The organism is Bradyrhizobium tropiciagri (genome assembly GCF_018130505.1).
GTDB classification, from domain to species: Bacteria; Pseudomonadota; Alphaproteobacteria; order Rhizobiales; family Xanthobacteraceae; genus Bradyrhizobium; species Bradyrhizobium tropiciagri_B.
Window position 1 is genome coordinate 57,672 of the sequence record NZ_JAFCKH010000005.1, and the last position, 114,009, is coordinate 171,680.

At 65.6% G+C, this 114,009-nt stretch carries 104 protein-coding genes, 1 tRNA gene and 1 pseudogene (1 of these 106 cut by a window edge); 59 read left to right on the forward strand and 47 right to left on the reverse strand.

Annotation, left to right across the window (positions count from 1 at the left end; translation table 11 throughout):
* On the reverse strand, positions 1-928 hold the 5' portion of the coding sequence (locus JQ633_RS13910; RefSeq protein WP_211985612.1) for an adenylate/guanylate cyclase domain-containing protein. Its footprint begins 86 nt before the window's first position; only the first 928 of its 1,014 coding nucleotides appear in the window; it begins with the start codon at positions 926-928; its stop codon lies off the left edge, out of view.
* A 36-nt stretch (positions 929-964) separates the two neighbouring features.
* Positions 965-1,807 (reverse strand): SDR family NAD(P)-dependent oxidoreductase, encoded by an 843-nt coding sequence (locus JQ633_RS13915; RefSeq protein ID WP_211985613.1) that lies wholly within the window; start codon positions 1,805-1,807, stop codon positions 965-967.
* Between the two features lie 176 nt (positions 1,808-1,983).
* Between JQ633_RS13915 and JQ633_RS13920 the strand changes: the two genes are divergently transcribed.
* The 3 genes from JQ633_RS13920 to JQ633_RS13930 all read left to right on the forward strand — a co-directional run bounded on the left by JQ633_RS13920 (position 1,984) and on the right by JQ633_RS13930 (position 5,460).
* Positions 1,984-2,946: a sensor histidine kinase gene (locus tag JQ633_RS13920; protein WP_211985614.1), complete on the forward strand. Its 963-nt coding sequence runs from the start codon at positions 1,984-1,986 to the stop codon at positions 2,944-2,946.
* A gap of 232 nt (positions 2,947-3,178) precedes the next feature.
* Positions 3,179-4,954, forward strand: coding sequence for a putative bifunctional diguanylate cyclase/phosphodiesterase (locus JQ633_RS13925; RefSeq protein ID WP_211985615.1), 1,776 nt, complete (start codon positions 3,179-3,181; stop codon positions 4,952-4,954).
* A 101-nt stretch (positions 4,955-5,055) separates the two neighbouring features.
* A complete protein-coding gene (locus JQ633_RS13930) occupies positions 5,056-5,460 on the forward strand; it encodes a YccF domain-containing protein (RefSeq protein ID WP_211985616.1) in 405 nt (134 codons plus the stop codon).
* A 69-nt stretch (positions 5,461-5,529) separates the two neighbouring features.
* Here the strand turns inward: JQ633_RS13930 and JQ633_RS13935 are convergent, their stop codons facing one another.
* Both JQ633_RS13935 and JQ633_RS13940 read right to left on the reverse strand, forming a co-directional pair.
* Complete coding sequence (locus JQ633_RS13935) at positions 5,530-5,787, reverse strand: GCG_CRPN prefix-to-repeats domain-containing protein (protein WP_349631562.1); 258 nt, start codon at positions 5,785-5,787, stop codon at positions 5,530-5,532.
* A 105-nt stretch (positions 5,788-5,892) separates the two neighbouring features.
* Entirely contained in the window at positions 5,893-6,972 is a 1,080-nt protein-coding gene (locus tag JQ633_RS13940) for an LLM class flavin-dependent oxidoreductase (protein ID WP_211985617.1), read from the reverse strand.
* A gap of 128 nt (positions 6,973-7,100) precedes the next feature.
* Between JQ633_RS13940 and JQ633_RS13945 the strand changes: the two genes are divergently transcribed.
* Positions 7,101-7,177: transfer RNA gene (locus JQ633_RS13945), tRNA-Arg, on the forward strand.
* A 57-nt stretch (positions 7,178-7,234) separates the two neighbouring features.
* Here JQ633_RS13945 and JQ633_RS13950 read toward each other — a convergent pair.
* Positions 7,235-7,516 carry a hypothetical protein gene (locus JQ633_RS13950; protein WP_211985618.1) on the reverse strand — a complete coding sequence of 94 codons (282 nt, stop codon included), beginning with the start codon at positions 7,514-7,516 and terminating at the stop codon, positions 7,235-7,237.
* Between the two features lie 160 nt (positions 7,517-7,676).
* Entirely contained in the window at positions 7,677-8,159 is a 483-nt protein-coding gene (gene greA / locus JQ633_RS13955; RefSeq protein WP_211985619.1) for a transcription elongation factor GreA, read from the reverse strand.
* Positions 8,160-8,475: 316 nt separating this feature from the next.
* Here greA and JQ633_RS13960 point away from each other — a divergent pair, with 316 nt between their 5' ends.
* Positions 8,476-8,913: a MarR family winged helix-turn-helix transcriptional regulator gene (locus tag JQ633_RS13960; RefSeq protein ID WP_349631565.1), complete on the forward strand. Its 438-nt coding sequence runs from the start codon at positions 8,476-8,478 to the stop codon at positions 8,911-8,913.
* 18 nt (positions 8,914-8,931) lie between these two features.
* Here JQ633_RS13960 and JQ633_RS13965 read toward each other — a convergent pair whose 3' ends face one another.
* From JQ633_RS13965 to JQ633_RS13975, 3 genes are all read right to left on the reverse strand, one after another.
* The gene (locus JQ633_RS13965; RefSeq protein ID WP_211985621.1) at positions 8,932-12,078 is read right to left on the reverse strand and encodes an efflux RND transporter permease subunit; all 3,147 of its coding nucleotides are present in this window, start codon (positions 12,076-12,078) and stop codon (positions 8,932-8,934) included.
* Positions 12,075-13,235 (reverse strand): efflux RND transporter periplasmic adaptor subunit, encoded by a 1,161-nt coding sequence (locus JQ633_RS13970; protein WP_249159314.1) that lies wholly within the window; start codon positions 13,233-13,235, stop codon positions 12,075-12,077. The genes JQ633_RS13965 and JQ633_RS13970 overlap by 4 nt, the downstream gene beginning before the upstream one ends.
* A gap of 281 nt (positions 13,236-13,516) precedes the next feature.
* On the reverse strand, positions 13,517-14,653 hold the full coding sequence (locus JQ633_RS13975) for a hypothetical protein (protein ID WP_211985623.1): 1,137 nt from the start codon (positions 14,651-14,653) through the stop codon (positions 13,517-13,519).
* A 364-nt stretch (positions 14,654-15,017) separates the two neighbouring features.
* On the opposite strand from JQ633_RS13975, the gene JQ633_RS13980 reads away from it, so the two are divergent.
* Entirely contained in the window at positions 15,018-16,142 is a 1,125-nt protein-coding gene (locus tag JQ633_RS13980; RefSeq protein ID WP_211985624.1) for a helix-turn-helix transcriptional regulator, read from the forward strand.
* Between the two features lie 22 nt (positions 16,143-16,164).
* On the opposite strand, the gene JQ633_RS13985 is transcribed toward JQ633_RS13980, so the two are convergent.
* Positions 16,165-17,427: a serine hydrolase domain-containing protein gene (locus JQ633_RS13985; RefSeq protein ID WP_249159316.1), complete on the reverse strand. Its 1,263-nt coding sequence runs from the start codon at positions 17,425-17,427 to the stop codon at positions 16,165-16,167.
* A 177-nt stretch (positions 17,428-17,604) separates the two neighbouring features.
* Between JQ633_RS13985 and JQ633_RS13990 the strand changes: the two genes are divergently transcribed.
* From JQ633_RS13990 to JQ633_RS14000, 3 genes are read left to right on the forward strand one after another with little or no spacing between them, the layout of a single operon-like run.
* The gene (locus JQ633_RS13990) at positions 17,605-17,907 is read left to right on the forward strand and encodes a hypothetical protein (protein ID WP_211985625.1); all 303 of its coding nucleotides are present in this window, start codon (positions 17,605-17,607) and stop codon (positions 17,905-17,907) included.
* A gap of 14 nt (positions 17,908-17,921) precedes the next feature.
* Positions 17,922-18,563: a glutathione S-transferase family protein gene (locus JQ633_RS13995; protein ID WP_211985626.1), complete on the forward strand. Its 642-nt coding sequence runs from the start codon at positions 17,922-17,924 to the stop codon at positions 18,561-18,563.
* 7 nt (positions 18,564-18,570) lie between these two features.
* Complete coding sequence (locus tag JQ633_RS14000; RefSeq protein WP_211985627.1) at positions 18,571-19,083, forward strand: DUF1697 domain-containing protein; 513 nt, start codon at positions 18,571-18,573, stop codon at positions 19,081-19,083.
* A 157-nt stretch (positions 19,084-19,240) separates the two neighbouring features.
* Here the strand turns inward: JQ633_RS14000 and JQ633_RS14005 are convergent, their stop codons facing one another.
* From JQ633_RS14005 to JQ633_RS14060, 12 genes and pseudogenes are all read right to left on the reverse strand, one after another.
* A complete protein-coding gene (locus JQ633_RS14005; RefSeq protein ID WP_211985628.1) occupies positions 19,241-20,494 on the reverse strand; it encodes a threonine ammonia-lyase in 1,254 nt (417 codons plus the stop codon).
* A gap of 67 nt (positions 20,495-20,561) precedes the next feature.
* Complete coding sequence (locus tag JQ633_RS14010; protein ID WP_211985629.1) at positions 20,562-20,711, reverse strand: hypothetical protein; 150 nt, start codon at positions 20,709-20,711, stop codon at positions 20,562-20,564.
* A 120-nt stretch (positions 20,712-20,831) separates the two neighbouring features.
* On the reverse strand, positions 20,832-20,987 hold the full coding sequence (locus JQ633_RS14015) for a response regulator (protein WP_211985630.1): 156 nt from the start codon (positions 20,985-20,987) through the stop codon (positions 20,832-20,834).
* A 113-nt stretch (positions 20,988-21,100) separates the two neighbouring features.
* On the reverse strand, positions 21,101-22,627 hold the full coding sequence (gene bchE / locus JQ633_RS14020) for a magnesium-protoporphyrin IX monomethyl ester anaerobic oxidative cyclase (protein ID WP_211985631.1): 1,527 nt from the start codon (positions 22,625-22,627) through the stop codon (positions 21,101-21,103).
* Between the two features lie 110 nt (positions 22,628-22,737).
* Complete coding sequence (locus tag JQ633_RS14025) at positions 22,738-23,478, reverse strand: di-trans,poly-cis-decaprenylcistransferase (protein WP_211985632.1); 741 nt, start codon at positions 23,476-23,478, stop codon at positions 22,738-22,740.
* Between the two features lie 33 nt (positions 23,479-23,511).
* A complete protein-coding gene (locus tag JQ633_RS14030; protein ID WP_211985633.1) occupies positions 23,512-23,895 on the reverse strand; it encodes a transcriptional regulator in 384 nt (127 codons plus the stop codon).
* The gene (locus JQ633_RS14035; RefSeq protein ID WP_211985634.1) at positions 23,879-24,496 is read right to left on the reverse strand and encodes a hypothetical protein; all 618 of its coding nucleotides are present in this window, start codon (positions 24,494-24,496) and stop codon (positions 23,879-23,881) included. The genes JQ633_RS14030 and JQ633_RS14035 overlap by 17 nt, the downstream gene beginning before the upstream one ends.
* A 140-nt stretch (positions 24,497-24,636) precedes the next feature.
* A complete protein-coding gene (locus JQ633_RS14040) occupies positions 24,637-24,990 on the reverse strand; it encodes a DUF1428 domain-containing protein (RefSeq protein WP_211985635.1) in 354 nt (117 codons plus the stop codon).
* A gap of 178 nt (positions 24,991-25,168) precedes the next feature.
* Entirely contained in the window at positions 25,169-25,906 is a 738-nt protein-coding gene (locus JQ633_RS14045) for a DUF899 domain-containing protein (RefSeq protein ID WP_211985636.1), read from the reverse strand.
* A gap of 22 nt (positions 25,907-25,928) precedes the next feature.
* Positions 25,929-26,291, reverse strand: a pseudogene (locus JQ633_RS14050) (SRPBCC family protein); the annotation flags it as partial.
* Positions 26,276-26,737: an ArsR/SmtB family transcription factor gene (locus tag JQ633_RS14055; RefSeq protein ID WP_211985637.1), complete on the reverse strand. Its 462-nt coding sequence runs from the start codon at positions 26,735-26,737 to the stop codon at positions 26,276-26,278. The pseudogene JQ633_RS14050 and the gene JQ633_RS14055, both read right to left, overlap by 16 nt.
* 129 nt (positions 26,738-26,866) lie before the next feature.
* Entirely contained in the window at positions 26,867-27,838 is a 972-nt protein-coding gene (locus JQ633_RS14060) for a Bug family tripartite tricarboxylate transporter substrate binding protein (RefSeq protein ID WP_211985638.1), read from the reverse strand.
* A gap of 141 nt (positions 27,839-27,979) precedes the next feature.
* Between JQ633_RS14060 and JQ633_RS14065 the strand changes: the two genes are divergently transcribed.
* Entirely contained in the window at positions 27,980-28,390 is a 411-nt protein-coding gene (locus JQ633_RS14065; protein WP_211985639.1) for a VOC family protein, read from the forward strand.
* Between the two features lie 175 nt (positions 28,391-28,565).
* Entirely contained in the window at positions 28,566-30,158 is a 1,593-nt protein-coding gene (locus JQ633_RS14070; protein WP_211985640.1) for an AMP-binding protein, read from the forward strand.
* A gap of 110 nt (positions 30,159-30,268) precedes the next feature.
* Here the strand turns inward: JQ633_RS14070 and JQ633_RS14075 are convergent, their stop codons facing one another.
* The 4 genes from JQ633_RS14075 to JQ633_RS14090 form a co-directional block, all read right to left on the reverse strand.
* Positions 30,269-31,558 carry a cytochrome P450 gene (locus JQ633_RS14075; protein ID WP_211985641.1) on the reverse strand — a complete coding sequence of 430 codons (1,290 nt, stop codon included), beginning with the start codon at positions 31,556-31,558 and terminating at the stop codon, positions 30,269-30,271.
* Between the two features lie 183 nt (positions 31,559-31,741).
* A complete protein-coding gene (locus tag JQ633_RS14080; protein ID WP_211985642.1) occupies positions 31,742-32,836 on the reverse strand; it encodes an HD-GYP domain-containing protein in 1,095 nt (364 codons plus the stop codon).
* Positions 32,837-33,043: 207 nt separating this feature from the next.
* Positions 33,044-35,326 carry a xanthine dehydrogenase family protein molybdopterin-binding subunit gene (locus tag JQ633_RS14085; RefSeq protein WP_211985643.1) on the reverse strand — a complete coding sequence of 761 codons (2,283 nt, stop codon included), beginning with the start codon at positions 35,324-35,326 and terminating at the stop codon, positions 33,044-33,046.
* On the reverse strand, positions 35,323-35,814 hold the full coding sequence (locus tag JQ633_RS14090) for a (2Fe-2S)-binding protein (protein ID WP_211985644.1): 492 nt from the start codon (positions 35,812-35,814) through the stop codon (positions 35,323-35,325). The genes JQ633_RS14085 and JQ633_RS14090 overlap by 4 nt, the downstream gene beginning before the upstream one ends.
* Positions 35,815-36,094: 280 nt before the next feature.
* Between JQ633_RS14090 and JQ633_RS14095 the strand changes: the two genes are divergently transcribed.
* From JQ633_RS14095 to JQ633_RS14105, 3 genes are read left to right on the forward strand one after another with little or no spacing between them, the layout of a single operon-like run.
* Positions 36,095-36,865: an alpha/beta fold hydrolase gene (locus tag JQ633_RS14095; protein ID WP_211985645.1), complete on the forward strand. Its 771-nt coding sequence runs from the start codon at positions 36,095-36,097 to the stop codon at positions 36,863-36,865.
* The gene (locus JQ633_RS14100) at positions 36,865-37,200 is read left to right on the forward strand and encodes a hypothetical protein (RefSeq protein WP_211986058.1); all 336 of its coding nucleotides are present in this window, start codon (positions 36,865-36,867) and stop codon (positions 37,198-37,200) included. The genes JQ633_RS14095 and JQ633_RS14100 overlap by 1 nt, the downstream gene beginning before the upstream one ends.
* Before the next feature lie 54 nt (positions 37,201-37,254).
* A complete protein-coding gene (locus JQ633_RS14105) occupies positions 37,255-37,929 on the forward strand; it encodes a dienelactone hydrolase family protein (RefSeq protein ID WP_211985646.1) in 675 nt (224 codons plus the stop codon).
* 76 nt (positions 37,930-38,005) lie between these two features.
* On the opposite strand, the gene JQ633_RS14110 is transcribed toward JQ633_RS14105, so the two are convergent.
* From JQ633_RS14110 to JQ633_RS14120, 3 genes are all read right to left on the reverse strand, one after another.
* Positions 38,006-38,764: a polysaccharide biosynthesis/export family protein gene (locus tag JQ633_RS14110; RefSeq protein WP_433995652.1), complete on the reverse strand. Its 759-nt coding sequence runs from the start codon at positions 38,762-38,764 to the stop codon at positions 38,006-38,008.
* 206 nt (positions 38,765-38,970) lie between these two features.
* On the reverse strand, positions 38,971-39,627 hold the full coding sequence (gene msrA / locus JQ633_RS14115; protein ID WP_211985648.1) for a peptide-methionine (S)-S-oxide reductase MsrA: 657 nt from the start codon (positions 39,625-39,627) through the stop codon (positions 38,971-38,973).
* A 117-nt stretch (positions 39,628-39,744) separates the two neighbouring features.
* A complete protein-coding gene (locus JQ633_RS14120) occupies positions 39,745-40,062 on the reverse strand; it encodes a hypothetical protein (RefSeq protein ID WP_211985649.1) in 318 nt (105 codons plus the stop codon).
* A gap of 358 nt (positions 40,063-40,420) precedes the next feature.
* Between JQ633_RS14120 and rpsT the strand changes: the two genes are divergently transcribed.
* From rpsT to JQ633_RS14165, 9 genes are all read left to right on the forward strand, one after another.
* Complete coding sequence (gene rpsT, locus JQ633_RS14125) at positions 40,421-40,687, forward strand: 30S ribosomal protein S20 (RefSeq protein WP_211985650.1); 267 nt, start codon at positions 40,421-40,423, stop codon at positions 40,685-40,687.
* Between the two features lie 1,232 nt (positions 40,688-41,919).
* On the forward strand, positions 41,920-43,350 hold the full coding sequence (gene dnaA, locus JQ633_RS14130; RefSeq protein WP_211985651.1) for a chromosomal replication initiator protein DnaA: 1,431 nt from the start codon (positions 41,920-41,922) through the stop codon (positions 43,348-43,350).
* 292 nt (positions 43,351-43,642) lie between these two features.
* Entirely contained in the window at positions 43,643-44,761 is a 1,119-nt protein-coding gene (gene dnaN / locus JQ633_RS14135) for a DNA polymerase III subunit beta (protein ID WP_211985652.1), read from the forward strand.
* 75 nt (positions 44,762-44,836) lie between these two features.
* Entirely contained in the window at positions 44,837-45,973 is a 1,137-nt protein-coding gene (recF, locus tag JQ633_RS14140) for a DNA replication/repair protein RecF (RefSeq protein ID WP_211985653.1), read from the forward strand.
* Positions 45,974-46,202: 229 nt separating this feature from the next.
* Positions 46,203-48,638 (forward strand): DNA topoisomerase (ATP-hydrolyzing) subunit B, encoded by a 2,436-nt coding sequence (gene gyrB / locus JQ633_RS14145; protein WP_211985654.1) that lies wholly within the window; start codon positions 46,203-46,205, stop codon positions 48,636-48,638.
* A gap of 31 nt (positions 48,639-48,669) precedes the next feature.
* Complete coding sequence (murA, locus tag JQ633_RS14150) at positions 48,670-49,962, forward strand: UDP-N-acetylglucosamine 1-carboxyvinyltransferase (RefSeq protein WP_211985655.1); 1,293 nt, start codon at positions 48,670-48,672, stop codon at positions 49,960-49,962.
* A 149-nt stretch (positions 49,963-50,111) separates the two neighbouring features.
* A complete protein-coding gene (locus tag JQ633_RS14155; RefSeq protein ID WP_211985656.1) occupies positions 50,112-51,506 on the forward strand; it encodes an MATE family efflux transporter in 1,395 nt (464 codons plus the stop codon).
* On the forward strand, positions 51,503-51,973 hold the full coding sequence (locus tag JQ633_RS14160; RefSeq protein ID WP_211985657.1) for a DUF2867 domain-containing protein: 471 nt from the start codon (positions 51,503-51,505) through the stop codon (positions 51,971-51,973). The genes JQ633_RS14155 and JQ633_RS14160 overlap by 4 nt, the downstream gene beginning before the upstream one ends.
* Before the next feature lie 3 nt (positions 51,974-51,976).
* Positions 51,977-52,633 (forward strand): 2-hydroxychromene-2-carboxylate isomerase, encoded by a 657-nt coding sequence (locus JQ633_RS14165; RefSeq protein WP_211985658.1) that lies wholly within the window; start codon positions 51,977-51,979, stop codon positions 52,631-52,633.
* A gap of 7 nt (positions 52,634-52,640) precedes the next feature.
* Here the strand turns inward: JQ633_RS14165 and JQ633_RS14170 are convergent, their stop codons facing one another.
* Positions 52,641-53,780: an FUSC family protein gene (locus JQ633_RS14170; protein WP_211985659.1), complete on the reverse strand. Its 1,140-nt coding sequence runs from the start codon at positions 53,778-53,780 to the stop codon at positions 52,641-52,643.
* Between the two features lie 132 nt (positions 53,781-53,912).
* Here JQ633_RS14170 and JQ633_RS14175 point away from each other — a divergent pair, with 132 nt between their 5' ends.
* Complete coding sequence (locus tag JQ633_RS14175) at positions 53,913-55,283, forward strand: MmgE/PrpD family protein (RefSeq protein ID WP_211985660.1); 1,371 nt, start codon at positions 53,913-53,915, stop codon at positions 55,281-55,283.
* 208 nt (positions 55,284-55,491) lie between these two features.
* Here the strand turns inward: JQ633_RS14175 and JQ633_RS14180 are convergent, their stop codons facing one another.
* The 4 genes from JQ633_RS14180 to JQ633_RS14195 all read right to left on the reverse strand — a co-directional run bounded on the left by JQ633_RS14180 (position 55,492) and on the right by JQ633_RS14195 (position 59,367).
* A complete protein-coding gene (locus JQ633_RS14180) occupies positions 55,492-55,782 on the reverse strand; it encodes a DUF1330 domain-containing protein (protein ID WP_211985661.1) in 291 nt (96 codons plus the stop codon).
* A 127-nt stretch (positions 55,783-55,909) separates the two neighbouring features.
* Complete coding sequence (locus JQ633_RS14185) at positions 55,910-57,337, reverse strand: serine hydrolase domain-containing protein (RefSeq protein ID WP_211985662.1); 1,428 nt, start codon at positions 57,335-57,337, stop codon at positions 55,910-55,912.
* A gap of 339 nt (positions 57,338-57,676) precedes the next feature.
* The gene (locus JQ633_RS14190) at positions 57,677-58,738 is read right to left on the reverse strand and encodes a helix-turn-helix domain-containing protein (RefSeq protein WP_211985663.1); all 1,062 of its coding nucleotides are present in this window, start codon (positions 58,736-58,738) and stop codon (positions 57,677-57,679) included.
* A gap of 53 nt (positions 58,739-58,791) precedes the next feature.
* A complete protein-coding gene (locus JQ633_RS14195; RefSeq protein WP_211985664.1) occupies positions 58,792-59,367 on the reverse strand; it encodes a GNAT family N-acetyltransferase in 576 nt (191 codons plus the stop codon).
* Positions 59,368-59,530: 163 nt separating this feature from the next.
* Here JQ633_RS14195 and JQ633_RS14200 point away from each other — a divergent pair, with 163 nt between their 5' ends.
* The 4 genes from JQ633_RS14200 to JQ633_RS14215 all read left to right on the forward strand — a co-directional run bounded on the left by JQ633_RS14200 (position 59,531) and on the right by JQ633_RS14215 (position 64,816).
* Positions 59,531-60,448, forward strand: a complete 918-nt coding sequence (locus tag JQ633_RS14200; protein ID WP_211985665.1) for a pirin family protein — start codon at positions 59,531-59,533, stop codon at positions 60,446-60,448.
* An 85-nt stretch (positions 60,449-60,533) separates the two neighbouring features.
* Positions 60,534-61,448: a phosphoribosylaminoimidazolesuccinocarboxamide synthase gene (locus JQ633_RS14205; protein ID WP_211985666.1), complete on the forward strand. Its 915-nt coding sequence runs from the start codon at positions 60,534-60,536 to the stop codon at positions 61,446-61,448.
* Positions 61,449-61,731: 283 nt separating this feature from the next.
* Positions 61,732-62,538: a crotonase/enoyl-CoA hydratase family protein gene (locus JQ633_RS14210; protein WP_211985667.1), complete on the forward strand. Its 807-nt coding sequence runs from the start codon at positions 61,732-61,734 to the stop codon at positions 62,536-62,538.
* A gap of 79 nt (positions 62,539-62,617) precedes the next feature.
* Positions 62,618-64,816: an SLC26A/SulP transporter family protein gene (locus JQ633_RS14215; protein ID WP_211985668.1), complete on the forward strand. Its 2,199-nt coding sequence runs from the start codon at positions 62,618-62,620 to the stop codon at positions 64,814-64,816.
* A 345-nt stretch (positions 64,817-65,161) separates the two neighbouring features.
* Here JQ633_RS14215 and JQ633_RS14220 read toward each other — a convergent pair whose 3' ends face one another.
* Positions 65,162-66,532 carry an NAD(P)/FAD-dependent oxidoreductase gene (locus JQ633_RS14220; RefSeq protein WP_211985669.1) on the reverse strand — a complete coding sequence of 457 codons (1,371 nt, stop codon included), beginning with the start codon at positions 66,530-66,532 and terminating at the stop codon, positions 65,162-65,164.
* 54 nt (positions 66,533-66,586) lie between these two features.
* Positions 66,587-67,288, reverse strand: a complete 702-nt coding sequence (locus tag JQ633_RS14225; RefSeq protein WP_211985670.1) for a GntR family transcriptional regulator — start codon at positions 67,286-67,288, stop codon at positions 66,587-66,589.
* 130 nt (positions 67,289-67,418) lie between these two features.
* Between JQ633_RS14225 and JQ633_RS14230 the strand changes: the two genes are divergently transcribed.
* Positions 67,419-68,318 carry an amino acid ABC transporter substrate-binding protein gene (locus JQ633_RS14230; RefSeq protein ID WP_211985671.1) on the forward strand — a complete coding sequence of 300 codons (900 nt, stop codon included), beginning with the start codon at positions 67,419-67,421 and terminating at the stop codon, positions 68,316-68,318.
* A 212-nt stretch (positions 68,319-68,530) separates the two neighbouring features.
* Here JQ633_RS14230 and JQ633_RS14235 read toward each other — a convergent pair whose 3' ends face one another.
* The 3 genes from JQ633_RS14235 to JQ633_RS14245 form a co-directional block, all read right to left on the reverse strand.
* A complete protein-coding gene (locus tag JQ633_RS14235) occupies positions 68,531-69,844 on the reverse strand; it encodes a serine hydrolase domain-containing protein (RefSeq protein WP_211985672.1) in 1,314 nt (437 codons plus the stop codon).
* Between the two features lie 168 nt (positions 69,845-70,012).
* Positions 70,013-71,509, reverse strand: a complete 1,497-nt coding sequence (locus JQ633_RS14240; protein WP_211985673.1) for an NAD-dependent succinate-semialdehyde dehydrogenase — start codon at positions 71,507-71,509, stop codon at positions 70,013-70,015.
* A gap of 230 nt (positions 71,510-71,739) precedes the next feature.
* The gene (locus JQ633_RS14245; protein WP_211985674.1) at positions 71,740-72,063 is read right to left on the reverse strand and encodes a hypothetical protein; all 324 of its coding nucleotides are present in this window, start codon (positions 72,061-72,063) and stop codon (positions 71,740-71,742) included.
* 343 nt (positions 72,064-72,406) lie between these two features.
* Here JQ633_RS14245 and JQ633_RS14250 point away from each other — a divergent pair, with 343 nt between their 5' ends.
* Positions 72,407-73,591 carry a serine hydrolase domain-containing protein gene (locus JQ633_RS14250; protein ID WP_211985675.1) on the forward strand — a complete coding sequence of 395 codons (1,185 nt, stop codon included), beginning with the start codon at positions 72,407-72,409 and terminating at the stop codon, positions 73,589-73,591.
* A 242-nt stretch (positions 73,592-73,833) separates the two neighbouring features.
* A complete protein-coding gene (locus JQ633_RS14255; protein ID WP_211985676.1) occupies positions 73,834-75,528 on the forward strand; it encodes an AMP-binding protein in 1,695 nt (564 codons plus the stop codon).
* Between the two features lie 152 nt (positions 75,529-75,680).
* Here JQ633_RS14255 and JQ633_RS14260 read toward each other — a convergent pair whose 3' ends face one another.
* On the reverse strand, positions 75,681-76,682 hold the full coding sequence (locus tag JQ633_RS14260) for an adenosine kinase (protein WP_211985677.1): 1,002 nt from the start codon (positions 76,680-76,682) through the stop codon (positions 75,681-75,683).
* A gap of 339 nt (positions 76,683-77,021) precedes the next feature.
* On the opposite strand from JQ633_RS14260, the gene murJ reads away from it, so the two are divergent.
* From murJ to JQ633_RS14340, 16 genes are all read left to right on the forward strand, one after another.
* Positions 77,022-78,557, forward strand: a complete 1,536-nt coding sequence (gene murJ / locus JQ633_RS14265) for a murein biosynthesis integral membrane protein MurJ (protein WP_211985678.1) — start codon at positions 77,022-77,024, stop codon at positions 78,555-78,557.
* Positions 78,558-78,623: 66 nt separating this feature from the next.
* Positions 78,624-79,676 carry a tryptophan--tRNA ligase gene (gene trpS / locus JQ633_RS14270; RefSeq protein ID WP_211985679.1) on the forward strand — a complete coding sequence of 351 codons (1,053 nt, stop codon included), beginning with the start codon at positions 78,624-78,626 and terminating at the stop codon, positions 79,674-79,676.
* Positions 79,677-79,764: 88 nt separating this feature from the next.
* The gene (locus tag JQ633_RS14275; RefSeq protein WP_211985680.1) at positions 79,765-80,259 is read left to right on the forward strand and encodes a universal stress protein; all 495 of its coding nucleotides are present in this window, start codon (positions 79,765-79,767) and stop codon (positions 80,257-80,259) included.
* A gap of 146 nt (positions 80,260-80,405) precedes the next feature.
* On the forward strand, positions 80,406-80,972 hold the full coding sequence (locus tag JQ633_RS14280) for a NifU family protein (protein ID WP_211985681.1): 567 nt from the start codon (positions 80,406-80,408) through the stop codon (positions 80,970-80,972).
* A 168-nt stretch (positions 80,973-81,140) separates the two neighbouring features.
* Entirely contained in the window at positions 81,141-81,839 is a 699-nt protein-coding gene (gene tsaB, locus JQ633_RS14285; RefSeq protein WP_211985682.1) for a tRNA (adenosine(37)-N6)-threonylcarbamoyltransferase complex dimerization subunit type 1 TsaB, read from the forward strand.
* Positions 81,836-82,321, forward strand: coding sequence for a ribosomal protein S18-alanine N-acetyltransferase (gene rimI / locus JQ633_RS14290; RefSeq protein ID WP_211985683.1), 486 nt, complete (start codon positions 81,836-81,838; stop codon positions 82,319-82,321). Before tsaB ends, rimI begins: the two co-directional genes overlap by 4 nt.
* Positions 82,322-82,367: 46 nt before the next feature.
* A complete protein-coding gene (locus JQ633_RS14295) occupies positions 82,368-82,820 on the forward strand; it encodes a Fur family transcriptional regulator (protein WP_211985684.1) in 453 nt (150 codons plus the stop codon).
* A 63-nt stretch (positions 82,821-82,883) separates the two neighbouring features.
* Positions 82,884-83,564 (forward strand): HAD family hydrolase, encoded by a 681-nt coding sequence (locus tag JQ633_RS14300; RefSeq protein WP_211985685.1) that lies wholly within the window; start codon positions 82,884-82,886, stop codon positions 83,562-83,564.
* A gap of 212 nt (positions 83,565-83,776) precedes the next feature.
* Positions 83,777-85,177: a tRNA (N6-isopentenyl adenosine(37)-C2)-methylthiotransferase MiaB gene (gene miaB / locus JQ633_RS14305; RefSeq protein WP_211985686.1), complete on the forward strand. Its 1,401-nt coding sequence runs from the start codon at positions 83,777-83,779 to the stop codon at positions 85,175-85,177.
* A 59-nt stretch (positions 85,178-85,236) separates the two neighbouring features.
* Complete coding sequence (locus JQ633_RS14310) at positions 85,237-86,232, forward strand: PhoH family protein (protein ID WP_211985687.1); 996 nt, start codon at positions 85,237-85,239, stop codon at positions 86,230-86,232.
* Between the two features lie 65 nt (positions 86,233-86,297).
* Positions 86,298-86,795 (forward strand): rRNA maturation RNase YbeY, encoded by a 498-nt coding sequence (gene ybeY, locus JQ633_RS14315; protein ID WP_211985688.1) that lies wholly within the window; start codon positions 86,298-86,300, stop codon positions 86,793-86,795.
* Position 86,796: 1 nt separating this feature from the next.
* Positions 86,797-87,954 (forward strand): hemolysin family protein, encoded by a 1,158-nt coding sequence (locus JQ633_RS14320; protein WP_211985689.1) that lies wholly within the window; start codon positions 86,797-86,799, stop codon positions 87,952-87,954.
* Complete coding sequence (gene lnt / locus JQ633_RS14325; protein ID WP_349631563.1) at positions 87,951-89,564, forward strand: apolipoprotein N-acyltransferase; 1,614 nt, start codon at positions 87,951-87,953, stop codon at positions 89,562-89,564. The genes JQ633_RS14320 and lnt overlap by 4 nt, the downstream gene beginning before the upstream one ends.
* A gap of 262 nt (positions 89,565-89,826) precedes the next feature.
* Complete coding sequence (locus tag JQ633_RS14330) at positions 89,827-90,243, forward strand: helix-turn-helix domain-containing protein (RefSeq protein WP_211985690.1); 417 nt, start codon at positions 89,827-89,829, stop codon at positions 90,241-90,243.
* Positions 90,244-90,350: 107 nt separating this feature from the next.
* Positions 90,351-91,475: a M20 family metallopeptidase gene (locus JQ633_RS14335; RefSeq protein WP_211985691.1), complete on the forward strand. Its 1,125-nt coding sequence runs from the start codon at positions 90,351-90,353 to the stop codon at positions 91,473-91,475.
* Complete coding sequence (locus JQ633_RS14340) at positions 91,472-92,215, forward strand: tRNA (guanine(46)-N(7))-methyltransferase TrmB (RefSeq protein WP_211985692.1); 744 nt, start codon at positions 91,472-91,474, stop codon at positions 92,213-92,215. Before JQ633_RS14335 ends, JQ633_RS14340 begins: the two co-directional genes overlap by 4 nt.
* A gap of 55 nt (positions 92,216-92,270) precedes the next feature.
* On the opposite strand, the gene JQ633_RS14345 is transcribed toward JQ633_RS14340, so the two are convergent.
* A complete protein-coding gene (locus JQ633_RS14345; RefSeq protein WP_211985693.1) occupies positions 92,271-93,341 on the reverse strand; it encodes a DUF2336 domain-containing protein in 1,071 nt (356 codons plus the stop codon).
* A 329-nt stretch (positions 93,342-93,670) separates the two neighbouring features.
* Here JQ633_RS14345 and rimP point away from each other — a divergent pair, with 329 nt between their 5' ends.
* The 9 genes from rimP to JQ633_RS14390 all read left to right on the forward strand — a co-directional run bounded on the left by rimP (position 93,671) and on the right by JQ633_RS14390 (position 104,903).
* Positions 93,671-94,435, forward strand: a complete 765-nt coding sequence (rimP, locus tag JQ633_RS14350) for a ribosome maturation factor RimP (RefSeq protein ID WP_211985694.1) — start codon at positions 93,671-93,673, stop codon at positions 94,433-94,435.
* A gap of 3 nt (positions 94,436-94,438) precedes the next feature.
* Complete coding sequence (nusA, locus tag JQ633_RS14355; RefSeq protein WP_211985695.1) at positions 94,439-96,049, forward strand: transcription termination factor NusA; 1,611 nt, start codon at positions 94,439-94,441, stop codon at positions 96,047-96,049.
* 15 nt (positions 96,050-96,064) lie between these two features.
* The gene (locus JQ633_RS14360; protein ID WP_211985696.1) at positions 96,065-96,751 is read left to right on the forward strand and encodes an RNA-binding protein; all 687 of its coding nucleotides are present in this window, start codon (positions 96,065-96,067) and stop codon (positions 96,749-96,751) included.
* Positions 96,752-96,858: 107 nt separating this feature from the next.
* Complete coding sequence (infB, locus tag JQ633_RS14365) at positions 96,859-99,573, forward strand: translation initiation factor IF-2 (protein ID WP_211985697.1); 2,715 nt, start codon at positions 96,859-96,861, stop codon at positions 99,571-99,573.
* Between the two features lie 170 nt (positions 99,574-99,743).
* Positions 99,744-100,154 (forward strand): 30S ribosome-binding factor RbfA, encoded by a 411-nt coding sequence (rbfA, locus tag JQ633_RS14370; RefSeq protein WP_211986060.1) that lies wholly within the window; start codon positions 99,744-99,746, stop codon positions 100,152-100,154.
* Positions 100,154-101,254, forward strand: coding sequence for a tRNA pseudouridine(55) synthase TruB (gene truB, locus JQ633_RS14375; protein WP_211985698.1), 1,101 nt, complete (start codon positions 100,154-100,156; stop codon positions 101,252-101,254). Before rbfA ends, truB begins: the two co-directional genes overlap by 1 nt.
* Positions 101,255-101,256: 2 nt before the next feature.
* The gene (gene rpsO, locus JQ633_RS14380) at positions 101,257-101,526 is read left to right on the forward strand and encodes a 30S ribosomal protein S15 (RefSeq protein WP_211985699.1); all 270 of its coding nucleotides are present in this window, start codon (positions 101,257-101,259) and stop codon (positions 101,524-101,526) included.
* Positions 101,527-101,816: 290 nt separating this feature from the next.
* Positions 101,817-103,973 carry a polyribonucleotide nucleotidyltransferase gene (gene pnp / locus JQ633_RS14385; protein WP_211985700.1) on the forward strand — a complete coding sequence of 719 codons (2,157 nt, stop codon included), beginning with the start codon at positions 101,817-101,819 and terminating at the stop codon, positions 103,971-103,973.
* A 192-nt stretch (positions 103,974-104,165) separates the two neighbouring features.
* A complete protein-coding gene (locus JQ633_RS14390; protein ID WP_211985701.1) occupies positions 104,166-104,903 on the forward strand; it encodes a superoxide dismutase in 738 nt (245 codons plus the stop codon).
* A gap of 98 nt (positions 104,904-105,001) precedes the next feature.
* On the opposite strand, the gene fabV is transcribed toward JQ633_RS14390, so the two are convergent.
* The 3 genes from fabV to fabA all read right to left on the reverse strand — a co-directional run bounded on the left by fabV (position 105,002) and on the right by fabA (position 108,044).
* The gene (gene fabV, locus JQ633_RS14395) at positions 105,002-106,171 is read right to left on the reverse strand and encodes an enoyl-ACP reductase FabV (protein ID WP_211985702.1); all 1,170 of its coding nucleotides are present in this window, start codon (positions 106,169-106,171) and stop codon (positions 105,002-105,004) included.
* An 84-nt stretch (positions 106,172-106,255) separates the two neighbouring features.
* Complete coding sequence (fabB, locus tag JQ633_RS14400; RefSeq protein ID WP_211985703.1) at positions 106,256-107,479, reverse strand: beta-ketoacyl-ACP synthase I; 1,224 nt, start codon at positions 107,477-107,479, stop codon at positions 106,256-106,258.
* A gap of 43 nt (positions 107,480-107,522) precedes the next feature.
* On the reverse strand, positions 107,523-108,044 hold the full coding sequence (gene fabA, locus JQ633_RS14405; RefSeq protein ID WP_211985704.1) for a bifunctional 3-hydroxydecanoyl-ACP dehydratase/trans-2-decenoyl-ACP isomerase: 522 nt from the start codon (positions 108,042-108,044) through the stop codon (positions 107,523-107,525).
* Between the two features lie 326 nt (positions 108,045-108,370).
* Here fabA and irrA point away from each other — a divergent pair, with 326 nt between their 5' ends.
* Positions 108,371-108,859: an iron response transcriptional regulator IrrA gene (gene irrA, locus JQ633_RS14410; RefSeq protein WP_283812779.1), complete on the forward strand. Its 489-nt coding sequence runs from the start codon at positions 108,371-108,373 to the stop codon at positions 108,857-108,859.
* 70 nt (positions 108,860-108,929) lie between these two features.
* Here the strand turns inward: irrA and JQ633_RS14415 are convergent, their stop codons facing one another.
* Positions 108,930-109,457 (reverse strand): SH3 domain-containing protein, encoded by a 528-nt coding sequence (locus JQ633_RS14415; protein WP_211986062.1) that lies wholly within the window; start codon positions 109,455-109,457, stop codon positions 108,930-108,932.
* Between the two features lie 344 nt (positions 109,458-109,801).
* Here JQ633_RS14415 and JQ633_RS14420 point away from each other — a divergent pair, with 344 nt between their 5' ends.
* Complete coding sequence (locus tag JQ633_RS14420) at positions 109,802-110,803, forward strand: 2-hydroxyacid dehydrogenase (RefSeq protein WP_211985705.1); 1,002 nt, start codon at positions 109,802-109,804, stop codon at positions 110,801-110,803.
* A 345-nt stretch (positions 110,804-111,148) separates the two neighbouring features.
* Here JQ633_RS14420 and JQ633_RS14425 read toward each other — a convergent pair whose 3' ends face one another.
* The gene (locus JQ633_RS14425; RefSeq protein ID WP_211985706.1) at positions 111,149-112,060 is read right to left on the reverse strand and encodes a LysR family transcriptional regulator; all 912 of its coding nucleotides are present in this window, start codon (positions 112,058-112,060) and stop codon (positions 111,149-111,151) included.
* Between the two features lie 123 nt (positions 112,061-112,183).
* Between JQ633_RS14425 and JQ633_RS14430 the strand changes: the two genes are divergently transcribed.
* Positions 112,184-113,191 (forward strand): aldo/keto reductase, encoded by a 1,008-nt coding sequence (locus JQ633_RS14430; RefSeq protein WP_211985707.1) that lies wholly within the window; start codon positions 112,184-112,186, stop codon positions 113,189-113,191.
* Positions 113,192-113,193: 2 nt separating this feature from the next.
* On the opposite strand, the gene JQ633_RS14435 is transcribed toward JQ633_RS14430, so the two are convergent.
* Positions 113,194-113,994 (reverse strand): HesA/MoeB/ThiF family protein, encoded by an 801-nt coding sequence (locus tag JQ633_RS14435; protein ID WP_211986063.1) that lies wholly within the window; start codon positions 113,992-113,994, stop codon positions 113,194-113,196.
* Positions 113,995-114,009 lie beyond the last annotated feature (15 nt).

Sequence of the window (114,009 nt, forward strand, 5' to 3'; positions counted from 1 at the left end):
GCGGCGCCGCCTCAAAGCGTGCCATCGCCGCGCGCGAGGCGATGAAGCCGCCGTCGACCTTGCGGCTCAGCTCCTCAAGGCGCGCCGCGGTGTTCATGACATCACCGTTGAAGACGATGGCCGGCTTGACGTCGCCGATCTCGCCGACGATGACGGGCCCGAAATGCAGGCTGCCGCGGATCCGCGGCACCGCGCCGAACTCGCGCTCGAACTGCGGCGCAGCCTTCAACAGAGCGGCGCGCATCGCAACGAAGCACCGCAGCGGCCGGCAATCGACCGCGCCCCTGCCCTGCGGCCAGGTCACGATGATCTCGTCGCCGATATAGTTCAGCACCTCACCGCGATAGTCGACGACCGACTCGGTGAGCAGGCGGAAGGTGCGGTCGAGGAAGCAGTGGATGCCGACGCCACCCAGCCGCTCGGCGAGGCCGGTCGATCCGGCGATGTCGACGAACAGCACGAAGCGGTTCTCCTCGACCGGAGTATGATAGCGGCCGGTGACGAAATTCATGAAGACACGCGGCCCGATCAGGTTCGCGGTGCTGAAGCCGAGATTGAGCAGCACCGAAATCACGGCGGAATAGACGATGCCGAGCCAGAAGGCCTGCAACGATGTCTCGCGCGGCAACCCGACGGCGAGCTCGCCGGGCTGCAACAGCTGGACGGCAATGATGATGGCGGCATAGATCGTGCTGCGGACCGCCAGATTGGCGGTGAAGGACAGACGCGTGAGCCAATTCCACAACTGGAGGACGAAGAGCTCGATGCCTCCGATCGCAATACAGGTGACCAGGGCATAGCAGGCGCCGACCAGAAGCTGCGTCGAGGCGTGGCGGCCCAGGGAGAGATTAACCAGCACGCTCGCGAGGACGGCGGCGACGATGATGGCGCCGAGATAGCGCAGCTTGCGCTCGAGCTGCGGGTTCATGGCTCTCGTACCTCCGCATTGGCGAAGCTGCGCCTGTTACGCAGAACCCTGATCGAATGCCTTGCGCAGGGCGACATAGCCGGCCTGCTGCTGGGTCCAGTTGCGGCCGCCGGTGATGGCGCCGTCGACCACGAGGTCGTGGCCGTTGATGAAGCTCGACTCGTCGCTCGCCAGGAACACCGCGGCATGCGCGATGTCGTCAGGCAGGCCGGCCCGCGGAATCGGCTGCGCCGCCTTGTACACTTCGCGCATCACGGAGGCCGTCTGCTCGGCGGTCTCGGTCGGCAGGCCGAGCGCCTTGCCGATGATGCCGGTGGCGATCGCGCCGGGCGAGATCGAGTTGACGCGGATGCCGGACTCGCCGAGCTCCATCGCCACGCATCGGGTGAGATGAATCACCGCCGCCTTGGCCGCGCCGTAGACCATCGAGGACGAGAAGCCGGCGAGGCGGCCGGCGATGCTGCCGTTGTTGATGATGCTGCCGGAGCCTTGTTTGCGCATGTAAGGCGCGGCGTGCTTCATGCCGAGCATCACGCTGCGCACCAGCGTCGCCATCGCCGCATCGAACCGCTCGACCTCGAGCCCCTCGATGCCGCCGGTCTGCGCCGGGCCGCCGGCATTGTTGAACAGGCAGTCGATCCGGCCGAACTTCTCGACCGCAAGCCCGATCAGCGCCTGCATCTGGTCCTCGACCGTGACGTCGGTCTGGCGAAACAGGCAGGCGGGGCCGAGCTGCCGCGCCAGCGCTTCGCCTTCCGCAGCGCGGCGGCCGGCGATCACGATCCGCGCGCCCTCCGAGACAAAGATTTCCGCCGTGCGCAGCCCGATGCCGCTGGTCGCTCCGGTAATGACCGCGACCTTGCCGTCCAGCCGTCCCATGCCGATCCCCTCCCCGATTTTGACGGCGCGATATTCCCTGCCCGTCTCCGCCTGCGCAAGCTCACATGCTGCGGATGCGCAAACGGGTCCACCTGTGGCCGGAAGGACACAACTGCGGTTTTTCGGTCGCAGCGGCCTTATTTTGGGGCGTGTAATCACGTGAAGTGAAACGACAGATGGCGAAATGGATCGACGAGTTCAGGCAGTGTTGGCAGGGCAATGCCCAGCCGTCGCTGCTGTTTGCGACCGGCTTCGCCGTGATCTGTCTTGTTTTGGCCACGGCCGCGCGCTTCGGGCTCGCCCAGATCCGGCCGGATGTGTTTTTCACGCCGTATTTTCCGGCGGTGTTCTTTGCCACCGCCTTCGGCGGTTTTCGGACCGGGGTGGCCACCGCACTGGCGAGCGGCCTGCTCGGCGTGATCATCAATTTCTCAACCGCGACGGTCGATCCGGCGCGCTTTGCGCTGCTGATGATCTTCTGGGTGGTGTGCGGCATCGCGATCTGGGGCGTCGAGCACTATCGCTCCCTGGTTGCGCAGCAGCGCGAGATCTCGCGACGGCTGACCGACGAGGAGCAGTACCGCAAGCTGCTGATCGACGAGTTGCAACACCGCCTGAAGAACAAGTCCTCGACCATTCATGCCGTGCTGCATCAGGCATTGCAGGACCGGCCCGATGTCTGGCAGCGCATCGACCACCGCATCCGCGCGCTCTCGGCGACCGACGATCTGATTGCGCGGGTCGACGGCTATGGCTGCGATATCAGGGATTTGCTCCGCTCGGAGCTCGGACCCTACGGCCATGTGCGCTTCAACCTCAATGGCGACCAGCTGTTCCTGCCGGCCAAGCTCGCGGTGTCGCTGGCGCTGATCTTCCACGAGCTCGCCACCAATGCCGGAAAGTACGGCGCGTTCTCCTCGCCGCGCGGGCTGCTGCAGGTGTCCTGGACGGTCGACGACGGCCGTCTCACCGTGATCTGGGACGAGAACGAGGGACCGGCACTGGAGACCGTCGGCGAAGCGGGTTTCGGCACCAAGCTGCTGAAATCGGTGCTGCGGCCGTTCGACGGCAAGACCGAGATCAGTTACCTGAAGACCGGTGTTCACTGCACGATGCAGTGCAAGATTCCGAGCGCCTAGATATCCACAGGCGTGCACAGCCGCTTTTCGACGCCGCGCGACGTTTCGTTCTGAAGCAGGATCGCAACCGCGCGAACCGCAATCGCTTTCGCAAGCAGCGCCGCTGCGCATTGATACTCTGTTAATGACGATTGCCGCACCGGTTGCGAAAGCTGCCGCGGCCTCACCGTGTCACGGTATTTCACAGCTCCGCTTAACCAAAACTACAACGGACTTTGCGAAGCTTTCGCGCATGCATGATTTCACTGAACACGATTTGCAATCCGACGTTTTGCCGACCGGTCACGATGGCAATTTCAGCAATGAATTGCGCATCCTGCGTGACCTCCTCCATCTGCTGCCCGCCGGCGTCACCGTGCAGGATGAACGCGGCGAATTCATCTTGATGAACGAAGCGGCGACGGCGCAATTGCAACTTGCCGCCAATGCCGGTACGCCAACGTCGCCGACCGACGACCGGCATGCCGCCTGTCTCGAAATGCTGCGCAACGGCCGCCCGGTGGCGCTCGAGGAGGTGCTGGTCAGCGGCGCATCCCGGCACGTGTTCCTGACTTCGCACCGCCCGGTGCAGATCGGCGGACGCAGCCTGCTGATCTCGACCTCGACCGACATCAGCGAGCAGAAGGCCTTCGAAGACCAGCTGTTCCGTTCCGCCTATTACGACGAGCTGACCGGTCTGCCGACACGGCGCGTGATCGAGCACCGGGTCAACAGCCTGATCCGCGACGACCGCAACGGTCATTTCGCGCTCGCTTTCCTCGACGTCGACAATTTCAAGCACATCAACGACTATTACGGCCACGCGATCGGCGACGCGCTGCTGGTTCAATTGTCGAAGCGGCTCGGCCACGCCTTGCGCGACACCGACATGCTGTCGCGCATCTCCGGCGACGAATTCCTGCTGCTGCTGAGTCCCATCAATAGCGACCGCGAAGTCTCCGAGTTCATCCACACCATGCAGGAGCGGCTGAAAGCGCCGTTCTTCATCGAAGAGGCCGAGATCTTCGCCTCGACGTCGATCGGCGTCAGCCTGTATCCCGGGCACGGCAACAACTACGAGGAGCTGCGACAGAACGCCGACATCGCGATGTACCGCGTCAAGAACAACGGCAAGGGCTCGACCGCGTTCTTCGACTTCAGCATGGAGCGCGAGGCGCTGGCGCGGATGAAGATCGAGCAGTCGCTGCGTCTGGCGATCCTGGAGAAGCGCTTCTGCTGCGCGTTCCAGGCCAAGGTCGATATCCGCACCCAGGAGGTGACGGGCATCGAGGCATTGGTGCGGCTGCGCGACGACGAGGGCGTGATCCAGGCGCCCGGCACCTTCATCAACCTCGCCGTCGAGCTCGGGCTGATCGACGAGCTGACGTTCCTGGTGCTGGCTGAGATCGTCAAGTCCATCGACCTGATCAACGACACATTCGGACCGAACGCGACGATCAGCATCAATGTCGCCGCCAAGCAGGCCGCCAACATCGACTTCATGCGCCCGTTCGCGCGGGCGCTGGAGGAGACCGGCTTTCCGAAACGCTTCATGATCGAGGTGACCGAGGATGCGTTCATCACCCGATCGCAGTTCCAGGACGAGATCCTGCCGATCCTGCGCGGTATCGGCGTCGGCATCGCGATCGACGATTTCGGCATCGGCTATTCGTCGCTGTCGGCGCTTGCCGACATCACCGCCGACGAAATCAAGATCGACCGCTCCTTCATCACGGACATTCACAAGCGGCCGCGTAGCCAGGGCATCCTGCGCGCCATCGAATCGCTGAGCGAGGCGCTCGGCATGACCGTGATCGCCGAGGGCATCGAGTCCTTCGAGGAGCTCACCTATCTGCAGGCGGCGACCAAGATCCGCTACGCCCAGGGCTATTACTTCGCCAAGCCGATCTTCCTCGAGGACCTCCGGCCAGCGGCCTCGCTGGTCAGCGAGACGCGCGCCAGCCTCGCGGCCCGCCCGACCCAGGAAAGCCGCCAGAGCTATTCGCGCGCCAGCGGCTTCCGCCGGTAGCGCGCGGACACGGCCTCTCGCGGGGCTCAACCGCACCTATCGCCGTACGGGCCGCGCGCCTATATAGAGTGCGATCCTCGGCGGCGGAAAAGGTGTCGGCCATGCAGCCCGTGTCTATACTGCTGAACATCCTCTGGATTCTGATCGGTGGCGCCTGGATGGCGTTCGGCTGGCTGATCGCCGCCGTGATCATGGCGATCACTATCATCGGCCTACCGTGGGCGCGCGCCGCCTTCAACATCGCCGCCTACACACTGCTGCCGTTCGGCTCGCGCGCGGTGCGCCGCGACGAATTGACCGGTCAGGCCGATATCGGCACCGGGCCGCTCGGCCTGATCGGCAACCTCATCTGGTTCATCCTCGCCGGCTGGTGGCTCGCGCTCGGCCATCTGATCACTGCGATCCTGCTCGCGGTGACGATCATCGGCCTGCCCTTCGCATGGGCACACCTCAAGCTCGCCGGCATCGCGCTGTGGCCGATCGGCAAGGCGATCGTGCCGGCGTAACGCGCCGCCGCTCTTAATTTGAGCATGGATCTATTCGGAAAACCGCTTCACACTTTTCCGGATCACGCTCTACAGCCAGTCCTTCGTGGTCTGCGAGCAGGCCTTGAGGTCGCGCCGCCAGACGAAGCCAGTGCCGCCGCAAGGCGGTCGGGGGCGCGAGGTGGCGGGGCATTCGTTCCGCACGCGCGCGCCAGTCCCCCAGCCGTCGATCACGCAGGCGCCCGCGACGGTGGCGTGGCAGCCCACGCCGCAGCCGTCTGCGGCATAGGCCGGGCTAAAGCCAAGCAGTCCAGCTGCAGTCAGAAACGCGAGCAAGGATATTCTCACGATGTCCTCCATCGGGCTGTCGTCTCGCTTCCGTACGTCCGCATCATGGACGGGATCGGTGAAGCTCGCCACCGAAAACCGGATCACATCCTTGCGCGCTCGGGATCACGCCGCCAGCCGCCCTCGGTTGTTCGCGGCGAGGATCGGACGGATCAAGCGGCCGAACCGCTCCGCCTCCTCGTCATGCAGATAGCCGGAGAGGCAGAAGGAATGGCAGCCGGCGTCGATGAATTGCTGCAGCGTGTCGGCGCATTGCTCGGGATTGCCGACCACAGCGATGCCGGCACCGGGCCGCACCTTGGTGATGCCGGTCCAAAGATGCGGCATCAGGAGATCGCCATAGTCACGGGCGAGCTGCTGGACGCGTTGGTTGGCCTCCGAGCGGGTGTAGAGCGTCTTCATCTCCTGCTTCTGCCGCTCGGTGGCGTGGCGCACCAGCTGGTCGGCGGCCTCCCAGGCATCCGTCTCGTTCTCGCGGCAGATCACCTGCAGCCGCATGCCGAAACCGATCGCATCCTCGCGATCATGGAGGCGCGCCATCTGCCTGATCTCCGCGATGTTCTGCGCGATGCGCTCGGGCAGGTCGCCCCAGAACAGATGCACGTCGGAATGCTTCGCCGACAATTCCCACGCCTGCCGCGAGCCGCCGCCGAGATAGAATTTTGGAAACGGCTGCTGCAGCGGCCGTGGCCGGATATGTGCGCCCGAGATGGTGTGAAACTTGCCCTCGAAATGCACCGGACCGCGGGTGGTCCAAAGCGCCTTGAGGATCGAGACCTCCTCCTCCATCAGCGCGTAACGCTCTTCCTTGGGCTGGCGCACGCCCTCGGCCTCGACCTCGCTCTCGTTCTGGCCCGCGATCAGGTTGATGCAGATCCGACCGCCCGACATCTGGTCGAAGGTCGAGATCATCTTGGCGAGCAGTACCGGATTGATGTAGCCCGGCCGCGCTGCGATCAGCGGCTTGATCCGCTGCGAGCGCGCCGCCATGAACGCGCCGGTGATCCAGGCCTCCCAGCAGACTGAGCCGACCGGGATCAGCAGATATTCGAAGCCGGCATCCTCGGCCGCCTTGACCACGCGCTCGCAGAGTTCCGGCGAGCCCGCGACCTGCGCCTCCATCAGCCCATAGGCCGTGGTGTCGCCATGCGTGGGCAGATACCAGCCGAATTCCAGCGGACGCATGGGCAAACTCCCTCGAAGACGGCCTTTTTCCACGGCCTGTCATATTGGCGCGGGCAGTTTACAGCGTGCAGGCGGCCGGACAACGCCGTTGCCGAGGGGGGACCAATCAGCTAAATGATGCCCTGCACGCACCCGTAGCTCAGCTGGATAGAGCGTTGCCCTCCGAAGGCAAAGGTCACACGTTCGAATCGTGTCGGGTGCGCCATTCCCAGCCGTCTTGCGCCGGGCAAATACGCACCGGCGCGATCAAGAGAAAGCTGAATCAGGCCGCCAGCGCGTGCTGGAGCGCGACCGCCTGTTCGCGGTTCTGGAAGGCGATCGCGGTGTGGGTGTAGTCGTCCGAGGTCTGCGAGCGGGCGATCTGATCGAGGACATCATGCCCCTTGATCACGTGCAGGTCGGTACCGCTGTTCGACGGGAAGATTCCGACGACGACGTCGTATGCCGTGACGATCGCCCTGAGCGCGCTGGCCTTGTCGTCAGACGCTTCAATGAAGATGCGGACGTCGGCTGCGAGGTCCCGCAGTTCGTCAAAATCGATCACTTGGCTAACTCCAACGCAACTCACTGGCTGGAGTCTAGCGTCAACGTGCTTACTGAAAGATAAAGGAACCCGCCGGCGGCATCCGGGAATGCGCGGCGTGGATCACGTGCGCGTCACCGTGAAGCACGTTGCAGCATGCTGGCGAAAGCCGGCGAGGCCGTCAGGCGATCGCGACGATCTCGAGCTCCTGATTGCCCGTGCCGACGACGTCGCCCGACGCCTTGCCCATCAGCGACCGCGCGACCGGAGACACGAACGAGATCGAGCCTGCCTTCGGATCGGCCTCATCCTCCCCGACAATGCGATAGGTCTGCACGCGGCCGTCGGCACGGCTGAACGTCACCGTACTGCCGAACGCCACCGTCTCGGTCGAGGCAGGGGGCGGGACGAGTTGGGCGGTGCGGAGCCGCTCCGTGAAGTAGCGCGTGTCGCGCAACGGCACGGCCGACTGGCGGCGCCGCTCGTTGACGTCGTCGAGCTGCTGCGCGATCTCGTAGGCTTGGCGCGCCTCCCGGAGCTGGGCCTTTAGGGCGCGCAATCCCGCTTCGGTGACCAGATTGGCATGCGGCGAGATCGGGCGGTCCGGCAACAGCGTTTCGGCCGCGGTCTCGGCGCTTTCCTCCTTGGTAAAGGCAACACTCAATCACCAAACTCCCTGGACAAGCTGCGGTCAGCCCGGAACGAACCTCCATTATCGCAAATATTTGCGCCGAAGTCGCGGCTCACCCGTGGCTATAACGCGCCGGCTCCGGCCGAGTTCTCCGGCCCGCCGCGCCCGGCCGGCGGGACGAGCCCTCCTGGCAGGGAATCGGCGACGGCCGACTGTTGTGGTCGACAACAATCATTGAGCCGTCTCGTCCAACGCAATAGGATGAAGGCCGAACAGGAGACGCGACGTGGCAGCTCGTGCCCCGCAAGCCAAGCGCAAGACAGGCGCCGAAGGGCCAAGGACGAAGAAGATCGAGCCGGCGGATGTCGACGTCGGTCTTGATGGCCTGGCCGGACATGTCGGATACGCGGTGCGGCGGTTCCAGCTCTGGATCTTCCAGGACTTCATCAAGACGCTGGCGGCGGTCGACATCACGCCGACGCAGTATTCGGTGCTGACCGTGATCGCGGCCAATCCGGGCCCGACCCAGATGGCGGTGGCGAAGCGCCTCGGCATCGAGCGCGCGCGCCTCGTGCATCTGCTTGATGCCCTCGAGCAGCGCAATCTCGTCACCCGTGCGGCTTCGAAGACCGACCGAAGGAGCCATGCCCTCCACCTGACCGGGGCAGGCGAAGCATCGTTGCGCCAGTTCAAGCTGCTCGCCGCCGAGCATGAACGGCACGTCATCGACAAGATCGGCAAGGACAACCGCGAACGCCTGCTCGAGATCCTGGCGCCGTTCCGCTAGCGGCCGTCCCGCGATGCGCTATCCCGCATGGTCGTGGGCCTCCTGCGCCTTGCCGCCGAAACGGCGTTTCACGGCCTCGCGCATGCGCTGGAAGGTGACGTAGAGCATCGGCACCAGGAAGATGCCGATCGAGCTTGCCGCGAGCATGCCGCCGAACACCGCAGTGCCGACGGCGCGGCGGCTGATCTCGGCAGCACCGGTTGCGACCACCAGCGGCACCAGGCCGAGGATGAAGGCGATCGAGGTCATCATCACCGCGCGGAAGCGCATCTGCGATCCCGTGATCGCGGCGTCGGTGATCGATCTGCCGGCCTCGCGCTGCTCCTTGGCGAACTCGACGATCAGGATGCCGTTCTTGGCGGCGAGTGCGATCAGCACCACGAGGCCGATCTGGCCGTAGAGATCGAGGTTCAGTCCCGCGACCTTGATGGCGAGATAGGAGCCGAACACGCCGACCGCGACCGACAGCAGCACCGGGATCGGGATCGTCCAGCTCTCATACAGCCCGACCAGGAACAGATAGGCGAACAGCACGGCGAGCCCGAGGATGATGCCGGTCTGGCCGGAGGCCGCCTGCTCCTGATACGCGGTGCCGGTCCATTCATACGAATAGCCCGACGGCAGCGTCGCCCTGGAGATCCCGGCCATCGCCGCGATCGCGGTGCCCGACGACACGCCCACCGCCGGCCCGCCGTTCACCGTGACCGAGCGATAGTTGTTGTAGCGCGTGATCACCTGCGGGCCGGTGACGATCCGCAACGATGCGATCGAGCGGATCGGCACCATCTGGCCGCCGGAGTTGCGCACATAGATCTGCCAGATGTCCGGGATGTCGCGGCGGTCGGCCGCGTCGCCCTGCACGTTGACCTGCCAGGTGCGACCAAACAGGTTGAAATTGTTGACGTAGATGCCGCCGAGCGTCGCCTGCAGCGCGGTGAAGACATCGGCCATGTTGAGGCCGAGCGCCTGCGCCTTGGCGCGATCGATGTCGAGATAGATCGACGGATTGGTCGCAGTGAAGGTCGAGAACACCCGCGTCAGCCGCGGGTCGCGGTTGGCCGCGCCGATCAGCCCGCCCATCACGCTGCTGAGCGCGGCCGGATCCTGGCCTTCCAGCGCCTCGAGCTGATATTCGAAGCCGCCGGAGGTCGATAGCCCGATGATCGGCGGCAGGTTGAACGGCAGCACCGAGGCCTGCCGGATCTGCGACCCGGCAGCAAAGGTCTGCCCGATCGCGGCCTGCACCGAGGCGGCCGCAGCGGTGCGATCGGCGAACGGCTTCATGCGCGCCACCATGAAGGCCGAGTTCGGCTCGCTGGCGCCGTCGAGCAGCGAGAAGCCGATGATCGACAGCACGTGGTCGATCGCCGGGTTCTTCTTCAAGAGCGCCTCGACCTGCTTGGTCACCTCGCTGGTGCGCGCCACCGACGCGCCGTCGGGCAGTTGCACGGCGATGAAGAACGCGCCCTGGTCCTCCTCGGGCAAGAAGCCGGTCGGGGTGACCCGCGACACGCCAAAGATCGCGCCGGCGAACACAAGAACGGCGACCATCGACAGCATCGCGACGCGGAGCAGCCGCCGCACCATTCCGGCGTAGCGGTCGCGCACCCAGTCGATGCCGTCGAGCACGCGCCCCATGATGCCGCGGCGCGGCCCGCCATGGCGCAGGAACACGGCGCACAGCGCCGGCGACAGCGTCAGCGCGTTCAGCGCCGAGATCACCATCGCCGCGCTGATCGTCACCGCGAACTGCCGGAACAGCGTGCCGGAAATACCGGGAATGAAGGCGATCGGCACGAACACCGAGAGCAGCACCAGCGAGATCGCGATGATCGGCGCGGTGATCTGCGCCATCGCCTTCTTGGTGGCCTCGGCCGGTGACAGCTCCGGCTCTTCCTCCATCACGCGCTCGACGTTCTCCACCACCACGATGGCGTCGTCGACCACGATGCCGATCGCGAGCACCATCGCCAGTAGCGACACCGTATTGGCGGAATAGCCCAGCGCCAGCAGCACCGCGAAGGTGCCGATCAGGCTGACCGGCACCGCGACCGCCGGAATCACCGTGGCGCGCAGATTGCCGAGGAACAGGAACACCACGATCACGACCAGCACGAAGGCTTCGCCGAGCGTCTTGATCACTTCCTTGATCGTGTCGGAGACGAAAGTCGTGGAGTCGTACTGCACGAGGTAGGTCAGGCCCGGCGGAAACCGCTCCGAGAGGCGCGCGAGCGTCGCCTGCACGGCGTTGGCCGTCGTCACGGCATTGGCGCCGGGGGCGAGGTAGATGCCCATCGGCACACCGGGATTGCCGTCGATCCGCGATTCCGAGTCCATGTTCTGGGCACCGATCTCGACGCGGGCGACGTCCTTGATCTTCAGCACCGAGCCGTCCGAATTGGCGCGCAGCACGATGTTGCCGAACTGTTCCGAGGTGGTCAGGCGCCCCTGCGTCTGCACGTTGAACTGGAACTGTTGGTCGTTGCTGATCGGGCGGGCGCCGATTCGGCCGACCGGCGCCTGCACGCTTTGCGCGCGGATCGCGGCGATCACGTCCGACGGTGCCAGATTGAGGCTGGTGAGCCGCTGGGTGTCGAACCAGATCCGCATCGAGTAGTTCAGCTTGGCAAACAGCGAGGCCTGTCCGACGCCGGGCGTGCGCGATATCGCGTCGAGCACATTGATGATAGCGTAGTTGGTGATGAACAGCGGGTCCTGCTCGCCGCTCTTGCTGTACAGCACGATGAACTGCAGCACGGCCGAGGACTTCTTCTGCACCGTCAGGCCCTGCGCCTGCACCTCGGTCGGCAATTGCGCGAGCGCGCTCTGCACGCGGTTGTTGACGTTGACGGTGTTGATGTCGGGGTTGGTGCCGAGCGCGAACGAGACGGTCAGCGTGTAGCTGCCGTCATTGCCGCTGGTCGACTTCATGTAGAGCATCTTGTCGACGCCTACGACCTGCGCCTCCAGCGGCTGCGCGACGCTGGATTCCACCACCTCGGCGGACGCGCCGGGAAACACCGCCGACACCGTGACCTGCGGCGGCACGATGTCCGGGAACTGGGCCACCGGGATCTGCAGCAGTGCCAGCGCGCCCGCGATCGTGATCACGAACGCGATGACGATCGCAAGCCGCGGACGATCGACGAAAACCGCTGATATCATGGGTTGCCGCCCGCGGCGCCCGGCCGGCTGGTGCCATCAGCCGACGCCTTCATGCTCGACTGGATCAGCGCGCTGGCCGGCCCCGGCGCGACCACCTGGCCCGGCTTCACCTTCTGCAGTCCCTCGACGATCACCTTGTCGCCGAGCGAAAGACCCTTGGTCACTGCCGCGATCGTCGAGGTCGATTGCCCGAGCGTGATCCGCCGCTGCTCGGCCTTGTTCTCCGCGCCGACGACGTAGACATACTCGCCCTGCTGGTCCGACAGCACCGCCGAGCGCGGGATCGCCAGCACCTCGACCGGCTCCACGCCCTCCAGAAGGACGGTGACGAATTCATTGTCGGTGAGCTCGCGAACCGGGCCGCCGGTCTCGGCTGAATTGTAGAGCGACGGGTTGGGAATGGTTCCGCGCAGCGTGATGGTGTCGGTGTTCTGCGCGATGGTGTTGTCGACGAAGTTGAGCGTGCCGACCTTGTCGTAGAGCCGGCCGTCGGGCAGACGGACCCGGATCACCACCGCCTTGAAGCCGCCGCGCGTCGCGTAGCGCTCGCGCAGATCAAGCGATTCGCGCACCGGCACCGGGAAGGTGACATACATCGGGTCCTGGCTGACGATGGTGGTCAGGGTTCCGGAACTCGGCGTCACCACGTTGCCCTCGGTGACGGCGGTGCGCCCGATCCGGCCGTCGATCGGCGAATGGATCTGGGTGTAGTCGAGATTGATCTGCGACAGGTCGACCTGTGCCTGCGCGGCCTGCACCTGCGCCTCGAGGCTCTGCTGGTTGGCGACCGCGGCATCATAAGTCGATTGCTGGCCGGCGGGTCCGCCGAGCAGCGTCTTGGCGCGGTTGGTGGTCAGCACCGCGTTGGCCAGCGTGGCCTGCAATTGCGCGACCTGCGCCTTCTTCGATTCGAGGTCGGCGAGGAACGGGCCGCGTTCCAATTGATACAGCAGGTCGCCGGCCTTGACCTCGGCGCCTTCGACAAAGTTCCGCTTTTCCAGGAAGGCCGTGACGCGGGCGACCACGTTGACGCGGTTGGTGGCCACGATGCGTCCCAGAAACTCGTTGGTCTGGGTGACCGGCCGCTTGACGGTCTCGATGATCCCGACGGCCGGAGGCCCCGCCGGCGGCGTCTGGGCATCGGCCGCCGACATCATGGCGAACGCCAATCCCGCCGGTACGAGAAGACCAGATATCCGACCGCGCATGCTATCCGTACCGTTCGTGTTTGCCCAACCCATGGAGGACGTGACGCCGAGTTGCCTCGGGCGCGCGCCGAACAGGCTGAGCAAAGCTGCACTGCAGCGGATCATAACGTGGGAAATCCGGCGCCGACAATCCTCGCCACGCAACCGTTGATCCGCATGATCGTGAAAGCGGCGAGCCTTGGAGCGGCCTTGGAAATGTCTCAATCCGGTCGACGCCGGTGCGCGCAGCCTCACAAGGCGATCGCGTTCTTCAGACGCGACGTGGCCTCATAGGCGGGCGATGCCAGCCGCTCTTGCAGCCATGGCCGCGCGGCTCTGCCACTGACCTCGTGCACGCCGTCGAACACGGTCATGCCGATCAGATCCGGATGGCCCGACAATGCGTAGACCGATTGCATCTCCGCGAATTTGCGCTCGCGGCCGCAGTCGACCGCGTTCGCCGCGTCGCGTCTGCCGATCTCGACATGCAATGGACACGGGCAGATCAGGCTCGCCAATTCCCGTCCGACATATTTGGCGCGGCTGTTGCTGAAGTGGATGTAGGACGCGAGCTCGATGCCGAGATTCTTCGTCAGGATCGGCGATGTCAGGTATGCGGTCTCATCGCGCATATAGCCGGAGACGACGGTCGGCCGCATCCGTCCGGTTGCGGCCTCCAGATGCAGCGCGAGGAACGCACCCCAGGAGGCGCCGTACACACCGGCATTGAGCCCGGACACGCCGGTCAGCATCCGGCAAACCAATTCGCCGGCATCGATCGCCGCGCACGACACATTGTGGGCGGAGACACCGTGCGAGGCCAGCATCGCGGCGATGTTGTTCTGGCTTTCCTGATTTCCGATCTGGACGATGTAGGGGCACCAGACGACATAGCCGTCCTGGCAGAGCTGCCTGCCGATCGCATTCATGTAGTCCGGATCGCTGTCGGCGAAGCAGCGCTCCGGTGTCGCCGCCATGCCGTGCGCGAGCAGCATCAATCCCCTGACGCCGCGATCGGGAATGCCGAGGCATCCGCGCACGGGCACGCCGCATTCCAGATCGAACTCGACCTTCACGACCGAGAACCCATCGGCGGTGCCGCGCCAGAGCACGCGCATTTCGCTGCCCGTCGGCCGATAGAGACGATGTTGACGGAACAGCGATCGCATCTCGCGGCGGATCACCGCCCCCGTCGCCTCCCCGCGCAGCTTTCCGGCTGCGGCGATATCGAAGAAGGAACGGCAGAACGCCTCATAGCCGAGCGACGGCAGATCGACATTGGCGCAGGATCCGCGGCAATGGCTCAGTCCCAGCGTGTCGCTGCCGGTGACCGAGGCGGGCCCGACCAGCGTCATCAACAATCCGGACAGCGCCCTGCGGCTGATCATCAATCCTCCCTCAAGCCATCTCCATCATCGAACGATCCGCGCCGCTGCAAGCATGCGACGGCAACGGACCGTTCGCCAGCGCAATTCTCGCTCGATGTGTTTCAGGAGGCTTCCGAATGTTTCGGATCGTCACGACAGCCGCAACGCCTCGACGCGTTACTACTTAAGATTGTAACTCTCCGGCGAATGAAGATCGTGAGCCGCACCAAGCAGTCTATCGTTGCTGTGGCTCTCGCCTCTCTTGATGCTGATCGCGCAGCCCCGGAATGTCACGGACTCCCGCATCGGCGCGAATTGCTCTAACGGAATATGTCCAGACGCGGCGGGTTTATCCGCAAGACAACAAAAGACTCCGGAACGGCCGATGACGAATGAGCTGCACGCGCATCTGATCGAACTGGCCTATGAAGCTGCCGTGGTGCCGGAGCTGTGGCCGAACGTGCTGCATCAGGTCAGCAATATCGCGAGCGCGCGCGGCATCGTGCTGCTGACGGCGGCGCCGCAGGACATGCGCTGGATCGCTTCTCCCGACATGCACGAGGACACCGTTGCCTATGTCGAGGGCCGCTGGCATGAGCGCAACGGCCGGCTGCCGCGCCTGCTCGCGGCCAACCATGCCGGCTTCCTGCGCGACATCGACGTGTTCGCTTCACCCGAGGAGGTGCAGCAGGATCTGCAGATTCGCGAATTCTTCCGCCCGCGCGGGCTCGGTTGGGGCGCCGGCACCGCGATCCCGGTGCCGAGCGGCGAGGTGCTGATCTACAGCGTCGAACGCGAATACCATCGTGGTCCGATAGAAAAGGAAGCGATCGAGCAGCTCGATGCGCTGCGGCCGCATCTGGCGCGCGCGGCGCTGCTGTCGGCGCGGCTCGGCATGGAGCGCGCCAGGGCCGCGACCGAATCGCTGGCGATGCTCGGCCTGCCCGCGGCAGTGCTTCGCCGCGGCGGCCGGCTGATGACCGCCAACACGCTGTTCGACCGCCTGGTGCCCGACGTGATGCAGGACCGCACCGATCGCCTCACGCTGGCATCGGCGGCGGCCGATCCGCTGTTCGCGCAGGCGCTGGCGGCACTCGATCAGGGCTTCATCACCGTGGAGGTGCGCTCGGTGCCGATCGCGGCGCAGGATGATCGTCCGCCGCTAATCGTGCACCTGGTTCCGATCCACGGCGCGGCGCAGGACCTGTTCGACCGCGCGGCGGCGATCGTGATGGTGACGCCGGTGGTACCGTCCGAGGTGCCGACCGCGGAGGTGCTGCAAGGTCTGTTCGACCTGACGCCGGCGGAAGCGCGCGTCGCGCGCGGCATCGGCGAAGGACGAACGATCGAGACGATCGCCGGAGCCTTCGGCATCTCCCGCGAAACCGTGCGCAACCAGCTCAAGGCAGTGCTGGCGAAGACCGGGCTGAAGCGGCAGGTGGAACTGGCCGGCCTGCTCGCCGGGGCCAAGGTGCCGCCGGGCTCGCCCGCGGACAAGGACGAGCATTAGACTCAGACGATGCCGCAAGCGGTCACGCCGCGTTATGCGCCCGGTAGAGCGCGCGCTCGAACGCCCGATAGGCCGCCAGCGCATGGCCATCGGCAAACGGCAGGATCTGCATCATGATCACGCCGGCGATGCCTGAAGCCGGATCGATCCAGTAATAGGTGTTGAAGAGCCCCGCCCAGGTCAGGCTGCCGGCCTTGCGTCCGCCTTCGACCGGATCGAGGTTGATCATGTGGCCAAGACTCCAGCGCAACCGGTTGCCGGGGAAGAAATCGACGTCGTTCGAGAGCGCCGGGTTGGTCGTCTTCATCACGCCCGCCGCGAGGTCGCCGATCTGGTTGTTCGCCATCAGCGCGACCGTGTGCGGCCGCAGGATCGCCGCGCCGCCAAGGCTGCCGCCGTTGAGCAGCGCTTGCAGCAGGACGAGATAGTCCGGAGCGGTCGAATACAGGCCACCTCCGCCGGAGACCGTCGGTGGTTCCCTCGGCTTCTCCAGCGGCTGCGGCTCGAGCGTGCCGTCGGAGCGGCGGACATGCAGATGCGCCTCGCGGGCACGCTGCAGCGCGTCGATCGCAAAGCCGGTGTCGTTCATGCCGAGCGGGCGCAGGATGTGATCGCGGAAATAGCGGTCGAGCGGCAGCCCGCTTGCGATCGCGATCAGCCGGCCGACGCGGTCGAGGCTGCCGCCATAGGACCAGCGGCGGTCGGGATCGAACATCAGCGCGCCGCGCGGCAGCGCCGGATCGGATCGCGCCGCTCGCGCATAGCGGACGGCGTCGGCATCCCACAGCGGATAGCTGAGGCCCGACGTATGCGAGAGCAGATGGCGCAGCGTGATCGGTCGCCGCGGGGGCCGCAGCTGCGGGATGCCCTTGGCGTCGAATCCGGTGAGCACAGGGAGTGCCGCCAGCGTCGGATCGACATTGGCCGCCGGTTCGTCCAGCTTCAGCCTGCCCTGCTCGACCAACTGCAGCGCCGCGACCGAGGTCACGAGCTTGGCCATGGAGGCGATGCGAAACACGGTGTCTGTGGTCATCTTCGCAGGCCCGCCATGGTCGCGGACGCCGAACGCACCCTGATAGATCGTGGCCCTGGCGTTCGCCGCCATGGCGACGATGCCGGGTACCCTTCCGCTGTCGACCACGGCGCGCAGGGCCGCATCGATGTCCGGGCCCGGCCGCGCGGCAGGGAGCGGTGTTGCGGCTCCCGGCAACGGATCGGACATCGTGCCCACCGCGGCCATCGCCGCCGTGCCCAGCACCACATCGCGCCGACTGAACCTCACCATTCCGCAAGGCCGCTCCCTCTGGCTCGACGGTTATGCCGGAGCCCGCTGCCCGGCACAATCGCGGATCGGCAGACGATCCGCATGTTCAAACCGCGCCGGTTGCGCTAGTGATAACCCCCTTTTCCCGGTTCCGTGCGCCCGCGCGGCGCACAACCCCGTCAACGAGTGCACCTAATAATGGCCGAAGCCGATCTCGACGCCGTCATCCGGCAAACCGCAAAAGCCCAGACCAAGGCCGTGATGGCAGCGGCGAAGAAGCGCCAGGCCGTCTGGGCGGCGCGCGCCGCCAAGGCCAAGGACAAGGAAGCCAAGGCGCGCTTCCGCTTCCTCGCCAAGTGCACCATGGAAAACGCCGGCGCGACCGCCAAGCGGTTGCAGAACTCGGCCGAGAACGCCGCCGATGCCTATGCCCGTGCGATGAAGAAGGCGATGGAAGAGCCGCCGCCGGCGAAGGCCGCGAAGAAGAAAGCCGACGGCTAGCAAGGGAGCCTTGCATGCTCACCGTCCACCATCTCGGCAAGTCGCAATCGGAACGGATCGTCTGGCTCTGCGAGGAACTCGGGATTCCCTACGAGCTGAAGTGCTACACGCGCGATGCCGTGACGGTGCTCGCGCCGGCCGATTACAAGGCGCTGCACGAGATCGGGGCCGCGCCCGTCATCACGGACGGCGAGCTGACGCTGGCGGAGTCCGGCGCCGTCGTCGACTACATCATCGCCCGATACGGCGACGGACGGCTGGCGCTGACGTCAGGTCATCCCGACTTCGCGCATTATCTGTACTGGTTTCACTTCGCCAACGGCACGCTGCAGGCCCAGCTGGGCCGCAACATGATCCTGAACCGGCTCAACCTTCCCGCCGACAATCCGATGCTGCTGGCGACAAAGGCGCGGGTGGACCGTTCGTTCGACCTCATCGACGCGAGGGTGCGCGCGAGCAGATATCTGGCGGGCGACGAATTCACCGCGGCCGATATCATGACCGGCTTCTCGCTGACGACGATGCGCTACTTCATGCCCTACGATCTCGACCGCTGTCCCAACATCAGGGATTATCTCGGCCGCATTGCCGCGCGCCCGGCTTACCGTCGCGCCATGGAGAAGGGCGACCCCGGCATGGCGCTGCTGTTGACGTGAGGCGCTGATGCCGCGCTATGTCGCCCTGCTGCGCGCGGTCAATGTCGGCGGCACCGGCAAGCTGCCGATGACCGAGCTGAAGGCGATGTGCGTCGACGAAGGGTTTGGCGACGTGCAGACCTACATCGCCAGTGGCAATGTCGTGTTCTCCTCGAAGCTCGGCGCGGCGAAGGTCAAGGCGGCGCTGGAGAAGCGGCTGCAGGCCTATGCCGGCAAGCCGGTCGGCGTTCTGGTCCGTAGCGCGGACGAGATCGCCACGGTGCTGAAGGCCAACCCATTTCCGAACGAGCCGCGGAATTACACGGTCGCGATCTTCCTGGACGAGCCGCCGCCGAAGGATGCGTTGAAGGAGATCAAGGGCCAGCAGGACGAGCAAATCCGGCTCGGCAAGCGCGAAATCTATGTCGCCTATGGCAGCGGCATGGGCCGCTCCAAGCTGAAGATCCCCGCCGCCGCCAAAGGCACCGCGCGTAACATCAACACGATTGCCAAGCTCGCGGAGATGGCGGCGGAGGACTAGCGCTCCTGCTAGTCCCGTCATCCTGAGGAGCGCGCAGCGCGTCTCGAAGGATGCACGGCCCGGCTGTTGGCCGTCGACCCTTCGAGACGCGCTGTGCGCTCCTCAGGGTGACGGGACTGCTGCTTTGCACCGTCGGATTGACGTGGCCCTCGCCCGCTCAGCTCTCTCGCACGGCAAACCCCTCCGCACCCAGCCTGGCCATCACGTCCTCCAGATGCTCCCGATCACGAGTCTCGATCACGAGCTCGAGCAGCGTCGCCTTGGCCGGCAGGTCGGAGAAGGTGCGCTGGTGCGAGACCTCGATGATGTTGGCGCCGGCGGCGGCCAGCAGGTTGCAGACTGCGGCGAGCTGACCGGGACGGTCGACGATGTCGAGCGCGAGCTGAGTCAGCCGGCCCTCGCGCGCCAGCTCGCGGGTCAGGACCGAAGCGATCAGCCGGGTGTCGATGTTGCCGCCGGTCAGTACCAGACCGACGTTGCGGCCGGCGAAGCGTTCGGGCGCCGAAAGCACCGCGGCAAGGCCGGCGGCGCCGGCGCCCTCGACCACCGTCTTCTCGATCGAGATCAGGGTGGACACCGCGCGCTCGATCTGGTCCTCGCTCACAAGCAAGATATCGTCGACCAGGTCGCGGACGATCCTGCTGGTGATCTGCCCGGGCGCCTTGACCGCGATGCCTTCGGCAAGCGTATCGCCGCGCATCGGCAGCTGCTCGCCTTTGACGGCATTGTACATCGACGGATAGAGCTGCGCCTGCACGCCGATAACCTGCACCGATGGTTTCAAGGCCTTCGCCGCGGTCGCGATGCCGGAGATCAGCCCGCCGCCGCCGATCGGCACCACCAGGATATCGAGCTCCGGCACCGCCTCGAGCATTTCGAGCCCGATCGTGCCCTGGCCGGCAATGATCAGCGGATCGTCATAGGGATGGATCTGGATCAGGCCCTCGGAGGCGGCGTGCGACGTCACGAAGGCGGCGCATTCCTCCAGCGTCTGCCCGATGATGATCACCTCGGCGCCGTGCCGCCGCGTGTTCTCGATCTTCACCATCGGCGTGCCGATCGGCATCACGATGGTGGCGGGAATGCCGAGCCGTTTGGCGTGGTACGCCACGCCCTGGGCGTGGTTGCCGGCCGACATCGCGATCACGCCGCGCTTGCGCTCGTCTGGTGACAGCGCCTGCAGGCGGTTCAGCGCGCCGCGCTCCTTGAAGGTGGCGGTGAACTGCAGGTTCTCGAATTTGAGGAACAGGCGGCAGCCGCAGATCTCGCCGAGCGTGCGGCTCTCATTGCACGCCGTCACCATGACCTGGTCGCGGATCACGGCCGCGGCGCGGCGCACGTCGGCAAGGGTCACGTCGGCAAGCGTCACGTCGGCACGCGTCACGGCGGGAGTATCGGAATGTTGCGGCATCGGGCTTCGCTTTAAACCGTTTCGGAACCCGGAAGCCTAGCGGGTTTTCACACCGAAAACGACCGTGTTACCGCGCGGTCAACGCCGCTTGCTCCGGCTTCACCGGCTTGGCCAACTCGACCTCGTCGCATTTGGGACACAGCAGCGCGGTGCGGAAATGCTTGTCGAGCGCAATGGTTCGCGTGCTGCCGCACCGGCAGCGCATCGGCTTGTCCATGAGGTGGGTCCGGGTTCGGGATGCCAAGGAAGCGTGCGCTTAGCTAGCCCGGTCCGGTTAACCTAATGTGACTTGTGGCGGAAAGATTGTCGCAGCGGGCGGGCGCGATGCGATCAAGCCCTAGAAGAAGCCCGGGCTGAGATCGAGGCCGTAGGATGCCCTGAGCACCGCGACGAACAGAGCCGCGGAAATCAACAGCAACAAATGGCGGGCGATGGTGCTGCGAAGCGAATTGGCGGGAAATGCGCGCGCAATCGATTGAGCGAGAGTAGTCATTTGCGACCTCCATCGGCCTGCCCTGAAGGTAGGTCGCGCGCGGTGCGGCGAGGTTCAACACCCCTAGAGGCTACTGCGCAGCGGGACGCCCGCTGCGCACCACTCAGCGCGTGCTAAGCTGCTTGCGACACACCGACGCGGCGCTCCGGTCGCGTTGCTGACATCGATTGCTCTTCCGCGTCCTGCGGCGGACCCCAGAACTCCTGCACCGTCGGCCCGTGTGTCAACCGCTTGTCGCGCAGGAAGCCGAGGATCTCGTGCGGCCAGACCCGGCGGCCCATCTGCGTGTACCAGCGCATAGCATGGCGCAGTCCGACATCGCGATGGAACAGCACGCGCAGCAACGCCTTCGGCCGGCATTGCAGCACCATCTCGGTGAACTTGAACCAGAGCAGCACGCGCCACGGTGGCATGTGCCGCGTCGCCAGCACCTGATGCTTGTAGTCCCAGCGGCGGCGATCGGTCTGGATCACGCGGCGTCCGGCGGCGAGACGGAAATACGGCGTCCAGCGGTGCGGCGTCACGTAAAGCATCTGGATCTGGTCGGGATCGTAGGACAGAAGCTGCCGCAGACCGCGCCAGTGATCGCGGTCGGTCTCCTCCTCGAAGCCGACCACCCAGGTCGCCATCGAGAGGATGCCGTGCCGGCGCATCAGGCGGATCGCCTCGCGGTCGGTCGTGGTGGTCGCGCCCTTGCGGATCAGCTCCAGCGTCTTCTCGTCGGTGTTCTCCATGCCGAGCAGGAAGCGCTGCCAGCCCGCCTTCTTGTAGAGATGCAGGATATCGGCATCGCGGACGATGTCGTCGGCGCGGGTCGAGCCGACCAGGATCAGGTCGACATTCTCGGCGATCAGGGCCTCGAGGAAAATCCGCCAGACCTTCTTCGAGACGCTCGGATTCTCGTCGGCGAAATTGATCACCTTGACGCCGTGCTCGCGGTGCAGCCGCGCCAGTTCCCGGGCGAAGCGCACGGGATCGCGGTGCCGCCATCGCGTCCAGAAGCCACGCTGGCCGCAATAATTGCAGAGATGCGGGCAGCCGCGCGAGAACTGCACGACGACCGCGCGAAGCCCGCCCCAGTAGCTGTAACGCGCGTGATCGATCAGTTCCCAGCCGATCCGATAGGCGTCGAGATCCTGGATCACGGGTGCGGGCGGCATCGCGCGCGGACCGTAATCGTCGCGGAATGCGATGCCGTTGATGGTGCGCAGATCGCCGCCGAATTCCAGCGCCCGCATCAGGCGACGCGCGGTCTCCTCGCCCTCGCCGCGCACGATCGCGGTGACATAGCGCTCCTCGCGCAGGATCTCGTGCCAGTGATAGGTCGGGAACACGCCGCCATAAACGATCAAGGTTCCCGGCAAGGCCCTGACGATCGCCTGCGCGACTTCGGCGATCACCGGATGGCCCGAGGTCGAGCCGGAATGACCGAAAAGGACCGCATCCGGCGCGAAGCGCGATGCCTCGGCCACGATGGCCGCAACCGGCATCGGGCCGAACTCGGCGTCGAGCAGACGGACGTCGTGCCCGTCGTCGAGCAGCGGACCGCCGATCGACAACAGGCCGAGCGGCGGCAGATGGTCGTCGGGAATCCGGCTACCGATCGAAGGATGCGGCACGTTGATGAGAAGAATGCGCATGGATGATCGCTCCCGCTTTGGTTGGCGTGATCGGTCGTCCCCGCATTTTGTGAGAGAGAAGCCCAACCCCCCGGCCAGGCTTTTGGAGAAGTCGAAGGAAGTTCGACGCGCTAGAGGTTCGGCACCTCCTCGGGCGCGACGGCGGTCAGGCCGCCGAAGCGGCGCTCGCGGCGATGGAAGGAACCGAGCGCTTCGGCGAGATCGTCGGCATCGAATTCGGGCCACATCCGCTCGGTGAAGTGCAGTTCGGCATAGGCGCCTTCCCAGAGCAGGAAGTCCGACAGCCGCTTCTCGCCGGAGGTGCGGATGATGAGATCGACGTCGCGCAGGCCGGCCTCGCCGGTGATGAGATCGGCGAACGCCTCGCGGCTGAGTTGGCCGCCAGCTGCGGCGCGCGCCGCCGCATTCAGGATCGCATCGCGCGCCGAATAGTCGATCGCGATGCGCAGATGCAGGGTCGTGCCGCCTGAGGTCGCGGCCTCCGCGCGCGCGATGGCATTGGCGATGCCGTCGGGCAGGCGGTCGCGGCGGCCGATCACGGTGAGACGGACGCCGTTGCGCACGAGGGCGGCAACCTCGTTGGCGAGATAGAAGCGCAGCAGGCCCATCAGCGCCGTGACCTCGGCTTTCGGCCGGCGCCAATTGTCGCTGGAGAACGCGTAGAGCGTCAGCGTGCCGACGCCCTGGTCCGGCGCCGCCTCGACGATGCGGCGGATCGCCTCGACGCCGGCTTCGTGGCCGCGCAGCCGCGACAGCCCGCGCCGTGTCGCCCAGCGGCCGTTGCCGTCCATGATGATGCCGACATGCAGCTTTGCGGCGGGTTCCAGCTTCAGCGCGACGTTACTTTGCATCACAAAGTCTCCGGGCAAAAAAATCGATGATGATCAGGCGGTCTGGACGCCGAGGCGCCCAGGGGCGCCCGCGTCCTTGCCGGCGGCCTTCGCGGCGTCGCGCACCAGCTGCTCGAGCACGGCGAGATAGTCGAGGAAGCGGCGGCGGCCGGTCTTGGTGAGGCGACAGGTGGTGTGCGGGCGATTGCCCTCATAGCCCTTGATGACGTCGACGAGGCCCGCCTCCTGCAGCACCTGCAGATGCCTGGAGAGATTGCCGTCGGTGAGGCCGCACAGCTGCTTGAGATCGGCGAAGGCGAGACCCTTCGGATGCGCCATCAGCGAGGTCAGAAGGCCAAGCCGCGCCTTCTCATGGATGACGCGGTCGAGGCCCTCATAGGCGAACGGCGCGCTGGTGATGTCAATCTTCGGCATCATCGTCTCCGGAGGCAAAATAGAGCAGTGCCGCGAGCAGCAGCTGACCGATCGCGAATGGCAGCCCCATGGTCCAGGGCGACAGCGCGTGGCTGTGACTTGCGATCAGCAGCACCGTGAAGCCCGACAGGAAATACCAGGCGCCGCCGAGCGCAATCGTGCGCGGCAACAGCCGTACCGAGGCGAACACGCCGAGGCTGACCAGCACCTGCCACAGGCCCGGCAGCATCCACAGCGTCTCGGGCGCGAATTTCCATTGCAGGATCGCGAGCAGCACGCCGGCGATCGCCGCTGGAAGGAACTGCTCGATCGCCTGCTGGACCATCGCGTCGGCGAGGCCCGAGTGATGCCGCCGCGAGCGCGCCAGCATCTCGACCCAGATCAACAGGGCCGACAGCAGCGCCGCGGCCGCCCAGCCGGCGAGGAACGCGATCGGATGACCCGTGGGATCATCGAGCCAGAGATATTGCGCGAGCGCGGTGACGAGGGCGATGCCGCTGGTGGCGGCGACGGTGGCCGGACCGTAGCCGCGGAACGCGGTACCCGCCGCAATCTGGCTGCGGATCGCAAGAATGTCGGCCAGGGCCTTGTCGAGGTCGCGCATGATTCGCCCGAACTTTGTACTGCAAAGTATACGGGCGCGCCAAGCAAAGGCAAGCGGCACCGCGCAGCGCGCTGATCAAGATGTTTAACGGCCGGTTACTGCACGATTCCTGCACAGATGTGGCGAAACGCGAGCGGGCCTTACACCTTCACGAGGCTCGCGAAGCCGCCATAGATCATCCGCTTGGCGTCGAACGGCATCGTCGTCGAAGCCATCGAAAGGCGGGGATCGGCCATCACCTTGGCGTTGATCCTGTCGCGCTGGGCGCGCGACTTGTAGGTGATCCAGGCGAACACGACGGTTTCGCCGGTTTTCAGTTTCACGCTCTGCGGAAAGGACGTCAGCTTGCCCGGCTTGACGTCATCGGCGACCCATTCGCGATAATCCAGCGCGCCGTATTCGCGCCAGATCTTGCCGGCCTTCTTCGAGAGCTTGGCGTAGGCTTTGAGATTTTTCTTCGGCACGGCGACGATGAAGCCATCGACGTAGGGCATGAGGGATTTCCTGCTGTTGTGGTTGCGCCTCGTGACGACGACTTGCGTCGTCGTTCCGGGATGGTCCGAAGGACCAGACCCGGAACCTCGAGATTCTCGGTGCGCAATTGCGCACCTGAGGGTTCGATGCTCCGCAGCGCCGCGAATGACGATCGCCAACGCGATGCGTCGGCGCTCATCAGCTATGACAGCAGGATGCCTGAACCGGAGCCGGTTGGTACTGGTCACGTAGCCGCACCCAATCCATCGGATAGGGCAGCCCTTCCTCGTGACGGCCGAGCGGCGTGAGGTCGAGATAGTGATAGGCAGCGTTCATCATGTCGAGGCCGCGGGCGAAGGTGGAGTAGGTGTGGAACACGCTGCCTGCCTCGTCGCGGTAGAACACGCTGATGCCGGGCAGCTCGTCGCCGTAGGGTGGCGTGGTGCCGAAATTGTACTGCGCCTCGCCGTTGTCGATCTGCTCGCGGGTGAAGGTGACGCCGTAGTCGTAGTTGAAGTCGTTGGCGCCCGACGACACCCAGTCGAAGGTCCAGCCCATCCGCTGCTTGAACGCGTCGAGTTTTGTCACTGGCGCGCGCGAGACGGCGGCCATCGTGGTGTCGCGGGCGGCGAGATGCGGTGCCATGCGGTCAAGACCGTCGGCCCAGAACGAGCAGCTCTTGCAGGCCGCGTCCCATTCCGGCGCGAACATGATGTGCTGCACCACGAGCTGCGGTCTGCCCTTGAAGAGATCGCCGAGCGTGACCTTGCCGCTTGGCCCATCGAACACATAGTCCTTGTCGACCTTGACCCAGGGCATTTCGCGGCGCCGGCGGCTCAGCGCCTCGCGCGCCTGCGTCAGTTCCTTCTCACCCGCCATCAGTGCCTTGCGGGCCGCGATCCACTCCTCGCGCGAGACGATCTTGTGCTGTTGCATCGGATGCTCCTTTCGACGGCCGTCAGGCGTTGACGAAGGTTTCGAGATTACCGAGGAACTCGGTCCAGCCACGCTGGTGATTGTCACGGGCGTTCTCATCGGCGAATTGCGCATGGTGGAAGGTGAGCAGCGTGCCGCCGGCTTCGGGCTTGATCGAGATCGTCACCTCGGATTCACGCTCCGGCGTCGAATGCCAGGCCCAGCTGAACACCAGCCGCTCGTTCGGCACCACCTCGCGATAGACGCCGCCGACCTCGTGATACTCGCCGTTCGAACCCGTGAAGCTGATGCGGTAGCGTCCGCCGACGCGGACATCGAGCTCGGCGCGGGTCGAGCCGGGCTTGACCTGCCCGGGCCCGAACCACTGCGCTAGGCTTTCCGGCTCGGTCCACGCGGCGTAGACTTTTTCCGGCCGCGCGCGGAGGCGCCGCGTGAGGGTGAGGCTTGGACGTGAGTCTGGACGCGCGGCGAGGCCGGCGTCGGCTGCGGTGCTGTTGGCCATGGGTCTTCCTCCACAAAGGCTGCAAGGCGGTCGAGATTCTCGGACCAGAATTGCGCATAGCGATTGAGCCAGTTCATCGCCTGCTCCATCGGTCTCGCGGTGAGCCGGCACGCCACGGTGCGGCCGGTCTTCTCGCGGGCAATCAGGCCGGCATCGGTGAGCACGTCGAGGTGCTTCATGATCGCCGGCAGCGACATCGCAAACGGCTGCGCCAGCTCGCTGATCGACAGGCCATCCTGCTCACCGAGCCGCGCCAGCAAGGCCCGGCGGGTGGGATCGGAAAGCGCCGCGAAGGTGCGGTCCAGCGTCTCGTCCTGATACTTAACCATGTGGTTTAGTATAGGCGCGATCTGCGCGGCGTCAAGCGCCTGCGCTCACGATCGCGTCAGTCCCTCAAACGCAAAGCCCCGCCTTGCGGCGGGGCTTGCTCAGGCGTCATGCAATGTGTGGCTCGCGGATCACTCGACCTTGAGGCCGGCGAATTCGACGACCTTCTTCCACTTGTCGGTCTCGGCCTTGATGTCGTTGCCGAATGCTTCCGGCGTCTGGATCAGCGGATCGCCGCCGAGCTCGACCAGGCGCTTCTTCATGTCCGGCTCGGCGAGAACCGCGTTGATCTCGGTGTTGAGCTTGGCGATGTATTCCTTCGGCATGTTCTTCGGGCCGCCCATGCCGAACAGCGCGCTCGCCTCATAGCCCTTCACGGTCTCGGCGACCGCCTGCACGTCCGGCAGTTGCGCGGAGCGCTCGGTAGTCGTCACGCCGAGCGCGCGCAGCGCGCCGGAACGGATGTGCTGGATGATCGAGGGCATGTTGTCGAAGATCACCTGCACCTGGCCGCCGAGCATATCGGTGATCGCGGGCGCGGCGCCGCGGTACGGCACGTGCTGCATCTTGCAGCCGGTCATCGCCATGAACATCTCGCCGGACAGATGCACCGACGTGCCGTTGCCGGACGACGCCATGTTCACCTTGCCGGGATTGGCCTTCACGTATTCGATGAACTCGGCGACGTTCTTGGCCGGCACGTCCTTGTTGACCGTCATCACGTTGGGGACGCGGTTGAACGAGGCGATCGGCGCGACGTCGCGCACGAAGTTGAACTTCAGATTGGCGTAGAGCGAGGCGTTGATGTAGTTGGCCGGATTGACCAGCAGCACGGTGTAGCCGTCCGGCTCGGCGTTGATCGCCGCTTCGGTACCGATGTTGTTGCCGGCGCCCGGCTTGTTCTCGATCACGAATTGCTGGCCGAGCCTTTCCGACAGCCGCTGGCCGATCAGGCGCGCGATGATGTCGGTGGCGCCGCCCGGCGGATAGCCGACGATCCAGCGCACCGGCCGCGCCGGATAATCGGCAGCGGAGGCACGGCCGATCGCGAATGTCGAAATTCCCGACCCGATCAGGCCCAGCGCGGTGCGGCGTGAAATCATTGAAGTTTTCTCCCATGTCGCAGGGTTTGGCGCCCTGCCGTTTCTGTTCGGTTGCGTGCGGCGGGGTTTTAACAAACAATGCCTGGGGCGGCCAGTGCGACACGAACGCCGGTGACCGCGACGAAAGGATAAGGATCGACCATGGGCGTCAAGGTGAACGCGCTCGACCATCTCGTCATCAACGTCACCGACGTCGTGCGCTCGGTCGCCTGGTACAGCCGGATCCTCGGCATGGAAGTGAAGGTGTTCGATCCCGGCAACGGCAAGACGCCGCGCACCTCGCTGGTGTTCGGCAATCAGAAGATCAATGTGCGCCCGCGCGACGCCGACAAGGTCGAGTGGTTCACCGCCGATCACGAGGCGGCCGGCAGCGACGACCTCTGCTTCCTCACCGCGAGCACGCCGGCGGAAGTGGTCGCGCATCTGAAAGCCAATGGTGTCAAGATCGAGGAAGGCCCGGTCGCCAAGCAGGGCGCGCGCGGCACGTTGCGCTCGGTCTACTGCCGCGACCCCGACGGCAGCCTGATCGAGATTTCGTCGTATGAGAGCTAACCCGTCATTCCGAGGCTCGCGTTAGCGAGAACCCGGAATCTCGAGATTCCGGGTCTGGTCCTACGGACCATCCCGGAATGACGCATGCACAATTTGCCCCTCGCCCCAACCGGTGGCAAAACGATCCTCCAAGAACATCAAAGCAAGCAGCCGCTGAAGCTGCGCGGGAGGACACATGACCATTGCAAAAGCGATTGCAAAACCGGCGTCTGGCGTCGTGGGACCGTTCGCGGGGCTCGACGTGCCGTGGCTGTTGCGGATGCGCGCCGAGGTGCGCCGCGACCATCCATTCCTGATCTGGGCCCCGTTCGACACCCCGGCGCGGCGCTGGACTTACGGCGAATTCCACGAGCGGGTCGGCGCGCTGGCCGCGGGGCTCGCCAAGCGCGGCATCCGTCAGGGCGACTACGTCCTGATCCATCTCGACAATTGCATCGAGGCGATCATGGCGTGGTTCGCCTGCGTCGAGCTCGGCGCCATCGCCGTCACCACCAACACCCGCTCGGCCGCCGCCGAGATGGAATATTTTGCGGACCATTGCGGCGCCGTCGCCGCCATCACGCAGCCGGCCTATGCCGAACTGCTCGCCGCCAATTGCAAGGGCCTGCGCTGGATCGCCGTCACCTCGCACGATGCGGGACAGGCGCCGGCACAGGCGCCATCGCGCGGCGACAGTTTTGAAGCGCTGTTCGCCGATAGCGCCGACCGGCCGCGCCGCGCTACCGATCCGCTCGCAGCCTGCAGCGTGCAATACACCTCCGGCACGACGTCGCGGCCGAAGGCGGTGTTGTGGACACATGCCAATGCGCTGTGGGGCGCCAAGATCAACGCCGCGCATCAGGACCTGCACGGCTTCGACGTGCACCAGACCTATCTGCCGCTGTTCCACACCAATGCGCTGGCCTATTCGATGCTGGCCTCGCTGTGGGTCGGCGCGACCTGCGTGATCCAGCCGCGCTTCTCGGCGAGCCGGTTCTGGCCGGTCGCGCTGGAGCATGGCTGCACCTGGACCTCGACGATCCCGTTCTGCATGAAGGCGCTGCTGGAGCACGAGATCCCGAAGCAGCACAAGTTCCGGCTCTGGGGCACCGCAGTCAACGAACCGCCGCCGTTCGCGGCCTTCGGCGTCAAGATCATCGGCTGGTGGGGCATGACCGAGACCATCACCCACGGCATCATCGGCGAGGTCGATCAGCCCAACACGCCGATGTCGATCGGCCGCGCCGCGCCGGAATACGAGATCCGCATCACCAATGACGACGGCTCGCCGACCGTCACCGGCGAAACCGGCAACCTCCTGATCAAGGGCATTCCGGGCCTGTCGCTGTTCGCCGAGTACCTGCACAACGAGAGGGCGACGCGCGAGAGCTTCGACGAGCACGGCTATTTCATTACCGGCGACCGCGTCACGTTGCTCGAGCGCGGCTACATCAAGTTCGGCGACCGCTCCAAGGACATGCTGAAGGTCGGCGGCGAGAATGTCGCGGCGTCCGAGATCGAGCAGGTGATCGCCGTGGTGCCGGGCGTGCGCGAGGCTGCCGTGGTGGCGAAGAAGCATCCGATGCTGGACGAGGTGCCGGTGGTCTTCATCATTCCGCAGGCTGGCGTCGCGGCGCTGCCCGCCGATCTGCACGACAAGGTGATGGCCGCCTGCCGCGCGGGCCTCGCCGACTTCAAGCTGCCGAGGGAAATCCGCTTCGTCGACGAGATGCCGCGCTCGACGCTGGAGAAGGTCGCGAAGGCGGAGTTGCGGAAGATGCTGGAGTGACGCGGCTTATGCCGCGTCATTCCGGGGCGATGATGCGTCAGCATCGAACCCGGAATCTCGAGATTCCGGGTCTGGTCCTTCGGACCATCCCGGAATGACGGCAATGCCCCTCAATTCACCTCGAACCGGATCGGCAGTTTCTTCGGGCCGTTGACGAAATACGCCTGCGTCATCTTCACCTCGCCGTCGAGCGAGAGCGATTTCAGCCGCGGCAGCAGCTCCTCGAACAAAATCCGCATCTCGAGCTTGGCCAGGTACTGGCCGAGGCAGAGATGCGCGCCGTAGCCGAACGCGACGTGGCGGTTCGGCTTGCGGTCGCTGCGGAAGCGGTAGGGGTCCTCGAACACTTCCTCGTCGCGGTTGCCCGAGGCGTAGCACAGCATCAGCCAGTCGCCCTTGGCGATCTTGCGGCCGCCGAGCTCGGTGTCGGCGGTGGCCGAGCGCATGAAATGCTTGACCGGCGTCATCCAGCGGATCGCCTCGTCGACCAGGCCCGGGATCAGTTCCGGATTGGCCTTCACCCTGGCGAATTCCGCGGGATCTTCGGCCAGCGCCCAGACCGCGCCGGCGGTCGAGGACGAGGTGGTGTCGTGGCCCGCGGTCGCGACGATCATGTAATAGCTTGTCTGGTCGTGCTCCGGCATGTAGTCGCCGCCTATCTTCGCATTGGCGATGACGGTCGCGAGATCGTCGCGCGGGTTCTGCCGGCGGTCCTCGGTGATCTTGCGGAAATAGGCGGTGAAGTCGGCGATGATCGCCTGCAACATCGCGGAGACCTGCTCGGCGCTCAGCGCCTCGCGGACGCGCGCGGTGTCGGGATCCTGCGGTCCGAACAATTCCTGCGTCAGCTTGAGCATGCGCGGCTCGTCCACCTCGGGCACGCCGAGGATCTCCATGATGACGTGCAGGGGATAGCCGAGCGCGACGTCCTCGACGAAATCGCAGGCGCCGCCGCGATCGAGCATGCGCTCGACGGTGGCGCGCGCGATCTCGCGGACGCGGGCTTCGAACTTGCCGAGATTGGCCGGCATGAACCAGCCCTGGGTCAGCGCGCGGTATTTCGGATGGTCGGGCGCATCCATCTGCACCAGCGAGCGCACCAGATTGGGCCCGCCGGTGATCTTGCGAACGCGCTCCTCGAGCGCCTTCGTCGTCAGCGTGGTCGGGCGATCGGCATTGTGGAACAGCTCGTTCTGCCGGCTGATGGCCTGGATGTGGGCGTGCTTGGTCACCACCCAGAACGGATCGAACCGCTCCGGCCGCGCGATGCCGAGCGGATTGTTGCCGCGCAGCCAGCGATAGGCGTCGTGAATGCGGTGGTCGGCATAGGCAACGGGATCGACCAGGGTTTCCGCGATGTCGGCGGGAATGTCGAGATTTTCGGTTGCTGTCGCGTCCATGGTCGTCCTCGCCGCCGGTTGATGATCGGTCGCGCCGATGTCCGCTGAAATCTAGGCGGAGGTAAGGACAGGAACTTGCGTTGAATGGCTAGGACCGCCGCCCCACGCCTCATTGCGAGGAGGCCGCGATCAATTGCAAAGCAATTTGCGTTGAAGCGACGAAGCGATGACGGTGGAGAGCGCTCAATAATGCCCGAACGCCACCGGGCGGAACGCCTGCAGCAATTGCTGGTCGAGCTTGCCGCTCATCTCCTCCATCATGGAGAACGCCTTGGCGTGGGTGAATTGCAGCCGGTAGGCGCGCTTCTCGACCAGCGCGGCGTAGACGTCGACGATGGTGGTGATGCGGACGATGTCGCTGATCTGGCTGCCGCTGAGACCGTCGGGATAACCGGTGCCGTCGAGGAATTCATGGTGATGCAGGATCACGTCGAGCATTTCCGGCGGGAAGCCGCCCTGCGCCGACAGCGCCTCGTAACCGCGCCGCGGATGCTCGCGCATCTCGGCCATCTCCTCGACCGTGAACGCGCCGGGCTTGTCGAGCAGCGCCACCGGAACGAACGCCTTGCCGACGTCGTGCAGCAGCGCGGCGCGCGCGAGCCGACGCTGGTCGTCCTCGCGCATGCCGAGATGCTGGGAGAACGCCACCGCGAAGCCGGTCACGAACAGGCAATGCCGATAAGTTTCCTGGTGATGGCAGCCGACCGTGGTCAGCCACTCGCGCAGCGAATTGTGCTTGATCGCCTTCAGGATCTTGTTCTCGGCGGCGACGATGTCGTCGTATTTCAGCGGCTCGCCGGCGCGCATCCGCTCGAAGATCTTGACCATCACGCCGTGCGCCGCCTCGACGCCGCGGTTCAGCGCCTTGCCGCGATCGGTCTCGTCATAGCCGCTGTCGTCGGGGAACGCGGCGCGGATGCGCTGCAGGATGCCGCGCGCATCGAACGGCCGCGAGATGGTATCGGTGGCGCCGAGTGCCCAGGCCTGCATCGAGGCGTGATGCAGCGCGTCGGCGAGCACGAACAGCCGCGGCATCTCGCGATAGGCGTCGGCCTGCAGCTTGGAGCGGACGAGCTGCACGCTCTCGGGCGAGCGCAGGTTGATGTCGACCACGATGCCGGAGAGGTCGCGGGCCGGCTCTGCGGGAATTTCCGAGGTCGGGACGGTATCGACCTCACCAACGGACCGCAGAATGCTCGCGAGTTCGTTGCTCTGATCGTTGCGGTCCGACGCCAGCAGCAGGCGGCGCTTCGAAGTGTTGTTGGCTAAGGCAGTCATGAAATCCCCGTCGCGGTAACGACCGACAGCGGGACGCTACCTGACGATGCGTTCCCTCCGGCTTAATGGGGATGCTGAACGGCGGTTGAGCGCAATGGATACAATTTGATCGAACGTCAAATCCGGCAGTAAAATCAATCCGGCTCGAAACAAATCCGCCGGGGAAGGCCCCCGGCGGATCGATCTTTTTCAGGAGGTTGAAGGCCGTTATGCCTTCATCGCCGCCTTCACCGCTTCGGCCGTGATCGGCAGCGCACGGACGCGCGCTCCGACCGCGTTGAAGATGGCGTTGCCGATCGCCGGCGCCACCACCGTCACCGCCGGTTCGCCGACGCCGGTCGCCTTCTCGCCATTGGCGATGACGTTGACCGCCACCTCCGGCATCTGGCTCATCCGAAGCGGCGTGTAGCTGTCGAAGTTGGTCTGCTCGATGCCGCCGTCCTTCAACGTCGCCTTCTCGAACATCGCCAGCGACATGCCCCACAGCGCCGCGCCCTCGACCTGGGCCCGGATGCCGTCGGGATTGACCTGGGTGCCGACATCGGTCGCAACCGTCAGCTTCTTCACCGTCACCTCGCCCGATGGCGCGACCGCGACATGAGCGACGCAGGCGGTCCAGCTCGCCGTGGCGCGCTCCTGCGACGACACGCAGGCGACCCCCATGCCTTCGCCCTTGGGCAGCTGCTTGGTGCCGTAGCCGGCGAGCCCCATCGCAGCCAGCAAGGTGTTGCGGAGACGCTGCGCGCCGCCGTCATTCTTGCCCTTGCCGTCGAGCAGCGAGATGCGCAGTTGCGCCGGATCCTTGCCGGTGGCGTGCGCGATCTCGTCGATCATGCTCTCCACCGCCCAGAAGGTCCAACCCGGGGCCACCGAGCGCAGCTGACCCGACGGGGTGGCGTTGTGCGCCATCTCGTTCTTGATCGCCCGCACATAGTGGTTGGGCACGGTGTAGAAAAAGTCCGAGCCGTTCACCGTGAAGGAGTCGAGCGGGCCCTTCTTGTCGACCGACGGCGTCAGGAAATCGGGGATTCCCCAACGGGCGGTCGGCCAGGCCGACACCACGTCGTGGCTGAGCGCGACGACCTTGCCGTCGGCGTCCATGCCGGCCTTTACTTTTTGGTAGGTGAGCGGACGCGAGAAATCCATCGTCATGTCGTTCTCGCGCGTATAGATCACCTTGACCGGCTTGCCGACGGCCTTGGCCGCCTGCACCGCGGGCACCATCATGTCGGCGTCGAGACGCCGGCCGAAGCCGCCGCCCAGCCACATCTGGTGCATCACGACATACTTCGGATCGATCCCGGCGGCGCCGGCCGCAATCGCGCCGGAGCGCGTCGCGAACTGGTTGCCGGAATGGATGTGCAGGATGTCGCCCTTGAATTCCGCGGTGGCGTTCATCGGCTCCATCGGCGCGTGGATGTTGATGTTGGTGGTGTACTCCGCCTCCATCACCTTCGCCGCCGTGCCGAACGCCGCGCTCGGATCGCCGTCCTTGACGAAGAACTCGCCGGAATCGGAAAGTCCCTGCAGCCGCTTCGCCTCGGTGAACAGCGATTCGCTCGACAGCTTCGCGTTCGGACCGCCGTCATAGGCGATCTTGAGCGCCGCCGCCGCCTTCTTGGCGTTGGCATAGGTGTTGGCGACCGCGACCACCCAACCGGTCGTGGTGCCGGTCTTGTCGTCGAGGGTCACCGCCTTGATGAAGCCCGGCACCTTCTTGGCCGCGGAATCGTCGACCGACTTCACGGTCGCGCCGTAGCGCACCGGCGGAGTCACGATGGCGCCGTGGACCATGCCCGGCAGCATCACGTCGATGCCGTACTTCGCCGTGCCGTTGGTCTTCGACGGGATGTCGAGTTGCGGCACCGACACGCCGATCATGGTGTACTGGTCGGGCGACTTCAGCTTGATCGCCTTCAGCTCGTCGGCCGTGAAGGTCTTGGTCGCCTTGCCGCTCTTGACCACGTCGGCGAACGACATCGACTTCTTCGACTTCGGATGGCTGATCGTGGAGCTGCGGACCACGAGCTCGCCGGCCGGCACGCCCATCGCGGCGGCCGCCGCCTCGGTCAAGGCCATGCGGCCGGCGGCGCCGGCGCGGCTCATCGCATCGAAGTTCATCATCGTCGACCAGCTGCCGCCGGTGATCTGAGCCCCCAGCACGGGGTCGTTGAACTTCGGATCGTTGGAGGCGAGCTGGACCCGCATGTCCTTCCAGTTCGCGCCGAGCTCTTCGGCCACGATCTGCGCCATGGTCGAGGCGACGTGCTGGCCCATATCGGCCTTGCCGCAGGTCACGGTGACGAGGCCGTCGGGCGCGATCGAGTACCAGACACTCGGCTCGAAATTCGACGGCGCTGCGAGCGCCTTGTCGATGCCGGGAACGGCGGCGTAGCCGAGCACGAGGCCGGTTGCGGCGGTGCCGACCAGGAAGGAGCGGCGGCTGAGATCGGTCGTCTCGGGGGTGAGGTTCTTGACGTGCTCGTTCATGTGGGCCTCCGCTCGGTGCTGGTGGCCGACGCGGTGCGCATTTCGGACGCCGCGCGCATGATCGCCTTCTGGATCCGCGAATAGGTCATGCAACGGCAGAGATTGCCGTCCATATGCGCGACCACTTCTTCCTTCGTCGGATTGGAATTCTTCGACAGCAGCGCCGCTGCCTGCATGATCTGGCCAGACTGGCAGTAGCCGCATTGCGGCACTTGCTCGGCGACCCAGGCCTTCTGCAAGGGATGCTCGCCCTTGGCGGAGAGACCTTCGATGGTGGTGATCTTCTTGCCGGCGGCGTCGGAGACCGAGGTCTGGCAGGAGCGCACCGCCTCGCCGTTGAGATGGACCGTGCAGGCGCCGCACAGACCCGCACCGCAGCCGAACTTGGTGCCGGTCATCTGCAATTGCTCGCGGATGACCCAGAGCAGCGGTGTGTCGCCCGCCGCCTCGACGGACATATTCCGCCCGTTGATATTGAGATTAGGCATCTCTCTCCCCTTCCGGTGTCGGAAGCCGCTTACGGCGGCAACTCACTTTTGGGTCATGGCCGGCGCCCACCGGGTAAGCGACAGTTGCCATGACAATGATCCGGTTACCGCCTGGAGGCAATCCAATTTGGAATTGCTCGAAGCCAATAAATTTCCGAAGATGCCGGTTGTGCGTTGCGGCAAACGCAGCAGCTTTGAAACGCCGGTGTCGATGCCTTATCGATGGGCAAGCCGACCCGTCGAACAAGGACATCGAGAAGAAAAAACAGGGAGCCCGCGAATGGCCAGGCTGAACCGCAACGGCGTCGAGATCTATTACGAGGTCCACGGCAGCGGTCCGCCGCTGATCCTCACCCACGGCTATTCGTCGACCTCGGCGATGTGGCACGGCCAGATCGATGCGCTGTCGAAACGTCATCAGCTGGTGCTGTGGGATATGCGCGGCCACGGCCAGTCGGACTATCCCGACGATCCCGAAGCCTACAGCGAGGCCATGACCGTCGGCGACATCGCCGCCCTGCTCGACACCGTCGGCGCCGACACGGCGATCGTCGGCGGCTACATGTCGCTCGCCTTTCATCGCGCGCATCCGGAGCGGGTGCGGGCGCTGCTGATCATCGACACCGGCCCGGGCTTCAAGAAGGACGACGCCCGCGAGGTCTGGAACAAGCGCGCCTACGACACCGGCGATCGCTTCGACCGCGAAGGGCTCGACGTGCTGAAATCGCTGAGCGCGGAGCGCGCCTCGGTCACGCATCGCAATGCCAGGGGTCTCGCCCTTGCCGCGCGCGGCATGCTGGCGCAACGCGATGCGCGGGTGATCGAGTCACTGCCCGGCATCAGGGTGCCGTCGCTGGTCGTGGTCGGCTCCGACGACACGCCGTTCCTCGCGGCCTCCGACTACATGGCGGCGAAGATTCCGGGCGCGCAGAAGGTGGTGGTCCCGAATGCCGGCCACGCCGTCAATATCGACCAGCCGCAGGCCTTCATCGACGCCGTGCTGCCGTTCCTGGACGGCCTCGAGGCCGGCGCGTCGGGAAAAACCGGATGATGAGAGCGATCGCCATCGTGCTGCTGCTCGCGGCCGGCACGGCAAGCACGGCCGATGCCCGCAAGCCGTTCATCACCAAGCCGGACACGTTCACCGCGACGCTGTCGAACAACACGCCACTGGTTTTCGGCATGGGCGTCGACGAGGCGCAGCGCGCGCTCGGCACGCCCTTCACCTACGTCCGCGGCCGGCCCGGCAACGAGATCTTCCTGACCTTCCGCGACATCGGCGGCAGCGGGCTGACGCTGCACCGCGACCGTCTCTATCTGCAATTCCGCAAGGGCCGGCTCGCCGGCTGGAAGGCAGACTGGGGCGAGAACTGGATGTGGCGATAATCCCTCGCCGCATCACTACCCTTCATGCAACCCCCAAAGTGACAAGGATGGACCATGGGACAGGATATCAAGTTGAAGGCTTCCGACGGCTTTGAACTCGGCGGCTATCGCGCCGATCCGGCCGGCGCGCCGAAGGGCGCGGTCGTCGTGATCCAGGAGATCTTCGGCGTCAACCACCACATCCGCTCGGTGTGCGACCGGCTGGCCAAGGAGGGCTATGTCGCCGTTGCGCCGTCGATCTTCGACCGCATCACGCCGAACTTCCAGAGCGGCTATTCGGCCGACGAAGTCGCCGAGGCCCGCAAGTTCGTCGCCAGTCCGGACTGGGCGGCGATGCTGCGCGACACCCAGGCCGCGATCGACGCGGTGAAGTCCACAGGCCCCGTCGGCATCATCGGCTTCTGCCTCGGCGGCAGCGTCGCCTATGCCGCCGCGACCAAGCTCAGCGGATTGTCAGCCGCGATCGGCTATTACGGCGGCGCCGTCGTGCGCTTCGCCGACGACAAGCCGGCGGTGCCGACCCAGCTGCATTTCGGCGAGAAGGACGCCGGCATTCCGCTGACCGACGTCGAGACCATCAAGTCGAAGCGGCCGGAGGTCGAGGTCTTCATCTATCCCGGCGCCCAGCACGGCTTCCACTGCGACGAGCGCGCCAGCTACGACAAGGCCAGCGCCGACATCGCCTGGCCGCGCAGCATGGAATTCTTCGGGAAGCATCTGAGGAAGTAGGGGCGCGGAGTTTTCCGACAGTCGCTCCGGGTCGATGCTGCGCATCGCCCCGGAATGACGAAGGACGTTGTCCTCGTCAGAACCACCGCTCGCTGACGAACACCGTGTCGCCCGGGCTCATCGGCGTGCCGAGCGGCACCTCGAAGCGGCCGGCGCCGGACGCATCGGTGTGCGTCAGCGTCACGCTGTTGCGCCGGGCGCGCGGCCCGAAGCCGCCGGCGATCGCGATCGCGCTCTCGACGGTCATGTTGGGCACGTAGGGGTACTGGCCGGGAGCCTGAACCTCGCCGAGGATGAAGAACGGGCGATACGACTCGATCTCGACCGCGACCGACGGCTCGCGGATGAAGCCGTTGCGCAGCCGTCCGGTGATCTCGGCAGCGAGCCCGGCCGGCGTGCGGCCGCGTGCCGGCACGCCGCCGATCAGCGGCATGGTGATCGAGCCGGCGGCGTCGATCGCGTAGGAATTGGTGAGGCCTTCCTGGCCGTAGACCACGACGCGCAGCTTGTCGCCGGGGCCGAGATGATAGGAATCGTCGTAGCGGACCGGCTCGACCGGCGGCGCGGCGTAGACCACCGGGCCCGCGGCAACCGGAACGGGAGCCGGCGCCATATAGCCACGCGGCGCGCTGGCAAACGCCGAGCGCAGCGCGCTGATCGCGCCGCCACCGCCCGCATCCACGACCGGGGCCGGTGCGTAGGCCGGGCCATAGGAAACGGCGTCGACACCACCCGGAGCGACGGCGACCGGGCCGGTCGTGCTCATGCAGCCCGACAGCGCGAGCGCCGTGACAACGGCAATGATCGGCAATCGTAACGCGCGTGCAACCGGCACTTGAGCCATCCCTGAAAGCGAGACAGCCCTAGTCTTGCACCGGTTATGGTTAATAAAAGGTTTTCGGAGCCGCGATCGCCGGGAAGCCGGCGCACCGGCTTCCCGTTGATTTCAGAGAATGATCCGGAAAGCGCAGGCGGCTTTCCAAGGCAGATCATCCCAAGGCTATATAAAGCGTGATGGTCCCATCACGCTTGATGGGGCGATCAGGCCGTGACGCCGACGCCGATCGGGCAGGACACGCCGGTGCCGCCGAGCCCGCAATAGCCCGCCGGGTTCTTGGCGAGATACTGCTGGTGATAGTCCTCGGCGAAGTAGAACTCACCGGCCGGCGCGACCTCGGTGGTGATGGCGCCGAGACCCTTGGCGGCGAGCGCCTTCTGATACATCGCCTGCGACGCCTCGGCGGTTTTGCGCTGCGCATCGCTGAAGGTGTAGATCGCCGAACGATACTGCGTGCCGATGTCGTTGCCCTGGCGCATGCCCTGGGTCGGGTTGTGGCTCTCCCAGAACGTCTTCAAGAGCTGCTCGTAGGAGATCTTCTTCGGATCGAACACCACCAGCACCACTTCGGTGTGGCCGGTGCGGCCCGAGCAGACTTCCTCATAGGTCGGGTTCGGCGTGTGGCCGCCGGCATAGCCGACCGCCGTGGTGTAGATGCCGTCGCCGAGCTCCCAGAACTTGCGCTCGGCGCCCCAGAAGCAGCCGAGCCCGAACACGGCCTGCTCGAGACCTTGCGGATAAGGCGGCTGCAGCTTGCTGCCGTTGACGAAGTGGGTGGTCGCGGTCGGGATCGGCGTTGCGCGGCCAGGCAGCGCCTCGGCGGCGCTCGGCAACGCGGTGGTCTTGCGCATGAACAACATGGATTACCTCCGGGCGGGACATCGGCCACCGCGGCAAAGGCCTGCGGCGCCGGCTGTCACCTATATATGTTCTTACGCAGGCGGTGGCAGCCCCGTTACGGGCCTGCGGCGGACCGGTCAGTCGCGGGCGTAGCCGATCAGCCGCTTGCGCGGCCGGAACAGCAGCATCAGCAGGATCCCGGCGATGCCGAGCACGGCGAACACCGGCTGGTCCAGGATGATCCTGACCACGTCGTTCCAGAGCCACGGCGCGAAACCATCCACCCAGACGCGGAACGCCTGCTGGCTGGACTGGTGGATGTCGTTCCAGAACTGGCCCAGCCGGGTGAACCGCAGGGTCTGGTCGGCGACGTAGCGCGCGCCGTCATAGACCAGGAAGATGAATCCGACCGCCAGCAGCACGAGGCCGATAAGACGGAAAAAACCGCGGATCATGCGTCACCCTAATTCCTTGTCGCGCCCCGGGCGCCGTCAGGCCTTACCGGGCGCCTCCCGGAAATTCAACCACTTCAGCACCTTATCCGGCCGCCGCAGGCTGATTTCGGGGCCATTTTGGGCCCGGAAAGCGTTGACGCTACGTCCTGCGCCCTCTATAAGACCGGCCGATGGCGGCGGGCGCAATCCTGCCGCCGCTGTTCTTTGGACAGTGCCGCATGTGGGGGCAGCGTTTCGCTTCCTGGCATGGCCGCCTCAAGAACACCTTGGACAAACACACAAGAGTCGAGAATTTGAACCGGCCGGTGCGCGCGAGCCCGACCACCGAGCGATCACCGCCGAAGGACAGTTAGAGACCATGGCCAATACCACCTCCGCCAAGAAGGCGACCCGCAAGATTGCCCGCCGCACCATCGTCAACAAGTCGCGCCGCACGCAGATGCGTGGCGCGGTCCGCACCGTCGAAGAGGCGATCAAGAGCGGCGACCGCGAGGCGGCGCTGAAGGCGATGGCGAGCGCCGAGCCCGAGCTGATGAAGGCCGCGCAGCGCAACATCATTCACAAGAACAACGCGAGCCGGAAGGTGTCGCGCCTGTCGGCGCGGATCGCCAAGCTCGCGAAGTGAGCTGACGACAAGCACGACTGACCGAAAAGCACGACTGACTGAAAAGCACAGTTGTCACGAAGCCCGGCTCGCGCCGGGCTTTTTGTTTTTTGCCGTTGAAAGGTTCGCCACGCGAGAGCGATCGCATTGCTTCGCGACGAAAGGCGCGTCATCTTTAGTCGTGTCCGTAGTTCACCGGATACGTTTGGCTTCGCGCGTTAAGCCTATGCGTGAATCTTCCCGAGTTACGCAACCTTCATGGAATAGCGCGGCGCGATCTTGCTTCGAAATTCGTGTCGGGGAGTTACCCTGCAAAAGTAACCGTGAAAAACGACGCTTCGCGAATTACTTATCAACATAGTGTTGAGCAGCGATTGGAAAAACGACCGTCACAAGAGCAAATGTAAATTTTCTATGAAAATTTTTTAGTATTGCACCGTCGTTTGTGACACGCGCGAATCTGTGCGCCGATTCAAAAACTTGCTTTCGCGACTCGGAGTTTGCAGCGTCGCAACAGTCGCGAAGAGTCTCGATCTCCGTCGAATCCACGGATTGTCAGAAAATGCGCTTGGTGTATTTATTTCTTGTCCGCGACGCCCACGGCTCTCCAGATCAGCGCGGTTTGAGACCCAGGGGCGGACGCGCAAATCGGCGGCGGTGTGCGCGTTAGCGACGCTTTCCAAGCGAAGCTAGATTGACAACTCATAGCAATATGAGGACGGTTGGTCTGTGTCAAAATTTCTCCGGCGATGTCCCCCATCTTTAGGGGAGCGTCGAACAAGAGAGACCAGAGCGATCGTCGGAATCTAGCGACGGGAACGCGAAGCCAACGGACGGGTTGAGGAAGACACGCGGCGGCAAGGCGCCGGACATTCCGGTGTTCGGTAGCAGCGGATCGATTTGAAGACACAAGTGAGCTGATAACTCGCCGCGATACGTCGCGGTGAGAGGGGGAGGACTTATGCCTTACGGGATCATTATTGCAGTCCATTTCACGACAGCCGAAGCACAGATTTTCATTGGTTCCGTAATCACCCCCTTGGACGCCAGCTCCCACCTGCACAGAGCGTCGAGTACGCGCTGACCTCACGGGACGCATTCTCTCCACACGACTGATCTGACTCGTGGCGCGTTGTCGCCACACGGGTGATCTTTGTCTGGAGCAGGCTGTTTCCGTCGAAGGTCGCGCCGCGCGCGGGAACCTGCGCGGCGATTTCACAACACACATCACTCAGTCTGGAAGTACGAAGGCAATGAACAATACGGAACAGGATCGCTGGTCGCGGGTGAAGGGACGGTTGCGGACGAGTGTTGGCGAGGACGTCTACACGAGCTGGTTTGCGCGGATGGATCTGGAATGCGTGCAGGACGAGAGCGTCCGCCTCTCGGTTCCGACCCGGTTCCTGAAGAGCTGGATCCAGGCGCATTACACCGATCGCGTGCTCGCCTGCTGGCAGGCCGAGATGCCCGAGGTCCATCGCATCGACCTCACCGTGCGCTCGGCGATCCGCCCGATCGCGCCGGCGAAGGAACCCGTCGCGCCGGTCGAGGTGCGCCCGGTGGCGCGCACCGATGGACGTCCGGCAGGCGAACTGCGCTCGTTCGCGACCGCGCCCGTCTCCGCCAATCATGATGCGCTCGGCGGCTCGCCGCTCGATCCGCGCCTGACCTTCGCGAGCTTCGTCGTCGGCCGTTCCAACACGCTGGCGCATGCGGCCGCGCGCCAGGTCGCGGAAGGACGCCGCGGCGATCCCGTGATGTTCAACCCGCTCTACATCCATGCCGGCGTCGGCCTCGGCAAGACGCATCTGCTGCAGGCCGTGACCTGGGCCGGCAACTCCGGCAGCGAGCGCAAGGTGCTGTATCTCACCGCCGAGAAGTTCATGTACGGCTTCGTCGCCGCGCTGAAGACGCAGACGGCGCTGGCGTTCAAGGAGGCGCTGCGCGGCATCGACGTGCTGGTGATCGACGATCTGCAGTTCCTGCAGGGCAAGTCGACGCAGGCCGAGTTCTGCCACACGCTGAACGCGCTGATCGATGCCGGCCGTCAGGTCGTGATCGCGGCCGACCGTCCGCCGTCCGACCTCGAAAGCCTCGACGACCGCGTGCGCTCGCGGCTGGCCGGCGGCCTCGTGGTCGAGATGGGCTCGCTCGGCGAGGAGCTGCGGCTCGGCATCCTGAAGTCGCGCGTCGCCGCAGCCCGCGTCCACCATGCGAGCTTCGACGTGCCGGAAGAAGTGCTCGACTATCTGGCGCGCACCATCACCCATAATGGCCGCGACCTCGAAGGCGCGATCAACCGCCTCTTGGCGCACTCCAAGCTCAACAACCAGCCGGTGACGCTGGAGATGGCCGAGCGCGAGGTGCGCGACCTGATCCGTCCGCAGGAACCGAAGCGGATCAAGATCGAGGACATCCAGCGCGTGGTGGCGCGGCAGTACAACGTCAGCCGCTCCGACCTGCTGTCGTCGCGGCGCACCGCCAACGTGGTGCGCCCGCGCCAGGTCGCGATGTACCTGGCGAAGACGCTGACCCTGCGCTCGCTGCCGGAAATCGGTCGGCGCTTCGGCGGCCGCGACCACACCACGGTGCTGCACGCCGTGCGCAAGATCGAGGCACTGGTCGCCAAGGACACCACACTCTCGGAGGAGGTCGAGTCGCTGAAGCGCCAGCTCCAGGAATAAGGCGGCCACATAGGCCCGCCTCGTACGAGCCCGCCGCGCAAGAGCTTCTTGCATTCCATCGCCCTCCCTTCTCGCAAGGGAGGGCGATACCTTTTTCCGGCCCAAAACGTGGGGAACGGGCGGCGTTTCCGCTGTCTTTCCCTTGCGCCCGGTCGCCATCCGCGCCACCTTGCGGTCCCCCCGTGGGTTTGATCAAATCCGAACTTGATCCGGCTTTCGGGTTTCAAATGCCGCGGTGCTGCCGAAAACGGCCGCCCGGCTTCTCCATCTGAGGGATCTGGCGGGTATTGCAATGAAGGTCACCGTCGAGCGCGCGCAACTCCTGAAATCGCTGGGTCACGTTCATCGCGTGGTCGAGCGCCGCAACACCATCCCGATCCTCGGCAATGTCCTGATCCGCGCCGAAGGCAGCCAGCTGTCGCTGAAGGCGACCGACCTCGATCTCGAGGTGACGGAAACGCTGGCTGCGGAGACCGGAACCGCCGGCTCGACCACCGTACCTGCACACATGTTTTACGACATCGTCCGCAAGCTGCCCGACGGCTCGCAGATCGTGCTGGAGGCCGACGGCGACCGCTCGGTGCTGGCGGTCAAGGCCGGCCGCTCACGCTTCACGCTGCAGACGCTGCCCGAGAGCGATTTCCCCGACCTTGCCGCCGGCGACATGACGCATTCGTTCTCGCTGCCGGCCTCCGACATCAAGCGCCTGATCGACCGCACCCAGTTTGCGATCTCGACCGAGGAGACCCGCTACTACCTCAACGGCATCTATCTGCACTCCGCCGGCACCGCCAAGGCCGCGACCCTGCGCGGCGTCGCCACCGACGGCCACCGCCTGGCGCAGATCGACCTCACGCTGCCGAAGGGCGCAACCGGCATGCCCGGCGTGATCGTGCCGCGCAAGACCGTCGGCGAGGTGCAGCGGCTGATCGAGGACGGCGAGGCCGAGATCTCGATCGAGCTGTCGCAGGGCAAGATCCGCTTCTCGCTCGGCAATGTGGTGCTGACTTCGAAGCTGATCGACGGCACCTTCCCGGATTACGGCCGCGTCATTCCGCAGAACAACGACAAGGAACTGGTGGTCGACAAGAAGGACTTCGAGGCCGCCGTCGACCGCGTCTCGACCATCTCCAGCGAGCGCGGCCGCGCCGTGAAACTGGCGCTGTCCGCCGGCAAGCTGGTGCTCTCGGTCACCAACCCGGATTCCGGCAGCGCCACCGAGGAGATCGAGGTCGAGTACGCCTCCGATGCGCTCGATATCGGCTTCAACTCGCGCTATCTGCTCGACATCGCCGCCCAGATCGAAGGCGAAGTCGCCGTGCTGAAGCTCGCCGACCCTGGCTCGCCGACGCTGGTCCAGGACAAGGACAACAAGGGCGCGCTCTACGTGCTGATGCCGATGCGGGTGTGACGCACTTCTCTTCGCGCGCACCAGCACTAAATTGCGTCGTGGCCGGGCATGCCTGCCCGGCGATGACGAGCTGACATGACCCCGTCCCGCATTCACCGCCTGTCGCTAACGCATTTCCGCAACTACCGGGCGGCGACGCTGCAGGTCGGGGGCGACATGGTGGTGCTGGTCGGGCCGAACGGTGCCGGCAAGACCAATTGCATGGAGGCGGTCTCGTTGCTGTCGCCAGGCCGCGGCCTGCGCCGTGCGACACTGGAGGACATCGCCGACAACCAGGGCAACGGCTCCTGGGCGGTGTCGGCGGAAGTCGAGGGCGCGCTGGGCCTTGCGACGCTCGGCACCGGCATCGATGCGCCGACCGGCGAGGCCGGAACCACGCGGCGTTGCCGCATCGACCGCGAGCCGGTGAGCTCGGCGACGGCGTTCGGCGATCACCTGCGCATCGTGTGGCTGACGCCGTCGATGGACGGCCTGTTCATGGGCGCGGCCTCGGAGCGGCGGCGCTTCTTCGACCGCCTGGTGCTGGCGATCGATTCCGAGCATTCCAGCCGGGTCTCGGCGCTGGAGCGTTCGCTGCGCTCGCGCAACCGGCTGCTCGAAGTGCGCAACTATGACGACCATTGGTGTGACGCGATCGAGCGCGAGACTGCGGAGCTTGCGGTTGCGGTTGCCGCATCGCGCGGCCAGACCGCGGCGAAGCTCGCATTGATGCTGCGCGAGCGCGGCGCGGCATCGGCGTTTCCCTCCGCCGAGATCGCGCTCGACGGCTGGATGGAGAATGCGCTGCTTGCGGAGCCCGCCACCGCGGTGGAAGACCGCTACCGCGAGATCCTGCGCGCCAGCCGCCCGCGCGATGCCGCCGCCGGACGCACGCTCGACGGCCCGCATCTGACCGACCTGCGCGTGGTCTACGCTCCAAAGAACATGCCGGCGCGCGACGCCTCGACCGGCGAACAAAAGGCGCTGTTGATTGGCCTCGTGCTGGCGCACGCCACGATGGTCGCGGAGATGACCGGCATCGTGCCGCTGCTGCTGCTCGACGAGGTCGTCGCCCATCTCGATCCCGGCAGGCGCAAGGCGCTGTTCGACGAACTGGCAAAGCTCGGCGCGCAAGTCTGGATGACCGGCGCCGATCCCGCCGCATTCGCCGACATCGGTCCGACCGGCGAGATTTTCGACGTCGAGTCCGGCCGCGCCACGCGGCGCGGCTGAGGCCGCGGAACAGCCCATCAACTGTGCCAAAATCTGCTCGCGAATCGGGCTTTTCAGAGCTCCCGGAATCGGCCTTCGGGCACCTTGAAAAAGTGCTAAAAAATCCCATCTCTTCAATAGTTTGTGGAGACAGACTTTGCGCTAGGCGCAACTCCTCTTTCATGGCACAAATAGCGTAATCAGCGCCTCATATTGCGCAGCTGATTCGGGACATCCTCGAAGGCCTCACATGACAGAACCTGCCCGGCAGACCCCTGCCGAATCCGAGCATCCCATTCCGGCCGAATATGGTGCGGAATCGATCCGGGTGCTGAAGGGCCTCGACGCCGTACGCAAGCGGCCCGGCATGTATATCGGCGACACCGATGACGGTTCCGGCCTGCACCACATGGTCTACGAGGTCGTCGACAACGCGATCGACGAGGCGCTGGCAGGCCATGCCAGCCGCGTGCTGGTCACTCTCAACGCCGACAATTCCGTCACCGTGTATGACGACGGCCGCGGCATTCCGGTCGACATCCACAAGGGCGAAGGCATCTCTGCGGCCGAGGTCATCATGACCCAGCTGCATGCCGGCGGCAAATTCGACCAGAACTCCTACAAGGTGTCCGGCGGTCTGCACGGCGTCGGCGTCTCCGTGGTCAACGCGCTGTCGAGCAAGCTCGAGCTGCGGATCTGGCGCGACGGCAAGGAGCATTACATCGAGTTCGCCCATGGCGACGCCGTCGCACCGCTTCGCGTGGTCGGCGAGGCGCCGGGCAAGCGCGGCACCGAGGTCACCTTCCACGCCGCGGTCGAGACCTTCAAGAACGTCGAATACGACTTCGCGACGCTCGAGCATCGCCTGCGCGAGCTCGCGTTCCTCAATTCCGGCGTCAACATCGTGCTGTCCGACATGCGCCACGCAGTCGAGAAGCGCGAGGAGATGCACTATTCCGGCGGCGTCGAGGAGTTCGTCAAATATCTCGACCGCAACAAGAAGGCGATCGTGCCCGCCCCGATCATGGTGCGCTCGGAGGCCAACGGCATCGGCGTCGAGGCCGCGCTGTGGTGGAACGACAGCTACCACGAGAACGTGCTCTGCTTCACCAACAACATCCCGCAGCGCGACGGCGGCACCCATCTGGCCGGCTTCCGCGGCGCGCTGACGCGCCAGGTCAACGGCTATGCCGAGGCCAATGCGAAGAAGGAAAAGATCGCACTGACCGGCGATGATTGCCGCGAAGGCCTCACCGCGGTGCTGTCGGTGAAGGTGCCGGACCCGAAATTCTCGTCGCAGACCAAGGACAAGCTGGTGTCCTCGGAGGTTCGACCGGTGGTCGAGAACGTCCTCAACGAGGCGCTCGCCGCCTGGTTCGAGGAGAACCCGAAGGAAGCCAAGGAGATCGTCGGCAAGGTGATCCAGGCTGCCGCGGCCCGCGAAGCTGCGCGCAAGGCCCGCGAGCTGACACGCAAGAGCCCGCTCAGCGTCTCCTCGCTGCCCGGCAAGCTCGCCGACTGCCAGGAAAAGGATCCGGCGAAGTCCGAACTGTTCATCGTCGAGGGCGACTCGGCCGGCGGCAGCGCCAAGCAGGGCCGCAACCGCGAGTTCCAGGCAGTGCTGCCGCTGCGCGGCAAGATCCTCAACGTCGAGCGCGTCCGGCCCGACAAGATGCTGTCGTCCGAGCAGATCGGCACGCTGATCACGGCGCTCGGCACCGGCATCAGCGACGACTTCTCGGTCGACAAGCTGCGCTATCACAAGATCATCGTGATGACCGACGCCGACGTCGACGGCGCCCATATCCGTACGCTGCTGCTCACCTTCTTCTACCGCCAGATGCGCGAGATCATCGACGGCGGCTATCTCTACATCGCCCAGCCGCCGCTCTATAAGGTCTCGCGCGGCAAGTCCGAGCAGTATCTGAAGGACGAGCGGGCGCTCGAGGATTATCTGATCTCGACCGGGCTCGACGAATGCGTATTCAAGCCGGCCTCCGGCGACGACCGTTCCGGCCGCGACCTGTTGTCGCTGGTTGAGGATGCCCGCATCATCCGCTCGGTGCTGCGCAATCTGCACAGCCGCTACAACCGCAAGGTCATCGAACAAGCGGCAGTGGCGGGCCTGTTTGGACGCGACATCTACTCCGACCTCGCGAACGCCAGCGCCGCCGCAGAATACATGGCGCACCGGCTCGACGCCCAGGCCGACGAGGTCGAGCGCGGCTGGACCGGGCGGTTCGTGGAAGGTCAGGGCTTTGTCTTCGAGCGCACCGTTCGCGGCGTGAAGGATGTTGCCGTCATCGACGATGCCTTCCTCGGCTCCGCGGATGCGCGCAAGCTGCACGAGTACCGCGAGAAGCTCCAGGACGTCTACGCGCGCCCTGGTAAGCTCCGCCGCAAAGACAGCGAGACGGTCATCTACGGCCCGGTCGGCCTGTTCGAGGCGGTGACCGATTCGGCCCGCAAGGGCGTCACTCTGCAGCGCTATAAAGGTCTCGGCGAGATGAACCCCGAGCAGCTCTGGGAAACCACGCTGGATGCCAACGAGCGCTCGCTGCTGCAGGTAAAGGTCAAGGAGGTCGACGAGGCCGACGATATCTTCACCAAACTGATGGGTGACGTGGTAGAACCGCGCCGCGACTTCATCCAGGAACACTCGCTGAGCGCCACGATCGATATCTAAACCGACTTTCTAATATGGGGCCTGTTTCCGCGTGCCGCCGATCCAGTACATCGTAGAAGGCGGCCGCCGGCTCTCCGGCACCATCGAGCCGTCCGGCAACAAGAATTCCGCGCTGCCGATCATCGCGGCGGCACTCCTGACCGAACACCCGGTCACGCTGACCAACGTGCCGCGCATCCGCGACACCGAGACGCTGGTCGAGTTGTGCCGCTCGGTAGGCGCCGCCGCCGAATGGACCGAGCGCAATACGCTTGCGATCCAGGCCAAGGAGATCCGCGCCGCCGATCTCGATCCCGAACTGTGCGCGCGCATCCGCGCCTCGATCCTGCTGGCTGGCCCCCTGCTCGCCCGCTGCGGCGAGGTCGCGCTGCCGCCGCCCGGCGGCGACGTGATCGGCCGCCGTCGTCTCGACACGCACTTTCTAGCGTTCGAGCAGCTCGGCGCCACCGTGACCGCGACGCACCGGCTCGAATTCCGCGCCTCGCGCCTGAAGGGCGCCGACGTGTTCCTCGACGAGCCCAGCGTCACTGCGACCGAGAACGCGCTGGTGGCCGCGGTGGCCGCCCGCGGCACCACCTATCTGCGCAACGCGGCTTCCGAGCCGCATGTGCAGGACCTCGCCAATTTCCTGGTGGCGCTCGGCGCCAAGATCGAGGGTATCGGCACCAACACCATCATCGTGCACGGCCCGGCGACGCTGGGCGGCGCGAGCTACGCGATCCAGCCCGACCATATCGAGGTGGGGTCACTGATCGGGCTTGCCGCGGTGACGCGCTCGCCGCTGCGCATCGCACGCGCCGGCGTCGAGCATCTGCGCTCGATCCGGATGGGTTTCGAGCGGCTCGGCATCGTCTGCGGCGTCGAGGGCGACGATCTTGTCGTGCCGTCGAACCAGACCATGAAGATCCACGACGATTTCGGCGGCCATGTCCCGAAGCTCGAGGACCAGCCCTGGCCGGCCTTCCCGGCCGACCTGATGTCGATTGCGATCGTGACCGCGACGCAGTGCGACGGCGTCATCCTGATGCACGAGAAGATGTTCGAGTCGCGGATGTTCTTCGTCGACAAGCTGATCGCGATGGGCGGGCGGATCGTGCTGTGCGACCCGCATCGCGCGATCGTCGCCGGCCCGAGTCGGCTGCGCGGCGCGCCGATGACCTCGCCTGACATCCGCGCCGGCATGGCCATGCTGCTCGCTGCCGTCTGCGCCGAGGGCACCTCGACCATCAACAACGCCGACCAGATCGAGCGCGGCTATGAGCGGATCGAGGAGCGGCTCAACGGCCTCGGCGCCAAGATCAAGCGGATCCCGGCACGAAGTTGATCCGGGCAAGATCCGGAAAAGTGTGACGCGGTTTTCCGGTCGGACCATGCTCAAACAACAACCCGGAACGTGACAATCTCTGCGTGAGATCGTCACGTTTGGGCAGCTTGGCCATGCTTTTGGCCTGCTTGGCGTGCTAAACGTTCCCCATGACCTGCATCGACAAGGTTGAACCGGCCGCGCCTGCGGCCGTCGCGGTGTCTCGCAACCTGCTCACGGCCGAGCTTGCGGAAACGCTGAAGCTCGCCGTGCCGCTGGCGCTGACGCAGCTCGGGCAGATCGCGATGATGACGACCGACCTCGCCTTCATCGGCCGTCTCGGCAGCGAGGCGGTGGCCGCCGCGGCGCTGGCGCATACCGTGTTCTTCGTCAGCTTCACCATCGGCATGGGCATGGTCTCGGCGGTGTCGCCGCTGGCGGCGCAGGCGTTCGGGGCGCACGACCCGCGCATGTTGCGGCGCGCGCTGCGCGTCGGCCTGTGGGCCGGCTTCTTCATGGTGCTGCCGCTGATGGCCCTGCCGTTCCAGGGCGAGCGCATCCTGCTCGCGCTCGGCCAGGCCCCGGCCGCGGCGCATCTCGCGCAACAATATCTGTTCGGGCTCGCCTGGGGCATCCTGCCGGCGCTGTGGTTCATCGCGCTGCGCGGCTTCATGAGCGCGGTCAACCGGCCCGAGCCGGTGCTGTGGATCACGCTGGCGGCGATCCCGGCCAATGCGCTGATGGTCTATCTGCTGCTCTACGGCAAATGGGGCATGCCCGAGCTCGGCCTGTTCGGCGCCGGACTCGCAACCACCCTCGTCAATCTCGGCACGTTCGTCGCCGCCGCGTGGTTCTGCGCCCGGCGCCGCCCGTTCCGCAAGTATCACGTGTTCGCCCGCGTCTGGCGCCTCGACTGGCCGCTGCTGGGCAAGCTGGTCGCGGTCGGCGCCCCGATCTCGCTGGCGTTCCTGCTCGAATACGGCCTGTTCGGCGCCGCCGGCCTTTTGATGGGCCTGATCAGCACCACGGCGCTGGCGGCGCACCAGATCGCGCTGCAGATCGCCGCGATCCTGTTCATGGTGCCGTTCGGCGTCAGCATGGCCGCGACTGTGCGGGTCGGCCACGCGGTCGGCCGCCGCGACGCCGATGCGGTGCGGCGCGCCGGCTATGTCGCGGTCGCGCTCAGCGCCGTCTTCATGAGCGTGATGACGCTTGCGGTGATCCTGGCGCGCTTCGAGATCGCCGCGCTGTTCCTCGGCGAGGCCAGCGACACCACGGCGCAGCTCACCGCGGCACTGCTGATGATCGGCGCGACCTTCTTCATCGCCGACGGGATGCAGACCACCACCGCCGGCGCGCTGCGCGGCATGAACGACACCCAGGTGCCGCTGCTGTTCGCCGTCATCAGCTACTGGCTGATCGGCTTCGCATCGGCCTGTGCACTCGCATTCCTGGTCAAGCTCGACGCGGCCGGTGTCTGGATCGGGCTGTCGCTCGGGACCGCGGTCTATGCGACCCTGCTGATCTTGCGCTTCCGGCTGCTGGCGCGCAAACTCGCCGTATGAAGGTCGACGAGGTCACGCCGAACGTGGATTCCGCCGCGCTGCTTGCCGGCGCGCAGTTCGTCGACGCCTTCAGGATCGCGACCACCCGTCCGGGCCTCGACGCGCGGCATGCGGCCGAAGCGATGGTGGCGCGTCAGCCGCGCTGGATCGAATGGCTGATTGCCCTGCGCAACCTCCTGGTCGCGCCGTTCGGCCTGAAGACATCAGGCGCCGACGGCACGGCGCGCGACATGGTTTGGATATTTCCGGTCGTCAGCCAGACGCCGGAACGGCTGGTCGCGGGCTTCAACGACGAGCACCTGGATTTCCGGCTCGTGGTCGATGTCGCTGCCGCGGGGCCCGGGCGTAATGTGACGGCCACCACGCTGGTGCTGACCCATAACTGGTTCGGGCGCGCCTATCTCGCGGTCATCATGCCGTTCCATCGCCTGATCGTGCCGGCGATGTTGCGGAAGGTCGGAGACTAGCCCGTGGCGCTACCGGTCGATCTGTTCTTCTCTTTCCGCAGCCCCTACAGCTATCTGGCGTTGCCGAAGACGCTCAAGATGGCCGCCGACTACGATGTCGCGGTGAACCTGCGGCCGGTCTATCCGCTCGCGGTTCGCGTGCCCGGCTTCTTCAAGCAGACCAACCCGCAATTCGCCCGCTATGTCGTGCTGGATTCCAGGCGCGTCGCCCAGCACGACAACATCCCGTTCCGCTTTCCGCGACCGGATCCGATCGTGCAGGACATGACGACGCTCGACGTCGCCGAGCACCAACCCTACATCCATCGCCTGACCCGGCTCGGCGCGGCCGCGCAGATCGAGGGGCGTTCGCTCGCCTTCACCGCCGCGATCAGCCGCGTGCTGTGGGACGGCTCGGTGAAGGGCTGGAACGAAGGCGATCATCTCGCGCAGGCCGCGACCGCCGCCGGCTTCGATCTCGCCGCGATGGACGCGGCCGTCAGCGCGGACCCCGATCGTTACGAGGAAATCATCGCGGCCAACGAGGAGGCCCATGCCGCGTCCGGCCATTGGGGCGTGCCGACCTTCGTGTTCGAGAACGAACCGTTCTTCGGCCAGGACCGTATCGATCTCCTGATCTGGCGCATGGAGAGCAAGGGGCTCACCCGCCGCAACGCATAAGCCAACGTCACGCCGCCGTCTTCTCCGCGGCATCCTTCACGATCTTCTCCGAGGCGTCCGCGCTCGTGCACCAGTTGCCGTGGCAGCGCTTGAGGTCGTTCAGATTCTGCCGCATCTGCTCGAGCGAGAAGCCGAGTGCGTAGAAGCGCTCGGCGGCGTCGACCGGCAGGCCGCGGATCAGGCCGTCCCTGCGGACCGCGGCGACCTCCTCGCTGTAGGCGTGCAGCGCCGCGTCGACCGGCGCGATGTCGGCCGGGCCACTGCCGGCACGCAGCGCCGTCGCGACCGTCATCATATAGGTCACAATCGCCTTGCTGATTTCGGCCAGCGGCCGCGCCAGCCTCGCCTGGATCTCCGCCGGCAGCGGCACGACGCAGGCGCGCCCGATCATCACAACGTCATGCCGCAGCCGCTGGATCGTCCGCAGCAGAGGACCGGTGTCCGGCCCCGACGACAGATGCATCGAGCGTTCGCGCTCGGCCTCGAGGCCGGTCGCGTGCAGGTTGGTCACCGCCGTGCCGATGCCATCCTGGATCCGATGCAGCGCATCGTTGTCGAGACCGCGCGTCAGGCCGGCGAGCAGTTCAGCGAACGCCGCCGAGAGCAGCTCGAGCAGTTTCGAGCCATTGACCCGGATCTGGCTGACGGCACGCGACGGCAGCACCAGGAACGAGACCGCAAGCCCGGTGAGCGCGCCGACCGTGACCTCGAGGACGCGATCGATCGCCGAATCCAGCGGATTGGTGTGGTGCATCGTCGGCAGCAGCAGCACGATCACCGCGGTCACCGTCGCCGAGCTCAGGCTCGGATTGAGCGCCGCGATGAAGGCCAGCGGCACGATGGCAAGGACGAGCAGCGCCAGGAGACTGCCCTCGCCGGAATGCGGGATCAGCACCGCGAGCGCGCCGCCATAGACGGCGCCGCCGATGGTGCCGAGCATGTAGTCGCGCGTCGCCTTCAGCGAACGGCCGACGCTCATTTGCGTCACGATCAGCGAGGTCAGCACCGCCCAGAGCGGCAGCATCAAATTCAGCGCCAGGGCGATGGTATAGGCCGCGACCCCCGCGGACGCGATCCGGACCGCCAGCGCCAGCTGGGTTTTGCGGGCCCAGACCTGGTCGAATATGCGTTTTGCGAAGGTGCTCATGCGGCGAGATCCGGAATCAAGCGAAAAGCCCGTGTTACATAGTGTGCAGCATGGCTGCTGCCCGCGGCGGCAAGGCGGCTTGAACGGTCCCGGCCGCCCGCCTACCCTGCGCCGCAAAATTGAGGAAACACGATGGCCCACGAAACCGCAACGCTCGCCGCTTATGTTGCCGACCTGAAATACCAGGACATCCCGCTGGAGGTGCTGGAGCGCGCCAAGGTGCTGACGCTGGATTTCCTCGGCAGCACCATCCGCGCCAGCCGCGACGCGGAATCGACGCCGTCGCTGATGAAGATGCTCCAGGCGCTGGCGCTCGACGGCAAGGGCGAGGCCACCGTGTTCGGCGACACCAAGACCTGGACCCCCGCGGTCGCCGCGCTGCTCAACGGTGCGCTCGGCCATTCACTTGATTTTGACGACACCCACGCCGATTCCTCACTGCATCCGAGCGCACCGGTGGTGCCGGCCGCGTTCGCGGTCGGCGAGATGGTCGGCGCCTCCGGCCGCGACGTGCTGACCGCGATCGTCGCCGGCTATGAAGTGTGCTGCCGGCTCGGCAACGCGCTCGACCCGACCTCGCATTACGCCCGCGGCTTCCATCCGACCGCGACCGCCGGCACCTACGGCGCCGCGGCGGCGGCCGGCAAGTTGTTCGGGCTGTCGGCGGAGCAGCTCGTCTCCGCCTTCGGCGTTTCCGGCAGCCAGGCGGCGGGCTCGCTGCAGTTCCTGGTCAATGGCGCTTGGAACAAGCGCTACCAGGTCGGCGCCGCCGCGATGAACGGCGTGATCGCCGCGACGCTGGCGCGCAACGATTTCGTCGGCTCGACCGAGGCGGTCGAGGGCAAGCACGGCCTCCTGGTCGGCTACAGCGACGATGCGCATCCGGACAAGGCAGTCGCCGGGCTCGGCAGCACCTACGAGACCATGAAGATCGGCGTGAAGCCGTATCCGAGCTGCCGCTACACCCATGCCGCGATTGACGCGCTGATCGCGATGCGGCGCGAGCACAATCTGACACCGGACCAGATCAAGAAGGTCGAGGTCGGCCTGCACCGCAACGGCATCACGCTGACCGGCGACGCCGCCACCAAGCGGCACCCGACCTCGGTGGTCGGCGGCCAGTTCTCGATGTTCTTCACCGGCGCGATCGCGCTGGATCAAGGCCGCTTCGGCTGGGACGATTACGAGCGGCTCGGCGATGCGGCGATCGACGCGCTCGCCGACAAGTTCGACGTGGTGCAGGACGACCGGCTCGAGGTCGGCCGCACCCACCCGTTCGGCGCCCGCGTCTCCATCACCACCGATGACGGCACCCATGAGCGTCTCTACGCCGATCCCTCGGGCGAGCCGACCTCGTTCCCCGACGCCGCAGCGATGCAGCAGAAGTTCCTGACGCTGGCCCGCCCGGTGCTCGACAAGCGCGCCGACCAACTCGCAGACGCGATCCTGACGCTGGAGCGCTTCGACCGCGTGGAGCAGGCGACGCAGCTCGGACGGCAGTAGCGGAGCCACGCATTGGGTGTCGTCCCCGCTTTCGCAGGGACGACAGCGAGTGTCGTTTCGCTTTGCTCGCCAAACAACGCGCTGTCATCACCCGGCTTGACCGGGGGTGATCCAGTATTCCAGAGACGATTGTGATTGAACCGAGACGCCGCGGCGTACTGGATCGCCCGGTCAAGCCGGGCGATGACAGCGGAGAATGGGGCCGCGCCTACTCGGCGCCATCGATGATCACAAAATCCCCATCCGAATATTTCTGCCGGATCGCTTTCGCTGCCTGGTATTCGGGGCATGTGTAGCATTCCATCGCGGTGGCGCGGTCCTTGAACTCGATGACGAAATTGCGCTGGCGGGTGGCGCCTTCCATCACCTCAAAAGGTCCGTTGCGCACGATGAAATTGGCGCCGTATTTCTCGAACACGGGGATTGCTGCGGCCAGATATTCGGGATAGCGCGCTTCGTCGTGAACCGTGACATGCACGATCCAGTAGGCCTTTGGCATGATGGTCTCCTGCTGACGCGATCGCAGAACCGCGCCGCATTCAAAAGATGCGACGCGGCATCAATAAATTCCTGAGACCGGGATTCAATTCACGATCGCGCGGGTTGTCCGCCCTATGGAGCTTCGCTCAATTTCCGCCCGCCAGCTTCGCGCTGCCTGACGTCGCCGCAACGACATCGCGGACCAGATCGAACACACCGTCGGCTGCCGGCGGCGCGTTGGGCGAGCGGCCGAGGCGGACGATGACGAGGTGCTGCGACGGCACGATGATGACGTACTGCCCGATCGTGCCCTTGGCGTAGAACGCATCGCGCGGCCAGCCGTGCTCCTTGCGGTAGCTCGCGCCAAAGCTGTCGCCGAGATTGGTCCAGAAGCCGGCGCCGTAACCGACCCAGGCGTTCGGCGTCGGCGATGCGGAATATTTCACCCAGCCTTCGGGGAGGATGCGCTTGCCGCCGACAACGCCGTCGTCGAGGTAGAGCTGGCCGAACCGCGCCCAGTCGCGCGCGCTCGCCAGCATTTGGCTCGATCCTTCCGGCGTTCCCGCCGCGTCGAACTCGATCGTCACGCTGCGCATGCCGAGCGGATCGAACAATTCGCGGCGCGCGAAACGCATCACGTCGGCCGCCCGCCCGCCGGCCGCGTTGCGGATCAGATGCGAGAGGACGGCGAAATTGCCGTCGTTGTAATTCCAGACGCGGCCGGGTGCGCTTTCCAGCGGAACGCCTTCGGCGAACGCCGCCATATCCGGCTCCATGAACTTCATCTGGTTGACCGGCTCGAGCACTGAGGCCAGCGAGGCCTGCAGCGAGCTGCCGATCGCGAGCCCCGCGGTGTGCCGCAGCAGTTGATCGACGGTGATGACGTGCCGCGGGTCGTCCGGATTTCTCCACGCCGCGATCGGCACCGGCTGATCGACCGTCAGCCGGCCGTCGCGCACCAGGATGCCTGTCAGCGCCGAGATCACCGACTTGGTCGCGGAGAAGCCGAGCAGCGGCGTGTCGACGCCGACGCCGTCGGCATAACGCTCGGCGACGATGCGGCCATCCTTCAACACCACGATCGCGCGGGTGCGGCGGAACGGCGGCTCCGCCGGCTCGGCGAAGGCACGATCGAGCGCCGCAGCGAGTTGCGGGCTCTGCGGCGCGACCACGGAAGGTCCCGCGATCTCGGGCAGCAGCGCCGCTTGCGGCCGCGCCGGCGGCAACGGGCCATCGGCCGGCGCCACGCCATGATCGAGCATGCAGCCGAGCCCCTCGCGGTAGATGGCATGGCTGCGGCCGAGGCCGAGCAGGGTGACCGTGACATCCTTGCGCGCGCGGTCGACCTGATAATCCATCGCCCAGGTGATGAGCCTCACCCCCGGCATCGCCGCCGTGGTCTCGGAGAAGATCCGTGCGGGTTCGAGCCCGCTGACGAAGGTTTCCGAGCACAGGATGTTGGCGAGAAAGCCGGTCGCGACCTTGGGCACGTCACGGGCGCGGGCGGCGGTGAGTGCCAGCGCGCTGAGCGCAGTGGTGGCGGCGAGGATGAGAATGAGCTTTCGACGGGTCACGGGGTCCTCCGGTTGGCGCGATGGGCGCTTGGCGGGAGGAAGCCGTGAGGGACGTCGAGATGCTCGTCGGATTTGGAAATTGGCTGGTCGAAGGTTGAACGAGCCTCGCCGATTTTGGAATTACTGTGCAGTTACATGCATTTGCCGAAATGCTGCCTCTTCCCTTCCCCCCTTGTGGGAGAAGGTGGCGCGGACGCAGTCCGCGACGGATGAGGGGTCTCTATCCGCGGAGAAATACCCCTCACCCGGCTTCGATGCTTCCGCATCGAAGCCACCCTCTCCCACAAGGGGAGAGGGTGCAGCGGAGCAAGGGGTGGGAACCGAGCGCCGGAGCGTCCCTTACGCCGCACTCGCCTTCAGCTTCCGATACTCGGTCGGCGTCACGCCCGTCGTGGCCTTGAAGGCGCGGTTGAAGGGGCCGAGCGACTGGAAGCCGGCGTCCATGGCGATGGTGATGACGGGGACTTCGGCCTGGGCGGGATCGGCGAGCGCGGCCTTGGCCTCCTCGATGCGGTGGTTGTTGAGGAAGACGTTGAAGTTGCGATAGCCGAGCCGCTGGTTGATCAGCCGCCGTAGGCGATACTCGGGAATCTTCAGCCGGGTCGCCAGCGTGCCGATGGTGATGTTGTCGTGGCGGTAGATGCGCTCATCCGCCATCAGCCGCATCAGGGCGTCGACCAGCTTGCGGTCGGCGGCGTCCTCCGCCGCGGCCGGCGCCACGTTGGCGACAACCGGCTCGGCCGGCGCGGCGAACAGGTCCGCGCCATCGACGCGCATCATCGCCCAAGTGATGGCCGCGACGATGGCGACGAGCACCGCCATGTTGAGCACGTTGGCCCACTCCACGGTCACGCGGCTGCCGGCATAGGCGATCTGCAGCAGCGCGTTCATTCCGCCGTACAGCGCAGAGGCCGCGACGACGAAGACCCGGACACGGCGGCGGCGCTCGACCAGATCCGCCGACCATGATCCGATGGTCTGCGCCACGGCAAGCGCAATGAAGACGAGCACCAGCAAATTGACCGCGGTGATCGCCGCCTGCGCGTGGCCGCCCGGCGCGATCCACATGCAATTGACGAAGCTGAACGCCGTGACCGCGGCCCAGATCAGGCCGTGCCACCAGCGCAGGGCGAAGGCGTCATCGAACAGCGCGCGGGTGAACAGCCAGAACACCACGATGTCGCCGGTGGCGAGCGCGATCAGCGGCGCGTGCCAGGCCGAGACCGGCGGCCCGGCGCCGATCGACGCGGTCACCGCATGCGCGGCCGCGCCCAGCGCGAAGGCGATCACCAGCCGCCCCGCCAGCACGTTGCGGAAATCTGCGAACATCGACGCCGCAAGCACCAGCAGCAGCGTCACGGCGGCGGCGCGCAGGCAGAGTTCGGTTGCGGCCAATGTCATCGGTCGAAAGGATCTCCGGGTCAGCCGAACAATCGTCGCTCAGACGGGGTTTTTCAAGCCGGATCGCTGCGCCAAAGCTGGCGCGTCGTGACCCAGATATCGACGATATCGCCCTCGAGCTTGCCGGGCCCTTCGTTCACTGCGCCGAGCCGCTGCGCCACCGCCTGCGAGGCGATGTTGTCCGGATCGATGCAATGGATGATGCGATCGACGGTGAAATTGGCGAACACGAAATCGATCGCGGCGCGCGCCGCCTCCACTGCATAGCCTTGGCCGCGGCACTCCCGGGCGATGCCCCAGCCGACTTCAAAGCCCGACCAGCCCGGCGGATAATATGGACCGACGCGGCCGATATAGCGGCCGGAGGATTTCTCCTCGACCGCGAACATGCCGAAACCATGCAGCGCCCAGTGCCCTGAGATCACGGCGGCGTTGCGCCAGCCCTTCAACTCAGATGTCACCGGCTGGTGATCCGGCGTGATGAAGCGCGCGGTCTCGGGATCGGACAGCATCCTCGTGTTGTCGGCGATATCCGACGCACGCCACGGCCTCAGAATGAGGCGCGCGGTCTCGATCACGGGACCATCGACCTGCAGCAGTCTTGCGTCGGGCTTGAACAGAGAAACCATCACCGCCTCCGGTTTCCAGGATTATGCTGATGTCATCAGACGCACGCCAGAGCCGAACATTCCACCGTCGTCTCGGCTCGCGCTTCGCTTGGCCGGGACGACGGATAGAGAGTATGATCGCGGCAAGAGAGTACAATTCGGCAAGACTGCAAGGAGTTCTCCCATGAGCTGGCAACCCTCCACCGATCCCGAACTCGGCGATCCCAGGACCTGCGACGCGCTGGAGCTGATCATCGTGCCGCGCACCCGCGATCTCGGCGACGGCTTTGCGGTGCGCCGCGCGCTGCCGCACGGCAAGCGGCAGATGGTCGGCCCGTTCATCTTCTTCGATCATTTCGGCCCGGTGCAATACCTTGCCGGCAAGGGCATGGACGTGCGGCCGCATCCGCATATCGGGCTTGCGACGGTCACCTATCTGTTCGACGGCAGCATCATGCATCGCGACAGCGAGGGCAACATCCAGGAGATCCAGCCCGGCGCGATGAACCTGATGACCGCGGGCCGCGGCATCGCGCATTCCGAGCGCACCCCCGACGTGCAGCGCCGCGACGGCCAGAAGATGCTGGGACTGCAGAGCTGGATCGCCCTGCCCGCCGGCAAGGAAGAGATCGCGCCGTCGTTCCAGCATTATGCGGCGGGCGATCTGCCGATGATCTCCGAACGCGACTTCACCGCGCGCGTGATCGCCGGCTCGGCGTTCGGGATCACCTCGCCGGTCAGCATGGTGTCGCCGTGGTTCTATACCGAAGTAACAGCGCAGGCCGGCACGTCCCTGCCGCTCGACCCCGACCACGAGGAGCGCGCGATCTACCTCGTCGAAGGCGAGGTCGAGATCGCGAGCGAGCGCTACGAGGCGCCGCGGCTTTTGATCTTCCGGCCCGGCGACCGCATCACCGTGAAGACGCTGCGGCCGACGCGCATGATGTTCCTCGGCGGCGACGCGCTGGAGGGGCCCCGGCACATCTGGTGGAATTTCGTCTCGTCCTCGAAGGAGCGGATCGAGCAGGCCAAACAGGACTGGAAAACCGGGCGGTTCGCCCAGGTTCCGCACGAACACGAGTTCATTCCGCTGCCGGAGTGAGCTATTTCGTGTGATAATTCCCGGCCGCCCGCGCGACGTGCGCGGGCGGCCGCTTTTAAAAGACCACGCCCGGAAAGACGATGCCATGACCGCGATGCGAACCAGCGACCTGCCCCTGCCCAAGATCGGAAGCGGCAAGGTGCGCGATATCTACGCGGTCGGCGATGACCGCGTGCTGCTGCTCACCACCGACCGCATCTCGGCATTCGACGTGGTGATGGCGGAAACCATCCCGATGAAGGGCGCGGTGCTGACGCAAATCAGCGCCTGGTGGTTCCGGCAACTCGAAGCCACCGTGCCACATCACATGATCAGCGCCGACGCCGACGAGATCATCCGCGACGTGCCCGCACTGAAGGACCATCGCGCCGACATTCTCGGACGCGCGATGCTGTGCAAGCGGACCACGGTGTTTCCGATCGAATGCGTGATCCGCGGCTACATCTCCGGCTCGGCGTGGAAGGAATATGCAGCCGATGGCACGCTCGCGGGCGAGAAGCTGCCGGCGGGCATGGTCGAGAGCCAGAAGCTCGAGCCGGCGATCTTCAGCCCGGCGACCAAGGCCGAAACCGGTCATGACGAGAACATCACGGTGGCGCGCGTGCGCGAGATCGTCGGCGCCGATGTCTCGGCGACGCTGGAGAAGATGGCGCGCGACGTCTACGGCTATGGCGAGCAGACCAGCCGCGCCCGCGGCATCATCATCGCGGATACCAAGTTCGAATTCGGCCGCGACAAGGATGGCCGCATCATCCTGATCGACGAGGTGATGACACCGGATTCGTCGCGCTTCTGGGCGGTCGACGCCTACAAGCCCGGCCAGCCGCAGCCGAGCTTCGACAAGCAGCCGCTGCGCGACTATCTCGACACCGAACGCCGCGCCGGCCGCTGGAACGGCGACGCCCCCGCCCCGCCGCTGCCCGCGAGCGTGGTGGACGCGACGAGCAAGCGTTATCTGGAAGCGTATCGCCGGGTCACGGGGATGGAGCTGAAGGTTTAGCCGCCCGAATCGTATCCGACCTATCACCGTCACCCTGAGGAGCGCGCTCTCGCGCGCGTCTCGAAGGGTCGACGGCCCGGCTGGTGGCCGATGCATCCTTCGAGACGCCGCTTCGCGGCTCCTCAGGATGACGGGGAAAGAGTGTGCTCGCCTCGCATTGGTCAACGGCTCAGCGTGCGACCCTATGGAATTTCGGCCGTCGTTGCGGACCGCCTTATAACAGCGCAACATTCTCCCCGTCATTCCGGGCTCGCTTCGGAAAGACGAGAAAGGGGAGCGCACCATGTCCGACACCGAAACCGTGCTTGTCGAGCGCGACGGGCCGATCACCATCGTCTCCATCAACCGTCCGCACAACCGCAACGCCGTCGACGGCGCGACCGCACGTAAACTGTACGATGCGTTCCTCGCTTTCGACGCCGATGCGAGCGCGTCGGTTGCCGTGTTCACCGGCACCGGCGGCTATTTCTGCGCCGGCGCCGATCTCAAGGCGGTGGCGGCGGGCGATCCGAACAAGAAGCGCGAGATCGGCGGCCACGATACGATCGCGCCGATGGGGCCGAGCCGGCTGCGGCTGTCAAAGCCGGTGATCGCCGCGATCGAGGGCTTTGCGGTCGCTGGCGGCATGGAGCTCGCGCTGTGGGCCGACATGCGCGTCGTCGCGGAGGATGCGACCTTCGGCGTGTTCTGCCGCCGTTTCGGCGTGCCGCTGATCGATCTCGGCACCATCCGCCTGCCGCGGCTGATCGGCCATTCGCAGGCGATCGACCTGATCCTCACCGGGCGCCCGGTGAGCGGTCCCGAGGCGCATCGCATGGGGCTTGCCAACCGGCTGGTGCCGAAGGGCGAGGCGCGCGCGCACGCGATCGCGCTGGCGAAGGATATCGCCCAATTCCCGCAAAACTGCCTGCGCGCCGACCGCCTTTCGGCACTGCGGCAATGGGATCTCGAGGAGGAAGAGGCGATCAGGAACGAGATGCGCGGCGGGCTCGAGGTGATCGCCTCGGGCGAGACGCTGTCCGGCGCGGCGCGCTTTGCCTCCGGCATCGGCCGGCACGGCGCGTTCGGCAATGAGGGCGGCCACGGCTGAGGCGATCGCAAGATTCCTGTTGTCGTGCCGTACCGCGGTCGTCTACCACTGACGGCAGAATTTTCAGGGCACTGATTTCGTGATCGGCCGATCGCTCTATTTCGGCTCGCGGACGCGGCGGGCCATCAACGATGTGCTTGGTGGAAGCGCGGCAAGCGTCCTCAGCATCACGTTCGGCCTGTCCTATGCGCTGCTGGTGTTTGCCGGCCCGCTGTCGCCCTTTCTGTCCTATGGCGTGGCGGCGACCTTCATCAGCACGGCGCTGCTCGCGGCCGTGATCGCGCTCGGCAGCTCGCTGCCGTTTGCGATTGCCGGCCCCGACAGCTCGACCGCTGCGGTGATGGGAATCCTGGCGGCCTCGCTGGTCGAGCGCATGATCGCGATCGATCCGTCGGCGCCGCTGCTCGCGCCGGTGCTGATCACGCTCGGCCTGTCGACGATCATCACCGGATTCGTGATGTGCGGCCTCGGACTGACGCGGATGGGCCGCGCGATCCGTTACGTGCCTTATCCGGTGGTCGGCGGCTTCCTCGGCGCCACCGGACTTCTGATCGTGCTGGGCGCGATCCGGGTCATCACCGGAAATTCCCTGCACTTCGACACGCTGCCGCTGTTCGCGAACCTCGTCACCATCCTGGAACTGAGCGCGGCCGCCGCGATGGCGCTGGTGCTGTATCTGACCTGGCACCGCTCGCGGACGGCGTTCGGCCTGCCGGTCATCCTGATCGGCGGCGTGATCGTCGCGCATCTGGCGTTCTGGATCACCGGCATCACGCCCGAGGAAGCCCGCCTGCTGGGCTGGACGTTCGAGCGGCCGCCGGGAGCGACCTTGATGCTGCCCTGGCACGCCGACGAGCTGAGGCGCTTTCCCTGGTCCATGGTTCCGGACCTGCTGGGCCATCTGGTCGCCGTGGTGTTCGTCACCGCCGCCTCGACGCTGTTCAACACCACCGGCGTCGAGGTCGCGGTGCATCGCGAGGCCAATCTGGAGCGCGAGCTCAACGTCACCGGCCTCGCCAACATCCTCGCCGGCGCGATGGCTTCCTATGCGGGCTGCATCTCGATCAGCCGCACCATCCTGAATTTCTCGACCGGCGGGCGGGGCCGCCTGTCCGGCCTGACCGCCGCGGCGGCGGCACTGCTGATGCTCGCGGTCGCGCCGCCGCTGCTCGGATTCATTCCGAAATTCGTGCTCGGCGGCCTCCTGCTCTATCTCGGCGCCGACCAGCTGCACAAATGGATCATCGAATCGCGCAAGCGGCTGTCGAAGACCGAATATATCTCCCTGCTCGCGATTATCGTCATCATCGTCGCCTGGGGATTCGTCCCCGGCATCCTGATCGGCGTGATCATCGGCTGCGCGACCTTTGCCTTGTCGGCGTCGCGGATCGAGGCGATCAAGTTCAGCTTCGACGGCTCCGAATATCGTAGTTCGCTCGACCGCTCGCGCGACGACCAGGACACGCTGCTGGCGCATGGCGGCAAGATCCGCGGCCTGACCTTGCAGAGCTATCTGTTCTTCGGCTCGGCCAACCGGCTCTACCAGCACGTCAAGGAGCTGCTGCAGCAGAATCCCGAGCTGCGCTACCTGCTGTTCGACTTCAAGCTCGTCACCGGCGTCGATTCATCGGCAGCCTACAGCTTCGCGCAGATCAAGCGCAGCGCGCATGAGGTCGGCGTCGAGCTGGTGCTGGTGCATCTGTCGGAGACGGCGGAGAAGGCGCTGCGCTCGAGCGACTTCATCACGGCAGGCGTCACCATCATCGACGAGCTCGATCACGCGCTGGAGTGGTGCGAGAACGGCATCATCGCGCAGCATCAGGATCTGGCGCTGGAGCAGGCCGATCTGCGCAGCTGGTTCACGCGCATCCTCGAAAGCGAGCACAGTGCCGACGAGCTGATCCGCCGCTGCCAGCGCATCGAGGTCGAGACCGACGAGATCATCGTGCGCGCCGGCGATCCTGCCGATTCCATGCACTTCATCCTCGACGGCCGCGTCGGCGTCATGGTGCCCGCCGATGACGGCCGCACCACGCGGGTGCGCAGCCTCGGCCGCTACACCACGATCGGCGAGATGGGGCTGGTCTCGCGCAGCCCGCGCAGCGCCACCATCCAGGCCGAGGTGGCGAGCGTGCTCTACGTGCTGAACGCGCACCAGTTCGACGCGATCAAGACCGAAGATCCCCAGCTCGGCCAGAAGCTGCTGACCTATTTCGTGTCGGTGATGGCGGAGCGGTTGGCGTTTGCCAACCGGACGATCGCGGTGCTGCGGCGCTGACACTGCGTAGCCCGGATGGAGCGTAGCGTAATCCGGGACGGCGCTCTCCGCGGATGAAGCGGCCCCGGATTTCGCTTCGCTTCATCCAGGCTACGGGGTGCGCCGGCAAAATGTCGAAGAACAACCCCATGCAAAGTAGCCGGGCTGCTGAGATTGGCCATGGCACCTTGACACGTCGGGCAACTCAGGGGTATTCTTCCAATATTCCGAAATCGGTAAGGCACCGTCGTCCAGGGGAAAGGGTGAGGTGCGTAGTCCGGATGGAGCGCAGCGCAATCCGGGACAGCGCTCTCCGCGGATGACGAGGCCCCGGATTTCGCTGCGCTCCATCCGGGCTACGAAGACTTACAGCAAGCCGCGGCTGGCGCTGGCTTCCAGTTCGTCCATCAACGCCTTGTCCTCGTAGCGCGCGAGCGAGAGGCTGTGGGCGAAGGCCGGCACAGGCGCCGCCACCACGGCGCGGGCGCAGAGATCGCCCGTGGCGCAGGCGCCCATCGTGCCATAGCCGGAGAGCGCGGTGGCGAGGAATACCCCGGGCGTCTTCGCCGCGCCGATCAACGGCCAGTTCTCCTTCGTCATCGGATAGTAGCCGCCGTAGTGCACGCGGTCGCGCGGCAGGGCGCCGAGATAGTGCGCGAGCCGCGGCTGCAGCCGGCTCGCCGCGCGCAGCACCACTTCGGGGAAATACGGGTTCAGCTCGGGCTCGCGGACCGGCGCGGTGGTCGTCTCGGTGTTGAAGGCCCAGCCGAGCTTGATCCACTCGCCGTGATCGCCGCCATCCGGCCGGCAATGGATACTGCCCGGCATCGGCTGCAGCAGGCGCGCGAACTCGGGCGCCGCGGCCAGCGCCTCGCGCTCGTCATCGGTCCAGGCCAGCGTCTGCCCGTCGAGATCGATCGCAAACGGCATGCGGCGGTCGACGGCGCGGTTGCGGTCGGCGAAGGCGATCTTCTGCTGCAGCACGTTGACGATCGGAAGATCTTCGCCGTGCATCGCCGCAACATGTGCGGCAAACGGCCCCGCGGCGTTGACGATGATATCGGCATTGATGGTCTGCGTTGCGCCACCGACGAGCACATCGACGGCGAAGCGATCGGCCTTGGCTATGCCGAGCACCTTGGCCTGCTGAAATTGCGCGCCCAACGGACGCATCGACTCCAGCATGTACTGGCCGAGTTGCTGGCCGCTGATGTCACCGGCCCGGCGGATATGCAGCGCAGTCGCAACCTCATGGTCGAAGGCCGGATAATGCGCCCGGATCAGGTCACGGCCGAGCAGGACGTCAACGCCATCGGGCGCGGTCTGCCAATCCGCCGAGTGCGGCGGCACATAGCCGCGGCTCGATCCTTCGTGCAGGCGGATCAGCCTCGCGGCGGCGTCGCCGTAGCCGGCATGCAGTTGCTGCAAGAGTTCTTCCGGCTTCTCATCGCGCGTCACCAGCAGATAGCCGCGCCGCGTCATGTGGATGCGATTGTCGCTGGCGTGCGCGATCTGCTCCATCAGGTCGGTGGAGTGGTTGGTGAAGTCGGCCATCGTCGGATGCGGCCACCAGTTGCGGTAGTTCTCGCCAGACTGCGCGGAGGTCAACGCCATCGGCTGTCCCTCGTCGACGATCAGAAGGCGCGAGCGCTTGTGCTCGGTGGCGAGGTAATAGGCCGTGGCGATGCCGACGATGCCAGCACCGATCACCAGGATTTCGACGTCATTGGTCTTCACGCGCACTCTCCTGCGGCCCGCGCCGGGGCCGCGATGATTTAATTTGGCCGTCGATCAGACCGGGCGTTCCGGGCCGGCATCCCGCAACGCCTGACGCTGCGCCGATCGCAGCGTCTTCTGCGTCTCCTCGATATGATCGCGCAGCAGCCGCACGGCCTTCTTGGCCTCACCGTCGCGGCAGAATTCGAGCAGCCGGTAATGCTCGCGCTGCGGACGCTCCTTGCCGGTCGCCTGCGACACCAGCGCGCGCGTGAACCGGCTGACATGGCCGTAATTCGCCTCGATCATCCCGAGCAGGCGGGGGCGGTTGCACGGCGCGTAGAGCGTGGCGTGGAATTTCCAGTTGAAGGCACCCCATTGCGCCGGATCGGGCGCGGCGTCGTAGGCACGGAGGATTTTCGTGGCTTCGTCGAGATCGATCTCGCCCATCGCCGGGATCGCCAGCCGCAGGGCGTGGCATTCGAGCGCGATGCGGATCTCGAGCAGCTCGATCACCTCGTCGATGGACAGGTCGGAGACCACGGCGCCGCGGTTGGGCAGGAAGGTCACGAAGCCTTCGGCCTCGAGCTGTCGCAGCGCCTCGCGCACCGGGATACGGCTGGTGCCGAACCGTTCGGCGAGCTCGTCCTGCCGTAACTGGATACCAGGGGCGAGTTCGCCTGAGCTGATCGCGGCCCGCAGGGCCTCGCGCACGGCCTCCGGCGCGGAGCCGTGGGCTCCGGCGGGTCGACTGCTGACGGCGGTTCCAGGTTCCATCCGGCTACTCCCTCGCGCCAAGGTATCCAGTGGTATCATGATTGTATAAAATCGATTTGCCGATTATGCAATGCTGTGTATAAAATCTGGATACATTGTATCCGATTCCTGTCGCGCGACGGAGCATTCGATGAAACAAGCCGCGAAACATTTGATTCTACTGACATTTCTTGCCGCTCTCGCGGTTGCTCCGGCCCACGCCCAGTCGCCCGGCGGCACGCTGGCCAAGATCAAGGACGCCGGCGAGATCCGGCTCGGCCACCGCGATATCTCGGTCCCGTTCTCCTATCTCGACGACAGCCAGAAGCCGGTCGGCTTTGCGATGGACCTCTGTGGGCGGATCGTCGATGCCGTGAAGGCCGAGCTCAAGCTGCCGTCGCTGCAGACCAGGCTGCAGCCGATCCAACTCTCTACCCAGATACCGCTAATCGAGAACGGCACCATCGACATCGTCTGCGGTCCGGCCACCAACACGCTGGAGCGGCAGAAGGTGGTCGCCTTCAGCAACACCATCTTCGTGTCGAGCATCCGCGCCGTGGTGCGCAAGGATTCGCCGATCAAGACCTTCGAAGACCTCAATGGCCGGCCGGTGTCGCTGACCTCGGGCTCGACCTCGATCGGACTGCTGACGGCGCGCGCCCAGGAGAAGAATTTCCAGACCAAGAACATCCTGACCGCCGATCACGCCGCATCGTTCCTGGCGCTGACCACCGGACGCAGCGACGCCTTCGTCATGGACGACATCCTGCTCGCCAGCCTGATCGCGGGCAGCGCCAACCCCGCCGACTGGCGCATCATCGACGACAGCCTGCGCACCGAGCCCTACGGGCTGATCATCCGCAAGGGCGATCCGGAGTTCAAGGCGCTGGTGGACGGGACGCTGACGGCGATGATGAAGGACAATGCGTTCGCGGAGCTCTACGCGAAATGGTTCATGCGCCCGATTCCGCCCAAGAACGTCAACCTGAATTTCCCGATGACGGCACCGCTGAAGGATGCGGTCGCGAAGCCGAACGACAAGGGCGTGTGACGCCAGCAAAAAGCCCGGCCTGATTCAACATTCAATCAGAGCGGGTTAGATGAGCTGACTCAAGGGCGCGCTCGGCTGCCGTCGGCGGCCAGTCCGGGAGGCCTCGGATGCCGCGATCGTCCGCTGTTGGCGAATCCGGACATGAGTGCCGGAATGGGGTAGTAGCGATTGACCCGAAGCGGTCGACCTGTCGCGTTTGTCCCGAGCTGTTGTCAGCCTAGCTGATCGACCAGTGCCGACCACAGGACCCATGGCTCGTCTCGATGTACCGGGTCCTCAATTGCAGTGTGCACCATGACAACCTTTGAGGTCGGATCAACGCAAACATACTGGCCCTTGTATCCTAACAACGCGAACTGTCGCCGCTCACCGGGAAACAGCCACAAGAGATAACCGTAGCCAAATCTTTTCGTCGCCGCGCCCGGTAGCAGATAGCCATCCGAAGCTCGAACGGTTGTTGCATCGATCATCCATTGCGCCGGAACGATCTGCTTGCCATCCCATGCGCCATCATGCGCCAGCAAACGCCCAAGCCGGGCGTAATCGCGCAGAACGGCATTGAAGCCGAAGTGCCCCAGTTCAAATCCTTCTGCGTCTATCAACCAATTAGCATCCGCTTCCGCGCCGATCGGCTCCCATAGTTTCTCGCGCAGATAGTCGGACGCTGACTTGTTGACAGCACTCTGAAGCACCATGCCGAGCACGTCGGCTTCTATGCTGGCGTAGTAAAATCTCGTTCCCGATGGGGCGATACGCTGATTGAATTGCACGATGCTCTTAACCGTGCCCATCTTCCATTCCGGGAACGCGATCCCCATGCCGTTCCACAGGCGATTGAGGTCGCGTCCTCCGTCTCTCGTTTCACCGAAATCGACGCCTGAGGACATGTGCAGCAGATCGCGGATTGGCGTCCTGCCGTACTCGGTGCCCATGAAGCCCGGCACATAAGTTTCGGGGATATCATCGACCGACTTAATCGCACCTTCAGAGATGGCGATCCCGATCAACAGTCCGGTTATCGACTTGACCATCGACTGGGATACGAACCGATCTCGATCAGTTCGCGCGTACTGATAGCGCTCGAAGATAATCTGGTCGTCCTTGGCGATCAGTAGACCAGTGACCGGATTGCGCGACATGTAGTCGAGGGGCGAAAACTTGCTTCCCTGAAAATTGTAGTAAACCTCTGCTCTTGAGCATCTGAACTTCCAAGACGTCACAGCTCGCTCGATGAGCCGTGTTGGATAGATACGATCGATATGGGTGAATGCGCCGACACGGTATCTTGGCTCCCAAGGGCCGCCTTGCCTCCGCGCCTCCGCAATGTCGGGAAGAGGATAGCCATCTTTTGCGCCGTAAAGCTCGGCGTTTGGACCTGTTGTGGAGAAAATCGGACCGGCGCAGTCTTGCGTCGCGCGGGAGGAAACTGGTTCCGCGGTTGCGGGGATGGGGCCGCCCAACGCACAGGCGACTGTAGCAGCCAGCGATGAAAGAGCCTTGCGACGGGAATATTGCTGCGCCGACATGTCGTGCCCCAAGGGTCCTGTAAGTAGAGACCAGATTGGGCGGAAACTTCAAGGAGTATGTCAGGCTGCGTAGCCCGGATGCCGCGAAGCGAAATCCGGGGAGCTCGTTCCACGTCGTCTGTCCCGGATTTCGCTTCGCTGCATCCGGGCCACGAAGGATCGGCGCGGTTAGACCCCGGCCATCATCACGTATTTGATCTCGACATACTCATCCATGCCGTGGCGCGAGCCTTCGCGGCCGAGGCCCGATTCCTTGACGCCGCCGAACGGCGCGACTTCGGTCGTGATCAGGCCGGAGTTGACGCCGACCATGCCCGACTCCAGCGCTTCGGCGACGCGCCAGACCCGGCCGATGTCGCGCGAGTAGAAGTAGGAGGCGAGGCCGAACGGCGAGGCGTTGCACATCGCGATCACGTCGGCCTCGTCCTTGAAGCGGATCACCGGCGCCAGCGGACCGAACGTCTCCTCATGCGCAACCAGCGCGTCCGGCCGCACATCGGACAGCACGGTCGGCTCGAAGAAGCTGCGGCCGAGCGCGGAGCGCTTGCCGCCGGTGACGATCTTGGCGCCGCCCTTCACCGCGTCCGCAATGTGGCGCTCGACCTTCTCGATCGCTTCCATGTTGATCAGCGGGCCCTGGGTGACGCCCTGCTCGGTGCCGTCGCCGATCTTCATCTCCGCGACCTTCTTGGACAGCTTCTGCACGAAGGCGTCGTAGATCTTGTCCTGGGCGTAGAGGCGGTTGGCGCAGACGCAGGTCTGGCCCATGTTGCGGTACTTCGAGACGATCGCGCCTTCGACCGCGGCGTCGATATCGGCATCGTCGAACACCACGAAGGGCGCGTTGCCGCCCAGCTCGAGACCGAGCTTCTTCACGCCGACCGATGCCTGGCGATAGAGGATCTTGCCGACCTCGGTCGAGCCCGTGAAGCCGACGAAGCGCACCGCCGGGTGCTCGCACAGCACCTTGCCGATCGGCGGCGCGTCACCGGTGATGATGTTGAACACGCCCTTCGGCACGCCGGCCTTCTCGGCCAGTGCGACGAGCGCGAGCGCCGACAGCGGCGTCTCGTTGGCGGGCTTGAGCACCACGGTGCAGCCGGCGGCGAGCGCGGGCGACACCTTGCGCGTGATCATCGAGTTCGGGAAGTTCCACGGCGTGATCGCGCCGCAGACGCCGATCGGCTGGCGGATCGCGAGCAGGCGGGCGTCCGGCCGCTGGGTCGGGATGGTCTCGCCATAGACCCGGCGCGCCTCTTCCGCGAAGAACTCGACATAGGCGGCGCCGATGTCGACCTCGCCGAGCGCCTCGGCCAGCGGCTTACCCTGCTCGGAGGTCAGGATCAGCGCCAGATCCTCGCGATTGGCGATGATCAGGTCGAACCATTTGCGCAGGATGTTGGAACGCTGCTTGGCGGTCAGCTTGGCCCAGGCCGGGAACGCGCGCTGGGCGGCTTCCACGGCATTGGTCGCGTCAGCCGCGCTGAGCTGCGGGATCTTGATCAGTTCCACGCCGGTGGCGGGATTGTTGACGGCGAACTCGGGGGTGCCGACCCAGGCGCCGTCGATATAGCAGCGGTCGCGCAGCAGCGACGGGTCCTTCAGCCGATCTTGGAGGGAGGATGCTGCGGATTGCGTAGCGCGTGCGGCGACGGGCGGGGTCATGGCGTTGCTCCTCGAATTTTTCGGGCTATTCGCCGCTTATATAGAGGGAAACCTGCCACGATGCACCGGTGCCCGGCGCGACCCTGCTTGCGTGCAAATGCGACGCTGAATCTCCATCGCCATGGCAACGCTAGTGCTCCGTCATTCCGAGATGGTGCGCAAGCACCAGACCCGGAATCTCGAGATTCCGGGTTCGGCTCTGCGAGCCGCCCCGGAATGACGATCTCACCTCACGCCACGCCGCCGCTCATATAGGTTTCGCGACGGCCGATCATGCGTTCGGCGGCGGCCTTCGCATCGGCCTTGGACGATGTGGCGCAGGTCCGGTATTCGAGATCGGCCTGCGCCTTTGGGTCGCGGCGGCCGAACCAGGATTTCGCCCCGGTCTGCAGCAGCGCCAGCGCCTGTGCGACATTGTCGACCGCCTCGAAGGAATGCAGCGCCCCGGTACCGGCGTAACGGACCTCATAGAGGCCGGGGCTGATCGGTGCTTCGATATTCTCGCCGCGGCCGGGCCGCGGATAGCGTTTCCACTCGCTCCATGTCGAAATCATTGCTGCGTCCCCGCAACGGCGCCGATGGCAACCATTTGCTTCAAATCAATCCCCAAGCTGCGTAATTTGCGCAGCGATCTGAATGCGTTAATTCAAAAAAACAGGTTCGGAAATCACGTCTGCCATCACGTTACCGTGGTTGCCTCAACAGGTCATTGGCGCCTGCGGCATCTCCACCGCAAAATCTGCGCGCGTGGTGAAACGTTCGTTGCGCAAGGCCGTTCCTGCGCAGCCTTGCTCACGACATCGCGACATCGTCGCGCTCCGCCCGCCTTGCGGGCGTTGAAAAGCGGGAGGATGATCGCCGCACTTCAAAACAACAACCCACCGGAGGAAGGCCCCAATGCAGAGCAAGGCTCAGATCGATCAGGTGTTGCGTCAGAAGAGCGAGGCCAAGGAGATACCCGGCGTCGTGGCAGTCGCCGCCACCGGCAAGGATGTGATCTATCACGGCGCGTTCGGCAAACGCGACCTGTCCAAGAGCGATGCGATGACCGAGGACAGCGTGTTCTGGATCGCCTCGATGACCAAGGCGGTGACCTCGGCCGGCGCGATGCAACTGGTCGAGCAGGGCAAGCTGTCGCTCGACGAGCCGATCGGCAAGCTGCTGCCCGACCTCGCCGCGCCGCAGGTGCTCGAAGGGTTCGATGCCAAGGGCGAGCCCAAGCTGCGGCCGGCGAAAACGCCGATCACGCTGCGCAAGCTGATGACCCACACCGCGGGGTTCTGCTACGACCTGTGGAACGCGGACATGGGCAAGTACATGGAGAAGACCGGCACGCCCGGCATCATCTCCTGCACCAATGCCGCACTGAAGACACCGCTCGCGAGCGATCCCGGCACGCGCTGGGAATACGGCATCAATATCGACTTCGTCGGCAAGGCCGTCGAAGCAGCATCCGGCAAGAAGCTCGACGCCTATCTGCGCGACAACATGTTCGCGCCGCTCGGCATGAGCGACACCGGCTTCAAGATCACAGACGACATGCGCAAGCGGCTGGTCGGCATGCATGCGCGCGGCGAGGACGGCGCGCTGGCGGCGATCCCGTTCGAGCTCGAGCAGGCTCCTGAATTCCACATGGGCGGCGGCGGGCTGTACTCGACCGCGGCCGACTACATCAAGTTCTGCCAGATGATCCTCAACAAGGGCAAAGGCAACGGCAACCAGCTGCTGAAGCCGGAGACCGTCGCTTCGATGGGGCAGAACCAGATGGGCGATCTGTCCGTCACCAAGATGACATCGGCGGCGCCGCCGTTCACCAACGATGTCGACCTCTATCCCGAGCAGGTGAAGAAATGGGGGCTGAGCTTCCTGATCAACACCGCCAAGACGGCCGAAGGCCGCAGCCCCGGCAGTCTCGCCTGGGCCGGGCTCGCCAACACCTATTACTGGATCGATCCGTCGCATGATGTCTGCGGCGTGATCCTGACCCAGTTGCTGCCGTTCGCCGACAAGCACAGCCTGGAAGCCTTTGCCGGCCTGGAGCGCGGCGTCTACGCCGGGCTCACCGGGCAGAAGGCGGCCTAAAAATCCACCTCGCCCCGCTTGCGGGGAGAGGTCGGAACGCATCGCCAGATGCGTTCCGGGTGAGGGGGAGTCTCCACAAATCCAGCTGCTACCTTCAATGCGGAGACAGCCCCTCACCCCGACCCTCTCCCGGTAAGAACGGGGAGACGGAGCAAGAGACCCCGCCATAGGTCGGGCCTGTCCGTTCGGCACCAAATCACTAAGATCGCGCTCAACGCGACACTCACGCGAGGAGGACGATCTTGGCACCCAAGGCGGAAAGTTATGTGTGCGGCATCTCGGATGCGCCGCTGCTCGGCGAAACCATCGGCCGCAGCCTCGACCGCGCGCGGGCGCGCTGGGGCGAGCGCGAGGCGCTGGTCTCGCCCAGCCACAATGTGCGCTGGACCTGGAACGAATTCGCCGAGCGGGTCGAGGCGCTGGCGGCGGGCTTCCTCGCGCTCGGCCTGCAACGCGGCGAGCGGATCGGCATCTGGTCGCTGAACCGGCCGGAATGGACGCTGACGCAATTCGCCGCCGCCAAGGCCGGGCTGATCCTCGTCACCATCAATCCGGCCTATCGGCTCAGCGAGCTCGAATTCGCGCTCGGCAAGGTCGGCTGCGCGGCGATCGTCACCGCGACCGCGTTCAAGACCTCGGCCTATATGGAGATGCTGAACACGCTGCTGCCCGAGCTTGCGAGCTCAGAACCCGGCCAGTTGCGATCGGCGCGGCTGCCGCAATTGCGCGCCGTGATCCAGATCGGCGGGCCGGCCGCAGCGGGGACGATTGCGTTCGAGCAGGTTTCGCAAATGGGCGGGCCGCGCCATCGCGAGCAGATCGCGGCACTCGGCGACCTCCTGCAGTTCGACGATCCGGTCAATATTCAATTCACCAGCGGCACCACAGGCTCGCCCAAGGGCGTGACGCTGACCCACCACAATATTCTCAACAACGGCTATTTCACCGGCCGCGCGATGCGGTTGACCGAAGAGGACCGGATCTGCATCCCGGTGCCGCTGTATCACTGCTTCGGCATGGTGATGGGCAACCTCGCCTCCGTCACGCTCGGCGCCACCATGGTCTATCCCGGCGAAGGCTTCGATCCGCTGGCGACGCTGACGACGATCGCGCAGGAGAAATGCACCACGCTGTACGGCGTGCCGACCATGTTCATCGCCGAGCTCGACCATCCGGATTTCGCGCGCTTCGACCTGTCGTCGCTGCGCACCGGCATCATGGCCGGCGCGCCCTGCCCGATCGAGGTGATGAAGCGCGTCAATACCGCGATGAACATGCGCGAGGTCACGATCGCCTACGGCATGACCGAAACCAGCCCGGTGAGCTTCCAGAGCGCGACCGACGATCCGCTGGAGCGTCGCGTCTCGACCGTCGGCCGCATCCATCCGCATGTCGAGGTCAAGGTGGTCGACCTCGACGGCAGGATCGTGCCGCGCGGCGAACGCGGCGAGCTCTGCACCCGCGGCTACAGCATCATGCTCGGCTATTGGGACGAAAAGGAAAAGACCGGCGACGTGCTCGACGCCAATGGCTGGATGCACACCGGCGATCTCGCGGTGATCGACGACGAGGGCTATTGCAACATCGTCGGCCGCATCAAGGACATGGTGATCCGCGGCGGCGAGAATTTGTATCCGCGCGAGATCGAGGAATTCCTGTTCCGCCATCCGAAGATCCAGGACGTGCAGATCTTCGGCGTCGCCGACGATCGCTACGGCGAGGAGCTGTGCGCCTGGGTGCGCGTGCGCGCCGGCGAGACGCTCACCGCCGACGAGGTCCGCGCCTTCTGCCACGGCCAGATCGCCCACAACAAGATCCCGCGCTATGTCGAGTTCGTCGAGGAATTCCCGATGACGGTGACCGGGAAGATCCAGAAATTCGTGATGCGCGACGCGGTGGAGCAGCGGCTCGGGCTGAAGGCGGCGAAGACGGCGTGACTTCTTTCTTCTCCCTCTCCCGCTTGCGGGGGAGGGCCGGGGTGGGGGGTATCGCCACGAGCGAGACTCTTCGTAGGGAGAGAGCCCCCACCCGCCGCGCTTCGCGCGTCGGCCTCCCCCGCAAGCGGGAGAGGCGAAGAGAACGCCCTGCCCTAAACCAGCAGCCCCTTGCCCTTCGCCAGATCCTGCAGCGACACCAGCGGACGGGCGCCGATGTGCTGGATCACTTCCGCCGCGGCGAGCGAGCCGAGGCGGCCGGCATTCTCGTAGCCGACGTTGCGGACGAGGCCGACCAGGAAGCCGGCCGCGAACAGATCGCCGGCGCCGGTGGTGTCGACCAGCCGGTCGATCGGATAGGCCGGCGCTGATGTCACGCCATCTCTCGACACCACGACGCAGCCCTTCTCGCTGCGGGTGACGACGCCGAGTTTCGTATCTTTCCCGAACTGCTTCAGCGCGGTGTCGAAATCGGCGGTCTGGTACAGCGAATGCAACTCGGACTCGTTGGAGAACACGAGGTCGACGATGCCCTTGCGCATCAGGTCGAGGAATTCGTCGCGGTAGCGATCGACGCAGAACGAATCCGACAGCGTCAGCGCGACCTGACGGCCGGCGCCGTGCGCGATGGTCGCGGCCTTCACGAACGCGTCCTTGGCGTTCTTCGGATCCCAGAGATAGCCTTCGAGATAAATGATGCCGGCCGCCGCGACCTGCTCCGGATCGATGTCATCAGGCGTCAGGTCCTGCGCGGCGCCGAGATAGGTGTTCATGGTGCGCTCGCCGTCCGGCGTCACCAGGATGTAGGAGCAGCCGGTGGCGGGCCCGCTGGTGGCCGGCCTGGTGTCGAACGTCACGCCGGCGGCGCGGATGTCGTGTGTGTAGAGGTCGCCGATCTGGTCCTTCTTGACCTTGCCGACATAGGCCGCGCGGGCGCCGAAGCTGGCGACGCCGACGATGGTGTTCGCCGCCGAGCCGCCCGACACCTCGGTCGCCCTGCCCATGTCGCTGTAGATCGCGGTGGCGCGGGCCTCGTCGATCAGCTGCATCGAGCCCTTGGTCATGCCGTGCCGCGCGAGGAACCCCTCGTCGGTCTGCACCAGCACGTCGAAGATCGCATTGCCGATCCCGAGAACGTCGTATTTTGCCTCAGCCATTGACCTGCCCTGTGTTGCGGAGGCTGCGGCCTATCACGTTACGGCCGACGGCAGCAAGACAGGCCAGCAGTCCCGTCATCCCCAAGGATGATGGGTCGAACTGCGGTACAACATATCCGGCGTCGTCCCGGCGAAGGCCGGGACCCATAACCACAGGGTTGGATTATTGAAGAAGGCTGCGGCCCCAGCACCGCGCAACAATGATCTTCGGTGGTAATGGGTCCCGGCCTTCGCCGGGACGACACTGAATGTTTGGCGTCGCTGATCGCACTCTCTGAGGGTAACGGGTCTGACAGGGTGCTACTGGCAGCAACACGTCCTGCTGCTATACAAGCCGCGATGATCCGCTCCTTCCTCACCGTTTCCACGGGAACGCTGTCCTCGCGGCTGCTCGGCTTCGTGCGCGATTCCGTGATCGCGGCGCTGCTCGGCGCGGGGCCGGTGGCGGATGCGTTCCTGGCCGCGTTCCAGCTGGTGAATGTGGTGCGGCGCCTGCTCGCCGAGGGCGGGCTGAATGCGGCGCTGGTGCCGGCCTGGCTCAAGATCCGCGACAGCGACGGCGTCGCGGCGGCGACTGCCTTCGCCGGCCGCGTGCTCGGCACCGTCAGCGCTGCCGTCATCGCGGCCGCGCTCGTCATCGGCGTGCTGATGCCGTTCGTGATCGCCCTGATCGCGCCGGGCTTCGTCGGCCGCGACACGCTGCAATTCGCCGTCGACGACGCGAGGCTGATGCTGCCCTATCTCGCCTTCGCCGGACCCGTCACCGTGATGATGGGGCTGCTCAACGCGCAGGGCCGCTTCGCGCTGACCGCGTTCTCGCCGCTGCTGTTCAACATCGCGCTGATAGCCGTGATGGCCGTGCTGCTGGTGCGGCAGCACGACCCGGTTCGCGCGGCGCTGGTGATGGCGGCGACGATCGGCGTCGCCGGCCTGCTGCAGCTCTCGATGCTGGCGATGCGCGGCGCCAAGCTCGCCGCGCCGCTGCGTGTCTCGTTCGACGGCGAGATGCGCAGCTTCCTCGGCCGCGCGGTTCCCGGCATGGTCGCGAGCAGCGCGCCGCAATGGCTGATGGTGGCGGGCGCGGTGATCGCCTCCGGCGCGCCGGCGGCAGTGTCCTGGCTCTATTTCGCCAACCGCCTGCTCGAGCTGCCGCTCGGCATCGTCGGCGTCGCGATGGGCACCGTGCTGATCCCCGAGATGACGCGCGCGGTGCGCAGCGGCGAACACGGCGCGATCGCGCATGCGGAATCGCGCGCGCTGGAGCTCGCGGCCGGGCTGGCGCTGCCGGCGACGCTCGGCCTGATGGTGCTGAGCGGCCCGATCGTGCGCATGCTGTTCGAGCACGGCGCATTCAGCGCCGAGGACAGCGCGGCGACGGCGCAGGCGCTGGTCTGGCTGAGCCTCGCGCTGCCGGCGCATGTGCTGGTGAAGGCGCTGTCGCCGGCGTTCTTCGCCCGCGAAGACACGCTGACGCCGCTGCTGGCGACGCTGCAATCCGTCGTGGTCGCGATCGCCGCGGCGTTCCTGTTCGGCCAGCTCTACGGCGCCAACGGCATTGCCGCCGGGATCACGCTCGGCGCCTGGAGCAACGCGCTGTCGCTGATCCGCAAGGGCGCGACCAGCTTCGGCTTCTCGATCGATGCCGACGCCCGCCGCCGGCTGCCGCGAATCCTCGCCGCCGCGCTTGCGATGGGCGCCCTGCTGTGGATCGCGGCCCGCCTGCTGCCGGCCGGCGCCCACGGCCTGGTAGAGGCCGCCGCCCTGCTCGTGCTGATCACCGCCGGTATCGCGGCTTACGGGCTGCTTTTGCAGCTTTTCGGCGTGACCGGCTGGCGGCAGGCGGTCAACGCCGTCAAGCAGGGGCGCCCCGCCTGACTTGCGCGCGCGAAGCTTAAATGGCAAACGACCCCGCCAAAGCCAGCATTTCCGGGAATCTTGACCATGGCGTTCGTTGAACGGGTTTTCTCAGGCGTCCAGCCGACGGGCAATCTGCACCTCGGCAACTACCTCGGCGCCATCGTCAACTTCGTGAAGATGCAGGAGACGCATAACTGCATCTATTGCGTCGTCGACATGCACGCGATCACGCAAGGCGTCGACGTCTGGGGCGGCCCGACCGAGCTGGCGCGCAACACCCGCGAGGTGACCGCCGCCTTCATTGCCGCCGGCATCGATCCGAAGAAGCACATCGTGTTCAACCAGAGCCAGATCGCCGGCCACGCCGAGCTGACCTGGATCTTCAACTGCGTGGCGCGGATCGGCTGGCTGAACCGCATGACCCAGTTCAAGGAGAAGGCCGGCAAGGATCGCGAGAACGCCTCCGTCGGCCTCTACGATTATCCGGTGCTGATGGCCGCCGACATCCTGCTGTACCGCGCGACCCATGTGCCGGTCGGCGAGGACCAGAAGCAGCATCTGGAGCTCTCGCGGGACATCGCGCAGAAGTTCAACAACGACTTCGTTGATTCAATTCGTGGCCATGGGTTCGACGACGGCCTGTTCTTCCCGCAGCCGGAACCGCTGATCACCGGGCCGGCAACGCGGGTAATGAGCCTGCGCGACGGCACCAAGAAGATGTCGAAGTCGGACGCATCCGACAATTCGCGCATCAACCTCACCGATGACGCCGACACCATCGCGCAGAAGATCCGCAAGGCGAAGACCGATCCGGAGCCGCTGCCGTCGGAAGAGAAGGGCCTCGAGCCGCGCCCGGAGGCCGACAACCTGGTCGGCATCTACGCCGCGCTCGCCGGCGTCTCCAAGCAGGAGGTGCTGACGCAGTTCGGCGGCGGGCAGTTCTCCAGCTTCAAGAACGCGCTGGTCGAGGTTTGCGTCGCAAAACTGGCGCCGATCGCCAGCGAGATGAAGAAGCTGGTCGCCGATCCCGGCCATGTCGACGCGGTCCTGGCCGACGGCGCCAACCGCGCCCGCGGGATCGCCGACGAGACCATGCGCACGGTCAAGGACATCGTCGGCTTCATCCGCCCGCGCTGACGCACGCGTCAGGAACTGCGCGCGCCCTCTCCCAAACGGCGAGGGAGTGTGGCAGCATGGGTCGGTTTGGTTCAGCACCGGGACATGCATGACCACCCAGCGACGCAGCTATGAGACCGGCCACAAGCCGAAATGCCTCGTCATCGTCGACGACACGGCGGAATGGGACCGCGCGGTCTATTACGCCAGCCGGTGGGCGATCCGGGTCGGCGGCGGCGTGGTGATGCTGCGGGTGATCGAGACCGAGGACCAGAACCAGCAATGGCTCGGCGTCGCCGACATCATGCGCGCGGAGGCCGAGGAGGCCGCCAATGAGGCGCTGGACCGCGCCGCCGGCCGCGCCAACGGCATCGCCGCGATCACCCCGGAACGGGTGATTCGCGAGGGCGACCCCACCGAACAGATCCTCGACGTGATCGAGAAGGACGTCGACATCGCCATGCTGGTGCTGGCCGCCAATCCCGGCGCCGAGGGGCCTGGGCCGATCATCACCACGATGGCCAAGACCATGGGCGCGTTCCCGATCCCGGTCACCATCGTGCCCGGCGGGCTGACCGACGCCGAAGTCGACGCCCTGTCCTAGTGGATTACACCCTTTGAGGCCACGCCGGAGCATGGATACGGCCCCGGAACCGCGGTTTTGCGGCTTGATCGATAGCTTTTTAGTTGCCATTTGATAGGGGAACCCTCAACGCGCCGGCCTTGAACCGGCGACGCCGGAGACAGCAGATGTTCATTCAGACCGAAGCCACCCCCAATCCCGCCACCCTGAAGTTCATTCCGGGCCGCGTCGTGCTCGACAACGGCACGATGGAATTCTCGCCGGACTCCGCGGCCCGCTCGCCGCTCGCCGAACGGCTGTTCGCCGTGCCAGGCGTGACCGGTGTGTTCTTCGGCTCGGATTTCGTCACCGTGACCAAGGCGGACGGCGACTGGCAGCACCTCAAGCCGGCGATCCTCGGCGCGATCATGGAGCACTACATGTCCGGCGCGCCGCTGCTCGCCGACGGCACCGCCTCCAGCGACGCTGCGAGCGACGAGGACGACGAATTCTTCGATGAAGCCGATGCCGAGACCGTCGAGCAGATCAAGGACCTGATCGAGACGCGCGTGCGCCCCGCGGTCGCCAATGACGGCGGCGACATCACCTTCCGCGGCTTCAAGGACGGCATCGTCTATCTCAACATGAAGGGCTCCTGTGCCGGCTGCCCGTCATCGACCGCAACCTTGCAGCACGGCATCCAGAACCTGCTTCGGCATTTCGTGCCCGACGTGCAGGAAGTCCGGCCGATGTAAACCTGCGCAGGGTGGGCAAAGGCGCGCTTGCGCCGTGCCCACCTTCAAGAGCAGTGCAAGAGGTGGTGGGCACGCTTCGCTTTGCCCACCCTACGAAGAGGGGGAAAGAACGGTGAGCCGGCGAACAGGAATTGGCCCTGACCTTCCATTCGCTGTGACGTCTTCCTCATGATGATTCTCGCAATCGATACCGCGCTCGATGCCTGCTCAGCGGCGGTGCTCGACACCACCTCCGGCAATACCATCGCCATTGAATCGCTGCCGATGCAGCGCGGCCATGCCGAGGCGTTGATGCCGCTGCTCGGGCGGGTGATGAAAGAGAGCGGCATCGGCTTTGCCGGGCTCGACCGCATCGCCGTCACCACCGGCCCCGGCAGTTTCACCGGCCTGCGCGTCGGCCTGTCGGCGGCGCGCGGCATCGCGCTTGCCGCGGAGAAGCCGGTGGTCGGCGTGACCACGCTCGCCGCTTACGCCGCGCCCGTGGTCGCCGCGAATGCCGAACGTCCGATCCTGTCGGCGATCGATGCGCGGCACGATCACGTCTATTTCCAGGTGGTGGCCGGCGACGGCAGCCCGCTCGTCAAGCCGAAGGTGGCGCCGATCGCGGAGGCGCTCGAGGCCGCCCAATACGGCGCGCTGCATCTGGTCGGCAACGCCGCGGCAATGCTTCTTGCCGCGCGCTGGCCTGCGGACGCAGCGGACCCCGTCGCGGTCGATTGCCAATCGGCACCCGATATTACCTGGGTCGCCTGGATCGGCGCCGCCATCGATCCCGACGGCGCGCCGCCGCGGCCGTTCTATCTGCGCGCGCCCGACGCCAAGCCGCCGAAGGATCGCCTCGAAGTCAGCGCCCCGCCGTCGACATGATGGACTGGTTGTCACGGTGGTGGAGCGGCGGCCCGCTTGCGGTCGAGCCCGCGACGTTGCGCGACGCGGCGCGGCTCGCGCAACTGCATGGCGCATCGTTTCACCGCGGTTGGGGCGAAGGCGAATTCGAGATGATGCTCACCGAGCGCAACACGCTGGTGCATCGCCTGCGCCAGGGACGCAAGGTGATCGGCTTCGCGGTGTCGCGCATGGCGGCGGACGAGGCGGAAATCCTGTCGATCGCGATCGACGGCAGCCAGCGCGGACGCGGCCTGTCGCGCAACCTGCTGCTGACCCATCTCGGCCATCTTGCCGGCCGCGGCATCCGCACCATTTTTCTGGAAGTGGAAGAAAACAATCAGCCGGCGCGCAGACTCTACGAACGGACCGGATTCGGCGTGGTCGGCCGCCGCGAACGCTATTACAAGCAGCCCGGCGGGGAACATTTGAACGCGCTTCTGATGCGCCGCGACTTGTCGTAACATCCGCGCGATGGCAGAACAGCGCCTGCTCTGAGGCCCCCGGACCATGACCACGGTGAAAATCCCGCCTGCGCAGAAGAATACCGGCATCGAGGCGCGCTGCGCCGCGACCGGCATGCGCATGACCGAACAGCGCCGCGTGATCGCGCGCGTGCTGGCGGAATCGATGGACCATCCCGATGTCGAGGAACTGTATCGCCGCTGCGTCGCGGTCGACGACAAGATCTCGATCTCGACGGTGTACCGCACCGTCAAGCTGTTCGAGGACGCCGGCATCATCGAGCGCCACGATTTCCGCGAGGGCCGCGCGCGCTACGAGCAGATGCCGGAGAGCCATCACGACCATCTGATCAACCTGCGCGACGGCAAGGTGATCGAGTTCACCTCCGAGGAGATCGAGAAGCTGCAGGCCGAGATCGCGCGCAAGCTCGGCTACAAGCTGGTCGATCACCGGCTCGAGCTCTATTGCGTCCCGCTCGACGAAGACAGCAAGTCGTAGCATAGCGTTTTCAAGCGAAGTGGGCACCGGTTCGCGCAAAGAAAACGCGTCAGACAGAAAGCCATGAACATCGATCTCGTCATTTTCGATTGCGACGGCGTGCTCGTCGACAGCGAGGTGATCTCCTGTCGCGCGCATGCCGAGACGTTGACGCGTCATGGCTTTCCGATCACGCCTGATGGCGTGCTGAAGCGTTTCCTCGGAGTCTCCGACCGCGAGGCGCGGCAGATCGTCGAGACCGAACTCGGCCGCGCGTTGCCCGATGGCTTCGAGGCCGAGGTCAAGCAGGCGACGCTCAGCTTCTACGCCGACGATCTCAACGCCATCGCGCATGTCGGCGATGCCATCGCCGCACTCGACATCCCGACGTGCGTGGCCTCGAGCGGCACGCCGGAGAAAATCCGCCACGGCCTCGTCTGCGCCGGGCTCTACGACCAGCTCGCGCCGCATATCTTCTCCGCCGTGCAGGTCAAGCGCGGCAAGCCGGCGCCCGACCTGTTCCTGTTCGCCGCCGAGCAGATGGGAGCCAACCCTGCGCGCTGCGTCGTGATCGAGGACAGCGTGCCCGGCGTCAGCGGCGCCCGCGCCGCCGGCATGACGGTGCTGGGCTTCTTTGGCGGCAGCCATTGTACGGCGGAACACGAGGATATGTTGCGGAAGGCGGGGGCGGCGGTGACGTTTGCCGACATGCGCGAGTTGCCGGGGTTGATTGCCGGGATCGGGGCCAAGACGCCCGTCATGTGATCCACTGTCATTCCGGGGCGCGACCGCAGGGAGCGAACCCGGAATCTCGAGATTCCCCGGTGCGCAATTGCGCACCTGAGGTCTGGTCCTTCGGACCATCCCGGAATGACGGGGTGAGAGGGGTGCCAGACCGCTGGATTTTCGCCCCTTTTGGCTATATCTGAGCCCCGCGCCCCATATGGCGCCGTTTCCATTCCACGACTTTGGGTTCCATGACGACGCCGCGCAAGCTGCACATCAAGTCCTATGGCTGCCAGATGAACGTCTACGATGCGCAGCGCATGGTGGATACGCTGGCCGGCGAGGGCTTTGTAGAGACGGCTAGCGCTGATGACGCCGACCTCGTGATCCTCAACACCTGCCACATCCGGGAGAAGGCCTCGGAAAAGGTCTATTCCGAGCTCGGCCGGCTGCGCGTCGCCAAGGAAGAGGCCGCGCGGCACGGCCGCGAGATGAAGATCGCGGTCGCCGGCTGCGTCGCGCAGGCCGAAGGCGAGGAGATCGTCCATCGCGCGCCGACCGTCGACATCGTGGTCGGGCCGCAGAGCTATCATCATCTGCCGGAGTTGCTGAAGCGCGCCAAGGCCAATGGCCGCGCGCTGGAAACCGAATTCCCGGTCGAGGACAAGTTCGGCTTCCTGCCGCAGCCGAAGCCGGCGGCGATCCGCGCCCGCGGCATCTCCGCCTTCGTGACGGTGCAGGAAGGCTGCGACAAGTTCTGCACCTTCTGCGTGGTGCCCTATACGCGCGGCGCCGAAGTGTCGCGCCCGGTCGCTGACATCATCGACGATGTGATGCAGCTTACCGAGAACGGCGTGCGCGAGCTCACGCTGATCGGCCAGAACGTCAACGCCTATCACGGCGACGGCCCAGACGGCCGGCCCTGGTCGCTCGGCAAGCTGCTGCAACGGCTTGCTGAAATCCCTGACGTGAAGCGGCTGCGCTATTCGACCAGCCATCCGCGCGATGTCGATGACGATCTGATCGCGGCGCATCGCGACCTGGCCGAGCTGATGCCGTTCGTGCACCTTCCGGTGCAATCGGGATCGGACCGGATCCTCGCAGCCATGAACCGCAAACATACCGCCGATGACTACCGGCGCGTCATCGACCGGTTCCGGGCGGTACGGCAAGATATTGCTTTTTCATCGGATTTTATCGTCGGCTTCCCCGGGGAGACGGCTGAAGAATTTTCCGCCACACTCGCGCTTGTCACGCAAATCGGCTACGCTGCGGCCTATTCATTCAAATATTCGCCCCGGCCGGGCACGCCGGCGGCGGAGATGCGGGAGACGGTGTCAGCGACTGAGATGGACGAGCGCTTGGGGCGGCTTCAGGATTTGATCGACAGCCAGCAATCGGCCTTCAACCGGGCTGCGATCGGCACAACGGTCGACGTGCTGTTCGAGCGCGCCGCGCGCAATCCCGGCCAGATCGTCGGCCGCACCGCCTATCTGCAGCCTGCGCATGTGATGGCATCGCCAGACATCATCGGAAAAATTCTGCCGGTGCGGATCGACAGCCTCGAACGCTACAGCCTGAAGGGCGAGCTTGCGACACGGTCCGCCCCAAGCCCCATTTCAAGTCCTGTTTCGCAGACCATTGGAGCCTGAAATCCTTGCCAAAAAGCGCATCGGATTCGTCTTCGCTCGCTCCCAGCCGCAAACTCGACATGCAAACTCCGCCTGAGACCCAGGTCGTCATCGATTTCGACGACAACCGCGCCGCATCCGCGCTGGTCGGCCCCTACGGGCAGAACCTCGCGCTGATCGAGCGGCGGCTCGGCGTCGTGGTCGATTCCCGCGGCAATCACGTCACCGTCGCGGGCTCACGCGACGGCTGCGATGCAGCGCGCCGCGTGCTCGAGACGCTGTACGCCCAGGCAGTCCAGGGCCACGACCTCGATCAGGGCGAAGTCGAAGGCGCGATCCGCGCCGTGATCGCGCAGGGCTCGCTGTTCGAGTTCGACAACAAGACCGCCAAGCCGACCTTCGAGACCATTAATCTGCGCAAGCGGGCGGTGCGGGCACGCACCGCGGCGCAGGACTCCTACATCCGCGCGCTGAAGCGGCATGAGCTGGTGTTCGGAATCGGCCCGGCCGGCACCGGCAAGACCTGGCTCGCCGTCGCCCATGCCGCGCAGCTGTTCGAACGCAAGGAAGTCGACAAGATCATCCTGACGCGTCCCGCGGTCGAGGCCGGCGAGCGCCTCGGCTTCCTGCCCGGCGACCTCAAGGAGAAAGTCGATCCGTATCTGCGCCCGATCTATGATGCGCTGTACGACCTGATGGATGCGCGCGTCGTCGAGCGCGCGCTGCAGGGCAACGAGATCGAGATCGCGCCGCTGGCCTTCATGCGCGGCCGCACGCTGACCAATGCCGCGATCATCCTCGACGAGGCGCAGAACACGACGTCGATGCAGATGAAGATGTTCCTGACCCGTCTCGGCGAGAATAGCCGGATGATCGTCACCGGCGATCCCTCGCAGGTCGATTTGCCGCACGGCCAGGCCTCCGGGCTTGCCGAAGCGGTGAAGCTGCTCGACGGCGTCGAGGGCATCGCCCAGGTGCACTTCAAGGCGGAGGACGTCATCCGCCATGAACTGGTGGCGCGCATCGTGGCCGCCTATGAGGGATTGCCGCAGCGCCCGGCAAAGGCCAGACCTTGAGACCAATAGCTTCGGCCGCGAGCCCGCATGCTGCGGGTTCCGGCCATAACCCAGATTTTGAAACCGTGTCCGCTTTTCCTGCAACCGAGGTCCTCGTCACCGCCACGTGCTGGCAGGCCGAGCCTAACGCCGACGCGGTGATCCATCGCGCCATCGAGGCAGCGGCTGAGGTCGCCGATGCCGATGTCGGCGACGCCGAACTCGCGATCATGCTGACCGACGATGCCGGCATCCGCACCCTGAACGCCAATTGGCGCAACATCGACAAGCCGACCAATGTGCTGTCGTTCCCGGCGCTGCAGCCGACCGGCGACGGCAGCGACGACGATGCCCCGCGCATGCTCGGCGACATCGCGATCGCCTATGAAACGACGCGGCGGGAGGCCGACGAGGAAGCCAAGCCGTTCGACCATCATTTGAGCCATCTCGCCGTGCACGGCTTCCTGCACCTGATCGGCTACGACCACGAGAACGACGCGGATGCCGAGGACATGGAGAGCCTCGAGCGAAAGATCCTCGAGACGCTCGGCATCCCCGACCCCTATGCGGATCGGATCGACTGACATGCCGGATTCCGAACCAACCCATGACAATCCGCGCAACGTGAGCAACCTGCCTGCCGTGGTGCATGAGGGCGAGGTGCAGCGCGCCCCCGCCGAAGGCTGGCTGGTGCGCGCGATCCGCACGCTGTTCGGCTGGAAGGCCGGCTCGGTGCGCGACGATCTGCAGGTGGTGCTGGATGCCTCGACGCCCGACGACGTCGGCTTCTCGGCGATCGAGCGCACCATGCTGCGCAACATCCTGTCGCTCAACGAGCGGCGGATCGCCGACGTCATGGTGCACCGCGCCGACATCGTCGCGGTCAAGCGTGACATCCCGCTCGGCGAGTTGATGAGCCTGTTCGAGAGCGCGGCGCATTCGCGTCTCGTGGTCTATAACGAGACCCTCGATGACCCTGAAGGCATGGTGCACATCCGCGACCTGCTCGCCTTCATGACCGCGCGGGCGCGCGTCACCGAGGCGACCAAGACGCGGCGCAAGAAGCCGTTCCCGGCCGGGCTCGACCTGCGCACGGTCGATCTCGCGCTACCGCTGTCGGAAGCCAACATCATCCGCAAGCTGCTCTACATCCCGCCGTCGATGCGCGCGATCGACCTGCTGGCGCAGATGCAGGCCTCGCGCATCCATCTCGCGCTGGTGGTCGACGAATATGGCGGTACCGATGGGCTCGTCTCGATCGAGGACATCGTCGAGCAGATCGTCGGCGAGATCGACGACGAGCATGATTCCGACGAGCCGCCGGCGATCGTCCGCCAGGCCGACAACTCCTTCATCGCCGATGCGCGCGCCAGCCTCGACGACGTGCGCTCGGTGATCGGCGAGGATTTCGTGACCGGCGAGGCCGGCGAGGAAGTCGAGACGCTGGGCGGCTATCTGGTGTCGTTCGTCGGCCGCCTGCCGGTGCGCGGCGAGGTGATCTCGGGCCCGGGTAATTTCGAGGTCGAGGTGCTCGACGCCGATCCAAGGCGGGTGAAGCGCTTGAGGATCTCGACCCGCAAGGAACGGCCGCCGGCGCGCAAGGAGCGCGAGCGGCGCCGCGAGCAGACGCCGGACGCCGGAACGCCGCAGGCCAATGACAACACGCCGCCGGCCTCCGGCGACGGAGCCGGGGCATCCGGAGACGGAGCCGGGGCATCCGGAGACGGAGCCGGCCCGCAGTGAGGCTGCCCGACAAACTCCGCGCCGCGGCGCTTGCGATCATCCTGACCTGGGGATGGAAGCGCGCCATGCTGGCGCTTGTCGCCGGCGCGCTGTCGGCGCTGGCGATGGCGCCGTTCAACGCCTGGCCGGTGCTGTTCCTGACCTTCCCCATCGCGGTCTGGCTGATCGACGGCGCGGCCGCCGGACGCGCGCGCGGCGTGCCCGCGGCGGCGCTGTCCGGCTTCTGGTTCGGCCTCGGCTATTTCGTGCCGGGACTGTACTGGATCGGCTACGCCTTCTTCGTCGATGCGCAGACCTTCGCCTGGCTGACGCCGTTCGCGGTGCTCGGCCTGCCGGCCTATCTGGCGCTGTTCACTGCCTTCGGCTTCGCGCTGGCGCGCCTGATCTGGCCGCGCGATGCTTCGCGCGTGCTCGCGCTCGCGGTCAGCCTGACGATTTCGGAATGGCTGCGCGGCCATGTCCTGACCGGCTTTCCCTGGAATGCGTTCGGCTACGCGCTGAGCGAACCGCTGGCGCTGGCACAAACTGCATCATTGGTCGGGCTGTGGGGCATGACGTTCCTCGCGGTCGCGATCTTCGCCAGCCCGGCCGTGCTGATCGACGGTTTTTCGCGCGGCCGCAGGCCATGGCTTGCAACGGTGACCGCGGTGGCGGTTCTGGCAGCAATGCTCGTGTTCGGCGCGGTGCGGCTGTCGCTGCAGCCGACCCAGATGGTCGCCGGCGTCAAGCTGCGCATCATGCAGCCCGACCTGCAGCAGGACGCCAAATTCAATTACGCCGCCAAGGCCGCGGTGATGCAAAAATATCTCACTCTGTCGGATCGTGCGTCGGGGCCGCACTCCACCGGCGTGAGCGACGCCAACATCCTGATCTGGCCGGAATCCGCGTTTCCATTCTTCCTGACCCGCGAAGCCGACGCGATGGCACAGATCGCCGATCTGCTGCCGCGGGGAACCGTGCTGATCACCGGCTCGGTGCGTGCGCCCGATGTGCCGGCCGGCGTCCGCGTCACGCGCGCCTACAATTCGATCTATGTGATCGACCATGACGGCAGCGTGCTGTCGATCTACGACAAGCTGCATCTGGTGCCGTTCGGCGAATATCTCCCGTTCCAGGAGTGGATGGAGAAGCTCGGCTTCATGCAGCTCACCAAGGTGGTGGGTGGATTCATTCCAGGTACGGTGCGCAAGCCGCTCGACGTGCCGAACGCCCCGCGCGCGCTGCCGCTGATCTGCTATGAGGCGATCTTTCCCGCCAATGTCGTCGAGCGCGACGACCGTCCCGGCTGGATCATCAATGTGACCAATGACGGCTGGTTCGGTATCTCGACCGGACCCTACCAGCATCTGCAGCAGGCCCGGATGCGCTCCATCGAAGAGGGACTGCCGATGGTGCGTGCCGCGAATACGGGCATTTCCGCCGTGATCGATCCGCTGGGACGAACTGTCGCGCAACTCGGGCTCGGCATCGAAGGCGTGCTCGACGCCGGCCTGCCGGCGGCCATCGCGCCGACGATCTATGCGCGTATTGGGAACATCCCCGCCGCTGTAATTGTATTTGTTGCCTTCGCAATCGTGCTGTGGCGGCGTTTTGCCAGGCGAAAAACCTGAGCCCTGCATATCGCCGGTTGTCGCCGAACCCGAAAAATCGTCGAAATCCGTCTCGGTGTGATTCCACCTGTTGACAGATTGACCGTGCACTTCGCATGGTACGGACCTGAGCGAAATCACAAGTCCAGTCAGCCCCTTTGCGAAAATTGTCCGCATTTCGTCCCAATCCTCCCCGCAGGATTTGACGCTACCGGCGCCTGAGGCATAGTCGGTTTCCAACCAGCCTCGCCCACCGGCGCTCGATCCCTTAGGAGAGTTGGAAATGTCCACCAAAGCGCCCAACCCTGTTGACAAATATGTCGGCAGCCGCGTCCGCATGCGACGCATCATGCTGGGCATGAGTCAGGAAAAACTGGGCGAGGCGCTGGGCCTGACGTTCCAGCAGGTGCAGAAATACGAGAAGGGGACCAACCGGGTCGGCGCCAGCCGGCTGCAGCAGATCTCCGAGATCCTGCAGGTGCCGGTCTCCTTCCTGTTCGACGGCGGGCCGAGCAGCGCCAAGACCGGCGACGGCTTCGGCGAGGGCGCCTCGCCGACCTATGTCGCGGATTTTCTCGCCACCGCCGAGGGCCTTGCGCTGACCCGCGCCTTCACCCGCATCAACGACGCCAAGCTTCGCCGCAGCATCGTCGAACTGGTCGAGCAGATCGCCTCGCGCGAGGCCTCCGACCAGGCCTGATCCAGCCACAAGCGTTTGAGAGATACTCAAAACTGGACTATGTGAGTCCGGCGAACGCTGGCGCGTGCGCGCAATGACAAGCGAAATCACAGGCGGCGACAACAGACATGTCCAGTAACCCGTTTGCAGCGGCGGCGATCCTCGACGGCATCCGCCGCTGGGTCGAGATCGAGTCGCCGACCGAGCGTCCCGATCAGGTCAACAAGCTCGCCGATCTCGTCGCATCGGGTTATCGCGACCTGCCGGCCACGGTGGAGCGCATCAAGGGATGCGACGGCTGCGGCGATCATCTGGCGGTGCGCTCCTCCTGGGGCCAGGAGGCGCCGGGCATCCTGGTGCTCAGCCATCTCGACACCGTGCATCCGATGGGATTCATCGAACGGCTGCCGTTCAAGGTCGACGGCGATATCGCGTTCGGTCCCGGCATCTACGACATGAAAGGCGGCGCCTATCTCGCCTACCACGCGTTCGGCCAGATCTGCGCCGACGGCGCGCGATCGCCGCTCGGCATCACCCAGCTTTATGTCTCCGACGAGGAGATCGGCAGCCCGACCTCGCGGGAGCTGATCGAAGCCGAAGGACGCAAGGCGAAATATGTGCTGGTGACCGAGCCGGCGCGCGAGGGCGGCAAGATCGTCACCGGGCGCAAGGGCGTCGCGCGGTTCGACGTCGTCATCAAGGGCGTGCCGGCGCATGCGGGCACGCGGCCCGAGGACGGCCGCAGCGCGATCCGCGAGCTCGGCCATGTGATCCAGGCACTTGAGGCGATGAACGACCTCAAGCGCGGCGTCACCGTCAATGTCGGCGTCGTCCGCGGCGGCACCAAGCCGAACGTGATCGCGGAAGAGGCCACGGCGGAAGTCGACATGCGCGTGCCGACCATGGCCGACGCCGACGAACTGGTGCCGAAAATCCTCGGCCTGACGTCACGCACCGAGGGCGTCAGCGTCAAGGTCACCGGCGAACTGAATCGTCCGCCTTACGAGAAGAGCAATGCCGGCGCCGCGCTCTACGAGCACGCCAAGGAGCTTGCCGGCGAGCTCGGCTTCGAGCTGCTCGACGTCTTCACCGGCGGCGGCTCCGACGGCAATTTCACCGCGCCGCATACCGCGACGCTCGACGGCCTCGGCGTCGACGGCAAGGGCGCGCATACCCATTACGAACAGCTCTACATCTCGTCGCTCGAGCCGCGTGCGCGGCTGCTGTACCGGCTCTACCAGACGCTGCGATGAATTCGGCACCGCGCGACGCTGACGATCACGACGCACCCGACGACGGCGCGATGGCGCATTCGCGCGGATCGTTCTTCGGCCGGCGCAAGGGCCACAAGCTGCGCGCGCATCAGGCCGACCTGATCGGCAATCTGCTGCCGCATCTTTCGCTCGACATCGGCGCGCCGGCGCCCGACGCGCTGACCGAATTGTTCGATGACGGCACCGAGAATATCCGGCTCGAGATCGGCTTCGGCGGCGGCGAGCATCTGATCGCGGAGGCGCGGGCGTTTCCGATGACCGGCTTCATCGGCTGCGAGCCTTACGTCAACGGCATGGCGAAGATCCTGACGCAGATCGAAGCGTTCAACATCGGCAACATCCGCCTGTTCGCAGGCGACGCCGCCGAACTGCTGGCCTGGGCGCCGCCCCGTTCGCTCGCGCGCGTCGACCTGATCCATCCGGATCCGTGGCCGAAGCGGCGGCACTGGAAGCGGCGCTTCGTGCAGGATGCGACCGTCGCCGCAATGGCGCGCATCATCAAACCGGGCGGCGAATTCCGCTTCGTCAGCGACATCGACGATTACTGCGCCTGGACGCTGGCGCATCTGATGCGCTCGCCGGATTTCGCCTGGCTCGCCGAACGCGCGATCGACTGGCAGCAGCCCTGGCCCGACTACACCATGACGCGCTACGGTGCGAAGGCCGAGCGCGAAGGCCGCAAGGCGGCGTATCTGAGATTTCGACGCTTGCCGTGCTGATTGTCATTCCGGGGCGATGCGCTAGCATCGAACCCGGAACGACGCCAATCACCCCCTACCGCGACTTCCAGAAGTCCACGACGCGCTGTGCGGTCGACGGCATCAGGCGGACGAAATTCACCCGCGCGCCTTCGATGTCGGCCGGCGACGGGATGCGGTTGGGCCCGAGCCGCATCAGGATCAGCGCGCGCACGGTCGGCCATTCGAAGCCGAGCGTCTTGCTCGCGATCAGGATCGGATCGTAGCGGTCGCCGGAGATCAGGCGGTCGAGCGTGACGATCTTCACGGCGGTCATCGCGGCAAGCGTCGCGACGCATTCCTCGTATTTGAAAGCCTTTGCAAAGCCGAGCAGCGCGGCCTCGTTGAGCTGGCCGGCGCGATGCAGCGCCAGGATGGCACGCTGCGCCTCGACGAAATCACGCCCCGCGACCGGTGGGATCGCGCCTTCGAGCTCGCTCATCGCAAGCTTGATCTCGGACTGCCGCTCCGGCTTGACGACGTCGAACAGGCGCCGCCGGATCACGTCGAGCGTGCCCGCCAGCAGGCCTTTCAGATGATCGGGCGGCAGATCGTCGCGGCGGCCGATCTTCAGCGTCAGCACGCCGTCCTGGCCGGCGCGACGGATGATCGCGGCGAAGCCGCCGTCGGAGAATGCCGCGCCGGCATTGCCGGCCGCGCACCTGACCACATCGCGGTCGCCGCGACGGACCATGACGTCGGTCAGCGCGGTCGAGAGCTTGGCCCGCTCCGCCATGGCGAGCAGATGACCCTGGCCCTTGGAATGGGCGATCTCGATCAGCACGGGATCGGTGATGACGGGGGATTTGCGCAGCAGCGGGCCGGCGATCGCGATCTCGTCCTCATGGGCGAGCTGGCCCACCAGCTGCCGCGGCGCATTGGCAAGCAGCGCCAGCCGTTCGGCGAGATCGACCCGTGCCGCCAGTTCGGCATGCGGAACCAGGCTCGTCAGCACACCGTCGAACAGGTCGACATGATCGGGACGGAACCGGGCAACCCCCTGAAAAAACAGCTCGCTGACCCGTCGCGCGGCCTCGGCGCGGCGCTTGGGGTCGCCGCGGCTAACGATATCTGCGAGTTCCGGGATCAGTGCCGGGGCCGTGGTCATACGTCCGTCCAAACCGGCGGCCTGTGCCGGTTTTCGCGGCAATCTAAGGTCCCGTTCGTAAACGGAGTGTTAGATCGTGCGCCGCCCCGGATGCGCGGCAAATCCGGCCGAACAGGGCCGGAAGGCCTTGCCCGACCGCGGCAAAAGGGCTATATCCCTCGCAACTTATGGTATCTCATACGATCGCGTAGGAGAGTGGGCCCCCCGGGACCCGCTCTTTTTTATTACCCGAGGGGACCGGCGAGGCCAGGCGCCATTCGGGTAGCGTTAGCGGCCAGTTAAGGCCGCAGATCCAACACGACAGACCTCAGACGCCTTTGACGCTTGCTATGACCGATCCGACCGCCACGCCCGTGGACACCGAACTTCTCGCCGAGCCGAGGCTCGTCGTCGAGCCGGGAGCCGCGGCGCGCGTCGCTGCGGTCGCGGTGCCGGTGCTGCAGGGCATGGGCTATCGGCTGGTGCGCATCAAGGTGTCGGGCGATGCCGGCTGCACCGTGCAGATCATGGCGGAGCGGCCCGACGGCTCGATGCAGCTCGAGGATTGCGAGGCGATCTCGCGCGCGCTGTCGCCGGTGCTCGACGTCGCCGATCCGATCGAGCGCGCCTATCGCCTCGAAATCTCCTCGCCCGGCATCGACCGCCCGCTGGTGCGCCGCTCCGACTTCGAGCGTTACACGGGCCATCTTGTGAAGATCGAGATGGCGGTGGCGCATCAGGGCCGCAAGCGGTTCCGCGGCGTGCTCGCCGGTGTCGAGGACAACGCCGTGCGCGTGCGGCGTGACGATCCGCGTCCGGGCGAAGACGCCGACGTCCTCCTCGTGATGGAGGACATCTCCGAGGCGCGGCTGGTGCTGACCGACGAGCTGATCGAGGAATCGATGCGCCGCGGCAAGGCCGCCGAACGCGAGCTGCGCCGCGAACTCGGCCTCGCGCCGCCGCAGCCGGCGCACGCGAAGAAGAGCGATCCGGCCAAGAGCCAGAAGCCGAAGGCCAAGCCCGGCAAGAAGCCGGCCCCGACCAACACCAAACAACACCGCCTCGCCGCCGAACGCGCGCGCCGGGGCGAGATCGATCCATCCGAAGGAGACTAAGCCATGGCAGTCAGCGCCAACAAACTCGAACTGCTGCAGATCGCAGACGCAGTTGCGCGCGAGAAGTCGATTGACCGCTCCATCGTGATCGCGGCGATGGAAGACGCCATCGCCAAGGCCGCCCGCGCCCGCTACGGCAGCGAAACCGACATCCATGCCGAGATCGACGCCAAGAAGGGCGAGCTCCGGCTGACCCGCCACATGCTCGTCGTCGAAGTCGTCGAGAACGCCTCCAACCAGATTTCGCTGCATGATGCGCAGCGCGCCAATCCGGGCGCCCAGGTCGGCGACACCATCGCCGACACGCTGCCGCCGCTGGAATATGGCCGTATCGCCGCGCAGTCCGCCAAGCAGGTGATCGTGCAGAAGGTGCGCGAGGCCGAGCGCGACCGGCAGTATCAGGAGTTCAAGGACCGCATCGGCGACATCGTCAACGGCATCGTCAAGCGCGTCGAATACGGCAGCGTGATCGTCGACCTCGGCCGCGGCGAGGCGATCATCCGCCGCGACGAGATGCTGCCGCGCGAGGTGTTCCGCAACGGCGACCGCGTCCGCGCCTACATCTTCGACGTCCGCCGCGAGACCCGCGGCCCGCAGATCTTCCTGTCGCGCACCCATCCGCAGTTCATGGCAAAGCTGTTCGCGCAGGAAGTGCCCGAGATCTACGACGGCATCGTCGAGATCAAGGCGGTGGCCCGCGATCCCGGCTCGCGCGCCAAGATCGGCGTGATCTCGCGCGATTCCTCGGTCGACCCGGTCGGCGCCTGCGTCGGCATGCGCGGCTCGCGCGTGCAGGCCGTGGTCAACGAGCTGCAGGGCGAGAAGATCGACATCATCCCGTGGTCGCCCGACATCGCGACCTTCGTCGTCAACGCGCTGGCGCCGGCTGAAGTCGCCAAGGTCGTGATCGACGAAGAGCGCGAACGCATCGAGGTCGTGGTGCCCGACACCAACAACCAGCTCTCGCTGGCGATCGGCCGCCGCGGCCAGAACGTCCGCCTCGCCTCGCAGCTGACCGGCTGGGACATCGACATCCTGACCGAGCAGGAAGAGTCGGAGCGCCGCCAGGCTGACTTCGAGAACTCGACCCGCGTGTTCATGGAAGCGCTCAATGTCGACGAGGTGGTGGGGCAGCTGCTCGCCTCCGAAGGCTTCACCTCGGTCGAGGAACTCGCGCTGGTCGACGTCAAGGAACTGGCCGGCATCGAGGGCTTCGACGAGGAGACCGCCACCGAGCTGCAGACCCGCGCCCGCGAATATCTCGAGCAGCTCGAGGCCGAGCTGGAAGCCAAGCGCAAGGAGCTCGGCGTCGAGGACGACATGAAGGACGTGCCCGGCATGACCGGCAAGATGCTGGTGAAGCTCGGCGAGAACGACGTGAAGTCGGTCGAGGACCTCGCCGGCTGCGCCACTGACGATTTGGTCGGCTGGACCGAGCGCAAGGAAGGCAGCGAGCCGACCAAGCATGCCGGGTTCCTCGACGGCATCGAGATATCGCGCGACGAGGCCGAGGCCATGATCATGCAGGCCCGCGTCAAGGCCGGCTGGATCACCGAGGCCGACCTCGCCAAACCGGCCGAGGAAGCCGAGGCCGCCGAAGAACCGGCAGCCTAAGGAGATGGCCCGCGGATGCTCGCAGCAATTGACCCCGATCTCGACGATGGGCCGCGGACACAGAAGTCCGCGACCACGCGGATGTGCGCGGTCAGCCGCGAGGTGCATCCGATCGACGAGCTGATCCGGTTCGTCGTCGCCCCCGGCGGCGAGGTGGTCGCGGATCTCAAGCGCAAGCTGCCGGGCCGCGGATTATGGGTTTCCGCATCGCGGCGAAGCGTTGCGGAAGCCGTCCGCCGTCACCAATTTAGCAAGGGATTCAAGCGCGATGTCCGCGTCGCGCCGACCCTTCCCAGCGACACCGAGGCACTCCTGGTCCGTAGCGTCACCGAGGCGCTGGCGATGGCCGCCAAGGCCGGCCAGGTGGTTTCGGGCTTCGGCAAGGTCGAGGACGCACTCAACCGGAGCGAAACCGCAGCCCTGATCCACGCTTCCGACGGCGCCGCCGACGGAATCCGCAAATTGGACGCGATCCTGCGGCAAAGGGACGGAAAACGTGGTGAATCGTCGGTAATACCCGTCGTCAATGTTTTGACGTCGGCAGAATTGGATTTGGCACTTGGGCGGTCAAATGTGATACATGCTGCGCTGCTCGCGGGCCCGGCGAGCAAGACGTTCCTGTCGCGCTGCCAGATGCTGGTCCGATACCGGATGGCCGACGACGACAAGACCGCCGAAGCGGCCAGAAATTCCAGAGCGTGATTCAGGAAGGCGGACGCCCGTCTTTCCGATCGGATCATGCTCAGCAAAGACGAACGTTGAGGGATTTGTGCGGAAAACGCACAACGAAACGAGATTAGGACTGCTGAATGGTTGATACGAAGACCCCTGGCGACAAGACTTTGAGTGTCCCAAGCAAGACGCTGTCGCTGAAGCCGCGCGTCGAGACGGGCACCGTGCGCCAGAGCTTCAGCCATGGCCGGAGCAAGCAGGTCGTGGTCGAGAAGCGCGGCAAGCGCCGCATCGGCGGCGACGGCCCCGAACCGCATGCCCCGGAACCCGTGGTTGCAAAGCCCGCGGCGCCCGCGCCGAGGCCGCCGCTCGGCCGCCCGCCGCAGAACCAGCAACAGCGCAACACCCGCTCCGGTGTGGTGCTGCCGACCCTGACCGAGGACGAGCGTTCGGCCCGCGCCAGCGCGCTGGCCGATGCACGGCAGCGCGACATCGAAGAGCGCCGACAGGCCGAAGAGGAAGCCAAGCGCCGCGCCGCGCGCGAGGCGGCCGAGAAGGTCGAGCGCGAGGCCGCCGAAGCGCGCCGCAAGGCCGAAGAAGAGCGCCATCGCCACGAGGAAGAGGCCAAGCGCAAGGCCGAGGTCGAAGCCAAGCGCCGCTTTGGTGAAGGCGAGGCCAAGCCGGGCGCCCCCGCTGCCGCCGCGCCGGCGGCAAGGCCTGCCGCGGCTTCGTCGGCGCCGGCACGGCCCGCGACATCTGCTCCGGCACGCCCCGCGACATCCGCGCCCGGCCGTACGACCACGACCACCACCGCACGCACGCCGGCTGGCGCGCCGCGTCCGCCGGCCGTTGCGGCCGAGGCGGATGAGGATGAGGGTCCGCGTCTGGTGCGCCGCCCCGGCGGTGCGATCCGCCCGGCAGCCGCGCCGAAGACGACCCACAAGCCCGGTCCGCAGAAGGAGCGTGGCCGCCTCACCGTGACCACGGCGCTCAACGCCGACGACGTGCGCGAGCGTTCGATCGCCTCGTTCCGCCGCCGCACCCAGCGCCTGAAGGGCCACGCGTCGAACGAGCCGAAGGAAAAGCTGATCCGCGAAGTCACCATTCCGGAAGCGATCACGATCCAGGAACTCGCCAACCGCATGTCCGAGCGGGCGGTCGACGTCATCCGCATGCTGATGAAGCAGGGCGCGATGCACAAGATCACCGACGTGATCGACGCCGACACCGCGCAGCTGATCGCCGAAGAGCTCGGCCACAGCGTCAAGCGCGTCGCCGCGTCTGACGTCGAAGAAGGCCTGTTCGACGTCGTCGACGATTCCACCGATACCGAGCCGCGTTCGCCGGTGGTCACCGTCATGGGCCACGTCGACCACGGCAAGACCTCGCTGCTCGACGCGCTGCGCCACGCCAACGTGGTGTCCGGCGAAGCCGGCGGCATCACCCAGCATATCGGCGCCTATCAGGTGCTGTCGCCCGAGAGCGGCACCAAGATCACCTTCATCGACACGCCCGGCCACGCCGCGTTCACCGCGATGCGCGCCCGCGGCGCCAAGGTCACCGACATCGTCGTGCTGGTGGTCGCGGCCGATGACGGCGTGATGCCGCAGACGATCGAGGCGATCAACCACGCCAAGGCGGCCAAGGTGCCGATGATCGTGGCGATCAACAAGATCGACAAGCCCGATGCGCGACCGGAGCGCGTGCGCACCGAGCTGCTGCAGCACGAGGTGCAGGTTGAATCGCTCGGCGGCGACGTCGTCGACGTCGAGGTTTCGGCGAAGAACAAGACCAATCTCGACCGGCTGCTCGAGATGATCGCGCTGCAGGCCGAAATCCTCGACCTGAAGACCAATTCGGAGCGTCCGGCGGAAGGCACCGTGATCGAAGCCAAGCTCGATCGCGGCCGCGGTCCGGTCGCGACCGTGCTGGTGCAGCGCGGCACGCTGCGCATCGGCGACATCATCGTCGCCGGCGCCGAGATGGGCCGCGTCCGTGCGCTGATCTCCGACCAGGGCGAGAATCTCGACGAGGCCGGCCCGTCCGTGCCGGTCGAGGTGCTCGGCTTCAACGGCCCGCCGGAAGCCGGCGACCGTCTCGCTGTCGTCGAGAACGAAGCCCGCGCCCGCCAGGTCACGAGCTACCGTGCGCACCAGAAGCGCGAGAATGCCGCCGCCTCGATCTCCGGCATGCGCGGCTCGCTCGAGCAGATGATGTCGCAGCTGAAGACCGCGGGCCGCAAGGAGTTCCCGCTGATCGTGAAGGCCGACGTGCAGGGCTCGCTGGAAGCGATCCTGGGCTCGCTGGAGAAGCTCGGCACCGACGAAGTCGCCGCGCGCATCCTGCATGCCGGCGTCGGCGGCATCTCGGAGTCCGACGTCACGCTGGCGGAAGGCTTCAACGCCGCGATCATCGGCTTCTCGGTCCGCGCCAACAAGGAAGCGGCCGCCGCGGCCAAGCGCAACGGCATCGAGATCCGCTACTACAACATCATCTACGATCTGGTGGATGACATCAAAAAGGCGATGTCCGGCCTGCTCGCGCCGACCCTGCGCGAGACCATGCTGGGCAACGCGCAGATCCTGGAAGTGTTCAACATTTCCAAGGTCGGCAAGGTCGCAGGCTGCCGCGTCACCGACGGCACCGTGGAACGCGGTGCCAATGTGCGCCTGATCCGCGACAACGTCGTGGTGCACGAAGGCAAGCTGTCGACGCTGAAGCGCTTCAAGGATGAAGTGAAGGAAGTGGTCGCCGGCCAGGAGTGCGGCATGGCATTCGAGAACTACGGCGACATGCGTGTCGGCGATGTGATCGAGTGTTACCGCGTCGAGACGATCCAGCGCTCTCTGTAAGTCCAAATCTTACGAAGCGCAGATCTTACGAAGAGTCTGGGTCCATTTAACTGAACATGCGACGGCGTGGCCGGGCTTTGCTCCGGCCACCCGCGCATTGCCTGAATTGAAAGCTAGGACATTGTCAGCCCGCGGCGAAGCCGGCGGGCGTGACGGTTTTGGAAGACATCATGCCCCGTCAAAAGAAGAGTTCCACTCCGGGTGGCTCACAACGTCAGCTACGCGTCGGCGAGACGGTACGCCATGCGGTTGCCGAGATTCTGTCGCAGGGTGACGTCCACGATCCGGATCTCGAAGGCCACATCATCACCGTTCCCGAGGTGCGTATGTCGCCGGACCTGAAGCTCGCGACGATCTACGTGATGCCGCTCGGCGGCCGCGACACCGAGACCGTGATCGCAGCGCTCGACCGCAACAAGAAATTCCTTCGCGGCGAGATCGCGCACCGCGTCAACCTGAAATTTGCACCTGACATCCGCTTCCGCGTCGATGAGCGATTCGACGAGGCGGAACGGATCGAGAAACTCCTGCGAACACCTGCGGTGCAGCGCGACCTTGCACCCGATTCGGACGACGAGTGATGACTGTGATGACGACCAGCAGCGTAGACGGCAAGGCTGCCGAGCCGCCTGACGCTGACATCTTTTCCGGACCGCGCACCGACGAGCCGCGGCGCACCAACAACGACCCCCGCCAGAAGCAGGGCAAGCAGAATCAGCAGCCGCGCCGTGACAAGCGCGACGTGCACGGCTGGGTGGTGCTCGACAAGCCGATCGGCATGACCTCGACCCACGCGGTCGCCGTGCTCAAGCGCCTGTTCCAGGCCAAGCGCGCCGGCCATGCCGGCACGCTCGATCCGCTCGCTTCCGGCGGCCTGCCGATCGCGCTGGGCGAAGCTACCAAGACGGTTCCGTTCGTGATGGACGGCCGCAAGCGCTACCGTTTCACGGTGTGCTGGGGCGAGGAGCGCGACACCGACGACACCGAGGGACGCGCGGTCAGGACCAGCCCGGACCGTCCGACCGCCGAGCAGATCCGCGAGCTGCTGCCGCGCTTCACCGGGCTGATCGAGCAGATCCCGCCGCAATATTCGGCGATCAAGGTGCAGGGCGAGCGCGCCTACGACTTGGCGCGCGACGGCGAGACCGTCGACCTGAAGCCCCGCCCGGTCGAGATTCACGAATTAATCCTTGTGGAACATGGCGATAACGGCCAGTCCGTGTTCGAGGCGGAATGCGGCAAGGGAACCTATGTGCGGGCGCTGGCCCGCGATATGGGCCGGATTCTGGGCTGTTTCGGCCATATCTGCGCTCTCCGGCGGACCATTGTCGGCCCATTTACCGAAGCGGACATGATTCCGCTGGAACAGTTGGAGGCTTTATGCAATAGAGCCGCGTCTGGCGAGGGCAGCCTCGCCGACGCGCTTTTGCCCGTTGAGACCGCGCTGGACGACATCCCGGCACTGGCCGTCACACGGGCTGATGCGGCAAGGCTCCATCGGGGCCAGGCCGTTTTGTTGCGCGGACGGGATGCGCCCAATAGTAGCGGCACAGTCTATGTCACGGTGGCAGGCCGACTTCTCGCGCTTGCCGAAATTGGCAATGGCGAACTCATCCCCAAGCGCGTGTTCAACCTGAACGGACTGACTGCCAGTTCCGCTCGCAACCAAGAAAGCAAGTGACGATGTCGATTACCGCGCAACGCAAAGCGGAAGTCATCCAGACGAATGCCACCAAAGCCGGCGACACCGGCTCGCCTGAGGTCCAGGTCGCGATCCTGTCGGAACGCATCAACAACCTCACCGAGCACTTCAAGAGCCACGTGAAGGACAACCATTCACGCCGCGGCCTGCTGAAGCTCGTGTCGACGCGCCGTTCTTTGCTCGACTACATCAAGCGCAAGGACGAGGCGCGTTACAAGGCGCTGCTTGAAAAGCACAACATCCGTCGTTGATTTCAAGAAGCACGCGCGCGCGGTTCGCGCGCGTTTTCGCATGATTTTCCGGAACGCGGACTTTCGAATTGTCGAAAGATGATCATGCGCACTAGCGTTCAGCAGCAATCCGGCCGCTGGACGGGGCAAGATGCCCAGATGACCGAAAGGATGGACGCCATCCGAAGCCCGAAGACCATGGCAGGATCGCCGGATACTGGTCGCGAATGCGCATCAGTGTCTCGCCGTCTTGGCATGGTCTTTGTGTTTCTGGGCTCCGTGCTTTCGTGAAACCATGAAAGAAGACCGAAATGTTCAATACGCATTCCGTCGAGATCGACTGGGGTGGACGTCCCCTCAAACTTGAGACCGGCAAGATCGCCCGCCAGGCCGACGGCGCCGTGATGGCGACCTATGGCGAGACCGTGGTGCTCGCCACCGTCGTCGCCGCCAAGGCGCCGCGCGAAGGCGTCGACTTCCTGCCGCTCACCGTCGACTACCAGGAGAAGACCTATGCCGCGGGCCGCATTCCCGGCGGCTATTTCAAGCGCGAGGGCCGTCCGACCGAGAAGGAGACGCTGGTCTCCCGCCTGATCGACCGCCCGATCCGTCCGCTGTTCGTCGACGGCTGGCGCAACGAGACCCAGGTGATCGTCACCGTTCTCTCGCACGACATGGAGAACGATCCGGACATCGTGTCGCTGGTGGCCGCGTCCGCGGCGCTGACGCTGTCCGGTGCGCCGTTCAAGGGCCCGATCGGCGCAGCGCGCGTCGGCTTCGCCAATGACGAGTTCATCCTCAACCCGACGCTGGACGAGATGACCGAGACCCAGCTCGACCTCGTCGTCGCCGGCACCGCCGACGCCGTGCTGATGGTCGAGTCGGAAGCCAAGGAGCTCAACGAAGAGGTGATGCTCGGCGCGGTCATGTTCGGCCACCGCCACTTCCAGCCGGTGATCAATGCGATCATCGAGCTCGCGGAGAAGGCCGCCAAGGAGCCGCGCGACGTCACCACGATCGACAATACGGAGATCGAGAAGGAGATGCTCGGCATCGCCGAGCAGGAGCTGCGCAGCGCCTATGCGATCCCGGTGAAGCAGGAACGCTATGCCGCGGTCGGCGCCGTCAAGGAGAAGGTGCTGGCGCACTTCTTCCCCGAAGGCCAGGAGCCGAAATACGACAAGCTGCGCGTCGCCGGCGTGTTCAAGGAGCTCGAAGCCAAGATCGTCCGCTGGAACATCCTCGATACCGGCAAGCGCATCGACGGCCGCGACGTCAAGACCGTGCGCAACATCCTGGCCGAGGTCGGCGTGCTGCCGCGCGCTCACGGCTCGGCGCTGTTCACCCGCGGTGAGACCCAGGCGATGGTCGTGACCACGCTCGGCACCGGCGAGGACGAGCAGTACATCGACGCGCTGTCGGGGACGTACAAGGAAACGTTCCTGCTGCACTACAACTTCCCGCCCTACTCTGTCGGCGAGACCGGCCGTCTCGGCGGCACCAAGCGCCGCGAGGTCGGCCACGGCAAGCTCGCCTGGCGCGCGATCCACCCGGTGCTGCCGCCGCATCACGAGTTCCCGTACACCGTGCGCGTGGTCTCCGAGGTCACCGAGTCGAACGGCTCGTCCTCGATGGCCTCGGTCTGCGGCGCCTCGCTGTCGCTGATGGATGCCGGCGTGCCGCTGAAGCGGCCGACCGCTGGTATCGCGATGGGCCTGATCCTGGAAGGTTCGCGCTTTGCGGTGCTGTCGGACATCCTCGGTGACGAGGATCATCTCGGCGACATGGACTTCAAGGTCGCCGGCACCGACCAGGGCATCACCTCGCTGCAGATGGACATCAAGATCGAGGGCATCACCGAGGAGATCATGAAGGTTGCGCTTGGCCAGGCCAAGGAAGGGCGCATCCACATCCTCGGCGAGATGGCCAAGGCCTTGACCGCGGCCCGCGCCGAGCTCGGCGAATACGCGCCGCGCATCGAGACCTTCAAGATCGCCACCGACAAGATCCGCGAAGTGATCGGCACCGGCGGCAAGGTGATCCGCGAGATCGTCGAGAAGACCGGCGCCAAGGTCAACATCGAGGACGACGGCACCGTGAAGGTCGCCTCCAACGACGGCGAGGCGATGAAGGCCGCCATCAAGTGGATCAAGTCGATCGCCTCCGATCCGGAGGTCGGCCAGATCTATGAGGGCACCGTCGTCAAGGTGATGGAGTTCGGCGCCTTCGTGAACTTCTTCGGCGCCAAGGACGGCCTCGTCCACATCAGCCAGCTCGCGGCCAACCGCGTGCAGAAGACCTCCGACGTCGTCAAGGAAGGCGACAAGGTCAAGGTCAAGCTGCTCGGCTTCGACGACCGCGGCAAGACCCGCCTGTCGATGAAGGCGGTGGACCAGGAGACCGGCGAGGATCTCGAAGCCAAGCCGAAGACCGACGCCCCGGCGCCGCGCGAAGCCGCCGGCGAGTAAGATCTGGAATCTGAGTGTTGCGAAAGGGCGGCCGAAAGGCCGCCCTTTTTCTGTTTGCGCGGATGTGTCGTAAGATCACCGGCCGCTGATCGGCGCGCATGGTTTTGACCCGACATTGTGACCGGCGCCGTTGGAACCTGGTCACAGATTGGGCCTAACATCAGGACGCTTCCAACACATGGAGAAATCACGATGTCATCGATGTCCCGACGCCGCCTGATCATCGCAGCCGGCAGCATCGCCGCGGCCACTAGCGTTTCCTCACGCGCGGCATTTGCGCAGGCGACGGCGCAGGCTCCGGCCGGACCCTTCAAGGTTGATCCGCTGCCTTATCCGACATCCGCGCTGGAGCCGCACATCGATGCCAAGACGATGGAGATCCATCACGACAAGCATCATCAGGCCTATGTCACCAACCTGAACGGTTTTGCGAAGGATCATCCCGAGATCGCCGCGAAGCCGATCACCGAAGTGCTCGCCAGTCTCAACAGCGTGCCTGAAGCGATCCGCACCGGCGTGCGCAACAACATGGGCGGCCACGCCAACCACACGATGTTCTGGCAGATCATGGGACCGAACGGCGGCAAGCCTGACGGCGAGGTGCTCGCGGCGATCGACCGCGACCTCGGCGGCATGGAGAAACTGCAGGCCGATTTCAACGCCGCCGGCGGGCGCGTGTTCGGCTCGGGCTGGGTGTTCGTCACGGTGGCCAAGGACGGCAAGCTCGCGCTGGAGACACGTCCGAACCAGGACAGCCCGATCATGGACGGCAAGCGCGCACTGCTCGGCAACGATGTCTGGGAGCACGCCTATTACCTGACCTACCAGAACCGCCGGCCGGATTATCTCAAGGCGTGGTGGAATACGGTGAACTGGAAGGCAATCGCGGACCGTTACGCGGCGGCAAAGGCCGGCACGCTCGGCGTATGAGTCCAACGTAGCCCGGATGAAGCGCAGCGCAATCCGGGACAGACGCAGTTGCGGAACGAGCTCCCCGGATTTCGCTTCGCTCCATCCGGGCTACGAAGCTACGGCACGACGCGGGGATCGAGGTCCTGCGTGTAGTCGACGCCGGGAATGCCGAAGCCGAACAGGCGGAGGAACTGGGTCTTGTACTCGTCGAGATCGGCCAACTCGCCAAGCGTCTCGGTGGTCAGCAGCGGCCAGCGCCGCGACACTTCGGTCTGGACCTCGGGCGACAGCTCCCAGTCGTCGACCCTGACGCGCTGCGCGTCATCGAGCGCGACATCCTTGCCGAGCTTGGTCCGGAACAGGCGGTCGATCTGCTCGATGCAGCCTTCGTGCAGGCCGAGCTGCTTCATGACCTTGAACAGCACCGTGCCGTAGAGCGGCACCACCGGGATCGCCGAGCTTGCCTGGGTGACGACGGCCTTCAGCGCCACGACGCGCGCGGCGTCCTGGTCGAGCCGGCCGCGAATCTCTTCGGCCTTGCGGTCGAGATCAACCTTGGCGCGGCCGAGCGTGCCGTTCCAGTAGATCGGCCAGGTCAGCTCGCTGCCGATATAGGTGTAGTTGAGCGTGCGGAAGCCTGGCGCCAGCACGCCGGCGTCGGCGAGCTGGTCGATCCAGCGCTTCCAGTCCTCGCCGCCCATCACCGCGACGGTGGCGGCGGTTTGCTCCTCGCTCGCCGGTTCGAGCGTGGTCTGGAAGACCTCGCCGGTTTCGGTGTCGAGCGTCTTGATCTCGACGGGCGCGCCGAGCGGCTTGATGACCGAGCGATGGGTCTTGCCGGTGACCGGATCGGTGCGCGCCGGCGCGGCCATGCTGTAGACCAGCAGGTCGAGCTGGCCGAATTTTTCGCGCACGGCTTCGATGAAGCTCTGCTTCAACTCGTCGGAGAAGGCGTCGCCCTCGAGCGTGAGCGGCGCGCGTCCGATCTTCCGGGCCTCGATCTCGAAGGCGCGGTTGTTGTACCAGCCGGCGCTGCCGGTCCGGGTCGCCGTCGGCTCGCGCTCCAGCGACACGCCGATCGTCTCGGCGCCGCCGGCAAAGGTCGTCACGATGCGGCTCGCGAGGCCGTATCCGGTCGAGCAGCCCAGCACGGCAACGCGCTTGGGGCAGTCGGCGATCGGGCCCTGGCGCAGCACATAGGCGATCTGCTCGCGGACATTGGTGGCGCAGCCGACGGGATGTGCCGTGGTGCAGATGAAGCCTCGCACGCGCGGTTCGATAATCATGCGCACCCCAGTTCGGAACGTTGCAATGTCCTCATTCGCTGCCTGGAAACCTCCCATTGCGAGCGAGCAGAGATAGGATCGAGATCACGCATCGAGGCGCTTGAACACCAGCGTGGCGTTGGTGCCGCCGAAGCCGAACGAGTTCGACAGCACGGTGGCGAGCTTGGCGTTGTCGATGCGCTTGCGCACGATCGGCATGTCGGCGAACACGGGATCGAGCTCGGTGATGTGCGCGCTCTCGCAGACGAAGCCGTTGTTCAGCATCAGGATCGAATAGATCGCCTCCTGCACGCCGGTGGCGCCGAGCGAATGGCCGGTCAGCGCCTTGGTCGCCGAGATCGGTGGGCACTTCTCGCCGGTGCCGAACACCTTGCGGATCGCCTCGATCTCCGGCGGATCGCCGGCCGGCGTCGAGGTGGCGTGCGGATTGATGTAGTCGATCGGCGTGTTCACCGTCGACATCGCCATGCGCATGCAGCGCTCGGCGCCCTCGCCCGACGGCGCCACCATGTCGTAGCCGTCCGAGGTCGCGCCGTAGCCGACCACCTCGGCATAAATCTTGGCGCCGCGCGCCTTGGCATGCTCGAGCTCTTCCAGCACCACGACGCCGGCGCCACCGGCGATCACGAAACCATCGCGGCTGATGTCGTAGGGACGCGAGGCGGTGGCGGGCGTGTCGTTGTACTTCGAGGACATCGCGCCCATGGCGTCGAACAGCACCGACAGCGTCCAGTCGAGCTCCTCGCAGCCGCCGGCGAAGATGACGTCCTGCTTGCCGATCTGGATCGTCTCATAGGCGTTGCCGATGCAATGGTTCGACGTCGCGCAGGCCGAGGAGATCGAGTAGTTCACGCCCTTGATCTTGAACCAGGTCGCCAGCGTCGCCGACGCCGTCGAGGACATGCCCTTCGGCACCGCGAACGGACCGACGCGCTTCGGCCCCTTGCTGCGCGCGATGTCGGCGGCTTCCACCAGCGTGCGCGTCGACGGACCGCCGGAGCCCATGATGATGCCGGTGCGGATGTTGGAGACCTCGGTCTCCTCGAGGCCGGAATCGCGGATCGCCTGCTCCATGGCGACGTGATTCCACGCCGCGCCTTCGGCCAGGAACCGCATCGCGCGGCGGTCGATCACCTCGGCGGGATTGAGTGTCGGCGCACCCTGCACCTGCGAACGGAAACCGAGCTCCGCGTGCTTCGCAGCGCGCGTGATGCCCGACTTCGCCTCGTAGAGGCTCGCAAGCACTTCCTGGGTGTTGTTACCGATGGATGAGACAATACCCATCCCCGTGATGACAACCCGCCTCATGTTCGCCTCGCCCTGCCTTTATGTTGCCGCATGATGATCCTGCTCAAGATGGCGCCGTGCCCTGCTTGAACAACCCGACCTTCAAGTCCTTGGCGCGATAGATAATCTCGTCATCCATGGAAAGCCACCCGTCGGCGATCCCGAGCACAAGCTTAGACCGCATCACGCGCTTGATATCGATGTTGTACACAACCTTGCGCGCGTGCGGCAGCACCTGGCCGGAGAACTTCAGTTCGCCGAGACCGAGCGCCCGGCCACGACCTTCACCGCCGATCCAGCCGAGATAAAAGCCGACCATTTGCCACATGGCATCGAGGCCGAGGCAGCCCGGCATCACCGGATCGTTCTTGAAATGGCAGCCGAAGAACCAGAGGTCGGACTTCACGTCGAGCTCGGCGCGCACCAGCCCCTTGCCGAATTCGCCGCCGGTATCGGAAATCTGGCTGATGCGGTCGAACATCAGCATCGGCGGCAGCGGCAACTGGGCGTTGCCGGGACCGAACAGCTCGCCCCGGCCGCAAGCCAGCAAATCCTCATATTCGTAACCGCCGCGCCGATCCAGCATCCTCGTTCAACCTCTCAATGTCCCGATGAAGCGCCTTGGCTTGAGCCGGACCTTACCTCGGACGGGAACTTGCAACATCCCGCCATCAGGCGCTACCTGGGTACGCTACCGGCCCTTGATCTCTGCCGAAAGCGCATATGTGGTCCGCGCGCTCTCTAACATAGGCCTAACAGGGCGGCAAAGCTGCATTCAGGTGATAAATTACCGCCTCGCCTTAGGTTTCTCTTGCAACTTGGATTCGTTCTAGTTGCGAAAAACTTGCATCTGGTAGGCATCCTTTTTATATGTATCAGGAATATTGCCTGAGTTAGGTGCATAGAGTGGATATGAACGACGAAGTACCGGCTGTGAAGGATGATGCCGTGCATCTGGCCGCGCGTGGCGCTGGCCACCCGGCCCTGACCGGCTGCCCGTGGCACGACGTCAACGAGATGTTGCAGGCCGCCGGCCTGCGGCCGACCCGTCAGCGCATGGCGCTGGGCTGGCTGTTGTTCGGCAAGGGCGCTCGCCATCTGACCGCTGAAATGCTGTACGAGGAAGCCACGCTGGCCAAGGTTCCGGTGTCGCTGGCGACCGTCTACAACACCCTCAACCAGCTCACCGACGCCGGTCTGCTGCGCCAGGTCAGCGTCGACGGCACCAAGACGTATTTCGACACCAACGTCTCGGCGCATCACCACTTCTATCTCGAGCACAATCACGAGCTGGTCGATATCCACGACTCGACCATGATGCTCTCGAAGATGCCGGACGTGCCGGAAGGCTACGAAGTTTCCCGCGTCGACATGGTGGTTCGGCTGCGCAAGAAGCGCTGAACCGCTTACCGCTGCTTCGATTGTTCATGGCCGGGCTCGTCCCGGCCATTGTCGTTTCGGGACGCGAAACCTAGTCGACCTTCTCGTCGGCGTAGACGCCCCACAGGCGCTGCTGCTCGATCCAGCCGTCGAAGCCGTTGCCGGTGACGCGGCACCAGCTGTTGCTGCACTTCTTGACCTGCGTGACCACGCCGGCCTGCAGCCGCGCCGCGATGGCACTGGTGGCGTCGGGACGATCGTAGAGCGAGGCCAGATCGTCCTTGTTCTTCATGGTGACCACGGCGGTGCGGCGGCCGGACAGCAGGGAGTGGTAGACCCAGCCCTCGGAGCCCTCGGAATCACGCACCCGGCGCCAGTTCTCGAATTCGGCTGTGATTTCGACCGGCAGCCCGGCCCTCGTGTAGACCCAGGCGACGTCATTGTCCTTGGTCGGACCGGCCCTGACATTCACATGGTCGGATTTCAGGCTGACATAGCGCGGGATCGGCAATCCGCTGGTGGTGGGGCTGGTGTCCTTGGCCGAATGTCCCGGCATGACCGACGCGCCCAGCATCGACCCGACCAGCGCGACCAATGAACCGAAACGCCAGAACGCCACCACCATCAACTCGTCTCCTGCCGAGATGCCCAACCCGCATTCGGCGGGTTGCAACCCAAATCCACGCCTGAGGATTTCAGGCCCCCTCTCGCCGCACCCATCCCCGAGCACGCGTCCGAGGGGTTCTTGTCTTGGCCCGGCCTTCTGCTAGAGAGGACGGAACGCCTTTAAGAACCAGAACGCCCGAACTTTCCGCAAGCCAAACGGCGGGCAAGTGTCGGGGAACCCTAGGAAACGCGAAGGAAACGCCGGGACAGCGCGGCGATCAGCAGTGTCGAGCAACCCGGTTAATGAGCCCTGAACGGCTTGGTTTTTGCAGGCCGCGGAGTTCATGAAAGCAGGACATGTCGGTAAAGAAAAAGCCTCTCGTCGTCGTCACCCGCAAGCTGCCGGACTCGATCGAGACCCGGATGCGCGAGCTGTTCGACGCCAGACTGAATCTCGACGACACGCCGATGACGCCGGAGCAGATCGCGGAAGCGGCGCGCACCGCCGACGTGCTGGTGCCGACGGTGACCGACCTGATCCGCGATGACGTGATCAACCAGGCCGACTGCAAGCTGAAGATGATCGCCAATTTCGGCAACGGCGTCGACAATATCGACGTGGCGGCGGCGCATGCGCGCGGCATCACCGTCACCAACACGCCGAAGGTGCTGACCGAGGACACCGCCGACATGACCATGGCGCTGATCCTCGCGGTACCGCGGCGCATGATCGAGGGCGCCTCGATCCTGACCGACGGCAAGCACTGGGCGGGCTGGTCGCCGACCTGGATGCTCGGCCACCGCATCGGCGGCAAGCGACTCGGCATCATCGGCATGGGCCGGATCGGCCAGGCGGTGGCGCGCCGCGCCCGCGCCTTCGGCCTGCAGATCCACTATCACAACCGCCGCCCGGTGGCGCCCGTGATCGCCGACGAACTCGGGGCGACCTACTGGGAAAGCCTCGACCAGATGCTGGCGCGGATGGACATCATCTCGGTGAACTGCCCGCACACGCCGGCCACCTTCCATCTGCTCTCGGCGCGCCGGCTCAAGCTGATCCGCAAGGAAGCCTACATCGTCAACACCGCGCGCGGCGAGGTGATCGACGAGGACACGCTGATCAAGCTGATCGAAGCCGGCGAGGTCGGCGGCGCCGGGCTCGACGTCTACGAGCACGAGCCGGCGGTGAACCCGAAGCTGGTGCGGCTCGCCAAGGCCGGCAAGGTGACGCTGCTGCCGCATATGGGCTCGGCGACCATCGAAGGCCGCGTCGAGATGGGCGAGAAGGTGATCATCAACATCCGCACCTTCCTCGACAACCACAAGCCGCCGGACCGCGTGCTGCCCAGCATGCTGTAGCCCTTGTAGCCCGGATGGAGCGCAGCGAAATCCGGGACAGGCTCTCCGCGGATGAAGCGGCCCCGGATTGCGCTTCGCTCCATCCGGGCTACGCCCCATGCCCAACAACGCGGTGTCATCACCCGGCTTGACCGGGTGATCCAGTATTCCAGAGGCAGTCATGGTTGAGCCGAGAAGCCTCGGCGTACTGGATCGCCCGGTCAAGCCGGGCGATGACAGCGGTGAGTGGGGACGCGACTTCACTCTGTGGTCAGGGTCCTACTTCCCCCTGCCAAAATGGGGAAAACAACCCCATGCAAAGTAGGCTTCGGTCCGCAGCGGGACGACGATGTGGTATTAGCTTGCCTACGTCTTCCGCCGCGCCTGCTTGCGCCAGTCGGTGACGAACGCCACGAAGGCGGCGAGCGCAGGCGGCGGTTGGCGGCGGCTCGGGTAATACAGGAACGGCCCGTCGAACGGCGGGCACCAGTCGTCGAGCACGCTGACCAGCGCGCCGGATTTCACGCCGAAACGGACATAGCCCTCGAAGGTCGCCCAGTAGCCGACGCCGTCATGGGCCGCGCGCAGGGCGAGGCCGAGATAGGTGGCGATCAGCTTCGCCGGCGGCGACACCTTGACCAGGCGGCCGTTCTTCTCGAACTCCCAGTCGAACATCACGCCGTTGCTGAAGCGGGTGCGGATGCAGGCGTGCTTCAAGAGATCCTTGGGATGCATCGGCCGGCCGTGCCTGGCGACATAGTCGCGCGAGGCCACGACCGCGTAGCGCTGCGGTGCGCCCAGTGGCACCGCGATCATGTCCTGCGCGAGGTGCTCGCCATAGCGCACGCCGGCGTCAAAGCCCTGGGCGACGATGTCGACGAAGGCGGTTTCGGCGACGATCTCCAACTCGACCCTCGGATATTTTTCGAGGAACGGCCCGATCATCGGCGCCAGCACGAGGTCGACCGCGGGCGGCGGCGCGTTGATGCGCAGCCGCCCCGACGGCACGGCGCGCAGGCCACGCACCTGGTCGAGCGCATCGCCGACAACGGTCATCGCCGGCGCGACGCGCGCTAGCAGCAGCTCGCCGGCTTCGGTGAGCGCGACGCTGCGCGTGGTGCGGTTCATCAGGCGGACGCCGAGCCGCTCCTCCATGTCGCGCAGGCGCTGGCTGAGGCTCGAGACCGAGACGCGCTGCTCCAGCGCGGCACGCCGGAAATTGCGCGTGCGCGCCACCGCCACGAAGGCGTCGAGGTCGCGAAGGTCGAAATCTTGCATTGTTCGATATAGTGAACAAGCCATTCGCCATTGTCCAGCTTATCTGCCCGCACGCGCGGACGCATATCAACCGCGTCATCCGGCGGCGGATTTTCCGCCGCGACGTTCGAGGGAAGCACCACCATGGATACACGCAAACTCGGTTCCACCGGCCCCAATGTTTCGCAGATCGGCCTCGGCGCCATGGGCATGTCCGACTTCTACGGCCCGGCCGACCGCAGCGAGAGCATCGCCACCATCCATGCCGCGCTCGACGCCGGCATCACGCTGATCGACACCGGCGATTTCTACGGCATGGGCCACAACGAGATGCTGATCGGCGAGGCGCTCAAGAGCCGCAGCCGCGACAACGTGCAGATCAGCGTCAAGTTCGGTGCGCTGCGCGACCGCAACTACGGCTTCCTCGGCTATGACAGCCGGCCCGCCGCAGTGAAGAATTTCGCCGCCTATTCGCTGCAGCGGCTCGGCGTCGACCATATCGACATCTACCGCCCGGCGCGGCTCGATCCCAACGTGCCGATCGAGGACACCGTCGGCGCGATCGCCGACATGATCAAGGCCGGATGGATCCGGCATATCGGCCTCTCTGAAGTCGGCTCCGACACCATCCGCCGCGCCCATGCGGTGCATCCGATCGCCGACCTGCAGATCGAATATTCGCTGATCTCGCGCGGCATCGAGGACGACATCCTGAAGACCTGCCGCGAGCTCGGCATCGGCATCACCGCCTATGGCGTGCTGGCGCGCGGCCTGATCAGCGGACACTGGTCGAAGGACCGTTCGGGCGCCAAGGACTTTCGTGCGCTGAGCCCGCGCTTCCAGGCCGGGAACATCGATGCCAACCTCGCTCTGGCGGATCGGCTGCGCGGCATCGCCGAGGAGATCGGTGCCTCGCCGGCGCAAGTCGCGATTGCCTGGGTGGCGGCGCAGGGCAACGACATCGTGCCGCTGGTCGGCGCCCGGCGGCGCGAGCGGCTGACCGAGGCGCTGGGCGCGCTCGATGTCAGGTTGACCGAGGCGCAGCTTGCCGCACTGGCCGAAGCGTTCCCGCCCGGCGTCGCCGCCGGCGGCCGCTATTCGGAAGAGCAGCTGCGGCACATGGACAGCGAGAAGCCCGCGACCGCGTCCTGACCTCAGAGATGCCCGCTCAGATCGGTGATGCCGGGCGCATCACCATTGAGCGGGTTCTGCGGATCGCGCGCGTAGCGCAGCGTCTCGAAGCGCATCGCGCGCGCATCCAGCATCAGGAGGCGACCGACCAGGCCCTCGCCGAAGCCGACGATCTCGCGGATCGCCTCCAGCGCCATCATCGATCCCAGCACGCCGGCGAGCGCACCCATCACGCCGGCCTCGGCGCAGGCCGGCACCGTGCCGGGCGGCGGCGCTTCCGGGAACAGGCAGCGATAGGTCGGATTGAACTCGCCGGCCGCATTCTTCTCATGGCCGCGGATCGTGGTCAGCGAGCCGTCGAACTGGCCGAGCGCCGCCGTGATCAGCGGCTTCTTGGCGAGGAAGCAGGCATCCGAGACGAGATAGCGGGTCTCGAAATTGTCGGAGCCGTCGAGCACGAGGTCGTAGTTCGCGATCAGCGCCATCGCATTTCGCGCGTCGAGCCGCATGGCATGCGCCTCGAACGTCACATGCGGATTGAGCGCTTGAATTTGCGCCGCCGCGCTGTCGACCTTGCGCTTGCCGATATCGGGCGTCGTGTGGATGATCTGGCGCTGCAGGTTGGACAGCGACACGATATCGTCGTCGACCACGCCGAGCCTGCCGACGCCGGCAGCCGCCAGATACATCAGCACCGGCGCGCCGAGGCCGCCGGCGCCGATCACCAGCGCCGAGGCCTGCTTTAGCGCGTTCTGGCCGGGACCACCGACCTCGCGCAGCACGATGTGGCGGGCATAGCGTTCGAGTTCGTCGGCACTCAGCATCATCAATTCCTGCGC

Excerpts from the sequence above, each read along its gene's own strand:
- JQ633_RS13915 (WP_211985613.1), bottom strand. The coding sequence starts at position 1,807 with ATGGGACGGCTGGACGGCAAGGTCGCGGTCATTACCGGAGCGACCAGC.
- JQ633_RS13920 (WP_211985614.1), top strand. The coding sequence starts at position 1,984 with ATGGCGAAATGGATCGACGAGTTCAGGCAGTGTTGGCAGGGCAATGCC.
- JQ633_RS13925 (WP_211985615.1), top strand. The coding sequence starts at position 3,179 with ATGCATGATTTCACTGAACACGATTTGCAATCCGACGTTTTGCCGACC.
- JQ633_RS13930 (WP_211985616.1), top strand. The coding sequence starts at position 5,056 with ATGCAGCCCGTGTCTATACTGCTGAACATCCTCTGGATTCTGATCGGT.
- JQ633_RS13940 (WP_211985617.1), bottom strand. The coding sequence starts at position 6,972 with ATGCGTCCGCTGGAATTCGGCTGGTATCTGCCCACGCATGGCGACACC.
- JQ633_RS13965 (WP_211985621.1), bottom strand. The coding sequence starts at position 12,078 with ATGATATCAGCGGTTTTCGTCGATCGTCCGCGGCTTGCGATCGTCATC.
- JQ633_RS13970 (WP_249159314.1), bottom strand. The coding sequence starts at position 13,235 with ATGATGTCGGCGGCCGATGCCCAGACGCCGCCGGCGGGGCCTCCGGCC.
- JQ633_RS13975 (WP_211985623.1), bottom strand. The coding sequence starts at position 14,653 with ATGATCAGCCGCAGGGCGCTGTCCGGATTGTTGATGACGCTGGTCGGG.
- JQ633_RS13980 (WP_211985624.1), top strand. The coding sequence starts at position 15,018 with ATGACGAATGAGCTGCACGCGCATCTGATCGAACTGGCCTATGAAGCT.
- JQ633_RS13985 (WP_249159316.1), bottom strand. The coding sequence starts at position 17,427 with ATGGTGAGGTTCAGTCGGCGCGATGTGGTGCTGGGCACGGCGGCGATG.
- JQ633_RS13990 (WP_211985625.1), top strand. The coding sequence starts at position 17,605 with ATGGCCGAAGCCGATCTCGACGCCGTCATCCGGCAAACCGCAAAAGCC.
- JQ633_RS13995 (WP_211985626.1), top strand. The coding sequence starts at position 17,922 with ATGCTCACCGTCCACCATCTCGGCAAGTCGCAATCGGAACGGATCGTC.
- JQ633_RS14000 (WP_211985627.1), top strand. The coding sequence starts at position 18,571 with ATGCCGCGCTATGTCGCCCTGCTGCGCGCGGTCAATGTCGGCGGCACC.
- JQ633_RS14005 (WP_211985628.1), bottom strand. The coding sequence starts at position 20,494 with ATGCCGCAACATTCCGATACTCCCGCCGTGACGCGTGCCGACGTGACG.
- JQ633_RS14010 (WP_211985629.1), bottom strand. The coding sequence starts at position 20,711 with ATGGACAAGCCGATGCGCTGCCGGTGCGGCAGCACGCGAACCATTGCG.
- JQ633_RS14015 (WP_211985630.1), bottom strand. The coding sequence starts at position 20,987 with ATGACTACTCTCGCTCAATCGATTGCGCGCGCATTTCCCGCCAATTCG.
- bchE (WP_211985631.1), bottom strand. The coding sequence starts at position 22,627 with ATGCGCATTCTTCTCATCAACGTGCCGCATCCTTCGATCGGTAGCCGG.
- JQ633_RS14025 (WP_211985632.1), bottom strand. The coding sequence starts at position 23,478 with ATGCAAAGTAACGTCGCGCTGAAGCTGGAACCCGCCGCAAAGCTGCAT.
- JQ633_RS14030 (WP_211985633.1), bottom strand. The coding sequence starts at position 23,895 with ATGATGCCGAAGATTGACATCACCAGCGCGCCGTTCGCCTATGAGGGC.
- JQ633_RS14035 (WP_211985634.1), bottom strand. The coding sequence starts at position 24,496 with ATGCGCGACCTCGACAAGGCCCTGGCCGACATTCTTGCGATCCGCAGC.
- JQ633_RS14040 (WP_211985635.1), bottom strand. The coding sequence starts at position 24,990 with ATGCCCTACGTCGATGGCTTCATCGTCGCCGTGCCGAAGAAAAATCTC.
- JQ633_RS14045 (WP_211985636.1), bottom strand. The coding sequence starts at position 25,906 with ATGCAACAGCACAAGATCGTCTCGCGCGAGGAGTGGATCGCGGCCCGC.
- JQ633_RS14055 (WP_211985637.1), bottom strand. The coding sequence starts at position 26,737 with ATGGTTAAGTATCAGGACGAGACGCTGGACCGCACCTTCGCGGCGCTT.
- JQ633_RS14060 (WP_211985638.1), bottom strand. The coding sequence starts at position 27,838 with ATGATTTCACGCCGCACCGCGCTGGGCCTGATCGGGTCGGGAATTTCG.
- JQ633_RS14065 (WP_211985639.1), top strand. The coding sequence starts at position 27,980 with ATGGGCGTCAAGGTGAACGCGCTCGACCATCTCGTCATCAACGTCACC.
- JQ633_RS14070 (WP_211985640.1), top strand. The coding sequence starts at position 28,566 with ATGACCATTGCAAAAGCGATTGCAAAACCGGCGTCTGGCGTCGTGGGA.
- JQ633_RS14075 (WP_211985641.1), bottom strand. The coding sequence starts at position 31,558 with ATGGACGCGACAGCAACCGAAAATCTCGACATTCCCGCCGACATCGCG.
- JQ633_RS14080 (WP_211985642.1), bottom strand. The coding sequence starts at position 32,836 with ATGACTGCCTTAGCCAACAACACTTCGAAGCGCCGCCTGCTGCTGGCG.
- JQ633_RS14085 (WP_211985643.1), bottom strand. The coding sequence starts at position 35,326 with ATGAACGAGCACGTCAAGAACCTCACCCCCGAGACGACCGATCTCAGC.
- JQ633_RS14090 (WP_211985644.1), bottom strand. The coding sequence starts at position 35,814 with ATGCCTAATCTCAATATCAACGGGCGGAATATGTCCGTCGAGGCGGCG.
- JQ633_RS14095 (WP_211985645.1), top strand. The coding sequence starts at position 36,095 with ATGGCCAGGCTGAACCGCAACGGCGTCGAGATCTATTACGAGGTCCAC.
- JQ633_RS14100 (WP_211986058.1), top strand. The coding sequence starts at position 36,865 with ATGAGAGCGATCGCCATCGTGCTGCTGCTCGCGGCCGGCACGGCAAGC.
- JQ633_RS14105 (WP_211985646.1), top strand. The coding sequence starts at position 37,255 with ATGGGACAGGATATCAAGTTGAAGGCTTCCGACGGCTTTGAACTCGGC.
- msrA (WP_211985648.1), bottom strand. The coding sequence starts at position 39,627 with ATGTTGTTCATGCGCAAGACCACCGCGTTGCCGAGCGCCGCCGAGGCG.
- JQ633_RS14120 (WP_211985649.1), bottom strand. The coding sequence starts at position 40,062 with ATGATCCGCGGTTTTTTCCGTCTTATCGGCCTCGTGCTGCTGGCGGTC.
- rpsT (WP_211985650.1), top strand. The coding sequence starts at position 40,421 with ATGGCCAATACCACCTCCGCCAAGAAGGCGACCCGCAAGATTGCCCGC.
- dnaA (WP_211985651.1), top strand. The coding sequence starts at position 41,920 with ATGAACAATACGGAACAGGATCGCTGGTCGCGGGTGAAGGGACGGTTG.
- dnaN (WP_211985652.1), top strand. The coding sequence starts at position 43,643 with ATGAAGGTCACCGTCGAGCGCGCGCAACTCCTGAAATCGCTGGGTCAC.
- recF (WP_211985653.1), top strand. The coding sequence starts at position 44,837 with ATGACCCCGTCCCGCATTCACCGCCTGTCGCTAACGCATTTCCGCAAC.
- gyrB (WP_211985654.1), top strand. The coding sequence starts at position 46,203 with ATGACAGAACCTGCCCGGCAGACCCCTGCCGAATCCGAGCATCCCATT.
- JQ633_RS14155 (WP_211985656.1), top strand. The coding sequence starts at position 50,112 with ATGACCTGCATCGACAAGGTTGAACCGGCCGCGCCTGCGGCCGTCGCG.
- JQ633_RS14160 (WP_211985657.1), top strand. The coding sequence starts at position 51,503 with ATGAAGGTCGACGAGGTCACGCCGAACGTGGATTCCGCCGCGCTGCTT.
- JQ633_RS14170 (WP_211985659.1), bottom strand. The coding sequence starts at position 53,780 with ATGAGCACCTTCGCAAAACGCATATTCGACCAGGTCTGGGCCCGCAAA.
- JQ633_RS14175 (WP_211985660.1), top strand. The coding sequence starts at position 53,913 with ATGGCCCACGAAACCGCAACGCTCGCCGCTTATGTTGCCGACCTGAAA.
- JQ633_RS14180 (WP_211985661.1), bottom strand. The coding sequence starts at position 55,782 with ATGCCAAAGGCCTACTGGATCGTGCATGTCACGGTTCACGACGAAGCG.
- JQ633_RS14190 (WP_211985663.1), bottom strand. The coding sequence starts at position 58,738 with ATGACATTGGCCGCAACCGAACTCTGCCTGCGCGCCGCCGCCGTGACG.
- JQ633_RS14195 (WP_211985664.1), bottom strand. The coding sequence starts at position 59,367 with ATGGTTTCTCTGTTCAAGCCCGACGCAAGACTGCTGCAGGTCGATGGT.
- JQ633_RS14200 (WP_211985665.1), top strand. The coding sequence starts at position 59,531 with ATGAGCTGGCAACCCTCCACCGATCCCGAACTCGGCGATCCCAGGACC.
- JQ633_RS14205 (WP_211985666.1), top strand. The coding sequence starts at position 60,534 with ATGACCGCGATGCGAACCAGCGACCTGCCCCTGCCCAAGATCGGAAGC.
- JQ633_RS14210 (WP_211985667.1), top strand. The coding sequence starts at position 61,732 with ATGTCCGACACCGAAACCGTGCTTGTCGAGCGCGACGGGCCGATCACC.
- JQ633_RS14225 (WP_211985670.1), bottom strand. The coding sequence starts at position 67,288 with ATGGAACCTGGAACCGCCGTCAGCAGTCGACCCGCCGGAGCCCACGGC.
- JQ633_RS14230 (WP_211985671.1), top strand. The coding sequence starts at position 67,419 with ATGAAACAAGCCGCGAAACATTTGATTCTACTGACATTTCTTGCCGCT.
- JQ633_RS14235 (WP_211985672.1), bottom strand. The coding sequence starts at position 69,844 with ATGTCGGCGCAGCAATATTCCCGTCGCAAGGCTCTTTCATCGCTGGCT.
- JQ633_RS14240 (WP_211985673.1), bottom strand. The coding sequence starts at position 71,509 with ATGACCCCGCCCGTCGCCGCACGCGCTACGCAATCCGCAGCATCCTCC.
- JQ633_RS14245 (WP_211985674.1), bottom strand. The coding sequence starts at position 72,063 with ATGATTTCGACATGGAGCGAGTGGAAACGCTATCCGCGGCCCGGCCGC.
- JQ633_RS14250 (WP_211985675.1), top strand. The coding sequence starts at position 72,407 with ATGCAGAGCAAGGCTCAGATCGATCAGGTGTTGCGTCAGAAGAGCGAG.
- JQ633_RS14260 (WP_211985677.1), bottom strand. The coding sequence starts at position 76,682 with ATGGCTGAGGCAAAATACGACGTTCTCGGGATCGGCAATGCGATCTTC.
- murJ (WP_211985678.1), top strand. The coding sequence starts at position 77,022 with ATGATCCGCTCCTTCCTCACCGTTTCCACGGGAACGCTGTCCTCGCGG.
- trpS (WP_211985679.1), top strand. The coding sequence starts at position 78,624 with ATGGCGTTCGTTGAACGGGTTTTCTCAGGCGTCCAGCCGACGGGCAAT.
- JQ633_RS14275 (WP_211985680.1), top strand. The coding sequence starts at position 79,765 with ATGACCACCCAGCGACGCAGCTATGAGACCGGCCACAAGCCGAAATGC.
- JQ633_RS14280 (WP_211985681.1), top strand. The coding sequence starts at position 80,406 with ATGTTCATTCAGACCGAAGCCACCCCCAATCCCGCCACCCTGAAGTTC.
- tsaB (WP_211985682.1), top strand. The coding sequence starts at position 81,141 with ATGATGATTCTCGCAATCGATACCGCGCTCGATGCCTGCTCAGCGGCG.
- rimI (WP_211985683.1), top strand. The coding sequence starts at position 81,836 with ATGATGGACTGGTTGTCACGGTGGTGGAGCGGCGGCCCGCTTGCGGTC.
- JQ633_RS14295 (WP_211985684.1), top strand. The coding sequence starts at position 82,368 with ATGACCACGGTGAAAATCCCGCCTGCGCAGAAGAATACCGGCATCGAG.
- JQ633_RS14300 (WP_211985685.1), top strand. The coding sequence starts at position 82,884 with ATGAACATCGATCTCGTCATTTTCGATTGCGACGGCGTGCTCGTCGAC.
- miaB (WP_211985686.1), top strand. The coding sequence starts at position 83,777 with ATGACGACGCCGCGCAAGCTGCACATCAAGTCCTATGGCTGCCAGATG.
- JQ633_RS14310 (WP_211985687.1), top strand. The coding sequence starts at position 85,237 with ATGCAAACTCCGCCTGAGACCCAGGTCGTCATCGATTTCGACGACAAC.
- JQ633_RS14320 (WP_211985689.1), top strand. The coding sequence starts at position 86,797 with ATGCCGGATTCCGAACCAACCCATGACAATCCGCGCAACGTGAGCAAC.
- JQ633_RS14330 (WP_211985690.1), top strand. The coding sequence starts at position 89,827 with ATGTCCACCAAAGCGCCCAACCCTGTTGACAAATATGTCGGCAGCCGC.
- JQ633_RS14335 (WP_211985691.1), top strand. The coding sequence starts at position 90,351 with ATGTCCAGTAACCCGTTTGCAGCGGCGGCGATCCTCGACGGCATCCGC.
- JQ633_RS14340 (WP_211985692.1), top strand. The coding sequence starts at position 91,472 with ATGAATTCGGCACCGCGCGACGCTGACGATCACGACGCACCCGACGAC.
- JQ633_RS14345 (WP_211985693.1), bottom strand. The coding sequence starts at position 93,341 with ATGACCACGGCCCCGGCACTGATCCCGGAACTCGCAGATATCGTTAGC.
- rimP (WP_211985694.1), top strand. The coding sequence starts at position 93,671 with ATGACCGATCCGACCGCCACGCCCGTGGACACCGAACTTCTCGCCGAG.
- nusA (WP_211985695.1), top strand. The coding sequence starts at position 94,439 with ATGGCAGTCAGCGCCAACAAACTCGAACTGCTGCAGATCGCAGACGCA.
- JQ633_RS14360 (WP_211985696.1), top strand. The coding sequence starts at position 96,065 with ATGCTCGCAGCAATTGACCCCGATCTCGACGATGGGCCGCGGACACAG.
- infB (WP_211985697.1), top strand. The coding sequence starts at position 96,859 with ATGGTTGATACGAAGACCCCTGGCGACAAGACTTTGAGTGTCCCAAGC.
- rbfA (WP_211986060.1), top strand. The coding sequence starts at position 99,744 with ATGCCCCGTCAAAAGAAGAGTTCCACTCCGGGTGGCTCACAACGTCAG.
- truB (WP_211985698.1), top strand. The coding sequence starts at position 100,154 with ATGACTGTGATGACGACCAGCAGCGTAGACGGCAAGGCTGCCGAGCCG.
- rpsO (WP_211985699.1), top strand. The coding sequence starts at position 101,257 with ATGTCGATTACCGCGCAACGCAAAGCGGAAGTCATCCAGACGAATGCC.
- pnp (WP_211985700.1), top strand. The coding sequence starts at position 101,817 with ATGTTCAATACGCATTCCGTCGAGATCGACTGGGGTGGACGTCCCCTC.
- JQ633_RS14390 (WP_211985701.1), top strand. The coding sequence starts at position 104,166 with ATGTCATCGATGTCCCGACGCCGCCTGATCATCGCAGCCGGCAGCATC.
- fabV (WP_211985702.1), bottom strand. The coding sequence starts at position 106,171 with ATGATTATCGAACCGCGCGTGCGAGGCTTCATCTGCACCACGGCACAT.
- fabB (WP_211985703.1), bottom strand. The coding sequence starts at position 107,479 with ATGAGGCGGGTTGTCATCACGGGGATGGGTATTGTCTCATCCATCGGT.
- fabA (WP_211985704.1), bottom strand. The coding sequence starts at position 108,044 with ATGCTGGATCGGCGCGGCGGTTACGAATATGAGGATTTGCTGGCTTGC.
- irrA (WP_283812779.1), top strand. The coding sequence starts at position 108,371 with ATGAACGACGAAGTACCGGCTGTGAAGGATGATGCCGTGCATCTGGCC.
- JQ633_RS14420 (WP_211985705.1), top strand. The coding sequence starts at position 109,802 with ATGTCGGTAAAGAAAAAGCCTCTCGTCGTCGTCACCCGCAAGCTGCCG.
- JQ633_RS14425 (WP_211985706.1), bottom strand. The coding sequence starts at position 112,060 with ATGCAAGATTTCGACCTTCGCGACCTCGACGCCTTCGTGGCGGTGGCG.
- JQ633_RS14430 (WP_211985707.1), top strand. The coding sequence starts at position 112,184 with ATGGATACACGCAAACTCGGTTCCACCGGCCCCAATGTTTCGCAGATC.
- JQ633_RS14435 (WP_211986063.1), bottom strand. The coding sequence starts at position 113,994 with ATGCTGAGTGCCGACGAACTCGAACGCTATGCCCGCCACATCGTGCTG.